The sequence below is a fragment of the Streptococcus sp. W151 genome, assembly GCF_053010205.1.
This window is the reverse complement of the sequence record NZ_JBRKNT010000006.1, coordinates 1-115,343: the sequence shown is the minus strand read 5'-3', so window position 1 is coordinate 115,343 and position 115,343 is coordinate 1. Positions and strand designations below refer to the sequence as shown.

109 protein-coding genes, 3 pseudogenes and 1 riboswitch (1 of these 113 running past the window's edge) are annotated in these 115,343 nt (G+C 42.6%); of the genes and pseudogenes, 16 read left to right on the top strand and 96 right to left on the bottom strand.

Annotated features, from left to right (window positions below):
* From ACVC7Q_RS09000 to trmL, 4 genes are all read right to left on the bottom strand, one after another.
* Positions 1–223, bottom strand: partial view of a TIGR01212 family radical SAM protein gene (locus tag ACVC7Q_RS09000; RefSeq protein WP_150906422.1) — the 5' portion only. 737 nt of this gene lie to the left of the window's left edge; the window shows 223 of its 960 coding nt (coding positions 1–223); the start codon lies at positions 221–223; the stop codon falls past the left edge of the window.
* 53 nt (positions 224–276) lie between these two features.
* Positions 277–927 (bottom strand): phosphatase PAP2 family protein, encoded by a 651-nt coding sequence (locus ACVC7Q_RS08995; RefSeq protein WP_447265611.1) that lies wholly within the window; start codon positions 925–927, stop codon positions 277–279.
* On the bottom strand, positions 917–1,474 hold the full coding sequence (locus ACVC7Q_RS08990) for an ECF transporter S component (protein ID WP_049472288.1): 558 nt from the start codon (positions 1,472–1,474) through the stop codon (positions 917–919). Before ACVC7Q_RS08990 ends, ACVC7Q_RS08995 begins: the two co-directional genes overlap by 11 nt.
* Before the next feature lie 217 nt (positions 1,475–1,691).
* Positions 1,692–1,926: riboswitch (FMN riboswitch) on the bottom strand.
* Positions 1,927–2,007: 81 nt separating this feature from the next.
* On the bottom strand, positions 2,008–2,550 hold the full coding sequence (gene trmL, locus ACVC7Q_RS08985) for a tRNA (uridine(34)/cytosine(34)/5-carboxymethylaminomethyluridine(34)-2'-O)-methyltransferase TrmL (RefSeq protein ID WP_447265610.1): 543 nt from the start codon (positions 2,548–2,550) through the stop codon (positions 2,008–2,010).
* Between the two features lie 333 nt (positions 2,551–2,883).
* On the opposite strand from trmL, the gene trkA reads away from it, so the two are divergent.
* Entirely contained in the window at positions 2,884–4,239 is a 1,356-nt protein-coding gene (gene trkA / locus ACVC7Q_RS08980; RefSeq protein WP_447265609.1) for a Trk system potassium transporter TrkA, read from the top strand.
* Between the two features lie 5 nt (positions 4,240–4,244).
* Complete coding sequence (locus ACVC7Q_RS08975) at positions 4,245–5,684, top strand: TrkH family potassium uptake protein (RefSeq protein ID WP_447265608.1); 1,440 nt, start codon at positions 4,245–4,247, stop codon at positions 5,682–5,684.
* 230 nt (positions 5,685–5,914) lie between these two features.
* Here ACVC7Q_RS08975 and yidD read toward each other — a convergent pair whose 3' ends face one another.
* From yidD to ACVC7Q_RS08905, 14 genes are all read right to left on the bottom strand, one after another.
* Complete coding sequence (yidD, locus tag ACVC7Q_RS08970; RefSeq protein ID WP_447265607.1) at positions 5,915–6,148, bottom strand: membrane protein insertion efficiency factor YidD; 234 nt, start codon at positions 6,146–6,148, stop codon at positions 5,915–5,917.
* Positions 6,145–6,876 (bottom strand): pseudouridine synthase, encoded by a 732-nt coding sequence (locus ACVC7Q_RS08965; RefSeq protein WP_013904014.1) that lies wholly within the window; start codon positions 6,874–6,876, stop codon positions 6,145–6,147. The genes yidD and ACVC7Q_RS08965 overlap by 4 nt, the downstream gene beginning before the upstream one ends.
* On the bottom strand, positions 6,866–7,435 hold the full coding sequence (gene scpB, locus ACVC7Q_RS08960) for an SMC-Scp complex subunit ScpB (protein ID WP_009731504.1): 570 nt from the start codon (positions 7,433–7,435) through the stop codon (positions 6,866–6,868). Before scpB ends, ACVC7Q_RS08965 begins: the two co-directional genes overlap by 11 nt.
* On the bottom strand, positions 7,419–8,138 hold the full coding sequence (locus ACVC7Q_RS08955) for a segregation/condensation protein A (protein ID WP_447265606.1): 720 nt from the start codon (positions 8,136–8,138) through the stop codon (positions 7,419–7,421). Before ACVC7Q_RS08955 ends, scpB begins: the two co-directional genes overlap by 17 nt.
* Complete coding sequence (xerD, locus tag ACVC7Q_RS08950; protein WP_003005319.1) at positions 8,138–8,869, bottom strand: site-specific tyrosine recombinase XerD; 732 nt, start codon at positions 8,867–8,869, stop codon at positions 8,138–8,140. Before xerD ends, ACVC7Q_RS08955 begins: the two co-directional genes overlap by 1 nt.
* The gene (cbpB, locus tag ACVC7Q_RS08945) at positions 8,866–9,327 is read right to left on the bottom strand and encodes a cyclic-di-AMP-binding protein CbpB (protein ID WP_045759761.1); all 462 of its coding nucleotides are present in this window, start codon (positions 9,325–9,327) and stop codon (positions 8,866–8,868) included. The genes xerD and cbpB overlap by 4 nt, the downstream gene beginning before the upstream one ends.
* The gene (locus tag ACVC7Q_RS08940) at positions 9,324–9,845 is read right to left on the bottom strand and encodes a metallophosphoesterase (RefSeq protein WP_447265605.1); all 522 of its coding nucleotides are present in this window, start codon (positions 9,843–9,845) and stop codon (positions 9,324–9,326) included. The genes cbpB and ACVC7Q_RS08940 overlap by 4 nt, the downstream gene beginning before the upstream one ends.
* Positions 9,821–10,798 (bottom strand): nucleoside-triphosphate diphosphatase, encoded by a 978-nt coding sequence (locus tag ACVC7Q_RS08935; RefSeq protein ID WP_447265604.1) that lies wholly within the window; start codon positions 10,796–10,798, stop codon positions 9,821–9,823. The genes ACVC7Q_RS08940 and ACVC7Q_RS08935 overlap by 25 nt, the downstream gene beginning before the upstream one ends.
* Positions 10,795–11,589: a glutamate racemase gene (gene racE / locus ACVC7Q_RS08930; protein WP_447265603.1), complete on the bottom strand. Its 795-nt coding sequence runs from the start codon at positions 11,587–11,589 to the stop codon at positions 10,795–10,797. Before racE ends, ACVC7Q_RS08935 begins: the two co-directional genes overlap by 4 nt.
* Positions 11,590–11,666: 77 nt before the next feature.
* Positions 11,667–11,912 carry a YneF family protein gene (locus ACVC7Q_RS08925; RefSeq protein WP_003005109.1) on the bottom strand — a complete coding sequence of 82 codons (246 nt, stop codon included), beginning with the start codon at positions 11,910–11,912 and terminating at the stop codon, positions 11,667–11,669.
* 55 nt (positions 11,913–11,967) lie between these two features.
* A complete protein-coding gene (locus tag ACVC7Q_RS08920; protein WP_447265602.1) occupies positions 11,968–13,218 on the bottom strand; it encodes a diaminopimelate decarboxylase in 1,251 nt (416 codons plus the stop codon).
* 95 nt (positions 13,219–13,313) lie between these two features.
* Positions 13,314–14,000 carry a Bax inhibitor-1/YccA family protein gene (locus ACVC7Q_RS08915; RefSeq protein WP_447265601.1) on the bottom strand — a complete coding sequence of 229 codons (687 nt, stop codon included), beginning with the start codon at positions 13,998–14,000 and terminating at the stop codon, positions 13,314–13,316.
* 28 nt (positions 14,001–14,028) lie between these two features.
* Entirely contained in the window at positions 14,029–14,520 is a 492-nt protein-coding gene (locus ACVC7Q_RS08910; protein WP_013904023.1) for an HDIG domain-containing metalloprotein, read from the bottom strand.
* Between the two features lie 82 nt (positions 14,521–14,602).
* Positions 14,603–15,349, bottom strand: coding sequence for a TrmH family RNA methyltransferase (locus ACVC7Q_RS08905; RefSeq protein WP_447265600.1), 747 nt, complete (start codon positions 15,347–15,349; stop codon positions 14,603–14,605).
* A 73-nt stretch (positions 15,350–15,422) separates the two neighbouring features.
* Here ACVC7Q_RS08905 and ACVC7Q_RS08900 point away from each other — a divergent pair, with 73 nt between their 5' ends.
* Positions 15,423–15,701, top strand: a complete 279-nt coding sequence (locus ACVC7Q_RS08900; protein WP_041826422.1) for an acylphosphatase — start codon at positions 15,423–15,425, stop codon at positions 15,699–15,701.
* Positions 15,702–15,778: 77 nt separating this feature from the next.
* Positions 15,779–16,696, top strand: a complete 918-nt coding sequence (yidC, locus tag ACVC7Q_RS08895) for a membrane protein insertase YidC (protein WP_447265599.1) — start codon at positions 15,779–15,781, stop codon at positions 16,694–16,696.
* A gap of 417 nt (positions 16,697–17,113) precedes the next feature.
* Here the strand turns inward: yidC and greA are convergent, their stop codons facing one another.
* The 18 genes from greA to ACVC7Q_RS08805 all read right to left on the bottom strand — a co-directional run bounded on the left by greA (position 17,114) and on the right by ACVC7Q_RS08805 (position 38,574).
* A complete protein-coding gene (gene greA, locus ACVC7Q_RS08890) occupies positions 17,114–17,596 on the bottom strand; it encodes a transcription elongation factor GreA (RefSeq protein WP_447265598.1) in 483 nt (160 codons plus the stop codon).
* A 57-nt stretch (positions 17,597–17,653) separates the two neighbouring features.
* Positions 17,654–19,180 (bottom strand): endolytic transglycosylase MltG, encoded by a 1,527-nt coding sequence (gene mltG / locus ACVC7Q_RS08885; RefSeq protein WP_447265617.1) that lies wholly within the window; start codon positions 19,178–19,180, stop codon positions 17,654–17,656.
* 59 nt (positions 19,181–19,239) lie between these two features.
* On the bottom strand, positions 19,240–19,749 hold the full coding sequence (locus ACVC7Q_RS08880) for a GNAT family N-acetyltransferase (protein WP_447265597.1): 510 nt from the start codon (positions 19,747–19,749) through the stop codon (positions 19,240–19,242).
* Positions 19,750–19,761: 12 nt separating this feature from the next.
* On the bottom strand, positions 19,762–20,178 hold the full coding sequence (locus tag ACVC7Q_RS08875; protein ID WP_447265596.1) for a GNAT family N-acetyltransferase: 417 nt from the start codon (positions 20,176–20,178) through the stop codon (positions 19,762–19,764).
* An 82-nt stretch (positions 20,179–20,260) separates the two neighbouring features.
* Positions 20,261–21,595, bottom strand: a complete 1,335-nt coding sequence (murC, locus tag ACVC7Q_RS08870; protein WP_447265595.1) for a UDP-N-acetylmuramate--L-alanine ligase — start codon at positions 21,593–21,595, stop codon at positions 20,261–20,263.
* Between the two features lie 9 nt (positions 21,596–21,604).
* Entirely contained in the window at positions 21,605–22,255 is a 651-nt protein-coding gene (locus tag ACVC7Q_RS08865; RefSeq protein WP_447265594.1) for a cystathionine gamma-synthase, read from the bottom strand.
* A 55-nt stretch (positions 22,256–22,310) separates the two neighbouring features.
* A complete protein-coding gene (locus ACVC7Q_RS08860; protein WP_447265593.1) occupies positions 22,311–25,409 on the bottom strand; it encodes an SNF2-related protein in 3,099 nt (1,032 codons plus the stop codon).
* A 599-nt stretch (positions 25,410–26,008) separates the two neighbouring features.
* Entirely contained in the window at positions 26,009–27,319 is a 1,311-nt protein-coding gene (gene der / locus ACVC7Q_RS08855; protein WP_003005632.1) for a ribosome biogenesis GTPase Der, read from the bottom strand.
* A 58-nt stretch (positions 27,320–27,377) separates the two neighbouring features.
* Entirely contained in the window at positions 27,378–28,091 is a 714-nt protein-coding gene (locus tag ACVC7Q_RS08850) for a nitroreductase family protein (protein ID WP_447265592.1), read from the bottom strand.
* Positions 28,088–28,987 carry a primosomal protein DnaI gene (gene dnaI, locus ACVC7Q_RS08845; protein ID WP_447265591.1) on the bottom strand — a complete coding sequence of 300 codons (900 nt, stop codon included), beginning with the start codon at positions 28,985–28,987 and terminating at the stop codon, positions 28,088–28,090. Before dnaI ends, ACVC7Q_RS08850 begins: the two co-directional genes overlap by 4 nt.
* On the bottom strand, positions 28,988–30,166 hold the full coding sequence (locus tag ACVC7Q_RS08840; protein ID WP_447265590.1) for a DNA helicase: 1,179 nt from the start codon (positions 30,164–30,166) through the stop codon (positions 28,988–28,990).
* Complete coding sequence (gene nrdR / locus ACVC7Q_RS08835) at positions 30,167–30,640, bottom strand: transcriptional regulator NrdR (RefSeq protein ID WP_003005476.1); 474 nt, start codon at positions 30,638–30,640, stop codon at positions 30,167–30,169.
* A gap of 165 nt (positions 30,641–30,805) precedes the next feature.
* Positions 30,806–31,618, bottom strand: coding sequence for an endonuclease/exonuclease/phosphatase family protein (locus tag ACVC7Q_RS08830; RefSeq protein ID WP_447265589.1), 813 nt, complete (start codon positions 31,616–31,618; stop codon positions 30,806–30,808).
* Between the two features lie 85 nt (positions 31,619–31,703).
* Positions 31,704–33,899, bottom strand: a complete 2,196-nt coding sequence (locus ACVC7Q_RS08825) for a PTS transporter subunit IIBC (RefSeq protein WP_447265588.1) — start codon at positions 33,897–33,899, stop codon at positions 31,704–31,706.
* 231 nt (positions 33,900–34,130) lie between these two features.
* Positions 34,131–34,829, bottom strand: a complete 699-nt coding sequence (locus ACVC7Q_RS08820) for a response regulator transcription factor (RefSeq protein WP_447265587.1) — start codon at positions 34,827–34,829, stop codon at positions 34,131–34,133.
* Positions 34,830–34,838: 9 nt separating this feature from the next.
* Complete coding sequence (gene gndA, locus ACVC7Q_RS08815; RefSeq protein ID WP_414268439.1) at positions 34,839–36,263, bottom strand: NADP-dependent phosphogluconate dehydrogenase; 1,425 nt, start codon at positions 36,261–36,263, stop codon at positions 34,839–34,841.
* Positions 36,264–36,431: 168 nt separating this feature from the next.
* On the bottom strand, positions 36,432–37,910 hold the full coding sequence (locus ACVC7Q_RS08810; protein WP_447265586.1) for an SPFH domain-containing protein: 1,479 nt from the start codon (positions 37,908–37,910) through the stop codon (positions 36,432–36,434).
* Between the two features lie 124 nt (positions 37,911–38,034).
* Positions 38,035–38,574, bottom strand: coding sequence for a YceD family protein (locus ACVC7Q_RS08805; protein ID WP_447265585.1), 540 nt, complete (start codon positions 38,572–38,574; stop codon positions 38,035–38,037).
* Positions 38,575–38,770: 196 nt separating this feature from the next.
* On the opposite strand from ACVC7Q_RS08805, the gene ACVC7Q_RS08800 reads away from it, so the two are divergent.
* The 3 genes from ACVC7Q_RS08800 (at position 38,771) to ACVC7Q_RS08790 (ending at position 41,134) form a co-directional block, all read left to right on the top strand.
* Positions 38,771–39,631: an Rgg family transcriptional regulator gene (locus tag ACVC7Q_RS08800; protein ID WP_447265584.1), complete on the top strand. Its 861-nt coding sequence runs from the start codon at positions 38,771–38,773 to the stop codon at positions 39,629–39,631.
* 109 nt (positions 39,632–39,740) lie between these two features.
* Positions 39,741–39,917, top strand: a complete 177-nt coding sequence (locus tag ACVC7Q_RS08795; protein WP_447265583.1) for a hypothetical protein — start codon at positions 39,741–39,743, stop codon at positions 39,915–39,917.
* Positions 39,914–41,134, top strand: a complete 1,221-nt coding sequence (locus tag ACVC7Q_RS08790) for a transporter (RefSeq protein ID WP_447265582.1) — start codon at positions 39,914–39,916, stop codon at positions 41,132–41,134. The genes ACVC7Q_RS08795 and ACVC7Q_RS08790 overlap by 4 nt, the downstream gene beginning before the upstream one ends.
* A 179-nt stretch (positions 41,135–41,313) precedes the next feature.
* On the opposite strand, the gene htpX is transcribed toward ACVC7Q_RS08790, so the two are convergent.
* Complete coding sequence (gene htpX / locus ACVC7Q_RS08785) at positions 41,314–42,210, bottom strand: zinc metalloprotease HtpX (protein WP_447265581.1); 897 nt, start codon at positions 42,208–42,210, stop codon at positions 41,314–41,316.
* Between the two features lies 1 nt (position 42,211).
* Positions 42,212–42,772 (bottom strand): LemA family protein, encoded by a 561-nt coding sequence (locus ACVC7Q_RS08780; protein ID WP_061564262.1) that lies wholly within the window; start codon positions 42,770–42,772, stop codon positions 42,212–42,214.
* Between the two features lie 70 nt (positions 42,773–42,842).
* On the opposite strand from ACVC7Q_RS08780, the gene rsmG reads away from it, so the two are divergent.
* The gene (gene rsmG, locus ACVC7Q_RS08775) at positions 42,843–43,556 is read left to right on the top strand and encodes a 16S rRNA (guanine(527)-N(7))-methyltransferase RsmG (protein ID WP_447265580.1); all 714 of its coding nucleotides are present in this window, start codon (positions 42,843–42,845) and stop codon (positions 43,554–43,556) included.
* 64 nt (positions 43,557–43,620) lie between these two features.
* Here the strand turns inward: rsmG and ACVC7Q_RS08770 are convergent, their stop codons facing one another.
* The 34 genes and pseudogenes from ACVC7Q_RS08770 to ACVC7Q_RS08605 all read right to left on the bottom strand — a co-directional run bounded on the left by ACVC7Q_RS08770 (position 43,621) and on the right by ACVC7Q_RS08605 (position 74,232).
* Positions 43,621–44,523, bottom strand: coding sequence for a carbohydrate kinase family protein (locus ACVC7Q_RS08770; protein WP_447265579.1), 903 nt, complete (start codon positions 44,521–44,523; stop codon positions 43,621–43,623).
* 83 nt (positions 44,524–44,606) lie between these two features.
* Positions 44,607–45,359, bottom strand: a complete 753-nt coding sequence (locus ACVC7Q_RS08765) for an SDR family oxidoreductase (protein ID WP_447265578.1) — start codon at positions 45,357–45,359, stop codon at positions 44,607–44,609.
* Positions 45,360–45,363: 4 nt separating this feature from the next.
* On the bottom strand, positions 45,364–46,194 hold the full coding sequence (locus ACVC7Q_RS08760) for an energy-coupling factor transporter transmembrane component T family protein (protein WP_447265577.1): 831 nt from the start codon (positions 46,192–46,194) through the stop codon (positions 45,364–45,366).
* A pseudogene (locus tag ACVC7Q_RS08755) lies at positions 46,187–46,990 on the bottom strand (energy-coupling factor ABC transporter ATP-binding protein); the annotation flags it as partial. The pseudogene ACVC7Q_RS08755 and the gene ACVC7Q_RS08760, both read right to left, overlap by 8 nt.
* Before the next feature lie 27 nt (positions 46,991–47,017).
* A pseudogene (locus ACVC7Q_RS08750) lies at positions 47,018–47,869 on the bottom strand (DUF3744 domain-containing protein); the annotation flags it as partial.
* Positions 47,870–48,643, bottom strand: coding sequence for a nucleoside phosphorylase (locus ACVC7Q_RS08745; RefSeq protein WP_447265576.1), 774 nt, complete (start codon positions 48,641–48,643; stop codon positions 47,870–47,872).
* 156 nt (positions 48,644–48,799) lie between these two features.
* A complete protein-coding gene (locus tag ACVC7Q_RS08740) occupies positions 48,800–49,705 on the bottom strand; it encodes a DUF4299 family protein (protein ID WP_447265575.1) in 906 nt (301 codons plus the stop codon).
* 99 nt (positions 49,706–49,804) lie between these two features.
* Positions 49,805–50,788, bottom strand: coding sequence for an oxygen-dependent tRNA uridine(34) hydroxylase TrhO (gene trhO / locus ACVC7Q_RS08735; RefSeq protein ID WP_447265574.1), 984 nt, complete (start codon positions 50,786–50,788; stop codon positions 49,805–49,807).
* 150 nt (positions 50,789–50,938) lie between these two features.
* Complete coding sequence (locus tag ACVC7Q_RS08730; protein ID WP_447265573.1) at positions 50,939–51,244, bottom strand: DUF6773 family protein; 306 nt, start codon at positions 51,242–51,244, stop codon at positions 50,939–50,941.
* Between the two features lie 3 nt (positions 51,245–51,247).
* Positions 51,248–51,430 carry a hypothetical protein gene (locus tag ACVC7Q_RS08725; protein WP_447265572.1) on the bottom strand — a complete coding sequence of 61 codons (183 nt, stop codon included), beginning with the start codon at positions 51,428–51,430 and terminating at the stop codon, positions 51,248–51,250.
* 10 nt (positions 51,431–51,440) lie between these two features.
* Positions 51,441–51,923, bottom strand: a complete 483-nt coding sequence (locus ACVC7Q_RS08720) for a DUF6773 family protein (RefSeq protein ID WP_447265571.1) — start codon at positions 51,921–51,923, stop codon at positions 51,441–51,443.
* 28 nt (positions 51,924–51,951) lie between these two features.
* Positions 51,952–52,146, bottom strand: a complete 195-nt coding sequence (locus ACVC7Q_RS08715) for a helix-turn-helix transcriptional regulator (RefSeq protein ID WP_003005328.1) — start codon at positions 52,144–52,146, stop codon at positions 51,952–51,954.
* 139 nt (positions 52,147–52,285) lie between these two features.
* Positions 52,286–52,837 carry an ECF-type riboflavin transporter substrate-binding protein gene (locus ACVC7Q_RS08710; RefSeq protein ID WP_195424018.1) on the bottom strand — a complete coding sequence of 184 codons (552 nt, stop codon included), beginning with the start codon at positions 52,835–52,837 and terminating at the stop codon, positions 52,286–52,288.
* 13 nt (positions 52,838–52,850) lie between these two features.
* Positions 52,851–53,699: an SAM hydrolase/SAM-dependent halogenase family protein gene (locus ACVC7Q_RS08705; RefSeq protein ID WP_447265570.1), complete on the bottom strand. Its 849-nt coding sequence runs from the start codon at positions 53,697–53,699 to the stop codon at positions 52,851–52,853.
* A 17-nt stretch (positions 53,700–53,716) separates the two neighbouring features.
* Positions 53,717–54,295, bottom strand: coding sequence for an MptD family putative ECF transporter S component (locus tag ACVC7Q_RS08700; protein WP_447265569.1), 579 nt, complete (start codon positions 54,293–54,295; stop codon positions 53,717–53,719).
* Between the two features lie 15 nt (positions 54,296–54,310).
* Positions 54,311–55,003 (bottom strand): methionine ABC transporter permease, encoded by a 693-nt coding sequence (locus ACVC7Q_RS08695; RefSeq protein ID WP_447265568.1) that lies wholly within the window; start codon positions 55,001–55,003, stop codon positions 54,311–54,313.
* A complete protein-coding gene (locus tag ACVC7Q_RS08690) occupies positions 55,000–56,067 on the bottom strand; it encodes a methionine ABC transporter ATP-binding protein (protein ID WP_447265567.1) in 1,068 nt (355 codons plus the stop codon). Before ACVC7Q_RS08690 ends, ACVC7Q_RS08695 begins: the two co-directional genes overlap by 4 nt.
* Positions 56,060–57,433 carry a M20/M25/M40 family metallo-hydrolase gene (locus ACVC7Q_RS08685; RefSeq protein WP_447265566.1) on the bottom strand — a complete coding sequence of 458 codons (1,374 nt, stop codon included), beginning with the start codon at positions 57,431–57,433 and terminating at the stop codon, positions 56,060–56,062. Before ACVC7Q_RS08685 ends, ACVC7Q_RS08690 begins: the two co-directional genes overlap by 8 nt.
* A gap of 72 nt (positions 57,434–57,505) precedes the next feature.
* Positions 57,506–58,363 (bottom strand): MetQ/NlpA family ABC transporter substrate-binding protein, encoded by an 858-nt coding sequence (locus ACVC7Q_RS08680; protein ID WP_447265565.1) that lies wholly within the window; start codon positions 58,361–58,363, stop codon positions 57,506–57,508.
* A gap of 24 nt (positions 58,364–58,387) precedes the next feature.
* A complete protein-coding gene (locus tag ACVC7Q_RS08675; RefSeq protein ID WP_447265564.1) occupies positions 58,388–59,215 on the bottom strand; it encodes an amino acid ABC transporter substrate-binding protein in 828 nt (275 codons plus the stop codon).
* Positions 59,216–59,341: 126 nt separating this feature from the next.
* Positions 59,342–60,481: an amidohydrolase gene (locus tag ACVC7Q_RS08670; RefSeq protein ID WP_447265563.1), complete on the bottom strand. Its 1,140-nt coding sequence runs from the start codon at positions 60,479–60,481 to the stop codon at positions 59,342–59,344.
* Between the two features lie 143 nt (positions 60,482–60,624).
* Positions 60,625–61,713: a DUF4352 domain-containing protein gene (locus tag ACVC7Q_RS08665; RefSeq protein WP_447265562.1), complete on the bottom strand. Its 1,089-nt coding sequence runs from the start codon at positions 61,711–61,713 to the stop codon at positions 60,625–60,627.
* Between the two features lie 143 nt (positions 61,714–61,856).
* Positions 61,857–62,768 (bottom strand): DMT family transporter, encoded by a 912-nt coding sequence (locus tag ACVC7Q_RS08660; protein ID WP_447265561.1) that lies wholly within the window; start codon positions 62,766–62,768, stop codon positions 61,857–61,859.
* 94 nt (positions 62,769–62,862) lie between these two features.
* Positions 62,863–63,906, bottom strand: coding sequence for a 2,3-butanediol dehydrogenase (locus tag ACVC7Q_RS08655; RefSeq protein ID WP_021153756.1), 1,044 nt, complete (start codon positions 63,904–63,906; stop codon positions 62,863–62,865).
* Between the two features lie 136 nt (positions 63,907–64,042).
* A complete protein-coding gene (locus ACVC7Q_RS08650; RefSeq protein WP_447265560.1) occupies positions 64,043–64,426 on the bottom strand; it encodes a hypothetical protein in 384 nt (127 codons plus the stop codon).
* A 99-nt stretch (positions 64,427–64,525) separates the two neighbouring features.
* Complete coding sequence (gatB, locus tag ACVC7Q_RS08645) at positions 64,526–65,968, bottom strand: Asp-tRNA(Asn)/Glu-tRNA(Gln) amidotransferase subunit GatB (protein ID WP_447265559.1); 1,443 nt, start codon at positions 65,966–65,968, stop codon at positions 64,526–64,528.
* On the bottom strand, positions 65,968–67,434 hold the full coding sequence (gene gatA / locus ACVC7Q_RS08640) for an Asp-tRNA(Asn)/Glu-tRNA(Gln) amidotransferase subunit GatA (RefSeq protein WP_447265558.1): 1,467 nt from the start codon (positions 67,432–67,434) through the stop codon (positions 65,968–65,970). The genes gatB and gatA overlap by 1 nt, the downstream gene beginning before the upstream one ends.
* Entirely contained in the window at positions 67,434–67,736 is a 303-nt protein-coding gene (gene gatC / locus ACVC7Q_RS08635; RefSeq protein ID WP_070575453.1) for an Asp-tRNA(Asn)/Glu-tRNA(Gln) amidotransferase subunit GatC, read from the bottom strand. Before gatC ends, gatA begins: the two co-directional genes overlap by 1 nt.
* Positions 67,737–67,855: 119 nt before the next feature.
* Complete coding sequence (locus ACVC7Q_RS08630; protein WP_447265557.1) at positions 67,856–69,349, bottom strand: glycosyltransferase; 1,494 nt, start codon at positions 69,347–69,349, stop codon at positions 67,856–67,858.
* Positions 69,346–70,629 (bottom strand): accessory Sec system glycosyltransferase GtfB, encoded by a 1,284-nt coding sequence (locus ACVC7Q_RS08625; protein ID WP_447265556.1) that lies wholly within the window; start codon positions 70,627–70,629, stop codon positions 69,346–69,348. Before ACVC7Q_RS08625 ends, ACVC7Q_RS08630 begins: the two co-directional genes overlap by 4 nt.
* Before the next feature lie 52 nt (positions 70,630–70,681).
* Positions 70,682–71,350 (bottom strand): glycosyltransferase family 8 protein, encoded by a 669-nt coding sequence (locus tag ACVC7Q_RS08620; RefSeq protein ID WP_447265555.1) that lies wholly within the window; start codon positions 71,348–71,350, stop codon positions 70,682–70,684.
* Between the two features lie 113 nt (positions 71,351–71,463).
* Complete coding sequence (locus ACVC7Q_RS08615; RefSeq protein ID WP_134974223.1) at positions 71,464–72,042, bottom strand: cysteine hydrolase family protein; 579 nt, start codon at positions 72,040–72,042, stop codon at positions 71,464–71,466.
* A complete protein-coding gene (gene codY / locus ACVC7Q_RS08610; RefSeq protein WP_003005668.1) occupies positions 72,042–72,830 on the bottom strand; it encodes a GTP-sensing pleiotropic transcriptional regulator CodY in 789 nt (262 codons plus the stop codon). Before codY ends, ACVC7Q_RS08615 begins: the two co-directional genes overlap by 1 nt.
* 187 nt (positions 72,831–73,017) lie before the next feature.
* Positions 73,018–74,232 carry a pyridoxal phosphate-dependent aminotransferase gene (locus ACVC7Q_RS08605; RefSeq protein WP_003008537.1) on the bottom strand — a complete coding sequence of 405 codons (1,215 nt, stop codon included), beginning with the start codon at positions 74,230–74,232 and terminating at the stop codon, positions 73,018–73,020.
* A gap of 207 nt (positions 74,233–74,439) precedes the next feature.
* Between ACVC7Q_RS08605 and ACVC7Q_RS08600 the strand changes: the two genes are divergently transcribed.
* The gene (locus tag ACVC7Q_RS08600; RefSeq protein WP_023918966.1) at positions 74,440–74,892 is read left to right on the top strand and encodes a universal stress protein; all 453 of its coding nucleotides are present in this window, start codon (positions 74,440–74,442) and stop codon (positions 74,890–74,892) included.
* A gap of 189 nt (positions 74,893–75,081) precedes the next feature.
* Here ACVC7Q_RS08600 and ACVC7Q_RS08595 read toward each other — a convergent pair whose 3' ends face one another.
* On the bottom strand, positions 75,082–76,482 hold the full coding sequence (locus tag ACVC7Q_RS08595; protein ID WP_447265554.1) for a Cof-type HAD-IIB family hydrolase: 1,401 nt from the start codon (positions 76,480–76,482) through the stop codon (positions 75,082–75,084).
* A gap of 62 nt (positions 76,483–76,544) precedes the next feature.
* Between ACVC7Q_RS08595 and ACVC7Q_RS08590 the strand changes: the two genes are divergently transcribed.
* Entirely contained in the window at positions 76,545–77,507 is a 963-nt protein-coding gene (locus tag ACVC7Q_RS08590; RefSeq protein ID WP_447265553.1) for an asparaginase, read from the top strand.
* Positions 77,508–77,592: 85 nt separating this feature from the next.
* Here ACVC7Q_RS08590 and recG read toward each other — a convergent pair whose 3' ends face one another.
* The 8 genes and pseudogenes from recG to manA all read right to left on the bottom strand — a co-directional run bounded on the left by recG (position 77,593) and on the right by manA (position 88,965).
* Positions 77,593–79,608 carry an ATP-dependent DNA helicase RecG gene (gene recG / locus ACVC7Q_RS08585; protein WP_447265552.1) on the bottom strand — a complete coding sequence of 672 codons (2,016 nt, stop codon included), beginning with the start codon at positions 79,606–79,608 and terminating at the stop codon, positions 77,593–77,595.
* A gap of 58 nt (positions 79,609–79,666) precedes the next feature.
* Positions 79,667–80,779 carry an alanine racemase gene (gene alr, locus ACVC7Q_RS08580; RefSeq protein ID WP_447265551.1) on the bottom strand — a complete coding sequence of 371 codons (1,113 nt, stop codon included), beginning with the start codon at positions 80,777–80,779 and terminating at the stop codon, positions 79,667–79,669.
* Positions 80,766–81,131, bottom strand: a complete 366-nt coding sequence (gene acpS, locus ACVC7Q_RS08575; RefSeq protein ID WP_371495537.1) for a holo-ACP synthase — start codon at positions 81,129–81,131, stop codon at positions 80,766–80,768. Before acpS ends, alr begins: the two co-directional genes overlap by 14 nt.
* Before the next feature lie 86 nt (positions 81,132–81,217).
* The gene (locus ACVC7Q_RS08570) at positions 81,218–82,246 is read right to left on the bottom strand and encodes a 3-deoxy-7-phosphoheptulonate synthase (protein ID WP_447265550.1); all 1,029 of its coding nucleotides are present in this window, start codon (positions 82,244–82,246) and stop codon (positions 81,218–81,220) included.
* A 52-nt stretch (positions 82,247–82,298) separates the two neighbouring features.
* Entirely contained in the window at positions 82,299–84,818 is a 2,520-nt protein-coding gene (gene secA / locus ACVC7Q_RS08565; RefSeq protein WP_447265549.1) for a preprotein translocase subunit SecA, read from the bottom strand.
* Between the two features lie 174 nt (positions 84,819–84,992).
* Positions 84,993–86,824, bottom strand: a pseudogene (locus tag ACVC7Q_RS08560) (APC family permease).
* A 327-nt stretch (positions 86,825–87,151) separates the two neighbouring features.
* Positions 87,152–87,892, bottom strand: coding sequence for a MerR family transcriptional regulator (locus ACVC7Q_RS08555; protein WP_447265548.1), 741 nt, complete (start codon positions 87,890–87,892; stop codon positions 87,152–87,154).
* Positions 87,893–88,020: 128 nt separating this feature from the next.
* Positions 88,021–88,965, bottom strand: a complete 945-nt coding sequence (gene manA, locus ACVC7Q_RS08550) for a mannose-6-phosphate isomerase, class I (RefSeq protein WP_447265547.1) — start codon at positions 88,963–88,965, stop codon at positions 88,021–88,023.
* A gap of 115 nt (positions 88,966–89,080) precedes the next feature.
* Between manA and queG the strand changes: the two genes are divergently transcribed.
* Positions 89,081–90,220 (top strand): tRNA epoxyqueuosine(34) reductase QueG, encoded by a 1,140-nt coding sequence (queG, locus tag ACVC7Q_RS08545; protein ID WP_447265546.1) that lies wholly within the window; start codon positions 89,081–89,083, stop codon positions 90,218–90,220.
* A 21-nt stretch (positions 90,221–90,241) separates the two neighbouring features.
* Here queG and ACVC7Q_RS08540 read toward each other — a convergent pair whose 3' ends face one another.
* The 8 genes from ACVC7Q_RS08540 to ACVC7Q_RS08505 all read right to left on the bottom strand — a co-directional run bounded on the left by ACVC7Q_RS08540 (position 90,242) and on the right by ACVC7Q_RS08505 (position 99,362).
* Complete coding sequence (locus tag ACVC7Q_RS08540; protein ID WP_447265545.1) at positions 90,242–90,868, bottom strand: GNAT family N-acetyltransferase; 627 nt, start codon at positions 90,866–90,868, stop codon at positions 90,242–90,244.
* Between the two features lie 83 nt (positions 90,869–90,951).
* Entirely contained in the window at positions 90,952–91,467 is a 516-nt protein-coding gene (locus ACVC7Q_RS08535; RefSeq protein ID WP_447265544.1) for a phosphatase PAP2 family protein, read from the bottom strand.
* Positions 91,468–91,726: 259 nt separating this feature from the next.
* Entirely contained in the window at positions 91,727–93,487 is a 1,761-nt protein-coding gene (locus ACVC7Q_RS08530) for an ABC transporter ATP-binding protein (RefSeq protein ID WP_447265543.1), read from the bottom strand.
* Positions 93,480–95,282 carry an ABC transporter ATP-binding protein gene (locus ACVC7Q_RS08525; protein ID WP_447265542.1) on the bottom strand — a complete coding sequence of 601 codons (1,803 nt, stop codon included), beginning with the start codon at positions 95,280–95,282 and terminating at the stop codon, positions 93,480–93,482. Before ACVC7Q_RS08525 ends, ACVC7Q_RS08530 begins: the two co-directional genes overlap by 8 nt.
* Positions 95,279–95,725 carry a MarR family winged helix-turn-helix transcriptional regulator gene (locus ACVC7Q_RS08520; protein WP_447265541.1) on the bottom strand — a complete coding sequence of 149 codons (447 nt, stop codon included), beginning with the start codon at positions 95,723–95,725 and terminating at the stop codon, positions 95,279–95,281. The genes ACVC7Q_RS08525 and ACVC7Q_RS08520 overlap by 4 nt, the downstream gene beginning before the upstream one ends.
* Before the next feature lie 133 nt (positions 95,726–95,858).
* Positions 95,859–96,269, bottom strand: coding sequence for a peptide deformylase (locus ACVC7Q_RS08515; RefSeq protein WP_447265540.1), 411 nt, complete (start codon positions 96,267–96,269; stop codon positions 95,859–95,861).
* 92 nt (positions 96,270–96,361) lie between these two features.
* On the bottom strand, positions 96,362–97,261 hold the full coding sequence (gene scrK / locus ACVC7Q_RS08510; RefSeq protein ID WP_447265539.1) for a fructokinase ScrK: 900 nt from the start codon (positions 97,259–97,261) through the stop codon (positions 96,362–96,364).
* A 157-nt stretch (positions 97,262–97,418) separates the two neighbouring features.
* Positions 97,419–99,362 carry a sucrose-specific PTS transporter subunit IIBC gene (locus ACVC7Q_RS08505; RefSeq protein ID WP_447265538.1) on the bottom strand — a complete coding sequence of 648 codons (1,944 nt, stop codon included), beginning with the start codon at positions 99,360–99,362 and terminating at the stop codon, positions 97,419–97,421.
* Between the two features lie 375 nt (positions 99,363–99,737).
* Here ACVC7Q_RS08505 and ACVC7Q_RS08500 point away from each other — a divergent pair, with 375 nt between their 5' ends.
* Positions 99,738–101,192 (top strand): sucrose-6-phosphate hydrolase, encoded by a 1,455-nt coding sequence (locus tag ACVC7Q_RS08500; protein ID WP_447265537.1) that lies wholly within the window; start codon positions 99,738–99,740, stop codon positions 101,190–101,192.
* Complete coding sequence (locus ACVC7Q_RS08495; RefSeq protein ID WP_447265536.1) at positions 101,173–102,138, top strand: LacI family DNA-binding transcriptional regulator; 966 nt, start codon at positions 101,173–101,175, stop codon at positions 102,136–102,138. The genes ACVC7Q_RS08500 and ACVC7Q_RS08495 overlap by 20 nt, the downstream gene beginning before the upstream one ends.
* Before the next feature lie 219 nt (positions 102,139–102,357).
* Here the strand turns inward: ACVC7Q_RS08495 and nusB are convergent, their stop codons facing one another.
* The 5 genes from nusB to uvrA all read right to left on the bottom strand — a co-directional run bounded on the left by nusB (position 102,358) and on the right by uvrA (position 107,948).
* Positions 102,358–102,789 (bottom strand): transcription antitermination factor NusB, encoded by a 432-nt coding sequence (gene nusB, locus ACVC7Q_RS08490; protein WP_447265535.1) that lies wholly within the window; start codon positions 102,787–102,789, stop codon positions 102,358–102,360.
* A complete protein-coding gene (locus ACVC7Q_RS08485; RefSeq protein WP_003005404.1) occupies positions 102,782–103,171 on the bottom strand; it encodes an Asp23/Gls24 family envelope stress response protein in 390 nt (129 codons plus the stop codon). The genes nusB and ACVC7Q_RS08485 overlap by 8 nt, the downstream gene beginning before the upstream one ends.
* Before the next feature lie 36 nt (positions 103,172–103,207).
* On the bottom strand, positions 103,208–103,768 hold the full coding sequence (efp, locus tag ACVC7Q_RS08480; RefSeq protein ID WP_003005479.1) for an elongation factor P: 561 nt from the start codon (positions 103,766–103,768) through the stop codon (positions 103,208–103,210).
* A gap of 290 nt (positions 103,769–104,058) precedes the next feature.
* Positions 104,059–105,126, bottom strand: coding sequence for a M24 family metallopeptidase (locus tag ACVC7Q_RS08475; protein ID WP_371467592.1), 1,068 nt, complete (start codon positions 105,124–105,126; stop codon positions 104,059–104,061).
* Positions 105,123–107,948, bottom strand: a complete 2,826-nt coding sequence (gene uvrA / locus ACVC7Q_RS08470; RefSeq protein WP_447265616.1) for an excinuclease ABC subunit UvrA — start codon at positions 107,946–107,948, stop codon at positions 105,123–105,125. Before uvrA ends, ACVC7Q_RS08475 begins: the two co-directional genes overlap by 4 nt.
* Before the next feature lie 122 nt (positions 107,949–108,070).
* Here uvrA and ACVC7Q_RS08465 point away from each other — a divergent pair, with 122 nt between their 5' ends.
* Together ACVC7Q_RS08465 and ACVC7Q_RS08460 are read left to right on the top strand one after the other, a co-directional pair.
* Entirely contained in the window at positions 108,071–109,015 is a 945-nt protein-coding gene (locus ACVC7Q_RS08465) for a magnesium transporter CorA family protein (protein ID WP_447265534.1), read from the top strand.
* Positions 109,016–109,042: 27 nt separating this feature from the next.
* A complete protein-coding gene (locus ACVC7Q_RS08460; RefSeq protein WP_447265533.1) occupies positions 109,043–109,720 on the top strand; it encodes a DUF1129 domain-containing protein in 678 nt (225 codons plus the stop codon).
* A gap of 494 nt (positions 109,721–110,214) precedes the next feature.
* On the opposite strand, the gene ACVC7Q_RS08455 is transcribed toward ACVC7Q_RS08460, so the two are convergent.
* Positions 110,215–112,290 (bottom strand): ABC transporter ATP-binding protein/permease, encoded by a 2,076-nt coding sequence (locus ACVC7Q_RS08455; protein ID WP_447265532.1) that lies wholly within the window; start codon positions 112,288–112,290, stop codon positions 110,215–110,217.
* 438 nt (positions 112,291–112,728) lie between these two features.
* On the opposite strand from ACVC7Q_RS08455, the gene ACVC7Q_RS08450 reads away from it, so the two are divergent.
* Positions 112,729–113,985 carry an ISL3 family transposase gene (locus tag ACVC7Q_RS08450; RefSeq protein WP_447265531.1) on the top strand — a complete coding sequence of 419 codons (1,257 nt, stop codon included), beginning with the start codon at positions 112,729–112,731 and terminating at the stop codon, positions 113,983–113,985.
* Between the two features lie 125 nt (positions 113,986–114,110).
* On the opposite strand, the gene ACVC7Q_RS08445 is transcribed toward ACVC7Q_RS08450, so the two are convergent.
* Positions 114,111–115,343: mucin-binding protein (locus ACVC7Q_RS08445; RefSeq protein ID WP_447265530.1), on the bottom strand; the 1,233-nt coding region annotated here is incomplete at its 5' end.

The following is a 115,343-nucleotide window of genomic DNA, read 5'->3' as shown; positions in this document are numbered from 1 at the left end:
TAAAATCAATCTCTTTGTAAAATTGTTCTCGAATCGGAGCTTCTGGGGCCACAATGGCATCTCCTGAACCTGAGACCGTGCAAAAAGTACAGCCACCATGGGCGACTGTTCCGTCACGATTAGGACAATCAAAGCCAGCATCAATAGGGACTTTAAAGGTCTTTTCTCCAAATAAGGTTCGATAATAATCATTCAAGGTATTGTAGGATTTCATACCCTTCATTATAGCAAAAAAAGAATCGAACTCAAAACGCGAGTCCAACTCCTAGTTGTTAGTTATTTTTGCTTCCCTGTAAAGCGCCATTGAAACCGCAAGCGATCGTACAAGGGGTACTCAAATTGCAAGACAGCAAGGCCCAAAATCATACTGCCGAGAACGTCTGATGGATAGTGGACCCCGACATAAATACGGGAGACCACAATGGTCACAATTCCCAGAACCAGCAAGCCTTGAAGACAATAGCGGGCTGTTTTATGTTTTACATGCTGGCCGATCACGAGGATCAAGCTTCCCAAAACAAGGGTAGACGCCAGTGAATGACCACTTGGAAAAGAAAAGCCTTTTTCCTCTACTAGATGAAGAATACTTGGTCTCGGTCTCTGGTAGATATTCTTTAGAAGAAGAACCAAAAGACCAGTCAATACCAGATTGCTCCCCAGAAAGAGGGCTTCGCTGTACCATTTCTTATAGGCAAAGATCGCCAGCAGAAGACCCACCCAGATGACAATGATCTTGGTATCCATGACGTGGGTTACCTTGGTAAAGAAGGCTGTCAGTGGTGCAGGCAGATCCCCCCGAATAGCAGATTGAATCGCGCTATCAAATCCCGTTAATTGTTGCGGGTAGAAACGAATCACATACCCGAGAATGACAAAAATGAGAAGGGCGAAGCTTGCCTTCGCCCAATGTTGTTGTTTATTTTTCATATTTTTTCAAAATCGGTTGCAATAAGGTGTAGATCAATCCAAATGCGATGGCCCAAATCACTCCTTCGATCAGGTTAAACGGTGCAACCATTGCGGCTAAATAGTGGACAAGCCCTAGTGTTTTCGAAATATCATAGTTCATAAAGCGAGCATACAAAGGGATTGCATAGACATAGTTCACCAATACCATCGTGATACTCAAGCTGATCGTTCCAATAATCGTAGCCAGGACAAATCGGCCATGGGTCCGTTCCTTGTTCCAAATCCATGCAAAAGCAAGGACAAAAACAAGAACTCCAATGATATTGATTGGTAGTCCGATCAAGGTTTCAAGCCCCTTATTATTAAGAGCTAATTTAAGAACAGATCGGATCAAGGTCACCCAAACAGCACTTTTAAAATCCAACAAGACCAAAGCCAACAAAATGGCGATGATACTCAAATCAATTTTGAAGAAATCTATCAAGAAAGAAAATTGATAGAACATCAAAATAAAAGATAATGCGGATAAAACAGCCACTAGGGTCAGTTTACGTGTATTTGTCATAACAGGTTCCTCCAATTTTTTAAAAATTAGAGAAGCTGGAAAGACGTCTACCCCATCATTCTACTCTAAACTATTTAAACAAAGCTTAAACTAGAGAACATTCTAGTCACTTTAGCTGGTCCCCATTGAAAAACACCGCTAGTCAATCATAGCACCTAACGTTTTATTCCTATGTATCAGCTCTAAACAGATCAGAATAGCTGTCAGTCTATTCGTCTCTCGTCTTCTCCCATCCAGACTATACTGTCGGTTGTGGAGTCACACCACATCAGCTTGCGCTCGCGGACTTCTTTTAGAGTATGGAAATGGAGATTTTTCTTTTAAACGATACGACAAGCTGCAGGCATAACTTCTCGTTAAGCAAAGCTTGGCAACAAAGTATAAAAGGAAAAGAACATTTCCTAGTAAAAGTCACCGCCGGTCGGGAATCTCACCCTGCCCTGAAGACCTTTTTATGATAACAAAAAAAACTTGCCTAGGCAAGTTTTTGTAACGTCATGGATGACGTCGTTCGGATGTTTGGTTTTTATCGGCTATTTGAGCTTATCTTGTTCATACCGATGTGTTAACTCAAGCCCTTTGAATCCCTGCTGGCGGAGCGCCTCATAGACAATCATGCAGACGGTATTGGAGACATTTAAACTACGAACATGCTCGTCATTCATCGGAATGCGAATAGCCTTCTCCTCGTGCTGGCGCATAAAATCTTCCGGCAATCCTTTATCCTCGCGTCCAAACAAGAAATAATGGGATTTCCCATCCTGATAAGAAACGTCCGAATAAGTCTGATTTGCAAACTTGGACACCAAGTGCACCTGACCGTCACGCGCTGCTTCCATAAACTCTTCTAAGCTATCATAGAAACGGACATCCAGCTTGTCCCAGTAATCGAGTCCTGCTCGCTTCATCTTGCGATCATCGATCGGAAAAGCCATGGGACGAATAATATGTAAGGGGGAATTGGTTGCCGCACAGGTCCGTGCAATATTGCCCGTATTTTGTGGAATCTGAGGTTGGAACAAGACGATGTTGTTTTGAGCCGCTGACTCTTGGTAGTCCAGTTCTTCAATATTCATACTCGATCTCTTTCTGATAAAAAAATAGCCACACTGCCCGGAGTCAAGCTCAGCAAACAGCGTGGTTACAGCTTCATTAACTTAACTCACAACAGGTTTGAGGTAAATCAACGAAGGTACTTTTTAAGTATATCACTTTTGAAGCTCCTGTCAATAGTTTTTTTAGATTTTTTTAAGAAACTTTATCAAAGTTTTCGTTCCCTCCTCATTCTTCTATTTTGACAATTTTTCCCACTTGTTCTTAGCTTGGTAAGATTCCTCCAGAAAGTCCTTAAAATAGATGAATTTTTCTTGAAAATAGAGTATGATAGAAGCATACTCTGGAGGTAATCTATGAAAATTATTGTTGTTGGTGGAGGAAAGGTCGGAACGGCCCTTTGTCGTTCTCTCGTTGCTGAAAACCACGATGTTATTTTGATCGAAAAAGACGAATCCGTTCTTAACCATATTACCAAACGGTTTGATATCATTGGGATTTTAGGAAATGGCGCAAACTTCAAGATCTTGGAGCAAGCAGATGTTGAAGACTGCGATATCTTCATTTCCATGACCGAGTACGACGAAGTGAACATGGTTTCTGCTGTTTTAGCTAAAAAAATGGGAGCCAAAGAAACCATCGTTCGGGTGCGGAATCCGGAATATTCCAATTCCTACTTCAAGGAAAAAAATATCTTGGGCTTCTCCCTGGTTGTCAATCCTGAATTGCTGACAGCTCGTTATATTGCTAATATCATTGACTTCCCAAATGCCCTTTCTGTGGAGCATTTTGCAAACGGCCGTGTTGCCTTGATGGAATTTAAGATCAAGCCAGATAGCAATCTCTGCAATATAAGCCTATCCCAATTCCGAAAGAAATACGGAAATGTCATTGTTTGTGCGATCGAGCGTGGCAATGAACTCACGATTCCAAATGGAGACTTTGTTTTGCAGCCCCAAGACAAGATTTTCGTGACAGGAAATCGGATCGAGATCGTTCTCTTCCACAACAATGTCCGACCTCAAGTCATTAAGAGCATGATGATGATTGGTGCCGGAAAAATTGCCTACTATCTGCTCAATATTCTCCAGGATGTGCGTCGCAAAATCGATCTCAAGGTCATCGAGGTCAATCGCGAACGAGCTGAATTCTTTAGCCAAGAATTCCCTGACCTCTATGTCGTCCATGGAGACGGAACCGCTAAAGACATTCTTTTAGAAGAGAGTGCCAATAACTTTGATGCTGTGGCTACTTTGACAGGGGTCGATGAAGAAAATATCATCACCTCCATGTTCTTGGATTCTGTCGGAGTCAAAAAGAACATTACCAAAGTCAACCGAACCAGTCTGTTGGAGATCATTGGCGATCAGGATATGACCAGTATTGTCACTCCAAAACGCATCGCTGTAGACACCATTATGCACTTTATTCGCGGGCGCTACAATGCACAGTTCTCAAACCTAGAAGCCTTGCACCATGTCGCAAACGGCCGGATTGAGACCTTGCAGTTTCAAATTAAGGAAGACAACAAACTAACCCAATATCCCCTCTCTGAATTGAAATTGAAGAAGGGCGTTTTGATCGCTGCCATTATTCGAAACGGCAAGGCTATTTTCCCGAATGGGGATGACCGTTTGATGGTAGGGGATCGGATTATCGTGACCACCTTGATTCAAAATGTCACTAAAATCTACGATCTACTTGAGAGGTAAGCCTGATGAATAGAAGCATGATTCGTTACCTCTTATCCAAACTCCTCTTAATCGAGGCAGGTCTCCTAATCGTTCCCCTAGTGGTCGCTACAATCTATCGGGAACCTGCCAAGGTCTTTGTCTCTATTGGAGCAACCATGGCCATCCTACTTGCGTTTGGCCTCCTTGGTAGTTTTCACAAACCTAAGGATTTTCACATCTATGCTAAGGAAGGAGTCCTGATTGTAGCACTTTGTTGGATCCTATGGTCCTTCTTTGGTGCCCTTCCCTTTGTCTTTTCGGGCCAAATTCCAAACATTATCGATGCCTTCTTTGAAGTCAGCTCCGGCTTTACAACAACAGGGGCAACGATTTTAGACGATGTGGGTGTCCTCAGCCACTCTCTCCTCTTTTGGCGTAGTTTTACCCACTTGATAGGTGGGATGGGAGTATTGGTCTTTGCCCTTGCGATTATGGACAATAACAAGAACAGCCACCTTGAAGTCATGAAGGCAGAGGTTCCTGGTCCAGTGTTTGGCAAGGTCGTTTCCAAATTAAAAAACACGGCTCAAATTCTCTACTTCTTGTACTTGGGTTTGTTCTTCCTCTTTGTGGTTCTTTATTTCCTTGCTGGCATGCCCCTGTATGATAGTTTCGTCATCGCCATGGGGACGGCTGGTACTGGGGGCTTTACCGTCTTTAACGATGGGATTGCCCACTACAATAGTAGTTTGATCACCTATTTGGTCAGTATCGGGGTCTTAGTCTTCGGGGTTAACTTTAACCTCTACTACTTCCTCATGATTCGAAAATTCAAGGCCTTCTTTAAAGATGAGGAATTGCGGACCTACATTACTATTGTAATCCTATCTAGCGTATTGATTGCCTACAATTGCCTTCACCTTTATGCTAATGTTGCGAAGAGCTTTGAGATTTCCTTCTTCCAAGTGTCCAATATCATCACCACCACCGGTTTTGGTTATGGGACAACGGAAAAATGGCCTCTTTTCTCACAATTTATCCTCTTGATGCTGATGGTGGTCGGTGGGTCTGCTGGCTCGACCGCTGGGGGGCTAAAAGTCATTCGGTGCTTGACCTTATGGCGAATAGCAAAAAATCAGGTTCTTTCGACCTTGTCTCCAAATCGCGTTTTGACCTTGCATGTCAACGATACGGTACTCGATAAGGATACCCAGCATCAGATCCTCAAGTACTTTACAATATACAGTTTTATTACGATCGGCTTACTCTTTGTAGTGAGTCTAGACAATAATAGCTTCATGACGGTTGTCAGTGCTGTCTTTAGTTGTTTCAACAATATTGGACCTATGATTGGTACGGGTCAAACCTTCTCCATCTTTAGTCCGATTTCAAAACTGTTACTTTCCTTAGCCATGATTGCCGGACGGCTTGAAATCTATCCAATGATTCTGCTCTTCCTTCCTAAAACATGGTCTAAACGCTGATAGACAGCTCTTGTACAAAAAATGAGAGTGGGACAGAAATCGGTAATTCGTTAGAATTCGATTTCGTCGTCCCACCTCCGCACAGTTGAGTAGGGCTGTAAAAGCTGATGAAATCAGCGTAGTAGAGCCCACTCAACCACTGCGTCTTGCTCGACACTCCAAAAACAGAAATGAGGCTAGGACTTTTGTCCTAGCCTCATTTCTGTTTATTTGTGATCGTCCTATTTTGATTATTCATTTCGTCTCAGACTAAAGTGGTCTGGCAGAGGGTCTGGTCCCGCTTGGGTACCCGGATGGCATCGCAAGATTCTCGCAACCCCCATCAAGACACCTTTCACACCAAAGCGTTCAATCGCTTGGATCATATAATTGGAACAGGTCGGTTGAAAACGACAAGAAGGCGGAAATAGGGGAGAGATCCATTTTTGATAGCCTCTGACCATAGCAATCAGGATTTTTTTCATGATTTTTTAGATTTAGTCACTGCTAGGTTGTGCAACTGGCTAATTTCTTTTTTGTTCAAGCGACGGTATTCACCCGGACGAAGTCCTGAGACATCTAGGTTTCCAAACTGGGTTCGGGAGAGTTTGTCCACTAAAAGTCCTACAGCTTCAAACATCTTTTTGACCTGGTGGTTGCGCCCTTCATGAATGGTCAACTGAACCACTGAACGGTTCTTTTCAACATCCACTTTTAAGATCTCATAAGTCGCTGGCTTGGTTTTCTTGCCATCAATGGTCACCCCTCGTGTTAAGGGACGCAAATTTTCCTTATTGGCAATCCCTTTGACCCGCGCCACATAGACCTTATCAATCTCATTACGTGGGTGAATCATCTCATCTGTAAAATCACCATCATTGGTCAAAATCAAGACACCAGATGTATCCCAGTCTAAACGTCCTACTGGATAGATGCGCTCTGGCACTTGAGATAAAAGGTCAACGACTGTTGTCCGCCCTTTATCATCAGAAACACTAGAGATGACGCCACGTGGCTTATTTAAAAGATAGTAGACCTTTTCTTCGTTATAGATTGGAGTGCCTTCTACTTCAACCTGATCACCGGTCTTAATAATGGTCGCTAATTCACGCACAACTTGGCCATTGACCGTCACCAATCCTTGCTTGATTAGTTCTTCGGCCTTGCGACGACTAGCCACGCCTGCATGGGCAATATATTTGTTAATTCTCATCTAGTTCCTCTGTTCTCTCTGAAAATAATTGACCTTCCTCTGGATCGATGTCCACTTCCTCAACCTTTGGTAATTCCTCCAAATGATTGATTCCCATATAATCCAAAAAATACTCCGTTGTGACATACAAATTGGGACGCCCGAGGACTTCTTTTTTCCCATCCTCTCGGATCAGATCAAATGACAGTAGTTTGGTAATGGCACCGCTGGAATTGACACCCCGAATATCATCGACCTCCACACGGGTGATCGGTTGCTTATAAGCAATGATTGATAAGGTTTCGAGGGCAGCCCGAGACAAACTTTGGTTCATGGGCGTTCTAGAATAGTCTCGTAAAACCGAAGCGTAGTCTGCCTTTGTCACCAATTTATAACGGGAAGCTGTCTCCATCAAACAGAGACTCGTATCTGTGTCCTCCTGGTATTTTTGGCTTAATTTTTCTAAACTTTGCACCACACCTGTCGGAGGTAAAGAGAGAAGGTCTGCGATTTGTCTGGCAGTAATTCCTTCTTCACCCGCTACAAATAAGAGTGCTTCAATTTCAGCTAATTTGCTCATGTTCAATCCTATTTAAGTAAATTTCTCCAAAAGCCCTATCCTGGATCACCGTTACTTCTTGAATCTTGATCAATTCAAGGGTTGCAAGAAATAGAGTAATGACCTCTTGGAGATCCGTTGCTTCTAGAAACAAGTCCTGCAAGAGAACTTGTGAGCGATCGTGGAATCGGTGACGCAGCTGGTCCATCAGATCCTCAATCTTGTATTCATCCTTTACAATGGTTGTATGGTTCTGGCGGAATTCTTCTTTTTTCTTGGTCAATAGTTTTGAGAAAGCCAAGAAGAGATCCACCGTGGTGCGATCATGAAGTAATTCGGTATCGTCATAAATCAATTCCATCTTTGGTTTTGAATAATAGAGGGCGCGCTCCTCGTGCTGTGAGGCCATCAACTCTCCTAATTGCTTGAAAGTACGGTACTCTTCCAATTGAGAAAGGAGGTCCTGCTCGAGATCCCCTGCTTCATCCATCTCCTCTGCAACCTTAGGAAGAAGTCTTCGACTCTTGATCAAGGTTAGTTGACTAGCCATCAGCATGTATTCTCCTGCTACCTCTAGTTTCATAGCCTGGAGGGTCGCCAGATAAGCCAGATACTGTTCGATCACCTCAATCAAGGGGACCTCATAAATATCCATCTGGTATTTAGAGACCAAGTGGAGCAAGAGGTCCAAAGGCCCTTCAAAATCTTTAATTTTAATATCCATTATTTATATTTTTCTAATGTCACCATGGTTTTTAGGCCCAATTCACGTGCAATACTAAAAAGATCCACACCGAGTTCTCGTTGTTTCAAAATATACTGCTCACGAATCGATTGTGCCGAAAGATCTTGATTACCTTTTTCGATCAAGAAGGCTTCTAATTGTCGGAATCCCCACTGACGGGAGTAGGATTTTCCTTTATTATCAAAGAGATAAACACCATCTAGGAAGAGTTGCAATTCATCCAGTAACGGCTCTGGAACCTTTAAAACCCGTTTTTGGCCATCTTTGCCCACTCGAATGACATGAAAGTCCAGCTGAATATCTTCGACTTTGACTTGGAGGATCTCACTTGGCAATAAGCCCATCTCCAGAATCAACAAGGCCATCAAGCGTCCCTGAGGGTTGGTTGATTCTTCCCAAAAATGGGTCAGATCCAACAATTCCCGATCATGGGTTTTGGCCGGTTGAATTTTAGGCAATACCAAACGATGGTATTCAGAAATAAAGCGTTCTTGATACAAATAATATAAAAATTGGTTGACGGCAGATAATTTTCGTTTTTGAACCGCCGGTTTAAAATCTTTAATCGAAGCTTGGTAAATTCTCAAATTTGTCGGCGTCACTTTCCCATGGATCGACTCAATAAACTGATCCAAATCATAGAAATAGGCAGACTGAGAATTTTCACTTAATTCTTTTTGATCAATAAAACTTGCAATAAATTCTTTCATTTTGGAATCATCTCGTATTCATTTGAAAAATCATGCATTAGCGAATTGATGGCTTTAAGAATCGATTTCCGTGTAATAATCCCTTGGAAATAGCCTTCTTCATCCACCACCGAAAGGAAGGAGTCATCCACCAACTTGTGCAGGACTTCTGTCAAATTGAAGTCTAAGCCGATGACCCCGACCTCTTTTTTTGCAACGTCTACGATATCCATCGAGGCAAAAGTCTCCTCAGGAATCTCGTGTTTCAATTGATAAGATAGAATATCCGTTAGGGAGATCGTCCCCACAAACTTGCGTTCATCCGTCACTACTGGAATACGACTATAGCTAATCTGGCTCAACAACAAGACAGCATGGTCTACATTGTGGTTATCAATCAAGACCGCTAAATTTTTGGCTGGAGTTAAGAACGTCTCTTCCTGCGCCAGCAAGAAACGTTCAAATTCCTTTGCTATCATCTGCTAAACTCCTTTGTCAATTCAGGATACAACTCATGATCTCGCGTATAATACTCTACCTTGAAGTTCGAATCAGTTATCTCTATCTTAGCATACAAGCACTCTCGAATCAGACCGCGTGGCTGGCTGATCGATCCAGGATTCACAAAGAGGGTTCTTCCTTCCTTCCAAGCATCTGGGATATGAAGGTGGCCGTAAAGACAGATATCTGCTTCTTCCTCTTGGGCCCACAGATCCAATTTTTGAAAACTAAAATTGATCTGGAAGAGATGCCCATGGGTCTGGATGATTCGTGTTGGCCCTAGTTGGGTCACCAAGCGTTCTGGATAGCCATCATAAAAATCCATGTTTCCTTGGACAACGTGAATCCCTTCCCAGACAGGATCATCACTTTTTAGTTCAGAATCCCCATTGTGAAAGATCCCATCGACCTTGCCTAGATATTTGTCTTTAATTGCTTCTACGATGGAACGGTCTCCATGCGAGTCACTCATCACGATGATTGTTTGCTTTGCCATGATGGAAATACCTCCAATAACTTTTTAACAGCTAAAGCACGATGCGATTGTGTATTTTTTTCTTCAAGTGTTAATTCAGCGGCAGCACGGCCCGTTTCCCCAACTAAGAAGAGTGGATCATAGCCAAACCCGTTTTCACCCTTAGGTTCAAAATTAATATACCCTGGCCAATCAGCTTCAACCACCAAGCTTTCCTTGCCTGGCCTTGCAACCACCAAGGTCGTATGGAACTGGGCTGAACGGTCTTTCAAGTCAAAGACCATGGCCAATTCGTGCAACAATTTCGCATTGTTTTCCGCATCTGTCGCACCAACTCCCGCAAAGCGAGCTGACCAAACTCCTGGTAAGCCTCCCAAGATATCTACCTTCAAACCTGAATCATCCGCTAAGACTGTTTTCCCGGTTAGCTCTGCGATGGTTTCAGCTTTTAGGCGGGCATTCTCCTCAAAGGTCATCCCTGTTTCTTCGACTTCTGGAAGCTCTGGATACTGATTGAGGTTTTCCACTTCAAAGCCTAGCTTTTCAAACATATTACGGAATTCTTTGGTTTTTCCCTCATTTCGAGTCGCAATAAGAATCGTATCTTTGACCTTGTCTTGACCCAAGAAGGCTTCCAAATCTACCCCATCACTTGGCAAATGCAAATAGAGTAATTTCCCTTTTTCAACCAAGAGTAAGGCTCCTTGACGCTGGATAATTTCAAAAGATCTTCCCTTGACTTCATTCAAGATTTCCGTCAAAAAGGTTAGGAAACGAAAGGCTGATCCATAGCGCATCACCGATAGATTGAGAGGAAATCCTTCAGGATCCTTGGCAAAGAGAAGTTCCAGCTGGTCTAACAGAGTGGAAGCTTCCGCAGGCACTTGACTAAATTGGTTGTAGTCTGCATCTTCTCCCCATTGGGCAATATACCAATCTTGGGAATCTTTGTATTCAAATAGTTTGTCACTCATAAATTTACGTGCTCCACATTCACTGAACGTTCTAGCCATTTTTCGGCAATCGCTGCAAAGCTATTGGCATTTGCAGTGGTATAAAAGCGGTAGGTCTGCTCTAAGAGTTCGCGGCTCTTATTGAGCTCAAAATAGTTTAATAAGACGGAAATATCCCGAACACACTCCGCTCCACTATCAATCAATTTGACATCCGGTCCCATCACATTTTGAATGATTGGTTTTAACAGGGGATAATGGGTGCATCCCAAGACTAAGGTATCAACCTTTCCAACTAGTGGTTTTAGGGTTTCATAAACCACCTTTTTGGTCACACTGGATGCCAACTCGTTGGATTCCACTAAAGGAACAAACTTGGGACAAGCTAAACTGGTGACTTTCATATCTGGTGCCAGACTTTGAATCTTCTCTTTATAAATTCCAGAAGAAACCGTCATCGGTGTCCCAATGACCCCAATTTTTTGATGGGTCGTTGATTTAATGGCTGCAGAAGCTCCGGGCAAGATCACTCCCAAAACAGGAATATCAAGTTTTTCCTTGACTTCTTCCCAAACCACTGCAGTCGCTGTATTACAAGCTAAAACAATCATCTTGACATTTTTGGTCAGAAGGAAGTTCACCATCTGCCAAGTATACTCGCGAATTTGGTCTGCTGGTCTAGGACCATAAGGTGCACGCGCTGAATCTCCAATATAGACGACATCTTCGTGAGGAAGCTGACGGAGCAATTCGCGGACAACAGTCAGGCCCCCTACTCCAGAATCTAAAAAACCAATCGGTCGGTTATCCATATCTCTTCCTTCCAAAAGGAGGGACTAAGAAATTCCTCCAAGCCCCTCTCATTTATTATCGTGAGATTGCCCCACTCTTATTTTTTCTTGTTTTTCGCCATTGCTGATTTTTGTTGGTTCACAATTTGGCGATAGACTTGTTGAACTTTTGCTTCGCTTGGACGTTGGCCACTCGCACCTAAAAGTGTCCGAACTGCTTCAACATTCAAACGGGGATTTGATGCAAATTCTTTTTCAAATTGACGACGAAGCAAGAACATTCCTGCAACCATCCCACCAAAGAAAGCCAAAATAATCAACAAAATTCCTAAAAAGAGATTCATACAATTTTCTCCGATCCATTATTTTTACATAACTATCATTATATCAGACAATCGCTTATTTTTCAATGTCAAAGCCGTAGAGTGTCGCAAGATAATCTTCTGGTTTTTCTGCTCGACGAATCAAACGGGCCTGCCCATCTTCTTGAAGCAAAACTTCTGCAGAACGCAATTTGGCATTGTACTGATACCCCATTGAAAATCCATGGGCTCCGGTATCATGGATCACGAGCAAATCTCCAATCTCCGTCACTGGTAATTCACGTTGTTTAGCAAATTTATCGTTATTTTCACAGAGACTTCCCACGACATCGACCACTTCAGTCGGTCCATCTGGACGATCCATATTGGTAATATGGTGATAAGCACCGTACATAGCCGGTCTCAGAAGGTTCACAGCTGAAGCATCGACACCCACATAGGTCCGGTAGGTTTTCTTTTTATGCGTCACTCTGGTTACCAAAAGACCGTGTGAAGCTAGCATAAAGCGACCAAGTTCGGTATAGATTTTCACATGACCAAGTCCTGCCGGTTTAAGAATCTCATTAAAAACGCGGTGCACGCCTTCCCCAATAATGGCAATATCATTTGGTTCTTGCTCTGGCTTGTAATTGACCCCAACTCCACCAGAGAGGTTGATAAAGCCCAAATGGACACCTGTTTTCTCGACGACTTCCACTGCCAATTCAAAAAGTTGACGCGCTAGCTCTGGATAGTAATCGTTGGATACTGTATTAGAAGCTAACAAGGCGTGAATGCCAAACTCTTCCACACCCAGTTCTTTCAACTCGATAAAGGCTTGGATCAATTGCTCCTTGGTCATTCCAAACTTGGCTTCTTCCGGATTGTCCATAATATCAGTTCCCAGTTCAAAAACTCCACCAGGATTATAGCGACATGAAATGACCTTGGGAATGCTGGTCACAGACTTCAAGAAAGCAATGTCTTCATAGGCGTCCAGATTGATGGTCGCCCCTAATTCACGAGCATAGATGAACTCTTCAGCTGGCGTGTTGTTAGAAGAAAACATGATCTCTTTTCCACTAAAGCCAAGTTTATCTGCCATTAACAATTCGACGTAGCTGGCAGTGTCAACTCCACAGCCCTCTTCTTGCAAAATTTTTAGGATCGATGGGTTCGGAGTCGCCTTGATGGCAAAGTATTCTTTAAATCCTTCATTCCAAGCAAAAGCTCGATGGAGGGCACGAGCTGTTTCACGAATTCCTGCTTCATCATAGAGATGAAAAGGGGTAGGAAATTCTTGGGTCAGGCTTTCTAATTGTTCACGGGTTACAAAAGGTATTTTCATAAGTACTCATTTCTATTCTGTAGTCACTATAAGTATAGCACAAGTCGGAAGACAAAAAAAGCCGAGGCTATTGCCCCAGCTCAATCTCTCTTTGATTAGTCGTTTCTTCCGAAGATACGAAGAAGGCTGATAAAGAGGTTGATAAAATCAAGATACAGTTCCAAAGCCATGGCCACTGCCCAGCCTGTCGCAGGGTGACCATTGGTTTGATCATAGACATAGCGGATTTTTTGGTTATCCCAAGCTGTCAATCCTGCAAAGAGGAAGACAGAGATAATACTCAAGATATAATCCATGCCAGAACTTCTCAAGAACATGTTCACAACAGAAGCGATGATCACACCGATCAAGACTCCCATCAAGGCACGTCCCATACCTGAAAGGTCTTTTTTCACGACGCGTCCGATAGCTCCCATGACAATAAACATCAAGGCACTGACCAAGAAAGCCTTATAAACCGTCGCTTGCATGTAGCGAGCAATGATAAAGCTCAAGGTAAAGCCATTCAAAGCTGAGTAGATCAAGAAGATCGGAAGAGCAGACGGGCTATTTTTAATAGCCTTCCCACTGGCAACAAAGACCAAGATCAATTCTACAACAACTGCTGCATAGTAAACCATTGGTGCTGTTGTCAAGATTTGAACGAAGAAATCTTGAAAGACTGTCATCATCAGGCCAGACACAAGGGCTGAAATCCCAACACCAATTCCTACTAATGAATAGATTTTGTTATAAAAAGCATTCAATCCACTTTGTTCTTGGATTACTGAATCATTATACATATAAACAAGTTCCTTTCAAATTTGTTTACTATGATTTTAACATTTTTCGATGAAAAAATCTCCTTTTGGCCATCTTTTTACGCCAAGGTTCTGAAGCTTCCTTAACAGCCCAGTATTTATCCACCATGGTCACCACGAAGGATTCTTTGTAGCGAGGCGGAGCAAGGGTAGCCCCCCACATGTGTTTAATGATGATATCTTCTTCCTTAGCATTAAGATCTGTAATCTTTCGCGCATTTCTCACGGCAATGCGTGGATGAATCCAGGCGTGACTCTTGGTAAACTTGGTCTCGCGCCAATCATAGTAAAAGAGGTCATGCAAGAGGCCACCCCGAGCCGTACTTTTAGCATCCCAGCCAAATTTTTTAGCCAGTTTATAACTAGTATAGCTAACATGAATGGAATGCTCCAAACGATTGGAATGAATATGATGGGGGATGTCGGCTAATTTTTGAACCTTAGGGTGCTGGATCAACTGTCCCACATAGGTCATGTATTCTTTGTCACGATGATATTGCATCAGATCACCACCTTTCCTTGATAGGCTTTCCCAATAAGATTTCCACCAATTTCTTTTTTCAACTTAAGTATACTGCTTTTTCTCAAAAATTCCTTAAATGAAACATCAAAATTCCAGCAGCTACTGCAACATTCAAACTCTCAGCCCGACCCGGCATGGTAATATGAACAAGCTGGTCGGCTCGTGTAGCCATTTCTGGACTGATGCCCTTGCCTTCATTACCCATTACCAAAATCAATTGATCAATCTGAGGGAGCTGACGGTAATCGATGGAAGCTTCTGATAGCGTCGTTGCGAGGACCGCTAGATTGGATTGACTAGCTCGTTCAAACAGTTCTTCTCGGTCCATTTTCCAGATAGGAAGATGGAAATGACTGCCCTGCATGGATCGAAGAGTCTTGAGACTGTATAGATCTGCGGATGCTTTCGAAAGCATGACACCATCAAAGCCGGCTGCATCTGCTGTTCGAATCATGGTTCCTACATTACCTGGATCTTGGACATCCTCCAAATAGAGGTAACGACCTTGTAACGGATCTGGAAGTTCTGGCTGCTCTAGAAGAATCTCTGCGACAATTCCTTGAGGGGTCTTCGAATCAGCCAAGAGACTCAAGATCTCCGAAGTCACGACAGTGACGTTTTGGATATTCTCTACGCGGTCTAAATAGGCTTCTAAAACAAAGATCTGACGAATGATCGCCTGATTTTCTACTGCCTCTTCAAAGAGATGCCAACCCTCAATGAGATAGGAATCTGTCCGATATTTTTTTTGATGTAATTTTTTAGCATTTTTGATTACATTATTGGATTTAGACGTTATAATATTCATAGACCTATTATAGCACAAAGAAAAAGAAGAAATCATGCCTCAGATAGATTTCTTCGAGTCAAGGAGGATGCACATGCAAAAGGTAAAAATGATTGCCCAAGGACGGGTTCAAGGAGTTGGTTTTCGCTGGGGAGTCTACAGTCTTGCCTTGGAGATTGGTGGGATCACTGGCCGTGTCTGGAATAATGACGATGGGACGGTTGGTATTCTAGCTCAGGCAGAGTCTAGCAGTCAAATGGCCAAATTCATCCAAGAAATACGCAAAGGTCCTACGCCGTTTGCGCATGTGACTTATTTGGATGTTACGTTAGCAAACTTTGAAAACTATAAGGACTTCAAAATTGCAAATTAAGACTAGAGAACTATTGTGTATTTTCAAAAAAAACAGTAGAATAGAAAGGTAACATTTTAAAAAAGAAGGAACGATTTGTGAAAAAAAATAAACTTGCATTATTGGCATCGATGGGACTAGCTTCGCTCGTCTTCTTATCAGGATGCGTGAGTGTCGATCGGAAAACTGGAAATCCAACTGGATTGATTTGGAATCTTCTTGGCCGTCCAATGGGCGAAGCCATCAAATTCTTTGCTAATAACCTTGGCTTGGGCTTTGGGATCGGGATTATTATCGTCACCTTGATCGTGCGTTTAATCATCTTGCCACTTGGTTTGTACCAATCATGGAAGGCAACCTACCAATCTGAAAAGATGAACTACTTAAAACCCATCCTTGGCCCAATCCAAGAGCGCATGAAAAACGCTAGCTCACAAGAAGAAAAGCTATTGGCACAACAAGAATTAATGGCTGCTCAACGTGAAAATGGGGTTAGCATGTTTGGTGGAGTTGGATGTTTACCACTCTTGATCCAAATGCCATTCTTCTCTGCCCTCTTCTTTGCAGCTCAGCACACCAAAGGGGTAGCAGAAAGTAGTTTCCTTGGTATTGCTCTTGGAAAACCAAGCTTGCTCTTGACGGCTATCGTAGCGGTTCTCTACTATATCCAAAGTATGCTCTCTCTTCATGGGATTGAAGATGAAACCCAAAAGGAAAGTATGCGTAAAGCATCACTGATGAGCCCGATTATGATCGGTGTCTTCTCATTGATCTCTTCAGCCGGAGTGACTCTTTACTGGGTAGTCGGTGGGGTGATCCAAATTATCCAACAATTTGTCATCAACTACTTGATTCGTCCAAATCTTCGCAAGCGGGTCGCTGAGGAATACAAAAACAATCCTCCAAAAGCGACTAGTCACCGTGTGAAAAAAGACGTTACACCAACTGCAACGACACAAATTCAACACAAACCAAAAAACAACCGCAATGCAGGAAAACAACGCAATAGAAAGTAGTACAAACTTCTAAATTCTAGCGGAATTACTTAAGCACCTGAACCCTCTAGTTCAGGTGCTTTTTTAATCCCTTTCAATCAAGGAAGAATTATTCTCTCACAAGGGGATTAAGAGCACAGAAAAACAAGCCCTCTTTGAGTGCTTGCTTTAAGACCGTTTTTACCTAAGTAATGTTAAAAAATAAAATGATATAAACTATTAGGTTCATAGAGCAGATATCGAAACTTTCCGCAGTGAGAAAAGTGCCTGAAACAATTATGTTTCAGGCACTAGGGGAGTTTTGAAACCTTAGGTTCAAAACTAAGTCATGGAACTTCGTAGAAGTTCGCTGACGTCCGTACTCACTTAAGGAAAGGTTCTAAGAGGACTTTGTCTTTAATCTGAAACAAGCCCTATTGGAGAGCTTGCTCTTTATATTTACGCTGTTTTTTCTACGTTCAAAATTTTCACTTGGTAGTTTCCAGCTGGTGTTTCAACAGTGACCACGTCACCTGTTTTTTTACCAATCAAAGCGTGACCGATTGGGCTTTCGTTCGAGATCTTCCCTGCAAAGGCATCTGCCCCTGCTGAACCGACGATGCTGTATACTTCTTCATCTGTTTCGCCAACTTCTTGAACTGTAACGGTTTTTCCGATCGCTACTTCGTCTACTGCAACAGCGTCACTATCGACGATTTCCGCATAGCGGATTTTTGTTTCCAAACTAGAGATTTGACCTTCCACAAAAGCTTGTTCATCTTTTGCTGCTTCGTACTCAGAGTTTTCTGAGAGGTCACCGTATGAGCGAGCGATCTTGATCCGTTCTACGACTTCAGGTCGACGGACCAATTTCAATTCTTCTAATTCTAGTTCTAATTTTTCTTTTTCTGCTAGGGTCATTGGGTATGTTTTTTCTGCCATTATTCTTCTCTTTCTATTATTTGAATGAAAAAGCTGTGGACGCGCCACATGCTTTTTCTAGTTTGAACTTGCTTGTGTCAATTTACTATTGACGTGTTCTTCTACATTTTTATTGTGTTCTTCGTATGTCTTAGCGAAGAAGACTTCACCATTTTCGACATTTGCAACAAAATACAAGTAGTCTGTCTTACTTGGGTTCACCGCCGCTTCGATCGCTGATACTCCAGGGTTATCCACTGGACCAGGCATCAAACCGGTATTCTTATAAATATTATAAGGTGAATCCAGCTCTGTATCGATCGTTGCATCTTCTTTCAAGGTCGTCTTTTGACCAAGCTTCCCTTCGGCATAAAGAATTGCAATATTACTTTGCAAAGGCATGTCTTGGTTCAAACGGTTATAGAAGACACTTGCGATGTCTTTGCGGTCTTGATCCGTCGCCCCTTCTTTTTCAACCAAGGAAGCAAGGGTCAATACTTCGTTTACATTGATGTTCTTGCTCTCAAGTGTTTCATAATACGGGCTTAAGTTTTGATCCATGGCCGCCAGCATCTGATCGATCATTTCTTTCACTGTGGTATCTTTCCCATAGTTATAAGTTGCTGGGAAAAGATAACCTTCCAAACGATAGCGAACACCAGAATCCTTACTTGGCAGGTTAGCCAAGAGCTTAGGATATTTGGCCACCATCTTCTCAATAAAGGCATCATCTTGGACAGCCTTCAAGAAATCTTCTTTCTTAAATGGAGTCTTTCCTGCCTTCTTACTAGAGACATCTGCTGTGATAGCCGTCGCAATCTGATCGATCGTATAGCCTTCTGGAATCGTTACCTTACCAAGAATTGGAGCCTGAGGAGTTTTGGTCCCCTCTTCCTGCAGTTTTTGGATGATGGTTTCTAAATCCATGCTCTTTTGAAGGTTGAAATAACCGGATTTGAAATTGCTATAGTTCTTGAACTTGGTATAGTAGTTAAAGAACTGACCATTTTTCACGAGTCCTTTTTTCTCAAGGATCGCGCCAATCTCACGATTACTTGAACCTGCTGGAATCTCAACCGTCACGAATTCTGTTGCATTTTTATCCATTGGCTTGACAGCTGAATGGATATAGGTCACTGCAAAGATCCCTGTAGCCACGATCACAATCAGCAAAAGGCTGACCACTGTCCGCACAATTCGTTTAGCGATTTTATTTTGTTTCTTTTGTTTTTGTTGGCGCTGGTTACGAGAAGAGCGCGATAAGCTTTCCTCTACCGGTTCCTGACTTGGTTCTTTTATAAAAGGCTTTGTGGACTCACTCTTTTCTTCTACAATAGGAGTCGCCTTTTCTGGCTCCACTGGTATTTCTGTGGAAGCCACAACAGCTTCTTCTTTTGGAGGTGGTGTTGCTTCTTCCTCCTCTTTCAGTGAAGAAGGGGTTTCAATGCTTCGATCAGGTAGATCATACTCTTTTTCGATCTTTAGAAGTTGCTCATTTGCCTCTTCTAAGTCTCTGAGGATCTGCTCTTTGAAGCTTAATAACTTCTCACTGTCTTGTGATTTATCAGTCAAATAATTGACCTCCCTCATCATAATCCTTAATATTATATCTTAAAAGATTTAGAAAAGCAATACAAATCGCCCTTCTTCTTCAAAATACCTATTTAATCAAGGTTTTCATTTTCCCAGACCAGATTGTACCAAACTTCACCCGCATATTGGGATTCTGACAGACCTTCATTTGTGAATCCTTGCTTCTCGTAATAAGGAATCAAATAATCATGACAGGTCAGATTGATCCCTTGACGATGATCTTTCACCGCAATCTCTTTGATCGCATCAAGCAAGAGGGTTCCAACCCCTAGCCCTTGAGCTTCTGTAGCAATGGATAGACTCGTAATGGAAATAAAACCCTGTTCTAGATGGCTTAGATCTTCAACCTCTGAAAAAGAGGAATCGATCAAATAGCGCTCCGGCCTAACAGGTCCTTCTAAATACCCTAAAATCTGACCTTGGCACTCTGCTACAAGAAAAGTTGCTTGAATCTTTTCAATGTGATCTTTTAAAATCTCACGCGCAATCGCTTCTTCTTCTGAAAAATTCTCAAGCTCAATGCGCTCGATGGCATCCAAATCCAGCAGCTCTGCTTGTCTAATGTGAATTTTTTCTTTCATCATTTACTCTTTCTATCGTTCCCAAACCATATGGACACCTCGATCAGACTCAGCTTCATCTCGAAATCCTTGCTGGACAAAGTAAGAAAGTAAGTCTTCTGAACAATCGATCCAAATGGCTTTCTTTTCCTTTTGAACAGCTACATCTTTTAAAGCAGCGATCAGAATCGCACCATATCCTTGACCTTGAAAGGCTGGCCTCACTGCCAATCGCAATACGATGAGGTCCCCCTTTAAATGCTGGTCTTCTATTGCCAACAAGTAAGCCACAATATCGCCACCCTGCTCTGCAAGCAAAGAAATGGCTTCCTTCGAACCTAGCGCTTCCTCAATAGTTGCCCTGTGCTCCGTTCCTTCATTGTCATGAAGTTCTTCTTCTAGCAATAACAGCTGTTCTTGATCAGCCGGGGTGATTTGTCGAATCATCATCCTGCTCTCCTCATTTCATGATTCTTCAGCGGACAGATAAATTTGAGTCTGGAACCAATCGATTCCAGACTCAAACATCTCTTTATTGTACACTATGTGTCAAACTAGATAATAAACGCTCAAATGAGTATTCATAGGTTTGAATATCTCCAGCTCCCATAAAGACATAGACCGCATTGTCATGGTCAAGAAGAGGAGAAACATTCTCAGCTGTGATAATCGCTGAACGTTTGACAATTTTTGCTTCCAAATCTTCAACCTTCACATCTCCGTGATCGACTTCCCGTGCAGAACCATAGATCTGTGCCAAGTAAACAGCATCTGCTTGATTCAACGCTTCAGCAAATTCATCTAAGAGGGCAATGGTCCGTGTAAAGGTGTGTGGTTGGAAAATGGCTACGATTTCTTTACTTGGATATTTTTGACGGGCCGCATCCAAGGTAGCAATAATTTCTGTTGGATGATGCGCAAAGTCATCGATGATCACTGTTCCGTTAACCACTTTTTCAGTAAAGCGGCGTTTCACTCCAGCAAAAGTCTTCAAATGCTCGCGGACCAAATTTAAGTCAAATCCTGCAATATGAAGCAAGCCAATGACTGCTGTAGCATTCATGATGTTGTGGCGACCAAAAGTTGGGATATGGAATTGCCCCAAGTCTTCTCCACGGAAATGAACATTGAAGGTTGACCCAGTCGTTGATCGAAGCAAATTGCTTGCTACAAAATCATTATTCTCTTTGTCAAAACCATAGTAATAAATTGGTGCAGATGAGGTAATCCGACGCAATTCTTTGTCTTCCCCGTAGATGAAAAGTCCCTTACTGATTTGTTTAGCATAATCATTAAAGGCATTAAAGACATCTTCTAAACTTGTGAAATAGTCTGGATGGTCGAAGTCAATATTGGTGATGATACTGTATTCAGGATGATAAGGCATAAAGTGGCGTTCATACTCATCTGATTCAAAAACAAAGTATTTAGCTGCAGCAGAGCCACGACCTGTCCCGTCACCAATCAAATAACTGGTATCGGTGATATTTGATAAGACGTGAGAAAGCATCCCTGTTGTTGAGGTTTTTCCGTGTGCTCCGGCAACCCCCATGCTGACGAAGTCACGCATAAATTCACCAAGAAATTCATGGTAGCGTTTATAGGTTAGGCCATGCTCATCTGCATAAGCGATTTCCACATTGTTATCAGGACGGAAAGCATTCCCAGCAATGAGGATTTTGTTGCCTTCTAAATTTTTTACATCAAATGGATAAATTTTAATTCCTGCTTGTTCCAAGCCACGTTGCGTAAAGTAATACTTTTCAACATCTGACCCCTGAACTGTATGTCCCATTTGGTGAAGCATGAGAGCTAAAGCACTCATCCCTGCCCCTTTAATTCCAATAAAATGGTATGTGTTAGACATATTTTCTCCTTAATCTTGATCTAGATGGGTTAAATCCAATTCTTGCTTGATCGGCTGTGGTTTCAACTTATGCTGATCTTTATTGTATATTTGGCTGGTCTTTAAGAAATCATAATTGTTTTTCTTTTCAGTAGGTTCTGCCACTTCTGGTTCCCCTGCAGATTCGAACTCTGCAAGGATTAACTGATCTTGTCGCAATCGTTTGCTATATTTTAACAGTTCACCTGGATTTTCCTTTTGGAAAGGTGCTGTTGGCTGACCAGGTTTCCGTTCTGAAATAAACGGTTTTTTCCGCTTACTTGTGGTAGCCACTGGCTCTGTAGTCAGGTAGGGAGCTGTACGTTTCTTTTTCAAATCTTCACGCGCACGCTCTCTAGCTTCCTCTGCATAACGATTGGCAGGACTTTTTTTATCAATCGGTTCTTTAAAATCAGGTTTTCTTACTGGCCGTCTTTTTGGTAGGGGCTCTTCTAATGGTTGATGATAGGGATGCTTGGGTTTGGTATTTTCAGCAATTGGTTGCCATTCCAAATAATTTTTATCTACATAATCGCCTGTAATGTTACTAATCAAGTCTGTTTCATCATACAGGTTCATGTGGGGCATCTCTGTTAACATCAACTCATTATCCCCTACTTGAGGAAAATATTTTTCTGTCATGCTTTCTTCCTTTCGACACTCCTTTAATTATAAACTATTCACAGAATTTTTCAAGCTATTCTGATTGAATTCCAAGAATCTCACGAATTTCCTCAGCAGATAAACTAGATCGTGTTTCCGTTCCATCTAGAATCGTTGAGACTAAGTGTCTTTTAGATGCTTGGAGTTCCTGGATTTTTTCTTCAATCGTTCCACGGGTGATCATGCGGTAAACTTCAACATTTTGTTCCTGACCCATTCGGTGGGCACGGCCAATAGCCTGGTCTTCCACTGCAGGATTCCACCACAAATCGACTAAGATGACGGTATCGGCTCCAGTGAGGTTCAATCCGACTCCTCCGGCCTTCAAAGAAATAAGAAAAGCATGGCGCTCTCCAGCATTAAAGGCATTGGTCATTTCTTGACGATCTTTAGCCGGGGTGGAACCCGTGATTTTAAAGGAAGTCATGCCGAGCTGATCAATCTCTTGCTCTAGGATATCCAACATACCTCTGAATTGGGAGAAAATCAAAACTCGATGGTCACCATCCTTGATTTGACCCAAAAGATCTCGAAGGCTCTCCAATTTCCCACTATCTCCTTGATAGTTTTCCATAAAGAGGGCTGGAGTATCACAGATTTGACGAAGGCGCATGAGACCTGAGAGAATTTCAACCTTACTCCGATTTAATTCTTCCTCACTAGAACTTCGAACCCGATCTTGAATTTGCTTTAATTGGGCTAAATAGATCGTTTTTTGGCTTTCGTCCAGCTCATTGTGATAGGTTGTTTCAATCAAGTCCGGTAATTCTTGGAGCACTTCATCTTTTTTCCGTCTCAGGACAAAAGGTTTGACAAATCGCGCAATGGTCTCAGGACTCAACTTTTGAAATTCTTTTTTAGCTGGAAACAGACCAGGAAGAACAATTTGGAAAATGGACCAAAGCTCTCCCACATGGTTTTCAATCGGTGTCCCAGATAGCGCAAATATATGCGGTACCTCAAATCCACGTAAGTGTTGAGCAATCTTGGTTTGGGCATTTTTCATGACCTGAGCTTCATCTAGAATTAGGTAGTCATATTGATTTTTCTGGTATTCCTCCACATCCTGACGGAAAGAGGCGTAACTCGTAATGACTACCTGAGGATTGGTTGCAATGAGGTCATCACGATGTTGCTTGAGGCCATATACGACTGCCACTTCCATCTGAGGAGCAAATTTTGAAAATTCTTGTTTCCAGTTGTAGATGAGACTAGACGGAGCTAGAATCAAGATTTTAGTTTCTTTTTTTGCAACACTGGTCAAAAAGGAAATGGTCTGCAGGGTTTTCCCAAGCCCCATATCATCCGCTAAAATACCACCAAAACCATAATGATTTAGCATAGAGAACCATTTGACCCCGATCTCTTGATAATCCCTTAGGGTTGCTTGAATTGTCATCTGAGGGAGTTGGTAATCTTCTGGATGGGTCAGATCATGAGCCAAATTTCGAAATTCTTCTGAAAAATGAACATTGTCTTGATCTGCCAACAAATCAGATAGCTGATAAGCAGCAATCCGGCGGGCTTGTAGTTTCCCACCCTTACTCATTTTAGCCCGCAGATCTGCTAAGGCTCGACTGATCTTCTTGGTTTCTTCATCAAAAACAAGGACCTTCCCTGTATGGCTGACAAAATAATCTTCTTGCCCCACAAGAGCTTTGAGGACCTGATCCACTTCAGCTGGATCCACACTTTCAAAGTCAAAACCGATCTCCAGCAAATTGCCATTAGTTTTCACATCAATTTTTGGACGCTCCACTTGATAAAGATCTAAAAGGCTATCAGAGAGGATAACCTCTCCTAAGGCTTCAAAAGTCGGGATCTGTTGGTGAAAGAATGGATAGATTTGCTCACTTGATAACGGACTTCTTTGGGAAGAAAAGTCATCTGTAAACCCTGTTGCTAGCATGGTTGAAAAGACTTCTTGCTCCTTATCAAAATCACTGGAATAAGGAAGATTGAGGAGTTCCTCACGCGTGGTCACCACACGATCCTGGTATTGAAAGACCACGTCCAGTAAAACAGTCTGGTCCTGTGCTAGATCAAAATGAAATTCCGGAGTGAAATCGTGGATTAAAAAGCTGGTCGGAGCTGTAATTTGTCCCAGTTTTTTGAACTCTTTTAAACTATAGGAAAGTTTGGTCTGATCCGTTGGATCAAAATGCAGGCGTTTTTTGCGATCCTGATCCATTGGCAAATCTTGAATCGCCCTCCATAAGATCCGCTGTTGGGGCGTCAGGTGATAGAAGATACCATTTCGAAACAGATAAGTAGCAGACTCTACAACCTTGACTTGTGGCTCCGTAATAATCAATTCGTAAAAATCATCATGGTCTTCCACCTGAAAATGAAAGAGATCTTCCTCCCCATGGACATCCTGAAAATGGACTTCTGAAAAGTCATATAAGCTATATTGCAGGAGAAAAGAGTCCAAATTCATTAGTAATTCCACAGCTTCTTCAAAAAGAGTCGGTGGAAAATAGAGATGGCGACCAGCATTAGGAAAGAAATCTTGCTCTTTCGATCCCCCATCTGTGACTAGGCCCTGTAGGAAATCGATCACATCCTGGCTAGCACCATCAAATTCTAAGTAAGAAATAGGTTCATAGTAACTTTTGCCAATTGCAAAATGGCCTTCTTTCTGAAGGGTCTGCAAAAAAGCCAGCACATCTCTGATCACATAAGAGCGCTCGTCTGGCAAGCGACGAATGCGAAGGGTCCACAAGAATTGACCAGAGTATTCATCCTCCTGTCCGACTGCTGATAAGACATAGCGAGTTTCTTTCTTTTCGATTTTTGGAAGGACCTGATCTAAAAACAAACTTCCAAAAGAAACCTTTTCCTGAGTTTCCTCTGTCGCACTGGCATCTTCTTCAAGACTTGCAAGAGCAGCTTTCCCACTGTCATCATTCTTCAAAAAAGCTTCTACAGCTGCCAGATGCGTACAGAATTTTTTCTTTTGAAAGAAAGCACAGCTACAAAAAACGGCATCGTCGTCCAAACTGTACCGCAAGCTTTCTTCTTCCACTCGAAAATACAGGTATTTTTCTTTTACTTCCTGAAGGGAAACTTTCCCAGCTTCATAGAGAAGGCTCCCTTGTGAACGAACCTTCCCAGGAATTAATTTTGCCATGTTTACCACCTTAGATTAATCCCTTTATTATACCATATTTAAGCAAAATTTAGAAAAAACAGTCATCATCTTGAAAGGATTTTAGCCCGTTTTTGATAGAAAAACTGAGACAGCATTGTCCCAGTTTTTCACCTGATTTCGTAACAGTCTCAGCTCAAACAGCTATCCCTAATACCTATCTGTTAACTGTTTGATCGAATAGCTAAACAAAGGGAATAGTAAAATCCCGATTGCTCATAGAGAAAAGAAAAAACACGACCTTATTTTTTAATAAAATCCCCAGCAATAGGATCAAGAGCTCCAAGCTTACGATCGAACCGAGAAACAAGAGATACAGATAGATTTTAAATAATAAGTACAAAACCCTAAAGCTCTCATGATGTTCCTGAGTTTACTCTACTCATCCTTAAAAAAAGCATAAGGAATAAAGAATATCCGGACTATGATACTATGCATCTAACTATTCTCCACTTCATTTTATCAGCTTATCAAAAAAGCAACGCCTATGCGCTACTTTTAGTTGTTTTCATAGTTGGAAGAATGAGCATTTTATTAATTGAAATATCCTTCTCCACTTTGATCCATTTGTCTTGTATTCCCTACTTCCGTTTTCGCGCAATCAAATGGATTGGAGTGCCTTCAAAAACAAAGGCCTTGCGAATTTGGTTCTCCAAGAAACGGAGGTAAGAGAAGTGCATCAGTTCTTCTTCGTTAACAAAGACCACAAAAGTTGGTGGCTTGGTTGCCACTTGGGTCGCATAGAAAATCTTGAGGCGTTTTCCTTTGTCGGTCGGCGTTGGATTAATGGCAATCGCATCCATAATCACATCGTTCAAGACAGCTGAAGGAATACGCGTATTTTGACTCTCGCTAATCTGCTTGATCATCTCTGGCAACTTGTGCAAACGTTGTTTGGTAAGAGCAGACACAAAGACAATTGGTGCATAAGAAAGGTATTGGAATTGATCACGAATGTCATCTTCCCACTGCTTCATTGTATGGTTGTCTTTTTCAATGGTATCCCATTTGTTAACAACAATGATCATACCTTTACCAGCTTCATGAGCAAAGCCAGCGATCCGCTTATCATACTCCCGAATCCCTTCTTCGGCATTAATGACCATCAAAACCACATCTGAACGGTCGATGGCACGCATGGCACGCATAACAGAATATTTCTCAGTGTTTTCATATATTTTACCAGACTTGCGCATACCAGCTGTATCGATCATGGTAAATTCTTGGCCATCTGCATCGGTAAAATGGGTATCAATGGCATCCCGTGTGGTTCCAGCTACTGGGCTAGCAATCACACGATCTTCTCCAAGGATGGCATTGATCAAGCTTGATTTCCCAACATTTGGACGACCAATCAAGCTAAACTTGATGATGTCAGGGTTTTCTTCTTCTGTTTCATTGGGGAGATTTTCGATGATGGCATCGAGCACATCCCCAGTTCCGATCCCGTGGACAGAGGATACCGGTAGTGGCTCACCCAGTCCTAAGGCATAAAAGTCGTAGATATCATTGCGCATCTCTGGGTTATCTACCTTGTTGACAGCCAGAATCACTGGTTTATGGGTCTTATACAAGATACGGGTGACATATTCATCGGCATCGGTGATCCCTTCTTTGCCAGAAACGACAAAGACGATGACATCTGCTTCGTCCATGGCAATTTCTGCCTGATGCTTGATTTGCTCCATAAATGGGGCATCTACGTCATCAATTCCCCCTGTATCAATGATACTAAATTTTCGATTCAACCACTCAGCTGTTGCATAAATGCGGTCACGAGTGACTCCTTCTACATCCTCAACGATGGAAATCCGCTCACCGGCAATCCGGTTAAAGAGCGTCGATTTTCCAACATTGGGACGGCCTACAATCGCAATAGTTGGTAGGGCCATGATTTCCTCTTTTCTAAAGATAGGCGAGACCTCGTTTCAAGAAGGTCTCTCTTCACTTCTATAATAGTTTGTGTTTTTCTAGTAGTTTTTTGGTTTTTTCTTGTTCAGGTTGCCCAAATTGAGCTGCAAGGCGCTCGCTCCAGCTGTCCGTTACACGCGCTCCAGCATAATCTGCCTGTACCTTGTCATAGGCAGTCACAACTGATAAGTCTTGTTCTTGGTATTCTTCTTCAAAAGCAACCTGCTCCAAGGGTAAGCGTGGTTTCACCGCATGCTGCTGATTGGGTACTCCAAGGGCAATCCCAAAAACAGGGTAGGTATAGTCTGGCAGACGGAAGAGTTTTGCAACTTCCTCTGAACAGTAGCGCAACATGCCAATAATGACTCCACCATAGCCGAGACTTTCAGCTGCCAATAGCGTATTTTGAGCTGCTAGAGCTGCATCCACTGAAGTGATCAACAAATTATCCACACCTTCCGGATGAAAATCCTTCTCATGAAGTTTGACAGCTTTTTCAGCACGGTTTAAATCCCCAACAAAGAGGAGAAATACGGCTGATTGGCGAATCGCTTCTTGAGGAAGCAAGTCATAGAGAGCTTCTTTCTTTTCCTTGCTCTTCACCACAATCACAGAATAAGATTGAAAGTTTTTCCAACTTGATGCCATCTGCCCAGCTGATAAGATTTCCTTGAGGTCAGCTTCTTTGATAGCTTCTTCCTTAAACCGGCGAACAGAAAAATGAGCATTCATTAAACGGATCGTTTCATTCATCGGCGATTGACTCCTTCCAAATGGATTTCCTTAGCTAAAAATTTCACGCGCTCCATGACACGTTTGGCCTGCCAGGTTTCATCACCATTGCGCGACGTTGCAAAATGGCGTTCCAACTCTTCAAAATTAAAGTTAGAGGTAAAGAAGGTCGGAAGATTTTCCTGCATCCGGTGCTGCAAAATCACTTGTAAGATTTCGTCTCGCACCCAGGCTGACATCTGTTCCGCACCGATGTCATCGAGAATTAAAATTTCGGCTTTTTTCACCTGATCTACGGTTTCTTTGACCAAGCCCGAACTGATGGCATTTTTGACATCGATAGCAAAACTTGGGAAATGTAGTAGAGTGGTAGAGGCCTGGCGTTTTTCTGATAAATCATGAGCCAGAGCTGCCATCATGTAGCTCTTTCCTACTCCAAAATCACCATAGAGGTAAATTCCCTTTTGATACTCGGGATAGTTGGCTACAAAATTAGCTAATTCCTCAAAGGCCACAAATCGTCCCTTATCATCGAGCTCTACCTTGGCTAGACTCGCTTCTTTCAAAGTTGAAGGGAGATTGATCAAGTTGAGACGTTGGTTGATCGCAGCACGTTTTTGAGCTTCGATTAACTCTGGTGTCTCCTCATAAGCGACATCCGCATATCCTTCATTCATGGTGAGGATGGGCTTATAACCTTTGGCAATATAATCCGGATCTCCCAATAAGAAACGGTTGCGCTCACTGATGTATTGATTAAATTTTGAAATACTACGACGAATTTCTTGCTCAGACAAAGACCGGTCTTTGATAAAGGCAGCGACTTCTTGGTCTGCCAAGATCTGTGCGACCAAATCCTCATAGTTAAATTGACGCGCACGATTCATGTGAGACATGGTTTGACCTACACTTTCCATCTACTCACCTCCTTGATTCAGTTTTTCTAACAGGCGCTGTTTCTCTTTAGCGAGATCCACCTTTTCTTTTTGACTGGTTTGATTTTGATAATGTGGTTGACTCCACTTGGGAACATTGTTTTGCTTGCCCTTGGCTGATGTAGGACTCGTCCCCTTGTTTCCTTGAACCTTAGCCTGTTTCTGGCGGTCTCGAACTTTTAAAATCGCCAGTTCCGCACTGTTGACTCCTTGATAAGAAAAATCATTTCCTACCTTCAAAGCATACTTTTCATTCAGATTAGCAGACTGGGTCTTGTTAAAGGTCAACAATAAGATAATATTGATCACCTCATCTAGTAAGCCTAGATCAGCTAACTTAGATAGAGTCTTGCGTTCGCTCTGCGTAATGGTCGCATTGCGAACCTTTTTAATCTCCGCTAAAAATTGTAAGCTGGATTTTGCCTTAGCTTCTCTCAGAATAGTTTCTTCCTGACGGCTATAAGACACGCGGGGTTGCTCTTGGCTAGCCTGAGCCAATTTTTGCTTCATTCTCTTCGGAGAAATGGTCCGTTCTACAGCTGTTTCTTTTGCTAGGAGATAGGTTTCATACCAGGTCCATTGTTGCTCTTCTGCGATGGCAAAGAGGGCCAGAGTCGCTTCTCCTTCATCCGCAAAACGAAGTCCATCACGCCCCATCATCCGTTTAAACATTTCCATATCAAACTGCTGTTTTTTACTGGCAACAACAGTCACCTCACCAGCATCTAGTCCAAAGACTTGAGAGAAGGATACTTGCCGTCTAGTCCCTAAAGAGCGCGCTGGAAGCAGATCCTCCACGGCCTTTTCCCCAATTTTCTTTTCAAGTAAGCGTTTAAAAACAGCATTTGAAAAAAATTGTTCTGCCTCAAGAGGAGCATGTAACTGAATGGTAATCCCAACTTCTTCCTCAAAGAGATCGAGCAAACCCATAGCAATTAAACGATCAAAGGCTAGTAGCAACTGTGGAAATCCTATATTCAAATGATTGAGGATTTGCGCCAGTAAATATTGTTTTTCGCCCTGATCATAAGAGGCGAGCAGATACCGATAAACCGCTACCGTATCCGTCTCCAAAATAGGCAGGTAATACTGCTCCAATGCAGCCCCTGCCGGTGGAAGAAGATTATTTTTTAAAAATGCAAAAGGCGTATTGGGCTTCATCTATTTTTCCTTTTTCTTCTTGGTTCCCTTCGTGATTTGTTTCAAGAGGGTCTCTAATTCACCGACATCCTTGAAACTCCGGTAAACACTAGCAAAACGGACATAGGTGATCTCATCCAGATCTGCCAACTCATCCATGACCAAAGAACCAATATACTCACTGTTGATTTCATTATCACTTTGGCTGCGAACCTTTTGCTCGATCCGATTCACAATTTCTTCGATTTCATCACTAGAAACAGGCCGTTTTTGAGCCGAGCGGATAATGCCATTAAAGATTTTATCACGAGAAAATTGCTCGCGTGTCCCATCCTTTTTGACAACTACTAGAGTCCGTTCTTCTACACGTTCGTAGGTAGTAAAGCGATAATGGCATTCTTCGCATTCCCTGCGACGACGGATGGTATTCCCATCTTCAGCTTGTCGACTATCCACCACACTAGACTTACTTCCACCACATTTTGGACAACGCATTTGCTACCTCCTTAAACTGTTTTAACACTTCATTTTACCATAAATTGAATCGTAAAGAAAGCAGAAGAACAGGAGAATCCCCTATGCCTGCTCCTCTTTGATCCATAAAAAAGAGTCGAAGGACGATTTGAATAAAATCGTTTTCCTTTCGACTCTCCGTTTATATTAAAGTGATAATTCAGCTTCTAAGCCATAGTGGTCACTGACATGGGGTCTATTTTCCCCATCAAAGATGACACAAAGACACTGGATGTCCCATTCCGGACTTGCAAAGACGTAATCAATCCGCAATGGAATTTGATTGTCCGTCCAGCCATCAATTCCAGGACCTACAGTATAGGTACCCTTTGTTTCTTTAGCTTCAATAAAGCTATCTTGAAGTTCAAGTGAACTTGATAGAATCGTTTCATAGCCTTCTTGACCAGCAGGATTATTGAAATCACCCGCTAGAATAAAGGGTTTACCTACTTGGCTGAAGTACTTCTCAATGCGTGGCCACTCAAATTGGAAGCCTTTGTCCCACCAAGAAAGATGGACACTGGCAACAGCAATCTCTTTTCCATCGACACTGGTATGGGCAACGGCCACCCGACGCGTATGGTAGTCCGTTGGATCATCCATATTGGAGACCAATATCTCATCCGACTTCAAAGGTTGACGCGAAAGAACGGCTACCCCCTCATTGAGTTGATCATAGCCAATATGGTTGTAAGCCCAAGTCCAGTAATAATGAAGACCTTGAGCAGCCAACTCCTCAACCAATACGCGAACAAAGTGATCCTTGTGAATGGCTACAGCTGATGGCAAAGCTTGATAATACTCATCCGTTTTGACTGCTTCTGAGGCCATTTCTTGATTGACCTCTTGGAAACAGATCACATCATATTGTGCTTCTAAAATTTGCTCCTTGAGGGTCTCAAATTTTTGCTGGGCATTCTCTTCCATCCAACTATGGGAATTTAATGTTAAAAATTTCATCCCCTGATTTCTCCTTCTTTTCAAATCAAGAAACGGCAAGAGGCCGGGTACACTGCCCCAACCTCGTTTTCTTTGCCGATATCTCTTATAATTCTACTGTTGCAACTGGAGCATTTGCAGCCAATTTACCAGTATGTTCGATCTTAACTGATTTAATCGCATCTGCATTTGTGAAGACAACAATAGTTGATGTTTCACGACCTGCTTCACGGATCGCATCAAGGTCTGCTTCTACCAAGAGGTCTCCAGCAGCCACTGTTTGGCCTTCAGTAACTTTAACCTCAAATGGTTTTCCTTCAAGACTAACTGTATCTAGACCGATATGAACCAAGACTTCCAAACCATTATCGGTTACCAAACCAAGGGCATGTTTGGTTGGGAAGACGCTGGTCACTTTACCAGCAATTGGTGAAACGATGTGGCCATTTTCAGGCTCAACCGCAAATCCGTCACCCATCATTTTTTGTGAGAAGACTGGATCTTTCACATCTTCGATGTTAATCACTTTACCATCTGCAACGGAATGCACTTCATCCGTCACACCTTTAAAGGTTGCTTCAGCTTTTTGAACTGCTGTCATTTGGCTAGGAAGTGTTTCAGGAATGACTTCACCTGAATCAAGAACGTCTTGGATATCAGATTTTAATACGTCAGCTTTAGGTCCGTAGATTGCTTGGACACCTTGTCCTTTCATGACAAGACCCATAGCGCCTTCTGCTTTCCATTGTTCTTCAGTACCGACTTTTTCAGCATCTTTAACAGTTACACGAAGACGAGTCATACATGCATCAACATCTACGATATTCGCACGTCCACCAAGAAGGTTGATGATGTTAATCACTTGTGAGCTTGCTGAGCTTGTAGCAGCTCCAGCTGTTGCACCATCTCCTGAAGGGGCATCATCATTTTGTTCGTAGTTTCCATTACGTCCTGGAGTCGCATAATTGAATTTCTTAATCATGAAGTTGGCAATGAAGTACATGATAAATCCAAAGAGGACTGTTACCCATACAAAGTTAAAGATATCTAGTGCCAAACCAGCGTTGATAGCCATTGGAGTACGTGTCAAGAATTCGATTGAACCGAATGAGTGAACACGAAGGTGAACCAAGTCAGCCATTGCAAAGGCAGCACCTTGAACAAAGGCGTAGATCAAGTACAATGGTGTTGCAATGAACATGAACATGTATTCAATTGGTTCTGTAACACCTGTCAAGAAGGTTGCAAGAGCAGTTGCAACAAGCATCCCTTTGTATTTTTCTTTTTTATCTGGGTCCACATTGCGGTAGATAGCCACCACAACCCCCATCAAGATACCAAATGATCCGATCATTTGACCAACTTTGAAACGAGCTGGTACGTATGCTTTAAGCAAGTGTTGATACTGACTAGGATCTGCTTTCTTCAAGTTAACAAGGTCTGTTACCCAAGCTAACCAAAGTGGATCTTGTCCAAATACTGTTGTTCCTTTGGCAGCACCTGTAAGTACTTGGTAGCTACCACCCAATTGAGTATAGTTGATTGGAATGGTCAACATGTGGTGAAGACCAAACGGCAAGAGAAGACGTTCCAAGGTACCGTACAAGAATGGTGCCAATACTGGAGCAGTGGATTGGGAGTTGGCGATCCAAACACCAAATCCATTAATTCCTGATTGAACTACTGGCCACAAGGCTGCCAAAACCAAGGCTGCAAGAGCTGAACGGACGATAACAACGAATGGTACAAAGCGTTTCCCATTGAAGAAAGAAAGGGCTTCTGGGAGTTTACGGTAGTTGTAGTATTTATTGAAGGCTGTTGCTCCAACAAAACCTGAGATAATCCCTACAAATACCCCCATATTCAGAGCTGGTGCTTCAAGAACACTGATAAAGTAGTCCGCAACTTTAATCGATCCACCTAAGATCGTGTGAACGGTAGCATCCTTATCAGCCAACATTGCAGATGTAACTCCAAACACTGCACCTGTAATACGGTTAATCAAGATGAAAGAGAGACCAGCCGCAAAGGCACCCCCAGCACGCTCTTTGGCCCAGCTACCACCGATAGCGAGCGCAAACAGGATGTGAAGGTTACCGATAACCGCCCAACCGATTTGTTCGAGAACCCCACCTGTAATAACAAGTGGAGATAAATTCGGGTTGATCATAGGGATTGATTTCCCGATTGAAATCATCAACCCAGCAGCTGGCATTACAGCGATAACGACCATCAAGGCCTTACCGAACTTTTGCCAGAATTCAAAGCTAAATAAACTTTTGAATGATCCTTTATTCATCATTCAACCTCCTTATATTGCTTAAGGCTTTGTTTTCGAGAAAACGTTTGCGCTTAATATGATTCTAGTATACCATATTTTAAAAATTTGTAAAGCCTTACATTCATTTTTTTCTCCAAATTTTATCTTTTTTTATCTTTTTTAAGCCAAATCCTTTTCAAAACCCATCCTTTTTGAACGCAAACGTTTCCCTTGAACATAAAAACATTCGAACCCTTTAAGGATTCGAATGTTTCATTCTAGTTCGTCTTGCATGGCATAGCCAATCCCACGAACGGTCTTAATATAGCTTTTTTGAGCCGGAAGATCAATTTTCCCACGAAGATAACGGATATAGACGTCGACAATATTGGTCTCCCCCTTATTCTCGTACTTCCAAACACTCTCTAGCAATTGCTCACGAGTCACCACTCCCTGACTTCCCATCAGAGTCGCTAGGAGGTCGTACTCTCTGCGGGTCAAACTAATCATATCCTTCCCACGATAGACGGTATGGTGTTCCACATCAATGCGCAGATTGCGGTATGAGGTTGGAATTTTCATCTGGCTACAATGTTGGTCAATATAATCACGTCCTCTAAAAATAGCTGTGATCTTATCTACCAAATCGCTGATAATAAAAGGTTTGACCATATAGGAAACAGCAAAGCGCTCAATACTCTTTTCGTGTTCGGCAATTTTTTCGCGACTATCCAAAACAATCAAAACAGAAGCTGGGCGAATCTGACTGATTTCCTCTGCGAATCTTTCACCAGACATATCTGACAAATCGTAATTAAACAAGATCAGATCATATTTAGTCGCAGCAATCAACGCCAGACCCGCTTTTCCATCTTCGACCACATCAACTTGATACCCCTCTTTTTGAAGTTCCAAATCAATGAAGCGAGCGATTTGCTTCTCATTTTCTACTAGTAGAACTCGTTTGACCATAGAACAAGATTATTTTTCGTCGTACCAAGAATAGTGGAAGGTACCCTCTTTGTCCTTACGTTGGTATGTGTGGGCACCAAAGTAATCACGTTGTGCTTGGATCAAGTTTGCTGGAAGATCCGCTGAACGGTAGCTATCAAAGTAAGTGATGGCAGCTGAGAAGGTTGGTACTGGTACACCTGCTTGAACAGCAAGAGCTACGATATCACGAACTGATTGTTGGTACTTAGCAGTGACGTCCAAGAAGTACTCATCCAAAAGAAGGTTAGCCAGATCTGCATCACGGTTGTATGCATCAGTGATCTTTTGCAAGAAACGAGAACGGATGATACAGCCATCGCGCCAGATAGATGCGATGTCTGCAAATGGCAAGTTCCAATTGTTTTCTTTAGAAGCGACACGCAATTGGGCAAAACCTTGTGCGTATGAGATGATTTTTGAGAAGTAAAGGGCTTGACGGATTTTTTCAATCAATTCAGCCTTATCTCCTTCAAATTTGAAGGCAGCAGGTTTTGGAAGCACCTTGCTAGCGTGTACACGTTCTTCTTTATATGTAGAGATGTAACGAGCAAATACTGACTCAGTAATGAGTGACAATGGCACACCAAGGTCAAGAGCTGATTGGCTCGTCCATTTACCAGTTCCCTTGTTTCCTGCAGCATCCAAGATGTAGTCTACGATAGGTCCATCTTGACCTTCGTCGTCTTTGCGTCCAAGGATATCCGCAGTGATTTCGATCAAGTAGCTGTCCAGTTCACCCTTGTTCCATTCAGTGAAGATTTCAGCCATGTCTTCTGCAGAAAGTCCAAGCAAGTGTTGCATGAGGTCATAGCTTTCTGCGATCAATTGCATATCGCCATACTCGATCCCGTTGTGGACCATTTTCACATAGTGACCAGCTCCATCAGGACCGATGTAAGTGACACATGGTTTTCCATCTTCTGGTGCTTTTGCAGAGATTTCTTCAAGAACATCTGCTACCAATTCATAGGCTTCTTTTTGTCCACCAGGCATGATAGAAGGACCTTCAAGGGCACCTTTTTCACCACCAGAAACCCCTGTACCGATAAAGTTGATACCAGAGTTTGCCAACTCTTCGTTCCGACGGATGGTATCTTTGTAGAAAGTATTTCCTCCGTCAATCAAGATATCGCCTTTATCCAAATGTGGAAGAAGGGCTTGGATGGTTGCATCTGTACCAGGTCCTGCTTGAACCATGAGCATGATACGGCGTGGTTTTTCGATAGAGTTTACGAAGCTTTCGATATCATAGCTTGGCACAAAGTTCTTATCAGGATGGCAAGCAACAACATCTTCTGTTTTTTCTTTACTACGGTTATAAATGGCAACTGTATAGCCACGAGATTCAATATTAAGGGCAAGGTTACGACCCATTACGGCCATACCAACAACACCAAAGTTTGCTTTAGTCATGTGACACTCCTCTTTATAGTTTGCCTATATTCTACCATTTTTTGACATCAAATGAAAGTAGAAAATAGCTTCCCACTTCTCCAAGAGAGAGAAGCTCCTGCAAATCATTTGATCTTAAAAACAAAAGTGCCCGAGAAACAGTTCTCAGGCACTTCCTTATGAATGGCATTAATCTTCTTTTGAAGCTAATTCATCCGCTTCAATGACCGGTTGTTCTCCTTCTTTAAGTTTATTGACCGTCATATTGACCCCAAGAGCTCCTGCTAGTAATTGACGGATATCAAATCCAGCTCCTTGAGAGACTTGATCGATACTTTGCATGATATCACCCACCATCTTAGAGGCGTTTCCTTCACCATACATGGTGATCTTATCCACCCTGGTCAATGGCTCAGCGACAGCACGCGCAATTTCAGGCAACTTATCAACGACCATTTCAGTAATGGCTGCTTCTTGCATTTTCTTCATCGCTTCTGCCTTTTGGTCCAAACCTTTGGCTTCGGCTTCTAGTTTCAAGCGAATGGCTTCAGCTTCTGCACGACCTTTGGCTTCGATGGCTTCTGCCTCTTGCAATTGGGCAAATTTCTCTGCTTCGGCTTGAGCTTTCCGAGCTTCCGCTTCTTTTTGTGTTTCGAAAAGTTCAGCTTCCGCCTTGCGTTGGCGTTCGATCAATTCTGCTTCGGCTGCTTGTTGACGAGCATACTTTTCAGCTTCGGCTTGCTTACGGATGTTGGCATCCAATTCTTGCTCACGAACCTTAACTTCGCGTTCCTTAACTTCCGCTTCTTTCTCTTGTTTCATGATGTTGGCTTCAGCTGCCACGCGCTCTTGTTCACGACGTTGCACTTCTGCCTCAATCCCTTTCGCAGCATCTGCCTTGGCTTGAGCAATATCTGCTTCTTGCTTGAGGGCTGCTTGTTTGAGTTTCAACTCATTTTGTTTTTGCGCGATTTCAAGGTCGGCTGCGACGCGTTTGTCGTTGGCTAGCTTATCTTGTTCCGCTTCTACTTCTTTGCGCTCGCGTTCTGCTTTGGCTTTGGCAATCAAGGCATCCTTCTTGATGGTTTCAACATTTTCGATACCAAGGTTATCAATGACTCCCCCTTCATCAGAGAAAGATTGAACCGTAAAGGCGATGACTTCCAGACCCATTTTAGCCAAGTCTGGCGCTACGTTGTCTTGCACCTTTGAGGCAAACTCTTGACGGTCATTGACCATCTTACGGAGCTCCATCTGACCGATCACTTCCCGCAAGTTTCCTTCCAAGACATCTTGGACAGAATTGGAAATATCTGTCGTATTCCAGTTCAAGAAGTTCTCTGCAGCACGGGCAATCATCTCATCGGTTGTACCGATTTTTAATTTAACAGCTGCATCGGCACGGACGTTAATGAAGTCCAGTGTTGGGACTGCTTCAGATGTCCGAACATCTGTCGAGAATTGCTCAATATCAAGATAAGAGCGTTGTTCGACAAAGGGAATCATAAAACCAGCTTTCCCGCGTAAGTGGCGTTGCTTCCGAAGACCTGTAATAACAACAACTTCGTTTGGTTTAGCGTTCACGTAGCCTTTTACAAGCAAAACTACAATAATGACAGCAACAATGAGACCTGTTATCAACCAGCCTGGAATAAATAATGTATCCATACTTTTCTCCTTTTTTCAGAGGTCTCCCCTCTGTTATTTATAAATCCTAGTATATCAAAAGAAGTCTTTTCCTCAAAGAATAGACCTGTATTTATGTTTAGATTTTTAATATGTCATCCCTAGCCTATTCTTCCTCAAATAAACCTTGGAGACCAGCAAAAGGACTATTTTCTTCTTTCTTAACCGCTTGAGCTTCTTGGTACTCTTCTTCTGTCATGATTTTCCAATCATTGCCCTCGATAAAGCCGTGTCCGGCCTCTTCTTCTGGCGTCAATACCTTGAGAGGAATAGTAAGCAGGATATTATCTGCCACACTCTCACTCAGGTCAATCTTGCCCCCTTCGATGGGAAGGATCAAATCCTCTTCTAAGGCTTCGATATCTGCATCAGACTCTACATCCTCAGCGAACACCTCTGTCACAGGATAACTTTCTTTGATCTCAACAGGCTCCATGCTTCGGCTGGATGCCAGAACGATGGTATAGGTCAATTGGTAATCCAAGACATAAAGACCTGTATCATAGGCTACTCGGCCTGTCGCTGTCACATCCTTTAAATCAAGAATTTCTGGATTGCGCTTTTGCAGATCCTTTAGCAAATCCAACTCTTGATCAAAAGCCAGTCCTTCAGGATTTTTACGGATTTCTTGTGTATATAAGTTCATTCTTTTGCCCTCACATCTTCTAGATACTACTAGTATATCATGAAGCGGTCCCTTCAACCAAGAAGTCTCCTCAAAAATTTGTTATAATCATGAAAAAGATACAGAGAACTAGACCTATTGGTTTTGTACACCAGGGTCCCACAATCTCTTAGACAAATGCTAAGGCATTGGTCCTTGTATAGATAGAGGAGAAGGCATGAAAGAAATTGGAGCAGTTTTTCGACAAATACGGGAAAGTCGCCATCTTTCATTAGAAGAAGCTACAGGCGGGGAATTTTCGCGCTCTATGCTATCTCGATTTGAAAGAGGAGAAAATGACCTGACGACGCAACGTTTTTTCCTGGCCTTACAACAAGTTAAAACCAGTCTCAGCGAGTTTTCCCATCTTGCAGGGATCGATCAGCACTCCTTTATCCCCAAATTGTTGAAAGAGCACTATGAAAACATGAGCTTGGAACATGATCAAGCCTTGTACCAAAGCTACCAGCTAGCTTATCAGAAAAATCACAAAAAAGAAGACTTCTTAGCCAGCATTATTCTCAAGGCCCAAATGCTTGGCAACTATCCCGAGGTAGAGTTGGCTGCTAACCAAGAGGAACTAGATTTCCTCTATGACTACCTCTTCTCTGTCATGGTCTGGGGAAATTTTGAATTAAGCTTATTTTCACTAACCTCTCCACTTTTTTCCAGTCAACTCTATCGACAGTACACAGAGGAATTGGTCCAACGGGAGGACTTCAAGCTTCTCCTAGACTCTTCTCTTCCTGCCCTCAACTCTATTTTTCTCAATGGCTTTTTCCTGGCCATCAGTTCAAATGAATTTGAAGATGCATCTTATTTTGATCAGTTGATCAAGGACCACTTTTACTCCGAAAACGAAGCCTACCTTCGGACGGTTTATCTCTATGCCAAAGGGGAATTCCTTTATCGAAAGGGAGAAAAAGAAACTGGTCTTGAAAAGATGGAACAGGCCATCCAGGTCCTCTCTATTCTGGATTGTAAGGTCAGTGCCAACTACTACAAACAGGGCATGCAGGAACTCATCAAGGAATCCTGAAAAACTCACAGAATAGATTTGTGGGTTTTTGTTGAAAATATGCAACATGTTGTTTTCTCTTGTTTTGGAGGTCTATAATAGGATCATCAAGAAAAGAAAGAGGTCCAGTATGATAACCAAACTAAAGAATCGTCTCCTTCATTATTTCCTTAAACAGACTAGTTTTTATTTTAAAGAGGAAAAATTAGAACTGACAGAAGAGGAGAAACTGTTTCTTCTCAAGCAGGTGGTGCAACATTTAAGAAAAGTTATTGTTTGTGCTAAACAGAAGGAGGAAAGCTTATGAAACTCTTATTTCGCAATCCCATCTTTGCCTTACTCAGTCTTTCACGTTTTTTGAATACCATTGGTGCTGCAATATACAACCTTGTCTTTGTGGTCTTTGCGACTAGCATGCCCCATCCAAGCCTCGCAGTTGGGATCGCCAATCTCATTGTTTTTATCCCAAGTCTTTTCACCATTTTCATTGGAATGAAGGCCGATCACACCGCTAAAAAAGCTGACTGGCTGATCCGAATGGGCTTTCTGCAAGCTATTCTTTTCGTCATCATTGCACTGATGACCAAGATTCCAGGTTACCTGGCCTTTTCGATCGTTTGCTTCTTAAATATTGTGTCAGATTGTTTCAGTGATTATCGCGGGGGCTTGCAGCTTCCCATTATGCAGAAGAACATCCCTAGCGAGGATCTGATGGAAGCCTATTCCTTTAATCAACTGCTTAGTATGGTCTGCTCGATTTCTGGACAAGCTCTAGGAGTTTGGCTTCTAGCCATCAGCCATCAAAATTTTGCTCTAGTCGCTTCGATCAATGCCCTGACATTTCTCCTTTCTTCCACTTGTCTTTTCATCCGACGAAGTCAACTGACCCACGAACCTATCCAAGTAGGTTCTAGTAAGAACGTTTCTTTCCTTCAAGAATGTCGAGACATGTATCGCAATGTCACCACTATCTTTGCAGATGAAGAGGTTCACAACTTTGGAAAACTTCTCCTATCCTTAGTTTTTATCAATGCTTTGGGCGGATCCATTTCTGGGATTTACAATTTGCAACTGCTTCACTCCCCCTTCTTTCATTTGAGCTTTAGCCAATCTCTTTTGATTTTAGAAGCTATAACAATCTTAAGCATGGTCTGGGCTAGCCTGACGCCCCATGACTATTTTTCCAAGCAATCGCTCCATCATATCCTACTGTGGATCGCAGGCGGCCTGACCATGCTTGGTCTCACAAATATTTTGGTACACTGGGATATCTTTTGCCTTCTACTCATCACTTTCCTCGGTTATCTGGTTGCAAAAATAAACCCAAAAGTTTCCAGTCTTTTAATGAGCAAACTACCAGCTGAAAAATTAGCCTCTACCTCTAGCTTTTTGGGACTGTTGGTCAGCTTTGCTATGCCACTCGGAACAGCCCTTTTCTCTAGCCTAGCTATCTGGAGCCTCTCTCTAGCTTGGGGAATCTTTGCCATCCTTGGTTTCGCTACCGTCCTCTTATCAAGCAAATAAAGAGGCTGGGACAAAAGTCCTAGCCTCTCAATTGTCTTTAGATTGTCGAGCAAGACGCAGTGGTTGAGTGGGCTCTACTACGCTGATTTCATCAGCTTTTACAGCCCTACTCAACTGTGCGGAGGTGGAACGACGAAATCGAATTCTAACGAATGACCGATTTCTGTCCCCCTCTCACTTTACATGTTTCTTAGTCTTTCCACCCGCTCTGCAATCGGTGGGTGGGTATAAAAGAGCTTTTGAAAGCCTGATTCTTTTTTTGGATCGTTGATGAAGAGAGCGCTACTAGCACTATCGACTTCTCGTTGCATGGGCGCACTTTGATCCAGTTTCAAAAGAGCATTGATCATTCCTTGAGGATTCCGTGTCAATTCGACACTGGAAGCATCCGCTAGGAACTCCCTTTGACGAGAAATGGCTAACTGTACCAAGGTCGCCGCTAATGGAGCTAATACGATGGCAATCAAGGAAAGAATCAGAATAATAATTTCTAAACCACTGCCTCCTTCTCGATCATCATCCCGTCTACGGCCACCGCCCCACCACATCATCCGGCCACCAATGCTTGATAGCATCGTGATGGCACTAGCTAAGGCCACTGCAATAGTAGAGATGCGGATATCGTAATTGCGAATATGGCTAACTTCGTGTCCAATAACTCCCTCCAATTCCTCTCGATTCATCACAGCTAGAAGACCTGTCGTTGCTGCAACAGCCGCATTTTGAGGATTTGACCCTGTCGCAAATGCATTCATGGATGGATCGTCTACAATATAGACACGAGGCATAGGAATCTGAGCCACCATGGCCATGTCTTGGACAACATGGTAAAGTTGAGGAGCTTGATCTTCTGTCACCTCGCGTGCACCATTCATTCGCATCACAACTTCCGTTGATTGAAAAATCATGCTAAAGGCATAGATGCCACCAATAATCAAAGCAAGGATGACACCACCAAGCGAGGAGCCTAACCAGAGGTAGCCGACGGCTGCTCCGATGAGGGCCAAGAGTATGAAAAAAGCAATAAGGAGAATCCAGGTTCTCCTTTTATTGCTTGCAATTTGGTCAAACAGCATATTAGTCTCCTAATCCGCTAAAGTCCACCTTTGGTACTGCTTTTTCTTCTTCAGGCACTTGAAGGAATTCGGCTTGTTTGAAGCCAAACATTCCAGCAATCACGTTTGTTGGGAAAGTTTCCAATTTCACATTGTAGTTGCTTGTCACACTGTTGTACAATTGACGAGCATAAGAAATTTTATTTTCTGTATTGGTCAATTCTTCTTGCAATTGCATGAAGTTGGTGTTAGCCTTCAAATCTGGGTAGTTTTCAGCAACCGCAAAGATGCCTGCAACTTGACGTGAAAGAGCATCACTGGCTGCCATTGCTTCTGCAGGTGAAGATGCTTGAGCTACTTGTTGGCGAAGTTGAGTGACCTTAGCAAGTGTATCTCCTTCGTACTTAGCATACCCTTTAACCGTTTCGATCAAGTTTGGAATCAAGTCATTCCGACGTTTCAATTGTACATCGATTTGACTCCAAGCTTCGCGAGTTTGCATCCGACTTTTCACTAAACCGTTGTAAACTCCTACTACCATCAACACAAGGACCACAAGGATCCCAAGAATAATCCAAATCATTTTATTGAATTCCTTTCATTTCTTTCTACCAGTATATCAAATTTCTCTTATTTTGTGGTAAAATTATCTTATGAAACCAGAAGAATTTTATACCCATTTAGCCGACCTCGGCTTCCCATTAACTGATCGCCAAAAAGAACAATACGAACGCTATTTTGAGTTATTAGTTGAGTGGAACGAAAAGATCAACCTCACCGCTATCACCGAAAAAGACGAGGTCTATCTCAAGCATTTCTATGATTCAATCGCCCCCATCTTGCAGGGATTGATCGAAAACCAACCCATCCGTCTTTTGGATATCGGAGCTGGCGCCGGATTTCCCAGCCTTCCAATGAAAATCCTTTTCCCTGAGTTGGATGTGACCATCATTGATTCCCTCAATAAGCGGATCAACTTTCTCCACCTACTAGCTGAAGAGTTAGGCTTGAGCGGGGTTCATTTCTACCATGGACGAGCTGAAGACTTTGCGCAAGACAAGGCCTTTCGTGCCCAATTTGATATCGTAACTGCTCGTGCTGTTGCCCGCATGCAGGTCCTCTCTGAACTGACCATTCCTTATTTGAAAGTAGGGGGGCGCCTCCTCGCACTTAAAGCTAGCAATGCTCCAGAAGAGTTGGAGGAAGCCAAAAACGCCCTGAACCTGCTATTTAGCAAGGTTGAAGACAATCTACAGTATGAATTGCCAAATGGAGATCCACGCTATATCACTGTTGTAGAAAAGAAAAAAGAAACCCCCAATAAATACCCAAGAAAAGCAGGCATGCCCAATAAGCGGCCTTTGTAATAAGATACAAAGGGCCAAGCGGACAAAGTCAAAAAAGGAGTAGGATAAGTTCCCTACTCCTTTTTTATTTTGGTTTCAATTCTGTTCGCAGGGCTTCTTGCTGCTCTTTTGTCAGATGAACGCCCTTACTTGCAACAATCTGGCTAGAGACTATGTTGGCAAACCTTAAGGCTTGCGCGATATCTAAACCTTCTAAACGAGCGGATATAAAAGCTCCGACATGGCTATCCCCAGCACCTACTGTATCAACGACTTCTGCTGGGAAACCGTCCGCCTCATACCAGTTGCCATCATAGGCAACCGCTCCTTTTTCCCCCAAGGTGACAATGACTAATTGCCCCGTTCTCTGATACAAACGTTCGATGGCTGGCTGGATCTCTCTACACCCAGAAAAAGCCAGTGCTTCAGCCTCATTAACATGGAGAATCGGATGCAGATCATAAATTGCTTCCAGTCGATCTTTGGGAATCATGAGTCCGCGTGGTCCTGGTGCGAAAATCACCTGGCCTTCTAATTGCGAAACAGACTGCACCAATGCAAGACCGGTTGGCTCCTCGACTTCAAGGCCACACAAGTAGATGTAATCAAACGGATCTGTCTCGATCTCTTTTAGCCACTCTGCTCGGAAGCTATACTCCACTCCGTGATCTGATAAGAAGGTCCTCTCACCATCAGACTCTACAAAGCAATAACAGCACCCATTGGCCCCATCTAATGAGATGGAGGAGGAAATTCCCAATTGTTTTAGCTCTCTCCGAATAAAATCACCATACATCCCAGAACCAACAGGCGAGACAAACTGGTAGGGTTGCGACAAAAAATGAAGAATATTGACGACATTAAATGCACAACCTCCCACAGACCATTGTTGGTGATCAATATGGGCATCTCCTTCACGACTCGGCAAACGATCCAAGTAAATCATCACATCACAAACTGTAGAACCAATAATTAACGCAGCTGTCATCTTTTTCTCCTTACTTTGCCTTCTATTATACCAGAGGAAACATAAAAAACAACCAATGCCTTGTGGATTGGTTGTTTCTCTTTTTAGTCACGATAAACAGGTTGAGGGCCAAAGGTTTGGGAAACCGGCATGATTTCAATCCGGTTAACGTTGACATGCTTGGGCTGTTGAATAAGCCAAGACACCGTGTTGGCTATATCTTCAGGCTGAATGGCATGGGCATCTCGATAGAGAGCTTCTACTCGTTTTTCATCTCCTTTAAAGCGAACCGTCGAGAATTCAGTCCCTTCACAGAGACCGGGTTCAATATTACTGACACGAATCTTCTTCCCTGCTAGGTCAGCGCGCAGATTTAATGAGAACTGTTTAACGAAGGCCTTGGAAGCACCATAGACATTAGCTCCTGGATAGGGCACTGTTCCAGCAGTTGACCCCATATTGATGACATAACCGTCATTTCTTTCCACCATCTGGGGGAGGATTTGCCGAGTCAAATAGGTCAGACCGATAATGTTGGTCTGAATCATGGTCAACCAATCTACGATCTCTGCTTCATGAGCTGGAGCGAGGCCTAGGGCCAAGCCAGCATTATTCACCAAGACATCAATTCTCTCCCAAGCTTTTGGCAAACTAGCAAGTGCATGATCTACCTGAGAAGGTTCCGTCACGTCCATTTGCAGTGGGAAAAAGGCTGTGCCTAACTCCTCTTGAAGAGCTGTCAATTTATCTAAGCGTCTAGCTGCACCAATCACCCGATGCCCATCGGCAACTAAGCGACGACAGATGGCTTGTCCAAAACCGGCTGATGCTCCCGTTACTAAAATCGTCTCTGACATATTCTTACCTCCAAGGATTATAGAAGCGACCTTGGTTTACCCAAATCAAGACGATACTTAAGACTACCATAAAGATTGACCCCAGGATAATCAAGTGATCACGAGTCGTCATCTCCTGATAGGTGTACCAGGTTCGTTTTTTATTTTTTCCAAAGCGTCGCAATTCCATCGCCGTAGAAATCGTTTCAATTCGCTCTAGAGAACTAAAAATTAAGGGAGAAATCATCTGAAGATTTCCCTTCACCCGCTGGACAAAGTTGGCTTTTTTGGACAACTCCAATCCTCTTGCTTCTTGGGAGAGCTTGATAATCTGGTATTCCTCTTGCACATCTGGAATATAGCGCAGGGTCAAGCTGACTGAATAAGCAATCTTGTAGGACACCCCTATCTGATTGAGACTCGAAGCAAATTGACTAGGATGGGTGGTCATCAGGAAAATAAGAGCCAAAGGAATGGTACAGACATATTTCAAAGTAAGGTTGAAAAGATAAAACAACTCTTGAGCTGTAATGCTATAAGCTCCTAAACCATCTAGAAGAACTGTTTTTGCTCCATAGATTTCTACCCCATATTGTGGGGCAAAAAGATAGACCATCAAGACATTGAGAAGGGCAAAAGCTAAGGCAAAACTAAGAACAAAAGAGATGTCTTTCAAACGAATGCCTGAGGTTGCAAATAAGGCGAGGGCACCCAAACCAATGACCAATAACAAGCGAGTATCGTAACTCAACATGGCAGCTAATGATACCAACAATAAGAAAAGAAGCTTGCTAGCGCCTGAAAGGCGATGCAGAAAGCTGGTTCCGGCATGGTAGCCGACTAAGCGATTATTCATGACCTTCTCCCTTCTGATTCATATAAAACTGGGTCAAGGCAAGAGGATCGACACCAAGTCGATTTGCCAAGGCGAAAATAGACGTTTCTTTCAAATTAGCCCGTATCAAAATTTCTGGTTGGGTCAAGAGCTCTGCCGGTGTCAAATCAGCCAAAACCTGCCCATCCATAACCACGACTGCTCGGTCGGAATAATCTAGCATGAGCTGCATATCGTGGGTAATCATGACAATGGTATGCCCCTTTTGCTGGAGTTCATCAAGGAAATCCATAATTTCTGTATAGTTTCGTTGATCCTGGCCTGCCGTCGGTTCATCCAGTACCAAAACCTCAGGCCCCAATACTAAAATCGAAGCGATGGTCACCCGCTTTTTCTGGCCATAGGATAGAGCAGAAATTGGCCACTTACGAAATTCGTAGAGCCCACAGGTTTTCAAGGCTTGATGGACACGATTTTCAATCTGGTCCTCTGGGACATTTCTCAAGCGAAGACCGAGAGCTACCTCATCAAACACCATGGTCGATGAAATCATCTGGTTAGGATTTTGCAGGACATAACCTACTCTCTCTGCTCGCTCCTTGACACTATCACCCTTGATATCCTCTCCCTTTGAGAAATAGGTTCCTTCCGTCTGGATGAAGCCACAAATCGCCTTAGCAAGGGTAGATTTTCCAGCCCCATTTTTACCAACAATCGCTAGCCGTTGGCCTTTTGGAACGGTTAAAGAAAGATCTTTAAGAATAGGCTGGCTTTCTCGATAGGCAAAGTTCAAATGACCAAGCTCTAAAATTGCTTCTGCCTCTGCACCTTTTTCAAAATGTGGAGTTGGAATTTCCACTGATAAAGCCCCAAGTGGTAGTTTTTCTACCTTGTCCAAATTCGGTAGCTTGCTGATATCCTGGCCTAACTGGCGAAGAGTTGTTAAATAGAGGGGCTCCCGAATCCCATTTTCAGCTAGCAGTGTCGTTCTCAACAACTCATCTGGCTCCCCATTAAAGAGGACTTGCCCTTGATTGATCAAGATGACCCGATCAATGGGACGATAGAGCACATCCTCCAAACGGTGTTCGATGATAATGGTTGTTGTCCCTTGCTCTTCATGAATTTGATCGATTAGATCAATGATATCCTGACCCGACTTGGGATCTAGATTAGCCAGTGGCTCATCAAAGAGCAGGATCGGACTTTCGTCGATCAGGACGCCAGCCAAGCTCACCCGCTGTTTTTGCCCACCGGACAAATCTTGAGGCCGATGGTCCAAGAGCTTGCTCAAGTCCAAGCGCTCTGCCCAGGTGTGAACCCGAGATTTCATACTTTCCGGTTCCACCATATCGTTTTCAAGAGCAAAAGCCAAGTCTTCTGCGACACTAAGACCGATAAACTGGCCATCCGTATCCTGTAAAACCGTACTGACCAAGTGAGATTTTTCATAAATACTATGATCAAAGGCTTCTGTCCCCTGAATGAGAAATTGCCCACTACTGGTTCCCTTATAGATATTGGGAATAATCCCGTTTAGACACTGACCAATGGTTGACTTACCAGAGCCAGATGGTCCCACAATCAGGACCTTTTCCCCCTCGTAGATGGTCAGGTTAATCCCCTTTAAGGTCGGCTCAGACTGAGCCTTATACTGGAAGGAAAAATCCTCCAATTCGATGATTGCTTCTTTCATTTAGTTTGCCTTTTCCCATAAGAGCGCAAATTGGATGGCTAACTCTGCAATTCGATCCTTGCCATCTAAATCCTCATGACTAGATAAGGTTCGGATATCCCATTTTTCTTCTGAGAGGTGGTCAGCCGCGTAGAAGAAATGGCAGAGCTCAAAGCCCCGAAAAGCTGCTAAGGCTGCCACTGCCGAACATTCCATATCCACACAGATGGCTCCTGCTTCCTTTCGACGTTTCATCTTGTCGATGGTTTCCCGGTACGGTGCATCTGTCGTCCACACTTTCCCTGACTGATAGGAAACCTTGTGGCTGTCCAGAAAGGCTTGGAAGAGAGGAAGTGTTTTCTTGTTTACTTCCACTTCATCACTAGCCGGAAGATAGTGGTAACTGGTCCCCTCGTCACGAAGAGCAGCTGTTGGAATGATGATGGAGGTTGCTTCGATATCTCGATCTAAAACCCCACATGTCCCAAAGAGCACCAGTTTTTCCATCCCAAATTGAATCAAATCTTCAATAATCCCCACACAGGAAGCTGCCCCAACGGGCGCATTAAAGGCGGCAATCTGTTGGTCTCCAATAGTGATCCCATAGACCAAGACTTCAAAATTAGCCATGGAGGTTCTTGTAATGATCTCATGATCGTAATTCTCAAGGAGGCGCGCAAAAGTTACTCTTGAAAAGCAAGAGATGACTACTTTGGGAAATCCTTCAATGGGACCATGTAGATCTTGTGGGTTGATAATCGCCTGTCGATTGGCATCAAATTCTTCTAACAGCATTTCGTGCACCTCTTTCATTCTACTTCTAGGTCCCTATTATACCACAATTAGCCTAGTCATTGGTTTTTGATCAAAGGTAAGAGTATAAAAAAGAACTGCTCCCAGACGTTAGATTTTTCGGATCAAACGTCGGAAGGACAGTTCCCTACGATATTGTTACTTGTTTTCCAACTGCGCTAATTCTAACAAGCGTTCTTTGGACAATTTTTTGATTTCAATTTGACTAGCATCTAGCAGCTGGTATTCATCTGGCTCTAAGGCCTCCAGTAAGTCCTTCAGAGCAAGAGAACCAATTGGATGGTAATTTCCCGGCTTGTCAGGATCCCCCTCGATCGCTACCAATAGCACCCGCCAATCAATGATACCCGCTAAGCCCACGATTTCTACATATTCTGCAGGAACATGTGGCACGCTTGGCAAGACCGTATCCGTATCTTCTGTCAAGCTATAGCTGGCTAAGAAGGCTCCCGTCTCCTCCTGTTGGTAAAAACGGACTTGACTGAAATAAGCTGCACTATATTGAATCTTCTTGATAAAGGCGGAGTAGGCTTCTAGGGGGTGGACATGGTTCAAGACTTCCTGCACTGTATCCCGATCCAAATAGACCGGATGAGCGAAGCCTTGTACTTCAAACTCTTTTAGATCTTTTTCCTTGGTCAAATTCCCCAGCGTTTCTAGGATAACGACTTCATAATCAAAATGGAAAATAGAATCTGGAGTATAGCTCACGCCGTCGCTAGCCACAATCTCCGTTCCCAACACTTCTGCTAAACGACTTAGCCATCGAAGGGCCAACTGCCAATCTTCTTCTATCGCAAAAGAGGGCACCTGAATCTGATAAGACTCTTCCTCATCAAAATAGCGTAACTGCAGAGGAAGACCACTTTTTCTGTACACGATACAGTTCAAGCTTTCAAAATCATTTAAGGGACGATGAAGAGTAGCAGGATCATAGTTGTAGGTTGTCAACCCTTCCACCAATTTAAGAACTTCCTGTGCTGCGAGTACTTTCTGATAGCCAAATAAGCTCTTTTTATTTTTGATTGAAAACACGATACTCATTTGTTTTCTCCTTTGTGAAATCGCTTACCTAAAGTATAGCACAATTTTCAATCAATTTCCATATAAAAACAGCCTGAGCTTTCAGACTGTTTGTTTCTATTATGCAGGTGCTCCATCAAGCGTCTCACCGATAAGGGCCAAACGCCCAGCAACTTCTGCTTGTGACAAGTCGTGTTCTTCTACATAGCGATTACGTGGATGAACACGGCACTCATGGGAGCAGCCACGGAGGTACTTGTCTTCGTTTTCTTCTGAAGTCAAAATCCGACGGTTACAGAAAGGATTTCCACAGTTGACATAGCGTTCACATGGTGTTCCATCAAACCAGTCTTTTCCGACAACGCTTGGATCGACATGGTTGACATCGACTGCAATCCGTTCGTCAAAGACGTACATTTTCCCATCCCAAAGTTCTCCTTGAACTTCTGGGTCTTTCCCGTAAGTTGCGATACCGCCGTGTAATTGACCGACATCTTTGTAACCTTCACGCACCATCCAACCAGAGAATTTCTCACAACGGACTCCACCTGTACAGTAAACTACGACACGCTTGTCCATGAATTTTTCCTTGTTGTCACGAACCCATTGTGGCAACTCGCGGAAATTGCGGATGTCTGGGCGGATAGCTCCACGGAAATGTCCAAGGTCGTACTCGTAGTCGTTACGAGTATCAAGGACAACTGTATCCTCGTCTAGAAGGGCTTCTTTAAATTCTTTTGGCGACAAGTAAGCACCTGTTGTTTCAAGAGGATTGATATCGTTATCGAAGTTATCATCCTCTAATCCAAGGTGGACGATCTCTTTCTTATAGCGGACGAACATCTTCTTAAAGGCTTGTTCTTCTTCCTCATCCATCTTGAACCAGAGGTCTTCCATACCTGGAAGGCTGTGAACGTAATCCATGTATTTTTGCGTCGTTTCGTAGTCACCAGATACGGTTCCGTTGATTCCTTCGTCAGCGACTAGGATACGCCCTTTAAGACCGATTGATTTACAGAAAGCCAAGTGGTCAGCCGCAAATTGTTCTGCGTTTTCAATGGGGGTATAGAGGTAATAGAGTAATACGCGAATAGGTTTTGCCATAAGATTCTCTTTTCTAAGATTAAATTATCAGAATTTTTCATTCAACTATACCAGTATACTCTCCACAGAAAACGAATGCAATTTATTTGACTGAAAAATAAAAGCCTGGGGTTCCAGACTTTTTTACGATGAAAATAAGGTTCCAACTAACTACTCTTCCTTTTCCAACTGATCTAGATAGACTTCATAGCGTTTTTTCTCTACTTTGGCTAGGAGCATCACAAGGAAATTCATCCCCCATACAATCGGAAGATTCAGGAGAAATGTGATCGGAAGCACCAGCAAGAATTTTGAATGGAAGGGATTTGACTGATAGACAGCCTGGTTTAATTGAAAATTCTGAGCCCAGATGAACAAGGAAAGAACAAGGGTTACTGCTACAATTCCCATCACATTTAGATAGCTATAACTGATAAATCTCACACCTAATCGTTGACAACGCACCGAATAATACAATCCTTAGACGATGAGTAAGGCTACCACCATGATTGGAGTTAACGCCACCTTAGATGTAAAAATGGATCCTACACTAAAAACAGTTAAGGCAAGGATCAGAAAACCAGCCGTCTCCGCACCAGCCTTATTAGCTAAGCCTTCTTCTCGTTCATCTATGATTTGTTTGTTCAGCAATTGTAATCTCATTGCTTTCTCCTTATTCTTCATCCTCTAACTCTGCCTCTATCTTCTCTTGTTTTTTCCGATTGATAAGAGCAAGTGGTTTTTCAAGCAGATAAGTCAAGATGGCAAAGACGACGATTTCTAATAAAATTTTGACCAGATACTTGGGACTCAAGATAAAGCTCGCTGCCTCTCGCTTTCCAATCACATCCATGGCTATCAACAGCACAGCAAAGACTAGACCTGACCCAAGGCGGCTCAACCAGCTATCTTTTTCTAACATATCTCGAACATCAATCCCTGAACTGATCCTTCTCACAAAGGCATAAGCTCCCATGACAATCAAGAGAATGAGCTCTGGAATATAGGCTATTAGGTCCAAGTCCAGGATACTAGCTTTCACAAAGGCAGAGACTGCAATAAAGCAGGTCATTCCTAGAACAAGTTCCCCTGCAATTTTTCCATCAAGCAACATGGTCCGCTCATCTTTTACAATTGGTTCTTTCTTTTGTTTCATTTATTTCCTCTTTCTATTGTTAAAACTGTTATTCCCAGAACAGTTGATCCAGCGTCTTATCCAAGGTCTTACAAATTGCTAGGCAGAGGCTGAGGGTCGGATTGTACTTCCCTGCCTCGATCAGGCCAATGGTCTGACGTGTCACCCCGATGGCATCTGCAAGATCCCCCTGGGTCATATCATGTTCGACCCGGGCCATTTTTAATTTGAGATTTTTCGCCACATGCTTTTCCTTTCTTGTTTTTATAGCTCTATTATACACTATATTTTCTATTTTGCAATATATATATTCCATTTTGTAAAAAATATTTTTGATAAACAAAAAAAGCCTGATTTCCCAGGCTTTCTCTTCTTATTTATAATTAGTCTTTAGACAAACTTCCGTCTTTTGTTTGGGTACGAGCATAGGCAATCAAGAGAAGAGAACCTGCAATAGCTACAACTAAAGCATTGACAGAACCTGCTACAACACCCTGAAGGAAGACCTTGTTGGCACTTTCTTTGTAGATCATCACATCCCCAATCGGAGCAATCAATCCCCAAATAAGCAAGTTGGCAATGACTTGCACAACGTTAAAGACGATCAATTCTTTCTTGGTCACTTCTCCTTTGAGTTCACCAATTTGTTTGCGGAAGAAACCAACAAAGAGTCCAAACAAACCACTTGAAATGATCCAAGTCCACCATAGACCACCTGACATAGCATCCTTAATGGCATGACCAATTAAGCCCATTAAGAAACCAACAATTGGTCCAAAAACTACACTGAAGAGGGCCTGAAGGGCATATTGCAACTGAATACTCGTATTCGGTGCAGGTGCCGGAATTGGAATCATCGCAATTACGACAAAGAGGGCTGCTCCAACCCCAATGGCTACAACATCCTTAATTGAAAAAGCTTGTTTTTGTTTCATATTTTATCTCCTATTAATTTTCCATTTTTCTAATTTCGATATGCCAAGAAGCCCCAACTCCTACATTATAGGCCTTGGCAAAGGATCCCTGGTTGATGGCAAGACCAACACGGTAGAGGGAATTGATATAAAGGATTGGCTGTCCAATACGCACATCAGCGAAAGACTTGCCATAGGTCACTTGGTTTTGGTAAACCAGCATGTCATTGTTATAGATGGTCACTTCAAAGCGTTCCCCAAATTCGGGTTCCAAATGATTAAACTCTTCCCGAGTAATCGAAGTCCACAGAGAACCAAAGCGCACATCTAGAATATCGACTGCTCCTTTAACTAAGTTCTCTTCAATGATGGTCTCCACCACTGGAATTTCTACAATGTGTTCAACACTGAGTTCTGGACCTACTTCCTCAAAGCTGATATGGCCACTGGCCAACTTAGCTCCTGTATAGGCATAGACATCGCGCCCATGGAAGGTATAAGAAAACTCTGTATTGGCCCGGCGGTTCTTCACCTCTGAAATCTCACGAATGGCAACAATCCCTACATGTTTCTTGATGAAAGAGAGGGTCCCATTATCTGGTGTGACAATGTATTGATTTTTGGCCGTTTTGGCTACGACGCTCTTTCGTTTAGAGCCGACACCCGGATCGACGACCGAAACAAAGGTTGTCCCCTCAGGCCAGTAATCCACTGTCTGAAAGAGGCGGTAACTTCCCTCAAAGATATTATAAGGTGTAATGTCATGGGTCAAGTGGTGTATCTTGAGGGTTGGTGATTCCTCTAAGGCAACCCCGATCATAGCAGAGACAGCCCCATCTACCAGACCAAAGTCTGACTGAAGGACTAGTAAATTATTGTGCATATTTCTTCTCCATCATATCATTTTCTATCTAGCTTTTGATAGACCAATTGTCCAAGAAGATAACCTAGTAGAGCTCCAAGAAGAAGGGTCAGTATAAACCAGCTCACCGTTCCCATATTCGACGGTACCATAACGCGTTCAATATAATCCATCGACTTCCCACGGGCTAGTAAAGAAGCACGGTAACTAGCCGGTTGGATCCACATCATAAGAATGGGCCCTGTCGTCGTAAAGGAAAAGAGGAGGAAGGAAAGCGCATTGCCTAGCTTCGACTGATAGTGGCCACGGGCTGCGACCAATTCAGCCAAGAGGCCTCCAACAAGAGCAGGAAGAAAAGCTCCGGCCCCATGACGAGTGAAAAGGAAAAAAGCACCAATCACAAGAGCTACGACTAGAATGGCTCCTGTTCGTTGAATTTTTTCAACATAGACTCGATAGATGGCTCCACCAACTAGAGCAGAGAAGGCTGGAGCATAAAACATGTTGCCTCGATGATCAACCAGACTTCCAAGCAGGACGCCTAAGCCAATAGCAAGAAAATACAAGCCTGCAAAGGCCGCAACCTGCTTAAACTGATGTTTCTGTATTATTTTCATGCATCTATCCCATCATTACCGGTGGCTAATTTTCTTGGATAGGAAATCGCCCATAAATTGGACCAGAACGATCAGAATGAGAATCAACAAGGTCGCTACAAAGATGACATCATTGTTAAACATGTTTTTCCCGTAGTTGATGGCTAAGGTTCCTAGTCCTCCTGCACCAACGGCACCTGCCATGGCGGTTTCTCCGATCAAGGAAATGATGGTCACGGTTGTTACACGGATCAAATCTGGAAGACCCTCACGAAGATAAACTCCGACGATATCCCAGAAGGTTGCCCCACTGGCTTGGGCCGCTTCAATCACGCCTCCATCCAATTCGGACAAGACCACTTGAACTTGGCGGGCAAAGAATGGAAAGACAGCTAGGGACAATGGAACAAGGGCTGCTGTAGGTCCGATGGTATTTTTCAAGAGCAAGTAGGTCAATGGATTAATAAAGGCCAACAAGATAATGAAGGGAATGGCGCGGAACAAAGAAGTAATCTTGTCCAAAATTTGGAAAACGATTTTATTTTCGATGACGCCACCCGGACGGGTCAAGACTAATAAAAGCCCTGTCACCAAACCTAAAAATCCACCAATAATGAAGGAAATAACGGTCATGTAAAGAGTCAAGTAAATAGCGGTTCCCCATCCATACTGGCCAGACCACCCTAATTTATAAACATTTGGTAAATACGTTTGAATTAACTGGATCATGCTTTTCTCCCATCTTTCACAATAGTCACGGAAACACCTACATTTTCTAACTCAGATTTAGCTGTTTCCAGATTTTGAGTTTCACCTGATAAGATAACCACCAATTCTCCGACAGGAGTGTGATCAAGGATCTCGATGTTCCCAAATAAAATGTTGGCAGATACTTGGTACTGCTTGTAAATATCATTGATGATGGCTGTATCTGTCACAGAACCTGCATACTTGAGATGCGCTAAAATCGAATCATCAGGCAAGTTCTTCACAATCGCTTGTTGATTGATTTTCACCATGGCTTCATCGATTCCTGTTGCAACGGTGATGAAGTCTTGCGTCAAGGCATTTTTCGGATTTGAGAAGATATCTAAAACAGACCCTTCTTCAATCAGTTCACCATTTTGCATGACAGCTACTCGGTTTGCTATATCTTTGACAATTTGCATCTCATGGGTGATCAAGACAATGGTTAAGCCAAGTTTTTTATTTAACTCTTGCAACAACGCTAGAATTTGTTTGGTCGTCTTTGGATCCAGGGCTGAAGTTGACTCATCTGAGATCAAAATCTTTGGATCGTTTGCAAGGGCACGCGCAATCGCTACCCGTTGCTTTTGACCACCAGACAATTGGGCTGGGTAATTTTCTGCACGGTCAGCTAAACCGACTAGTTCCAACAATTTCGCCACTTTCTCATTCTTTTGTTCTTTATTCAATTTAGAATGTTTAAGAGCGAAGGCAACATTTTCTGCGACAGTCATTTGAGCCATCAAGTTGAAGTGTTGGAAGATCATCCCGATATCCCGACGCTTCTCTCTTAGGGCAGCTGGTTTCAAAGTTACCTGATCTTGATAAATCACATCTCCATCCACAGTGATGGTTCCGGCGCTAGGCACTTGCAAGAGATTGATCACCCGAACCAAGGTCGATTTCCCGGCTCCAGAATACCCTACAATCCCATAAATATCGCCTTCATTAATATGAATGGTCACATCTTTGACGGCTTGGATCTGACGTTTCTTTTGCTGGAAGGTCACATCGATGTGGTCCAGCTGAATCATTGCTTTACTCATAACTTGCTATTAACTCCTTTATTAATTCAATATGGGTGTAATAATCGGCGATTTTCACATTTTCGTCGCCCCCATGATCACGGCTATTGGCATTGCCAATTCCAAAGGCTGCCATCGGCACCTGCAAAGCCTCAAATACCGTATGCATTGGTCCTGTTCCCGCTGTTGTAGGAAGAACAGAGACCCCTTCTCTATAGAAATCTTTGGCCAGCCGAATCACATTTAAAATCGATGGGGCACTCATATCACTGCGGTAACTCATTTCACCGAGAGTGTAGACCAATTCGACCTGATCATAGCCATTTTTCTTCAATTGCTGCTTGATCTTTTCTAAGACATCTTTGGGATCTAGTCCTGGAACCAAGCGCACCTCCATCTTAGCACGCGCCTCTGCTGGAAGAATGGTCTTGACACCTTGGCCTTGGTAACCAGAGCCAAAACCTTCAATATTCAAAGCTGGTTCAAAATAGAAACGGCGCAGAAATTCCTTGCGATCTTCCTTCAAAATTGGGAGGGTTAGACCATAGGTTGCCGCTACATCTTCTGGCCCCTTGTTGGCATATTGTTCAATCAAAGCGAGCTCGCGTTCATTGGGTTCTTGAATCTGATCGTAAATCCCATCCACCAAGATTCGGCCTTCTTTGTCACGTAAGCTTGCAATAGCATTTAACAAATACCAGGAAGCAGAGTCTACGACACCACCATGGCTGGAATGGATATCCACTTCTGCACTCTTCACCAACATATCAAAGGTCACAATTCCCTTACTACCACCGGAGATTTCCAGTTGTCCTTGATTGTTTCGGGTTCCTTGTTCCCAGACTAGAAGATCTGCCCCTCGCAAGTGTTTCTTATGTTTAGCTAAGTATTTATCCAAGTCAGTCGATGCAGACTCCTCTGCCCCTTCGATGATAAAGGTGATATTGACTGGCAAATCGCCACTTTCACGAATGTATTTTCGCAAAGCTGTGAGGCGGGCCGTAATGTGACCTTTATCATCATCAACCCCTCGACCGTACATGGTCCCGTAATGAACCGATAAGGTAAAAGGATCTCCCGTCCAAGGTTGGTCTCCATCCGCTGGTACTGTATCATAGTGGTTATAAAAGATGATGGTTTTTGCGTCTGGATTTGGGGAGAAAAATTTAGCAATGACAAAGGGAGCTGTGTAGCTATCATCTACTTCCACTTTAGCTCCTGCAGCTGTAAAAATTTCTCCCAAATAATTGGCCACTTCCTTGAGGCCAACCTGTTGAGCAAAAATGGATTTTTTTGAAATTAAGGTCCGCAAGACTTCAAAATAGTGTTGCGCAACCTCATCATTTTCAAATTTACGGATTTGTTCCGCTTCTGTAGCAAAAGGCATGCATTCCTCCTAATACGAGATAAGAGGTAGAGAATTTCTTCCCCACCTCATTCATACACTAGAGACCGTTTCTTAGAAGACTGGTTGGTCCATTCCTTCTGAAGATTCTTCGATCGCTTTTTTCACATTGTCTTTATGATAGGCATCGATGATTTCTTTGATTGCTTTTGCTTTGTCAGATTTTTCCCAATCTTTCTTAGCAGCAATCAAGTTGTACCATTGTTTTGAGTTGTTGTCTTTCTTTTCAACATAGATCGCTTTTTTGAAGTCAACCCCTGCTTCACGAACGAAGGTATTGTTGATGACAGCAGCATCTACTGAAGGAAGAGCAGAAGGCGTTTGAGAAGCATCCAATTCAGAAATCTTCAAATCTTTTGAATTTTCTTTGATGTTTGATACGTTTGCCAATTGTCCATCTTTGGTATCCAATTTAATCAAACCTGCTGATTGCAAGACATACAAGGCGCGGCTTTCATTTGTTGGGTCATTTGGTACGGCAATGGTTCCACCTTTTGGAATTTCTTTGATAGAAGTGTATTTATTTTTACCGTTTTCTGTACCAGAGTAGAGACGGATTGGAGCAATGTAAGTATCCGCTACAGAGACAAGCGCATCATCATTTTTAGAATTCCAGTTATCCAAGAAGTTGTGGTGTTGGAAAGCATTGATATCTACGCTACCATCTTTTACAGCCACGTTTGGTTGCGAGTAATCTGTAAATTGGGTGAATTCCAATTTGATGCCTTTTCCTTTGAGGTTTTCTTCGACTGCATCCCAACGAGCTTTTTCAGTGTCGCTCAAAGTCATGACACCCACTTTAACTGTTGTTTCACCATCTTTGCTAGATGATTTTGAAGAACCACATGCTGCAAGAGCAACTGTTGCGACAGCTGCAAGAGCTGTTAAACCAAGAATTTTTTTCAATTTCATTTTAAAATCTCCTTTAAATAAATATTATTCTTTAATATCTTTTGCTTCTGGTAGGTAAGAACCACCGAAGTATTTTTTAGACAATTTTTCAAGGGTTCCATTGTCATAGAGTTCCTTGATGCGTTTGTTGACAAATTTTTGAAGGTCTTTATCCTCTTTTGCAATAATTGGATAAACATAAGGTTGTTGGTCGCTTGGAAGCTCGATAACCTTCAAGTTGTCATAGCCTTGATCACGAATGATGGTATCTACAGAAATCCGTTCGAAGATCTTGTAATCGGTACGACCATCCGCTAGATTGGCCATGATGGTTTGAATGGTTCCATCTGTGTATTGCAAGTCGGTTGGATTATCTGAATGTTTTTTATTGTAATCTTCTAATTGTTTAGCAGTAGATGTTCCTTGAACAACTTCTGTTTTCTTGCCACCAATGTCATCCAAAGATTTAATAGAAGAATCTTTTGGTACGACCAATACTAGTGGATTACGAGCATATGGATTTGGATAGAGGTATTTTTCTTCCCGCTCTTTTGAGTAGCTGATGTTGTTGGCACCGATTTGGAAACGGTCACTATCTAATCCAGCAAAGACTGAAGACCACTCTGTCTTGTTAAAGTTCACTTCGTATTTGTCTGAACCTTTAAAGATTTCACGCAATACTTCGATTTCATAACCAGTTAGCTTGCCGTCTTTTTCTTCATAAGAGAAGGGTTTGGTTGTTCCAACCGTCCCCACTTCAATGGTTTTCTTCCCACTGGCTGATTTACCAGATGAGCATGCTACTAAAGCACTGGTTGCAAAGACTGCAACTAATCCTAAAGCAGAATACTTAATCATTTTTTTTAGATTCATAGGATCTCCTTTTTGGTTTCAGGCACATAAAACGCCATTTTAAAAGTATTTTTTTATTTTATCAAAAAAGCATTCACTTGCCTAATATATATTTTTTATGGAGGTGATAGTTTTTCTTTATCACACTTATTTTTCTTTAAAATACCGCAATAAGGCTTGCGCATTTTCAACATAATAGGGAACCGATACCTGAAAAGCTGCATCATCGATGGTCATGTGATCATGATGGAGGTCTGGCGCATCCGGATCTCCATTTGAACCGATAAAGGCAAAGACTCCAGGAATTCGTTCTTGGTAAAAGGCGAAGTCTTCTCCAGCTGTAGATGGATTTGCTGGAAGCACCTCAGCCAAGTCTTGTGAAGCTTCCCAAACGACTTTGGTCAATTCCTCATCATTAAAGGTAACAGGCGGGGTCACTCCCCACTCAAAAGCTACATCCACTTCCAAGCTTTTTGCTATATGACGAATGATCGAAATGAAATGTTCCTTCAACTCTCTTTGCACACTCGGATTAAAGGAGCGAATCGTTCCTTCAAAATAGCCTGATTTTGGGAGTACATTCCAGGTTGAACCCACATCTAGATGCGTAATCGATAAAACAGCTGTTTCAAAAGGAGAAACGGTCCGTGAAATTAATAATTGTACATTCTGAACCATGGTTGTAACGGCTGTTACCGTATCAACTCCCAAGTCTGGTCTCGCAGCATGGCTACTAACCCCTGTTACAGTGACCTTAAATTTCTCTACCCCTGCCATCATAGCTCCAGCATTCAAAGCAAGTTGACCTGCTTTTAGCTGAGGCATATTATGAAAACCAATAATTCCTTGAACATCCTCCAACAGTCCTGTTGCTAAAACGTCAGAAGCACCTTCTGATATTTCTTCAGCCGGTTGAAAGATCAAGCGTATTGTTCCTTCTAGCTGGTCTTCTTTTTCCTTGAGAAGAGCTGCTGCTCCTAGAAGACTGGTTTGATGAAAATCGTGACCACAAGCATGCATGACACCCGGATTTTGACTTTGGTAGGGAAGATTCGTTTGTTCCAAAATCGGAAGGGCGTCGATATCTGCACGTAGCGCCACCACTGGTTGGCCGGACCCAATTTCTGCAATCAGACCAGTTTTTAACCCACTATCTAAAATACGAATCCCCAACTCTTCCATACGTTCCCTTAGAAAGGCGGTTGTCTGGTATTCTTGACCAGACAATTCAGGGTGTTGGTGGATATAGTGGCGAATCTCTGCTAACTCTTCATAAGAAAAAGACACAAATCGTCATCTCCTTTCAAACTTAAAACTATTCTATCACTAATAAGAGTAGTCGTCCAATTTCTGTTTCTTGGGTTTTGGTATAGCTTAAAACTATATCAAAAAACTCCTAGATCCATATCCTAGGAGTATCTCTTTTAATCTTAAGAAAGATTTCCTTCAAATTTTTCCATAAAGCTTTCACTATTGTAGGCTTTTTCTACTTCCCATTTGCCATCTTTCTTAACAAAGGTCAACTGGTAGTCGTACCGATCCGGCGTCGTCAAGGGACGATCTGCTAGAGAAGCCATCATTTCCTCTCTATAGGCTTTGTTTTGAGCCTGATTGGCCTCAATGATACTCGAATAATCTTTACGATGTTCTTGATAGAAGGTCTGCATGTGGTTTAAAATCGTCTTTTCCATGCTGACAGTCTCAGGATTTAGACTAATGACCACCTTGTCCGGGAGATATTGTTTAACCTTATAGGTTAATTTAGCGCGCTTTGCATTTTCCTTTTCATAAGCATCGATAAACTGGGTCACTTCTTCTTCTGGGAATTGGTAATCGTGTAGTTTACGAGTAAAATCAGCTGCAAATTTCGCACGGAAATCACTGGCTTCCTTTTTCAAATCAGTTCCCAAAACAAAATCATCATCCTTTTTGACCTTTCGTTGACCACTGAAGTAAACTTGATTGATGTATTCATCAGCTAGAAGGGTAGAAGCTTCCACCTTGTCCTCATACTGAGAAGAATCCACCACAAATTTTAGAGGCTTCGCTTTTTTATCAGAGCTATAGGTTTTTCGTTCATACTGCACTTCGTATTTTTTGCCTTTTTCGACTGGGAAGACAATATAGCCGGTTAATTTTTTATCCTGGGCCAACTGATCACTCTTGAGCAATTGGAAGGCTTCCGTTTGGTCATAAATTCCTGACTGCAATTTGACCTTGTTGTTCTCCGCATCGTAAATGGTGATATCTGAATCTGACACGTTAATAGATTCTTTAGCAACATTCTTAAATTCTAATTGAAGGGCCAAATAAGTGCCGTCTTCTGAGTCATTGAGGACAGGCGGTTTGATGTATTGCCCTCCTTTTAGGCTCAGCTCTACTTGACCGTCAGATGCTGAATTTTTCGCCGCTTTTTCCGTCTTTGATTGCTGCGAATTTGTCTTTTGAGCAGTGGTGCCACAAGCTACTAGACTCAATGTCGCCACAGCAAATAGGGTCCATTTAAAAATCTTTTTCATCCTTATCTCCTTAAAAAAGTTTTGTTCTATTTTAACATCTTTTTCTATCTATGTATACGCTATATAGTGATAACTCTTCCCTATCATAAAAAGGCCAAGACCTTCGTCTCAACCTTTTAACTAAAATATGATAGGTCTTGATTTTACAAGATGCCTTTTTCTTTTTGAATCATGAAATCCTTGAGGGAAATCAAGAGAACTGCAAGGAGGATCATGACCATCCCAATCACATCAACCATAAAAAAATGCTCCTTCATAATGACAAAGGCAAAGAAAACTGCCGAAACAGGCTCAAAGGACGCCAGCAAGCTTCCTTTAACGGCTCCTACCAAAGAGGTTCCTTTCAGAAAGGCTGTATAGGCAAAAATCGTCCCAATCACCACCAAGCCAAAAAGGGCCATCCAGGTATCGAGTCTGTAGTTTCCAGAAGAAGAGAGAAGACCACTAAAAGGGAGCATTAGGATTCCTGGAATAGTCATCCCAACTCCAATCACCAGCATGCTTCCCCATTTTTGAATCAAGTTCAGAGGTAGAATGATATAGAGGGAATAGGCAAAGGCTGACACCACTCCCCAAACCAAACCTTTCGGATTGATAGCCAGATGGTTAACTTGACCGTGTGTTGCTATTAAAAATGTGCCACCAATCGCTAGAAGCATCGAAACCACTTCTGCCAGTGTAGGGGCTACCCTATCCTTGACACAGGTATAGGCTAAAATTCCAACCGGACAGAGATACTGTAACACCGTAGCAGTCCCAGCATTGGTTTCAGCAATCGCCTCTAAATAGGTCAGCTGAGTCAATAACAATCCTAAAAAGGCAAAAACAAGGAGGGGGAGGTAGGAAGATTTATCTTTGACAAAGGCCAAAAACTTCTCCTTATCTGCAACGTAGGAAAGAAGAATAAGGACAATTCCAGAAAAAAGCAAACGGAGATTTGTTAACTCAATAGCCGAAAATCCATGAACCATTAAATATTGCCCGCTAACTCCTGATAGTCCCCAAGCGATCCCAGCAATCAAGGTCATGAGTGTTCCTTTCATCGTCTTTGACATAGTCCCCTCCCAAATCTGTTCCTTACTTTTATTGTATCATAAAAGGCCGAAACGAAACGTTTCAGCCTCATATATTTCATATAAATTTATTCGCTTATTCAGGTTGAACCAAGATCTTGATTTGAGATTTATCTTGTGTTAATTCAACAAATCCTTCTTCAACGATATTTTCCAATTTAATTTTCTTGGTAACCAATTTTTCAGCAGAGAAGTAGCCTTGTTCCATCAATTCCAACACTTTAGGGAAGATATGACGGTAGGCAATAATTCCTTTGAGAGATTTTTCTTGGATAGCGAATTCATTTGGATTGATGCTAGCTTCACGTTCCCAGATAGATACGACCATACATTCCCCAGCTTTATGAACCGCTGCAAGGGCTTGACCTAAAACAACTGGAACTCCAGTAACTTCATAAGAAACATCTGCTCCACCACCTGTTAAACGATGGATGGCTTCGACGATTGTTTCTCCTTCTTCTGGGCGAACAACGATTGCTCCCAATTCTTCCGCTTTCGCTTGGCGTTCAGGAGATAATTCAACCGCATAGATTTTTGATGCTCCTGCTGCACGAAGGGCTTCAACAATCAAAAGACCGATTGGACCCAAGCCAAAGATAACGGCTGTATCCCCAGTTTTCAATGCAGATTGACGAACGGCATAAACAGCCACAGCTGCAGGTTCTGTAAGCGCAGCTTGTTCATAGCTCAAGCTATCTGGAATCACATGGACAAGATCACCGTCAAGGACACAATATTTGGCAAAACCACCATCTGCAGCAAGGCCGACAAAGTTCAAGTTTGGATCAAGGTTATAATCACCAATCAAATTGTGCTCTGCAAGAATTGGTTCGATAGTGACACGATCCCCAACTTTGACACGAGTCACATCACTTCCGACTTCTACAATTTCACCAGAGAATTCATGTCCCAAAGTAACCGGTGCTTTTTGACCAGAATACACATGTTCTTCAGTTGGGATGAAGATCGGTCCATCCAAATATTCATGCAAGTCCGTCCCACAGATCCCTGTGAACTTAACTGCCACTTTTACTTGATGTGGTTGTACTTCAGGTACTTCCACTTCTTCGATACGAACGTCTTTTGCTGCATGCCAGCGAGCTGCTTTCATAGTAGCCATATGATGATCTCCTTTATATTTCCATGATTTGCATTTTCCTTTTCAGGAAACTCAACAAATCTATTGTAAGCCTTTTCACAAACTTTGTCAAGAAGAAACTGAAGATAAAAAAGAGCCGCCCTTCGACTGCTCCTTCTTACTTCTTCTTGATTCGTGAATTCTCTATTCTCCAGCCCACAATCCAACCAAGGACAAGGAGATAATTTTCAAGCGCACCAATCCCATTGACTGGCAGATGATAGTGAAAATAATTGAAGAGATGATTGGTCCCAATCCCAAGCCCACCGATAATCAAGGCCAATAAAACCGTACGAAGATAAAACCAATCATATTTCAGATTGACAGCAATGAGAATCACAAGAACTGCCACATTCCAAATCCCAATCTCCCGCTGCCAACCGACAGAAATACCGTATCCCGAATGACTTCCCATATAGGATGGAAAGAATAGTTGGAAGATAATCGCTCCAGACATAGCGATAATGACTAGGATAAATAAAACTCTTAAAAATTTATTCATGTAATTCCTCCTAATACCTGTTGACATGTAATCGTCTTTCCTATTCTAACACAATTTTATAGATAGTAAAAACCAACCTCTCAGCTGGTTTTTTCTCTATTACTCTTCTTTCAACTTCGCCAATTCTTGAGCAAGTAACTTGAGGGCTACTTGTGGGTTGGCTTGGCCTTTGGTTGCTTTCATAAGGAAGCCTGTGAAGGCCTTGTCAGCATTCCGTTTACCTGACTTGAAGTCGGCTACGGCTGCTTCATTGTCTGCAAAGACTTGGTGGATGATTGGAATCAAGACTTCTGGATCTGAAATCTGTACCAATCCGGCTTTTTCGACGTATTCACGCGCACCGCCACCGTTTTTTGCCAAGTGAACGAAGACTTTCTTGGCAATCTTAGAAGAAATGGTTCCATCTTCGATGATGGCAATCATTTCCACCAAGTTTTCTGGTGTCAATTGGATATCTTCAAGGGTCTTGCCTTCTGCATTCAAGAATTGTGCCACTTCCCCTTGGAGCCAGTTAGAGACTTGTTTAGCATCTCCGCCAAGGGCTACGGCTGCTTCAAAGAAGTCAGACGTGACTTTCGTCGCTGTCAATTGGTTGGCATCATAGTCAGACAAGCCAAGCTCTGCCACGTAGCGAGCACGGCGATCTTTTGGAAACTCTGGCAACTCCGTACGCATTTCCTCGATCCACTCATCTGAGATTTCAAACAAGGGAAGGTCTGGTTCTGGGAAGTAACGGTAATCCGCTGCCCCTTCTTTTACCCGCATAAGAATCGTGCTCTTGTTGGCCTCATCATAACGGCGTGTTTCTTGACGAATAATCCCACCTGAACGCAAAATTTTTGTTTGACGCTCCACTTCGTATTCAAGACCTTTACGGACGTTTGAGAAAGAGTTCAAGTTTTTCAACTCCGTCTTGGTACCAAATTCCTCTTGGCCGTATGGGCGAAGGGAAATGTTGGCATCCACCCGCATTGATCCTTCTTCCATCTTGACGTCAGAAATGCCAGTGTATTGGATGACTTCTTTCAAAGCTGTCAAATAAGCATAGGCTTCTTCCGGAGAACGCATATCTGCTTCAGATACAATCTCGATCAATGGGACCCCTTGACGGTTGAGGTCTACATAAGAGAAACCGTCTGTTCCGTGGGTGTTCTTACCAGCATCTTCTTCCAAGTGGGCCCGTTCAATCCCGATTTTCTTAGTTGAGCCATCTTCCAATTGCACTTCAATCCAACCGTTGTAACCGATTGGTTCGTCAAATTGCGAAATCTGGTAGGCCTTTGGATTATCAGGGTAAAAATAGTTCTTACGGTCAAAGTGCATGTGCTGATGGATGTCCATATTCAACGCCAAAGCAGCCTTGATACCAGCGTCCACAACACCCTTGTTCAAGACAGGAAGCACCCCTGGGAAAGACCAGTCAATCACATTAGTATTGGCATTTTGCTCGTTCCCAAAGTGGGCAGAGGTTGGTGAGAAAATTTTTGAGTTTGTATTCAATTCAACGTGGACTTCAAGTCCGATGACTGTTTCAAAGTTCATTAATTGTCACCTCCGAAAATAAGGGGTTGTTGCTTATGGTAATCCGTTGTTGCTTCAAAGGCTGCTGCGGCTTGGTAGATGGTTTCTTCCGAATACTTAGGACCAATCAACTGCAAACCAACTGGAAGTCCTTGCGCAAAACCTGCAGGAATCGAAATCCCTGGAAGACCTGCTAAGTTAACTGGAATGGTCAACAAGTCCGCCAAGTACATGGCAACCGGATCATGGTTAAGCGAATCCAAATCAAAGGCCACGCTTGGAGCTGTAGGACCAAGGATGAGATCGTAATCCGCAAAGACTTTTTCGAAGTCTTGGATAATAAGTGTCCGGACTTGACCAGCTTTCTTGTAGTAAGCATCGTAGTAACCAGATGACAAACTGAAGGTTCCCAGCATGATTCGACGTTTGACTTCATCACCAAAACCTTGGCTACGAGAGTTCACGTAGATATCATCCAAATTCTTGGCATCTTCCGCACGGAAACCATAACGAATCCCATCAAAACGTTGCAAGTTTGAAGAGGCTTCAGAGGAAGCGATGATGTAGTAGACAGCAACCCCATATTTAGAATGAGGCAGACTGACTTCTTCGACAGTTGCTCCCAATTTTTCAAAGTGGTTAGCCGCATTAAGGATCGTTTCTTTGACTTCTGGGTCAATTCCTTCCCCAAGGTATTCTTTCGGAAGGGCAATCTTCATACCCTTGATGTCTTGACCAATCTTAGAAGTAAAGTCTGCTACACGAACAGGTGCAGAAGTCGAATCCTTGTCATCTGCACTGGCAATCACATTAAGCAATTGCGCATTTTCCTTAACGGTTGGAGCAAACGGTCCAATTTGGTCGAGTGAGCTACCAAAGGCAATGAGACCGAAACGAGAAACTGTTCCATAGGTTGGCTTGAGTCCAACAATCCCATTGAAGGCAGCAGGCTGGCGGATAGAACCACCTGTATCTGAACCAAGAGACAAACGGACTTGTCCTGAAGCGACAGAAGCTGCCGAACCACTTGAAGATCCACCAGGCACCTTGCTGTGGTCCCAAGCATTCTTGGTTGGTCCATAGTAAGAAGTCTCACCAGATCCACCCATGGCAAACTCGTCCATGTTGGTTTTTCCGACAACAATCATACCTTTAGCTTTGGCGTTAGCAACCGCTGTCGCATCAAAGATAGGCTCATAGTTATAGAGCATTTTTGATGCTGCAGTCGTCAAGATGCCGTCAGTAGAGATGTTATCTTTCACTGCCAATGGAATCCCTGATAGAAGATTATCTGCATCGATTCCTTTTTCATCAATGGCCTTGGCTTGTGCAAGGGCCACTTCTTCAGCCACCGTCACAAAGGCATTGACTGCTTCTTCACGCGCCTTGATATCGTCAAGTGTCGCTTGAGTCAATTCTGTTGCTGAAATTTCCTTAGAGACAAGGAGGTCGTGCAACTCTTCAATGGTTTTATGGTTGAATGACATTAGGCATCTCCTCCATCTTCTAGGATAGCTGGTACCTTGATGTAGTAATTGTCTTTTTCAGGTACATTTTTAAACAAACGGTCGCGGTCAGTGCCTTTTTCAGCAATATCCGGACGCAATACAGTCTTGCGATCCGCCATGGTCGTTGTTGGAGCCACACCGGTTGTGTCCACCTCTTCCAACAATTCCACCATATCCACAATCTTCGATAAGGTTGTCGCAAACTCAGCTGTCTCTTCTGGAGAGAATTTCAATTTTGAAAGATTGGCAACGTGGGTTACCTCTTCTTGCGTAATTTTCATCTTGCTTCCTTTCGTGAATTGATGATTTTTCAATACCCTCTATTTTACCATAATTTAGCTCAATTTGCTTGCCTTAGAAAAAATCTGTAGGACTTTTTTGTCGCTACAGATTCTTCATTTTATATTGCTTTTTCGCCTAATTGTCCCATCTCTATTAGAGTTTCTTTCCAGAGTTCCTGGACATGAGATGCGAGGTAGCAAGAAGCCAAGTCATAAGAAGCCTGATGAAATGGTGCAAGGTCACTTTCAAAGAGCTGGACCAGCTTGTCTGCCAACTCTTTGAACAATTGTTCTTCGGGCACTGTCTCGCTATAAGGTACCAAAAAGCCATTTTCACCCTCTTTTATAAAAGTTGGATTGCCATAACGAGCATCAAAGCCGAGCAAGGCTAACCCTGCTCCAGCCGCCTCCAGCAAGGTCAATCCAAAGGTCTCCCACTGAGAAGTGGTAAGGTAGGCTTGGTAGCAGGGATAAATCTGCTTAAGATCCGCATGACCACGTAGATGAATAGAGTCTTGCGCTTCAAGCTCCTGAATCAGGTGTCGCAAGTTGTCCGCTTCTCCACCTTTCCCATAAATATCAAGCTGAAGGGCTGGGAGTCGTTTCTGTGCTTGAGCCACTACTCGAATGGCCAAATCGATGCGTTTTCTTGGATCCAAACGGGAAGCTGTAATCACACTAAAGGGAGGCCTATCTCCTTGTGATTCCGTCAATTCTTCTAGATGCCCTACTGGAATACTATAGATCGGAATTCCTTGGCATCCTTGTTTGGCAAGTGTCTGCTCCAAGACTTCTTTTTGAAGTTCCGTCGCCGTGATGAAGTAATCGAAGCGTTTGGCATACTTGAACACATAATAGTACTCATAGTTGAGATGGCCATTTTCAAATTCATGCTCCGAATGAAACACCATGGCGAGCTTGGAAGGATTATCTTTCTCCAACAAAGGGCGGGCAAAATCCATGCGCGAAGCCCGGTCAAGCAGAATCAGATCCCCTTCTTTGAGCGAAAGTTTCGACAGAAAACGCCTCATCACTTCTGTATGGTTGGTCAAAATCTCAGGCCCCAGTTTATAGAGCCAGCTTCCACCTAACTTCAATTCTTCAAAGGCGATACTTCCATCTTGATTGTGATAGGTCCGTCTGAGAACACTACCATACTGAAAATACTCTGTAGCAAGTTTACAAGCTCCATAATACTCTCGCTTGATCATATTTCCAGATAAAAGATAATCCACATAGCGGACACAGTCTGGATGATAGGGGTCCAGATGAAAGGTCAGTGCGTTTCTATCCGCAAATTGATAGCGAATAGCTTCTTCTGTTTTTTCAACCACATCTAGACGAGTCAGTTGAAACTCCATTTGCAAGGCCCCCACCGTCTTTTGAGGGACTGTAGTCTGTTGATCTGTAAAGCCTAAATGAGCAAAAAGCAACTCCTCATCCCTATGCCCCAAAGAGAGGTAATAGGCCAATTTTTCTGGAGTGGGCCAAGTGGTAAAGATGAACCTAGCTGCCACTCCTAGACTCCGGAGCATTTTTGCCCGAGAGGCTTGTGCAACATCGACCCCATTGGGTTCAAATCCCACTAATAGATTAAAGGTATAAATGGTCATGCTGTTCCTCCCTCTAATCGCTTAAAGATCTCTTTCAGAGCATCTTTTTCTGGCAGTTCCAAGATCCGCACTTGCTCTCTTAACATTTCTTTGAAGGCCTCTGGATGCTGGAGCAATATTTCTAGTTGCTGTTTCATTTCTTCGACTGTATCGGTAATCGTGCTCAATTCTTTATAGGCTTCCTGGTGCACCGTGCTCTTTAAACCAAACAAGACTAGCCCATTTTCAAGAGCACGTATACTACTGTTCATCACTTCTTCACCTTGGTTGCAATCCAGACAAATAGAACATCTAGCTAATAAACTCTCATAATTCCCCAGCGAAATCCCTGGATAGAGGCGTACATTTGGTCGAGCCGCTAAATCTGTTAATTTCAGACCCATGGCCGTTAAGGCTGCAATATGAAAGGTCACTTGTGGGAATTGATGGACCAGGCTAGATAAGCCTTCAACCTCTTGAGAAGCTGTCATGACCAGGGCTTCTGGCTTAAACTTCTCCTGGTCCACATCTACTAGCCCCGACAGAGCCGTGATTCCGTCTTTTTTCTCACTCAAAATGCCATCTTCTACCAACAAAATCTGGCCAACATGCTCTTTGATCTCATCTAGATCATGAGCTTCACGAGCACAGTAGGCTAGTCGCTCCTTTGGTATCTCTTTCACAAAAGCTAGCAAGCTCTGATCCATCAAAAGGATGGCTTCATCTTCCGGCAAGACTTGTTTCAGAACAGCTTTTTGAAGCTCTTCTTTATTGGCATACAGATGATCCCGTCCTTTAGGGGGTTGATGCAAAAAGGTCCCTTGCGAAATATAATGAAGCAGGACTTCTTCTTGCTGACGGTTCAAATAAATGTCTAAATAAGGTTGACCAGCATCAGTAAGGAGACTTTGCTTGCTTCTCCAGCCATAGCGGTTGTAAACATCAATGGATACGATCTCCTCTCCCTGACCAAACCACTCCACTCTTTCAACCGTTCGTGACAAGATATCCTCTCGCAAAACCACATTGGCACGACGCTCCTCTCCATCAAAAAGATAGGTTGTGATCCCAAGCGTCCAACATTCCCATAATTCTGGAACCTCTAAATCATTGAAAAATAAAGGGTTCCCAACTTTTGATGCCGGGTCTTTTTGGGTAAAAAAGGTCGCCAGACTCTCTGTCTGTTCAGCTATATCTGTTTCCAGATTGGTCACAAACACACGGTAGGGCTGGCCAAGTTTGTCCAACAATTTTCGCAAACGATCCAGCTCTCTGGTCTGCTCTGATGCAATAATGAACATGCTGATCCTTTCTCATCAATAAGTTCTTAGTCCATGGTTTATTATGAGAGGTCTAGTGAACGACTGCTGGGATCCCTTGGAAGGCCTCATACCAGTCCAAATCACCATAGAGATATTGATCCTTATCAGACCCTACTTGTAGATTATAGGTCCAAGGTAATGGATACCATGCATCTTTGAAATACAGATTCAAAATTCCTTGATCTCCGTAGACATGCTGATGGTACTCGCGAGTGAGGTAAAAAAGAGCCTCTGTCACTTGGTGGTCTTGCCACCATGCCTTATCAATCACCAAAACTCCAGCATTAAAACCATCTGTCGTCGTCGGCTTATCTGCCACTGCACCCAGTCCATAACCTTTTAGATCGACCTCAAATAAAGGCGATAAATCCTGTGTAAAGATCATACCACAATCCAGATAGAGGATTCGCTCTTCTTCCACAATCTCTGAAATAGCGTAACAGAAATAGGTTGCATAGTGAATATGGTCACTTGGAAGCGAAAAGGACTGGAATTGCTCGGGAGACATCCGACAATTGAGCACTTCTGAATCCAACTGGCGCAAGCGCTGATTCATGATAGTAAACCACTCAGTTGGTAGATCTTCATTTAAAATATAAATTTTCAACTGGTCCTGATGGGCACACAGTGACTTCATAGCGGTTTCCAACTTTTCCATATAAGACAGATTGGCTGAAAACACGACAGCTTTTTTACTCATAACTTCCCCATTTTTTCTTTCATTAGAGTACCATTTTCAAGTGAGGAAAACAATTTCTAAGCCCCAAAAAAGAGACCTAGACAAGTGTCTATGATCTCTTTTACATCGGTTTCTTATTTTTGGTCTAATACTGCTAGTGTATCGTCTACCAAACTTGCCCCTAAGACATGCTTGAAGTGATTCAAAGCAAACTGGTGATTTTCAGGAGTGAGCGACGCCACTGCAGGCTCCACCACTTCAATCTGATAGCCCAAATTGTAGGCATCGACCGCTGTATGGAGGACACAGATATCGGTCAAGACACCCGTCAAAATAACGGTATCCACATGACGTTCCCGAAGGCGGATATCTAGATCCGTCCCTGAAAAAGCAGAATAATGACGTTTGTCCATCCAAAAGACGCGTGGATCCGCTTTGTGCTCCCGATAAAAATCTGCTAAAGGGCCGTACAAATCACGTCCACTAGTCCCAATGATATTATGGGGTGGGAAGAGCTTGCTTTCAGGATGAAAAGGATCGTCTACATCATGCGCATCAATGGCAAAAAAGACATAGGCTCCTTGGTCAAAGGCCAATTGGGTCACCTGAGCAATGCTCTCAGAAATGGCTTGGGCGGGAGCCCCTGCCGTTAGCTTACCTTCATCTGCCACAAAATCGACAGTATAGTCAATTGAAATTAATGCTTTAGCCATTAGTAGTCTCTTTTCTTAATTTCTTCAAAAATATCTGGTATCAACACTTTGAGATAAGTTCCCTTCATTCCGAGTGAACGACTTTCAATAATGCCGGCTGACTCCAATTTCCGAAGTGCATTGACAATCACAGAGCGGGTAATGCCAATACGATCTGCGATGATAGAAGCGGTCAACTGACCTTCATTGCCTTTCAATTCACTAAGAATGGCAGATACAGCACGCAATTCAGAGTAAGACAAGGTATTGACTGCCATATTCACCGCTGTGCGACGACGAATATTCTTCTCGTCCTCCTCGCGTTGGTAGTTCAACATTTGAATCCCTACCACGGTACTAGCAATCTCAACCAAGATCAAATCATCATCCGCAAACTGTTTATCATTGCGCCAAATGATCAAAGATCCCAAACGAATCCCAGAAACATGAATGGGCGCAATGGTGGTCAAGCCATCAGGAAATTCAGACTTGGTTTCAACCGGAAAGATACTCAAATCATGGTCCACATCTAAATTAGCTTCTGTATCGTAGACCAAACTAGCTGCCTTGGCATAATCCTCTGGTAATTTTTTATTTTGAAAGAAAGCTTCTACCCGGTCATTGTTGGTCTTGTAACGCATGAAATAACCAAGAAGGGTTCCCTTGCTATTAATGATACAGGCATTACAGTGAATAATATCTGCCAATTGCTGGGCAATATCATTATAAGGCATCTCAGCCTGCAACTGTTCATCTGTCCGTTTCAAGATAGATGTAATTTTACGTGTCTTTTCTAATAAGTTTGCCATAATAAACCTCGCATATTGTCAGCTCAAGTATATCATATAAGTGTGGGAATTTCAATCAAATTATCTGAAAATTATTTATTTTTTCTACAATTATGCACAATTCAGAAAAATGGCGATGATATAACATGGATTTTATAGAATGAAACAAAAAAAGATTGAAGACCTTCATCTTCAATCCTTTAGCTAATTAGCGTTTGTATTGTTTCAAGAAACGAGTCATTTTTTCTTGAATTTGAGCCAATTCATCCACACGTGGGAGGTAAACGATCCGGAAGTGATCTGGGTCCTTCCAGTTAAAACCACGGCCATGAACCAAAAGAATCTTTTCTTGCTTCAAGAATTCTAAAACAAATTGTTCATCGTCATCCACGCGGTACATATCCCGATCAATCTTAGGGAAGATATACAATCCAGCCTTTGGCTTAACAGCTGAGAGGCCTGGAATCTCATTGATGGCTTTGTAAATAAAGTTCCGTTGTTCGTAGATTCGACCACCTGGAAGCAAGAGTTCATCCACAGATTGGTAGCCTCCAAGAGAGGTTTGCACAACATGTTGAGATAAAACGTTTGAGCAAAGACGCATATTGGACAACATGTTCAAGCCTTCAATATACCCCTTCACATGATGCTTCGGTCCTGACAGAACCATCCACCCAACACGGAAACCAGCAATCCGGTGAGATTTTGACAAGCCATTCATACTCACACAGAAAAGATCAGGCGCTAAGCTTGCAATAGCCGTGTGCTTTTCGCCATCCATGACCAAGCGATCGTAGATTTCATCCGCAAAGATGATCAAGTTATTTTGGCGAGCAATCTCTACAATCTCAAGCAAGATCTCATCTGGATAGAGGGCACCCGTTGGGTTATTCGGGTTGATGACAACGATGGCTTTGGTATTTGAGGTAATTTTCGACTTGATATCCTCGATATCTGGATACCAGTTTGCTTCTTCATCACAAAGATAGTGAACCGCATTCCCACCAGCTAGACTGACAGCTGCTGTCCAAAGAGGATAGTCCGGCATAGGAACCAAGACTTCATCGCCATTGTCGAGCAGTCCTTGCATGGACATAACGATCAGCTCACTCACTCCATTTCCAAGGTAAATATCATCAATATCCACATTTGGAATTTTTTTCAACTGGCAGTACTGCATGATGGCCTTGCGGGCTGAAAAGATCCCTTTTGAATCCGAATAGCCTTCACTATCACGCGCATTCATGATCAAATCATGGATAACTTCATCTGGAGCTGTAAAGCCAAATTCAGCAGGATTCCCTGTATTCAAACGAAGAATTTTTTCTCCATTTGCTCGCATGCGCATGGCTTCTTCCAAGACTGGACCACGAATATCGTAAGCGACATGTTCGAGTTTGCTTGATTTATTATATTCCTTCATATTCTGCCTCGATTCACGAAATTATCTCTATTATACCACTAGTTCAAATAGAGTACAAATTGAGGACTTTAAAAATTCTGCAAAAATATACCAGAAAAGTGAGACTTTACCTTTACATTCTAGCTTAAAAGGAATAAAATATAAGTGTATAAAGAATAGAAGAACTTCTGTTCTATCCATGTTTTCAAGCTATAAGGAGGTAGGGTTATGTCTCAAAAATACGAAAACATCATGGTCGCCGTCGACGGTTCCCATGAAGCAGAATTAGCCTTTGAAAAAGGGGTTAATGTTTCTCTTCGCAACGGCTCTAAGTTGACTATTGTCCACGTCATCGATACCCGTGCCCTTCAAAGTGTCTCAACCTTTGATGCTGAAGTCTACGAAGAATTGCAAGAAGAAGCCAATGAATTGCTCAAAGGCTACAAGGAACGTGCTGAAAAAGTCGGGGTTCAAAATATTGCGACTGTTGTAGAAATGGGAAATCCAAAAGTCCTCTTGGCCAATGATATCCCAAGCAAAGAAGGGGTTGACCTTATTATGGTCGGTGCTACTGGACTCAATGCATTCGAACGCTTAATGGTCGGATCCTCCTCAGAATACATCCTTCGCCACGCCAAAGTAGACTTACTAGTGGTGCGAGATAAGGATAAAACCATGTAAGAAAGAAAAAGAGGCTGGGACAAAAGTCCTAGCCTCTCAATTGTCTTTGGATTGTCGAGCAAGACGCAGTGGTTGAGTGGGATCTACTACGCTGATTTCATCAGCTTTTATAGCCCTACTCAACTGTGCGGAGGTGGGACGACGAAATCGAATTCTAACGAATTACCGATTTCTGTCCCACTCTCTTTTTTAGTTGTCTTTTTTTGCTTCTTTTTGTTTCGCGTGTTTTTCGTAGGCCTTGAGCTGGCGATCGAGTTCTTTTTGGATAGCTGGTTCTGGGGCGTATTTTTCTTCCCAATCATCTGGCTTCAAAATCTTGTGAGTCACTGGATCAAAGTGCGCCTTTCCATCTGGAAAAATCTTACCCATATTTGCACGATGAACAATCTCAAAGACCTCTTCAGGATCCACTCCCATTAGAACAAAGCTACCATAAGTCAGATAGAGGGTATCGATCAAGGCATCGACCTGTCCCACCATGGAAATCTCAGCCGGATGCTTGCTACGCACCTTATCTGCAGCCTTATCCAAAGCTTCGTGAAGGGCCGCTACCGAGCGATCGAATTCTTCCTCACTTGAGCTAGCTGCTCGAACAAATTCCACCAGTTCCTCTTGCTTGAACATGGTCCGATAAAGGGCATCTTGAGGTTGCCAGACCACTGGTTTCTCCTGGGTTTCCCCATCCATTACACCATGGAAGGTTTTGACCTTATTGAAGTGATCATCCTTAGAAAGAAAGAGCTCTTTCTCCGAGAGAATGCCAAAGTGCTGCAGGGCTTTCTGGATACCATCCTTACTATTACTAGTGGTTGTATGCTTGGCAATCGCTTTGACACTCGTCGTCCCATTTCCCATGGCAATGGACAAGCCTACACCTGAGAGCATCTCTAAGTCATTATCCGAATCTCCAAAAGCCATGACTTCATCAATGTCAAAGCCAAATTCCTGACCCACGATACGAATCCCTTCCAGTTTCGAAATTCCTGGGTTAAGGACGTCTGCTGCAAAGGGGCTAGACCGTGTAAATTTCAGATGCGGAAACTCTTTTTCAATTTTTGCAGTCTCTTCCGGACTCGATAAGATCAGTACTTGGTAGATTGGTTCTTGCGCTAGTGCATAGAGGGTGTCCTGACCTTGTGGGACGACCTTGCTGACCACTTTGTTAAATCCTCGACTGACTGTTCGGGCCATTTTGCGAGGCACAAAGCGACTGGACCAGGTTGAAATAGGACTCATCCCAAAACTCATGATCCGAGAACCAAATACTCCATCCTTTGTCCCAAGAGCAATTTCCTTACGGTGTTCTCGAGCATAGTCAATTAGCTGGTGCAGGCTCTTTTTGTCGATTGGGCTGGTAAACAGTACGCGGTCCTTGGTCAAAATATATTGACCATTATAGGTTACTGCAAAGTCAAAGCCATAGCGTTCCATAAAGGGTTTGACAAAGGCAGGTCCCCGCCCTGTCGCAAGTCCTACATAGATTCCTTCTTCCTTCAAAGATTGAATAGCTTTTTCGGTTGATTTGAGAACTGCTCGACTATCATTCACCAAGGTTCCATCGATATCAAAAAAGACTGCTTTTATTTCCATGTCTACTGTTTCTTTCTTTTTATGTTAAAATAAATTATATCACATATTCCAAGGAGCTTCACATGTTTAAAAAAATTTTAGCACTTCATACAGGAGGGACCATTTCCATGGCTGCAGATGACTCTGGGGCAGTGATCACCAATGAAGTCAATCCCATGACCCAAGTTACTTCTCCAATTGAAGGAATTGAAGTCACTTCTGAGGATATCTTCAATCTACCAAGTCCACAAATGACACCGCATCACATGTTAGCTCTATATCAAAGAATCAAAGAGGCAGCTCACAACTACGATGGCATCGTTATTACCCACGGGACCGATACACTGGAAGAAACAGCTTATTTTTTGGATACCATGAAATTACCTGAAATCTCCGTGGTGATTACAGGAGCCATGCGAAGTTCCAACGAACTTGGAAGTGACGGTGTCTATAATTTCTTAACAGCCCTCCGAGTAGCAGCCGATCCAAAAGCACGTGATAAGGGTGTCTTAGTCGTCATGAACGACGAAATTCATGCGGCCAAGTACGTCACTAAAACCCACACCACCAATGTCAGTACCTTTCAGACACCAACCCACGGCCCTCTGGGGTTGGTCATGAAAAAGGAAATCCTCTTCTTTAAAACAGCTGAGCCACGAGTGCGCTTCGATCTCGATAAAATTGAAGGTTTCGTTCCCATTATCGCTACTTATGCTGGTATGAAAACTGATCTGCTAGATCTACTGGATCACTCAAAAATTGATGGCCTCATTATTGAAGCCTTTGGAGCAGGAAACATCCCTAAAGAAACTGCCCATAAACTCCAAGATTTCATAGATGCCGGACTTCCAATCGCTTTAGTATCCCGCTGCTTCAACGGGATCGCAGAACCAGTTTACGCGTATGAAGGAGGTGGCGTCCAACTCCATCAAGCCGGTGTCTTTTTCATCAAAGAATTAAATGCCCCCAAAGCTCGCATCAAACTTCTCATCGCCCTCAATGCCGGCCTAAAAGGACAAGAACTCAAAGAATACATCGAAGGATAGCATAAGATACAAAGCCCGTAAAATGCCATCTTAAAAGTGAGTAGAGTGGAAACAACACATTTCCACTCTACTCACTTTTTATGATCTAATCTAAATGTTCTTGATTCTCCAGATAAAGAGAGAGCAAATGCCAGTCTGGGTGTTCTCGCCAATTTGGCGTAGTTACAATCTGGCTAGCAACTTTCCTTGCTTCTTCAAGAATGGGATAATCTTCTACTAAATCGGCTACTTGAAATTCTGGAATCCCCGATTGACGGGTACCAAAGATTTCACCTGAACCCCGCATTTTCAAATCTTCTTCAGCAAGGACAAACCCATTTGTCGTCTCTGTCATGATTTTCATGCGCTGTTTGCCACTATCTGTTTTAGGATTGGCCACTAGAATAGCATAGGATTGCTTATTTCCGCGACCAACCCGGCCTCGAAGCTGGTGCAGTTGGCTAAGGCCAAACCGATCTGCATCCATGATGACCATGACAGTCGCATTGGGCACATTGACTCCTACTTCAATAACGGTTGTGGATACCAAAACATCGACTTGGTGCTCTTTAAAGGCCTGCATGATGGCATCTTTTTCTTCACTTTTCATCTTCCCGTGAAGAAGAGAAACGCGTGCTCGCTGTCCAAAGAAAGCAGTTAATTCCTCTTGAAGCGCCAGGGCATTTTTTAAATCTAGCGCTTCTGACTCCTCGATCAAGGGAGAGATAAAGTAGGCTTGAGAACCTTTCGCGAGCTCTTTTACCAACCAGTCGAGGACCACTTCTAACTGCTCATGCTTGACCCAACGTGTCTTAATTCCCTTACGTCCGGCGGGCATCTGATCAATGATGGACACATCCATATCTCCAAAAGCTGTAATCGCCAAGGTCCGGGGAATAGGGGTAGCCGTCATCATCAGGACGTCTGGATTTTGTCCCTTTTCTCGAAGGATGCGACGCTGGGAAACCCCAAAACGGTGCTGCTCATCAATAATGACCAAACCTAGATCTTGATAGTGAACTCCCTCTTGAATCAAGGCATGTGTCCCCACAATCAGTCGAGCTTGTCCTGAGGAGATCTCCTCTAAGACTTCTCGTTTCTCAGCTGCCTTTAATCCTCCCGTTAGAAGAGCAATTGGCAAATCCGGAAAAAGATTTTGCAAGCTTTCCTTGTGCTGCTCAGCTAGAATCTCTGTTGGAACCATCAAGGCAGCTTGCTTACCCGCGCTTAAAGCTGCATACATGGCAAGACCGGCCACGACTGTCTTCCCGCTTCCCACATCCCCTTGAAGCAAGCGATTCATATGATAAGGAGAGGCCATATCTATCAAGATTTCATTCAAGCTGTTTTCTTGAGCTTGCGTTAGTTCAAAAGGAAGCTGTTTTTTTCGTTCTGCTAATTTTTCTGGATCCCAGGCCAGGGAAATTCCTTGGCTGGCATCGTGATTTTCTTCTTTTAGCACTTGGAGCTGTAGCTGGAAAAAGAGGAGTTCTTCAAATTTCACCCGGCGAAGGGCTTGCTTGTACTCTGCTAGATCCTTAGGAAAATGCATAGCCTGCACTGCTTGAGAACGTGACAAGAGTTGATAACGCTCCCGCAAAACTTGGGGCAAGTTCTCTTCTAAAAGCTGATCCAAGCCCTGATCGAATGCTATTTTGATCAATTTCACCAGGCTGTTTTGGCTGACTCCTTGCATCACCCGATAGACTGGCTGCAAATCATCTTCCACTTGAGCAAGGAGCTTCATTCCTGTTAAGCTCCCCTTGGCCTTGTCCCATTTCCCAAAAATCGCTACTGTTTGCTGGACCTCGATTTTGTCTGCTAAATAGGGTTGATTGAAAAAATTAACCGCAATCACTTGGTCTCCCTGTTTGATCGAAAAACGCAATCGATTTCGTTTGTAACCATAGTATTGGACATTGGCTGGTGTTGCTACCACCCCAGAGATGACTGCTTTTTCCCCATCTTCCAGCTCTAAAACATTGCGGGTTTTGAAATCTTCATAGCGAAAGGGGAAATACAAGAGTAGATCTTCTAAGGTTTCAATCCCTAATTTTTTAAATTTTTCCGCCGATTTTGGACCGACGCCAGGCAGTACGGATAAGGGTTGGTGTAAATTCATTGTTCCTCCTTTCTTTTATAAAAAAGCAGGTCCTTCAGGGAAAACCCACCTGCTTTTTTTATTCTTCACCTGCATAGTCACGAGGAATCCGATCACTCAAGAGACAGACTACTTCATAATTAATGGTACCACGGTAGTCCGCAATCTCTGTTGCCGTAATTTCTTTCTCGCCCTCTCGGCCAATCAGGGTAACCTTGGTTCCCAGAGGTAATTCTTCTGGAAGGCGAACAGTAATCTGGTCCATCGAAACTCGGCCAACAATGGGACAATACTCACCCTTAATTAGCACTTGGAAATTTTGCATCTCTCGGATCCAACCATCCGCATAGCCAATAGGAATCGTTCCAATCCATTGGGCATCTTCCGTCGTATAGGTTGCCCCGTAGCCAATATCTTGACCGGCTTCTAACTGTTTGACATGAACTAACTCACTTACTAAACTCAAGGCTGGCTTGATTTCATAAGGCAAGGCTAGCACCGAACCACTTGGATTCAAGCCATACATGACATCTCCCAAGCGCACAGCTGTGAAAATCGTATCTGCATGCCACAAAGAGGTGGCTGAATTACTAGCATGAACAATCGGAGGAAGGGTCTCAAGAGCAGCCAATACTTCTTTGAAAAAGTGATATTGCGCTTGAAATTTTCGATCATCTGCTTCATCTGCTGTCGCAAAATGAGTAAAGATTCCCTCAATTTCAGCACCAGCTGCTAAGAGGAGGCGTTCAGCCTCTTTGATCTCTTCGATTCTTCGGAATCCAATCCGCCCCATTCCTGAGTCCACCTTAATATGGACCTTCAATCCTGATAAATCTTCTTCTTCTCCAAGCAATTGATTCAACCAAGCAAGACTAGCCACCGTTAAGCGGATGTCATGCTCTTTGGCTAGATTTACTGTTTCGCTTGGTACCACTCCCAAAATCAAAATAGGGTGTTGCAAGCCTACCTCACGGATTTCAAGGGCTTCATCCATATTGGAGACACAAAAGCCATCTACTTGAGCTGCCAATTTCTTCGTCACTGCAACAACCCCATGACCATAGGCGTTAGCCTTGACGACTGCATACTTTAAGGTTTGACCTGGAATATGTTCACTGACTTGTTGCACATTAAAGGCAATGGCATCCAAATCGACTCTAGCAACAGTTGGTCTATGTTTACTTGCTTTCATTTTCTTCCTCCAAAATGACACTGGTCGAGACTAAGTCTCCCTTGTGACTGATCGAAATCCATACCTTCCCAGAAAAAGGAGATTTGGAAAAATAAGGAGCTCCGTGGGCATCATTTAAAATTTCTAAATCCTGAAAACCAACCGGTCCAATCCCTGTTCCCATTGCCTTTGAAAAGGCTTCTTTAGCAGACCATCGACCCGTTAAATATTCCATTTTCCGCTTTCCGGACAATTCCTCAAAGCGCGCCCGCTCAGCCTCAGTTAAAACTTTTTCTACAAATCGTGCATTCTTTTGATAGGCTTTTTCAATCGCAGTGATCGATTCAATATCGATCCCATGTCCTTTGATCATCTTGTTTTATCCTTATTTGCTGTCTCAATATCTCTTTACTAACAAAAGAGAAGGGGCCAAAGAATCACTCCTTCCGCCCCTGCCTTTTATTTATTCATCGTTGCAATTTCTTTGACCAAGGCCTGTGTTTTTTCCCAACCCAGGCAAGGGTCTGTGATCGATTGACCATAAACCACCGGTTCATTTTGACGGTCATCTTCTAAGTAAGACTCAATCATGAAACCACGAACTAAGGATGCTAAATCTTTATTCCAAGCACGGTTCATCATGGTTTCTCTCACGATGCGTACTTGCTCTTTAAATTGTTTTCCAGAATTATCATGGTTGGTATCCACCAGGATGAAGGGATGTTGCAAGCCCATTTCGCTATAGCGTTTTGATGCCGCTAGCAAATCTTCATAATGGTAATTTGGAATATTCTTACCACTTGCATCCAAGCCTCCGCGAAGGATCGCATGGGCCAAAGGATTTCCTGATGTTTCCACTGCTTGGGCATTGAACAAGAAATTTTGGGGATGTTGGGCCGCATAAATTGCATTGAACATGACAGAAAGATTTCCAGATGTTGGATTCTTCATGCCTGTTGGAGCAGAGATCCCACTAGATACAAAGCGGTGCTCCTGGTCTTCAACTGAACGCGCTCCAATGGCATGATAAGAAATCAAATCTTCAACATAAGGAAGACTGCCTGGATAAAGCAATTCATCTGCAGTCGTCAAACCAGTTTCTGTAATCACACGATAGTGAAGATGCCGAACAGCTTTTAAACCATCCACAAAGCTTGGTGCGGCCTGTGTATCTGGTTGATGCATCAAGCCTTTATAGCCATCCCCATTGGTCCGAGGCTTAGCCGTATAGACCCGCATCACAATAAAAATCTGATCTTTCACTTGCTCTTGCAAGTCTGCCAAGCGACGGGCATAGTCCATCACCGCTTCTTCATTATCAGAAGAACAAGGCCCAATCACAAGAAGGATCCGTTGGTCTTCTCCTTTGATAATCGCCTCCAACTCCCGGTCACGTGCTTCTTTACGCTCCAAGGCTGAACCCTCCAAGCGGTACAGAGAAGTGATCTCTTGCTCATCAATCTTATTGCTCTTCGTAACGAATACCATACGGCCTCCTTCTGCTGCCTAGACCCTTCCTCACTACGTTTAAGAGGAGATCTTAAAGTTTACGTCCGTGACAGTTTTTAAATTTCTTACCTGAACCACAAGGGCACAAATCATTGCGTTTCACTTGTGACAAATCAATTTCTGCTGGAATATCTTGTTGTTGCGCTGCAATATTGCGAGTAGCAGTTGTTGAAATGCTGTGTTCTGTACGAGGACGTTCTTGTTCGTGAATTTGGGCTTTCATCATGAGACGAGTGACATCAAATTCAATTGATCCAATCATATCGTTAAACATACGGAAACTTTCTGATTGGTATTCCACTACTGGGTTATTTTGCGCATACCCACGAAGTCCAACGGCATTTCGCAATTGATCCAAAGCATCGATATGGTCTGTCCACTTGCTGTCCACCACGCGAAGGATCAAGACTTTTTGGAATTCTTGCACAGACTCTTCGTCACGCAATTTCGCTACTTGGCTAGCATAGATTTCTTCTGCCCGTCCATACAAGTAATCGATAACTTCCTTGTCAGATTTTCCTTCAATATCACTTTCAGAAATCGTATCTTCCGGAACCAAATTGTATTTGGCAAAGTTCAGAATCGCTTCAACACGTTCTTCCTTGCTTGAGTGGCTAGCACCTTCGACAATCCGTTTGATAGTCCGTTTAATCATAGCCATGATTTCAGGAGCCAAGTCGCGGTTAGCTGTGATCACATCATAGCGTTCTGCATAGATGATCTCCCGTTGTTCCCGCATCACGTCATCGTATTGAAGGACTTGCTTACGAGTATCGTAGTTATTTCCTTCAACCCGTTTTTGTGCTCCCTCTACTTGGCGGGTAAACATGTTTGAACGAATAACCGATTCTTCTTCACTCAACTTAAAGCGATCGAGGACTGCTTTGATCCGTTCGGAACCGAAACGACGCATCAACTCATCTTCAAGAGACAAGTAGAATTGAGATTCACCTGGGTCTCCTTGACGTCCTGAACGTCCACGAAGCTGGTTATCAATCCGACGGCTTTCGTGACGTTCTGTCCCGATGACACACAGTCCACCGAGTTCGCGAACCCCTTCACCAAGCTTGATATCGGTACCACGCCCGGCCATGTTGGTCGCGATGGTAACGGCACCACGTTGACCGGCATTCATAATGATTTGCGCTTCTTTGTAGTGGTTTTTCGCATTCAAGACTTCGTGAGGAACACCTGCTTGCACCAACAATTGAGAAAGGTAATCACTGGTTTCAACGGCAACTGTACCTACTAGGACTGGTTGTCCTTTTTCATGACGAGACTTGACATCTTCCACAACAGCCTTGAATTTTGATTTCAAGCTTGGGTAGAGAAGGTCTGGATGGTCAATACGGGCAATCGGACGGTTGGTTGGAATTGGAATCACGCGAATGTTATAAATTTCACGGAATTCTTCTTCTTCGGTTTTCCCTGTCCCTGTCATCCCTGACAACTTCTTGTACATACGGAAGAGGTTTTGGTAGGTAATCGATGCAGATGTTTTGGTTTCTTCTTGAACTGGAACACCTTCTTTAGCTTCGATCGCTTGGTGAAGCCCATCAGAATAACGACGACCTTCCATGGTCCGACCAGTAAATTGGTCGACGATCAAGATTTCTTGATCTTCGCTGACCACATAGTCGATATCCAAAATCATGATGTAGTTGGCACGAAGGGCATTATCGATAAAGTGGGTCAAGGCTACGTTTTCAATATCGTACAAGTTTTCAAGATTAAAGTAGCTTTCTGCCTTATCAATCCCTGAATCAGACAAACCGATGGTTTTAGATGGGACATCGATAATGTAATCGTCCTCTGTCAAGGTCTTCACATAAGCATCCGCCATGTGATAGAGCTGGCTCGTATCAGAAGCTGTCTGACCAGAAACGATCAACGGAGTACGAGCTTCGTCAATCAAAATCGAGTCTACCTCATCGACCAAGGCGTAGTTCAATGGACGTTGAACCATGTTTTCTGCACGCACAACCATGTTGTCACGCAGATAGTCAAATCCGATCTCTGAGTTGGTTGAGTAAGTAATATCACAGAGGTAAGCTTCTTTTTTCTCAGCTGGAGATTTTGCTGCCAGGTTGATCCCTACTGAAAGGCCAAGCCATGAGTATAGTTCTCCCATCTCTGTTGCATCCCGCTCTGTCAGGTATTCATTGACAGTAACAACGTGTACCCCTTTACCAGACAAGGCATTCAAGTATACAGGCATGGTTGCTGTCAAGGTTTTTCCTTCCCCTGTACGCATTTCTGGAACGTCACCATGGTGAAGGACGATTCCCCCCATGACCTGAACCTTGTATGGGAACAAACCAAGAACCCGTTTTGCAGCTTCACGAACAACTGCAAAAGCCTCGTACAAGAGATCATCCAAAGACTCACCATCTTGGTAGCGTTGCTTAAACTCAACTGTTTTCGCTTTTAATTCGTCATCCGTCAAAGCTGCCATTTGCTCTTCATAAGAAAAGACCTTATCAGCCATTTTTTCAAGACGCTTGATTTCGCCTCGATCATTTTCAATAATTGTTTTTAATAAATTTGCCATTTTTTTCCTTACTTTGAAACTTCAAAAATCTAAAATGTTCTTTTTATTCTAGCATTTTTTTAACATTTTTTCAAGATTAAGACTGCATCTTCCAAGACTTTTAAGCGAGTTTTCCCGAGTGAAAAGGTTCAAAAAAATGCCTGCTCGAGCAGACATCTTTGAAAGACCATTCGATCATTGTGACAAATGGTAAGAATAGCTTGCCACAACCACTTCTTCGTGCCAACGAAGAGCATACTTCAATTTCAAACTCATTTGGTTGTGCAAAATATTTTGCCAGTGTTTCTTAGGAATGAATTGGGGAACCAAAACGGTAACGGTATTACCTTTTGCTTTTGCTTCTTCCGCTACTTTTGCAACAAATTCAACGGTTGGTTGGATAATATCCCGGTAGCTGGTCATGACATTTTCAAAACGAATATCTGGGAAGTAATGCTTGAATTCTTCCGCTACTTCCCTATCCTTGGCCTTGGTTTCTTCTGTAGAAACGTGCATGGCTATGACGTCATTTCCTAGGCTATTTGCATAACTCATAGCTCCCACACTTACCTGAGTGACATTTCCGACAAGGACAATCACTGTATTGCCCGCATAACTTGTCTTTTCGATCCTACCTCCCAAGCGCAATTGAGCCGCAACTTTATCATAGTGGCTACGAATTCTTAAAAACATCCATAGCAAGAGCCCAATGATAGGGAAGAAAGGCCAGATTTCACGTAAACGGAAGAGCAAGAGAATCAAGACAATGCCGTAACAGATGATAGCACCAATGATATTAGCGATCGAGTACTTAAGAAACCCTCTTTGATATTGGCGTTTCCAGTGAATGACCATCCCTGTTTGAGAAAGGGCAAAAGGAATGAAGACCCCAATGGTATAAAGGGGAATCAAACTTTCTGTTTGACCATCAAAGATCAGGAGCAAGACGATGGCCCCAACCGCCAAGGTCAAGATCCCATTGGAATAGCCTAGGCGATCCCCTTTTTCCATATACATGTGCGGCATGTATTTATTCTTGGCCATATTGAAGGCCAACATAGGAAAGGCAGAAAAACCAGTATTGGCCGCAACTGCCAAGATCAAGGCTGTTGACAATTGGAAGACATAGAAGAAAGCTTGTCCAACTGGAGAGTTGCCTAGAATGGCTTGGGCCATTTGAGCCAAAGTCGTCACATTTTTAGCAGGAACCACACCAACCCAGTAATTGAGGAAGGTAATCCCTGCAAACATGATTCCCAAAATCAAGGCCATGATGGTCAAAGTCGACGCCGCATTCTTGGCTTTTGGTTTTTTAAAGAAAGGGACCGAATTGGAGATGGCTTCAACCCCTGTCAAAGAGGCAGAACCACTGGTGAAGGCGCGCAACAAAAGGATGACACTAACACCTGAAATGGTTTGCCCCACATGAGCAGTCGCGTTGTAAGGCAATTGGCCCGTCAAAATTTGGACAAAGCCATACCCAACTAGGGCAATGGTACTTACAATGAAAAGGTAGACCGGAATCATCAACGATGTCGCCGATTCGCGCAATCCCCTCAGGTTCATCAGCATCAAGATCAAAACCAACAAGATGGAGATATGAAGGTTGTATGGATGCAAGGCTGGAATGGCTGAGGTAATGGCATCTCAGATACCGCTACTGTCAGCATGTAGTCGACCAAGAGACTGCCACCAGCGATCAACCCCGCTTTGGGAGACAAATTCTCCGTAGTCACCATGTAGGCCCCTCCCCCTTGAGGATAGGCATGAATAACTTGACGGTAAGAAATGGTCAAGCTGGCTAAAAGAATCAGCACCACAATCCCAATTGGAAGAGACCACCAAATAGCTCCTGCTGATACCGTCATCAAGACCAAGATAACTTGCTCTGGACCATAGGCAATAGAAGAAAGTGCGTCACTTGAGAGCATAGCCAAAGCCTGCATTTTCCCGAGTAAGCCCCCTTCAGCTTCCGCACCAGATTTTAAAGGGCGACCAATAAACCATTTTTTTAATGTTGAAAACATAAAAAACTCCTTGAAAAAGATCTAGAGGCTGAAAAAAATATCCAACCTCTGAGCAATCATCGTCATCTTACAAGCCAAACACGTCCTTCTAACGATTCATAGCTCGCAGTGTAGGACAAACTTTACCTGTAAGCACAAGAGCCTCCCCTACTTTCACTTTTCATAAAACTGGGGTTATTTTACTCCTTTTTTTTATAGCTGTCAACTTATAACGTGAATTTTTGTGAAATTTTCATCTTGTTTATCCCTTGAATCTATCATAGTTCGGACTCCTTCCTTTCAACTTTCTCCAAACAAAAATGGCAGAGAAGACTCTCCACCACTTTTTTATTTGGATTGATGTTTCACATAGTGGGCAATGACATCTGATGTATACTGGGCTGTCCCATTTCCAAATTTATCAATGTTTTCCTTAAACTCAGGGTTATAGACGTATCCTTTACCGATATGTCCGAAGACTTCAATAGAGCAGTCAAATCCATAAGTACGAATGGCTTGCAAGAGCTTGGCTGCTTGCTCTTGGTTTTCAGTTGCTGTTGCAGGTAAACCAGCTTGAAGATTTTGTGCTAAAGTTTGAAAGACTTTATTAAAGGCTGCTGCAACCTCATCTTCACGCCCTTTTTGGTGTTCAAGTGCTTGGTCCATGACTTCTTGGCCATACTTCTCTACCGCCTCTTGGTGGTATTTTTGATTATCTTCATAGCTAAATCCAGTGAATTTTTCCTCAATCGTCATCTTTCTTTCTCCTTTTTGTTCCTGAATGGTTTTTTGCAAGGTAGAAATCAAGGTATCCAGATGTTGCCTTTCTTGTGTCAGATAATCCAACTGCTTGGTCAAATGTGGCAACAAGTCCATCTGTTCTTCCTTCAACAGCCCTGCTATTTTTTCTAAAGAAAAGCCTAAATATTTGTAATATAGAATGACCTGTAGTCTTTCTAAATCCTCTTGGCTGTATGTCCGATAGCCATTTTCGGATTTTTCAGGAACCAGAAGTCCTATCTTATCATAGTGGCGCAAGGTCTTAATAGAGACACCTGATAACTCTGCAGCTTCTTTGATATGGTACATGATTTCCTCCTTACATAGATAGTCTATACCCTCCCCTTAGGGCAGAGTCAAGGCTTTTTGAAAAAATTTTTTATATCAGATAAAAAAGGCTTGAGTCGCTCCACAGCATTTACTCAAACCCTTTCTTTTTATGGATGACTGACAATTAATTCCAAGCCTTGCCCTTCCAAAGTCCAAGATTCAACATCGCTTGGTAAGATAAAATGGCTTCCTTTTTGAATAGGATAATCCTTCCCTTCTACAGTCAATTTCCCTTCTCCAACTAACACGCTCAATAAGCTGTAATCAGCAGTCTTTTCAAAATCAGCTTTTCCAGTAAGTTCCCACTTATAAACGGTAAAGAAATTACTTGCAACCAAGGTGGTCATTCGAAGATCATCGACAACAACTGTATCCGGATGGCTATTAGCTGGCTCCCCAATATTCAACACATCAATTGATTTTTCAAGATGAAGCTCCCGCAAGTTTCCTTGAGCATCCTTGCGGTCAAAATCATAAACCCGGTAGGTGGTGTCACTCGACTGTTGGGTTTCAAGAATCAAGATTCCAGAGCCAATGGCGTGCATGGTCCCACTTGGTACATAAAAGAAATCTCCAGCCTTGACTGGAACTTTTGTCAGCAAGGCCTCCCAGTTTTTATCTTCGATTTGCTTGCGGAGTTCTTCTTTTGACTTGGCATTGTGCCCATAGATAATCTCTGATCCTTCATCAGCCGCAATCACGTACCAACACTCAGTTTTTCCAAGTTCTCCTTCATGCTCCATAGCATAGGTATCATCTGGGTGCACCTGTACACTGAGCCAATCGTTGGCATCCAAAATCTTTGTTAATAAAGGAAAGACAGGCTCTTTACGATTGCCGAATAATTCTCGGTGCTCTTGATAGAGTTGATCCAATCCCATTCCTTCATATGGACCATTGGCCACTTTAGAAACGCCATGCGGATGGGCCGAAATCGCCCAAAATTCACCGACATGGTCACTCGGAATGTCGTAACCAAATTCCTCTTTTAGACGCGTTCCTCCCCAAATTTTTTCCTGCATCACTGAATGTAAAAATAATGGTTGTCCCATAATACCCTCCTCGTATTTCATGTTTCTATTATACAAAAAAAAGAAAGCTTTTGAAAGCCCTTTCGGATCGTTTCCTTTCTCGCCAGAATCTTCATTTTTGTGTATAATGGAAAAGATGACACTAAAAGATAACATTATCCAACTGGCACATTCTATTGGGATTTCAAAAATTGGATTTACAACCGCTGATGACTTCGCTTATTTGGAAAAATCGCTCCGCTTGGCCGTTGAGGAGGGACGGAATTCTGGATTCGAGCATAAGAATATCGAAGAGCGCATCCAACCTAAATTAAGTCTCTCCTCCGCAAAGACGATCATCTCAATCGCTGTCGCCTACCCCCATAAGCTCAAACAACAACCTCAAAAAACTGCCTATAAAAGAGGAAAATTCACGCCCAACAGCTGGGGATTAGATTATCATTATGTCCTTCAAGACAAGCTCAATCGCTTAGCTGCTGGGATTGAAGAAATGACGCAGGATTTCGAATACAAGGGGATGGTCGATACTGGAGCACTGGTTGATACAGCTGTCGCCCAACGAGCAGGGATTGGTTTTATTGGAAAAAATGGCTTGGTCATTTCAAAAGAATATGGTTCCTACATGTTTCTGGGTGAATTGATTACCAACCTCGAAATCGAACCAGATCAACCTGTCGACTATGGTTGTGGGGACTGTCGCCGTTGTTTAGATGCTTGCCCAACCTCCTGCTTAATCGGAGACGGCTCTATGAATGCCAAACGCTGCTTGTCCTTCCAAACTCAAGACAAGGGCATGATGGACCTAGAATTTCGCAAGAAAATTAAAACGGTCATCTATGGATGTGACATCTGTCAGATTAGCTGCCCTTATAACAAAGGTCTGGATAATCCCTTGGCAACAGAAATCGATCCTGATCTGGCTCATCCAGAGTTGATTCCTTTTATCGAACTGTCTAACGGACAATTTAAGGAAAAATTTGGAAACGTTGCCGGAAGCTGGCGAGGCAAGAATATCCTCCAGCGCAATGCCATTATCGCACTAGCAAATGCTAATGACCGCTCAGCCATCCCTAAGCTACTGAACATCATCGAGACCTCGCAAAATCAGATCCATATCGCAACGGCTATCTGGTCCTTAGGGCAACTGCTACGTGAAGTCACCCCAGACCTTGTTGAGCTCTTACTGAATATCAAACATCCGACTAATGCTATCATAGAAGAACGAACTGCTTTCTTTGAAAAATTCGGCATTCAAGCAGTTTCACAACTACAATGAAAAAACACTAAGGTTGTAACCTTAGTGTTTTTTTAGTTCCTTCAAGAAATACCAGCTCCCCATTTCTACATGGTTAAAGCTAATCTCGTTAGAGTAGACTTCCTTGTAGCCGTTTTTGGTATAAAAATAGACATTTCCCTTCGTATTGGTATAAAAGGCTAGTTTTTCTCCTTTAACCTCTTCCAAGAAAGGCTCAATTCCTTCTGTCATAAAGCGACTGCCATAACCCTGCCGTTGGTGTTCGGGGGCGACTGCGAGAAGCATTAAATACCAATCAAAGTCTACATTTTGCTCCAATTCCTTATCCGTGTCCTCCATAAATTTAAAGTAGGCCAACATATTCTTCAAGGAAATAAACTTGAGCAAACCAAATCCCCCATTTAAGAGATAGGCCCGAAAAGGAATCGGTCCCTTTTGTAACAAGGCAACTGCATAAATTTCATCGTTCTTTTCTGACACAAGGCAAATATGGTGCTTGAGAAAAACCTTTACCAAGATGCGCATCATTGCCTTAACAAAGGCAGGATACTGCTTGGGATCGCGTACCAAATCCTTGATAACTTTTAAAAATAGATACTCCTCAAAGGCTGTACTGGCTACTCGAACCACCTGATCCAGATCTGCTTTTTTTGCTTTTCTGTACTTCATCTTCTCTCCTATTCTAAGTTCACTTTCCAGTATACACTATCCCTCGCCCTTACACAAAGGTCAATTTTTAAGAATTTGTTCATTCAAACCAGCAAAAAGAGTCCTCCCCAGACGAGTCCCAATCCCCAAGCGACGAGAACGTCCTTGGGATAATGAACCCCTCCAAGAACTCGGACAAGGGCTAATAGAAGAGATAGGAGCATCGAGCACATTCCAAGCGGAAGCGACAACTGACAGACACACATCGAGATAATGGTCGCAGAAAATACATGTCGGCTAGGAAAGGAATGTCCGGATGAATTTTTTTCTAATAATGGTTGAATCTCCCACTTCTCATAAGGTCTCGGAACGTTGACCCAATGACGAAAGAGGCTAAACAAGATAAAGCCCGAAGCAGGAATCCAGATAAATGGCCAGATGCCTCCCATTGAAGTTTTCTTTAAAAACAGCCAACAAAAGACCAGGCCGTAGATGCCTGGCATGGCGAACGTCAAGATTCGATTCGTCCTTTGAAGGACCTGAATCCGACTTGGCTTTTTCGTAAAAGGCAGGGTTAGCCAACGATAAAATTTCGTATAATCTTGAAGATTGGGCTTCATGTTGGCACTCCTGTCTGTCATCTCATTTTGTACTACTAGTATACGCGATCCTAAGAAAGCCTGTCAAGCCAGGCTTCTTTTTTTACGATCTCTTTCTTCTATTTCTCATGATCATCTATCTAATTTTGATGCTTTGTCATTTTTTTGCATCTAAGAATCATCCTTTCCAATTTCTCTGCTAAAAAAATAGGATAGAAGTTCACGAAACGAACTTCTATCCTATTTTTAGCTTGCATGCTACGCCCTTTGTATCTTGTTTTTACGCTATTTCTTCTGTGAATTGGCTATTGTAGAGATCGGCATAGAAGCCTTTCTGGTTCATGAGTTCTTGGTGGTTGCCTTGCTCGATAATATTTCCATCTTTCATCACGAGAATCAGATCCGCATTACGAATAGTGGACAAGCGATGGGCAATGACAAAGGAGGTCCGGCCTTCCATGAGTTTGTCCATGGCTTTTTGAATCAACTCTTCTGTACGAGTATCGACAGATGAGGTTGCTTCATCCAAGATAAGGAGCGGTGCATCCTTCAAGAGCGCACGCGCAATGGTCAAGAGTTGCTTCTGACCGACGGACAAGGTGACCGAATCATCTAATACGGTATCATAGCCATTCGGCAAAGTCCGAATAAAATGATGGACCCCAACAGCTCGGGTTGCCGCTTCGACGGCTTCATCTGAAATATCCGTTTGATTGAAGACCAAGTTCTCCCGAATAGTCCCCTCAAAGAGCCAGGTATCTTGTAAGACCATGGAGAAGGCATCATGAACCTCTTCGCGGCTCATGGCCTTGGTATCCACTCCATCGATAGCAATTATACCAGCTTGAATGTCGTAAAAACGCATTAAAAGATTGACCAAGGTGGTCTTACCTGCGCCTGTCGGACCAACTATGGCCACCTTTTGTCCTGGCTTGGCTTCAGCAGTAAAGTCATGGATAATAGTCTTATCTGGTGAATAACCAAAGCGCACATGTTCAAAGGTAACATGACCTTTTGGCGCTTCCAATTGGCGAGTTTTTTGGGATTCGTCTTCCATTTCTTCTTCATCTAAGAATTCAAAGACACGCCCCATAGCAGCACTGGCTGATTGTAATTGGGTAATGCCTTGGGCCATTTGACCAATTGGTTGGGTAAAGATGCGGACATAGGTCATAAAGGCAACAATGGTCCCGATGGTAATGTCTCCATTAATGGTTAGGACAGCCCCAACGATACAGACCATGACATAGCCGAAGTTCCCTACAAATTGCATCAAGGGCATCATGATCCCAGAGAAGAATTGGGATTTCCACATGCTATGATACAACTCTTGGTTGATGGTATCAAAATGATCTTTGGCTTGATGACGGCCATTATAAGAAATGACCACATTGTGTCCACTATAGATTTCTTCTACATAGCCTGAAACTTTGGCAAGATTGTCCTGTTGTTGCTTAAAGAGAGGCTGGCTCTTGACCATTATAATGCTGGATAGAGAAAAACCTGCAAAGACAGACACAATCGCTGTCACCGCCAAGTGCCAATCGGTCTTAAACATCATAAAGATGGAGCCGATCAATAAGACAATGGAGGAGACCATTTGAACCAAGCTTTGGTTAAAGGATTGGGTCATCAAATCAACGTCGTTGGTCACACGAGACAAGGTATCTCCTTGTTCATGGCTATCAAAATAGTGCAGGGGCACACGATTGATCTTTTCAGCAATGGCATTGCGCAAGCGTTCTGCGAAGCGCTGAATCATAGTTGAGATAATGAAACTACTGCTGTAGGACACCAGTGCTCCAACTCCATAAAGGATGGCTAAGGTCAGGGCAATCGAAGTGATCTTGTCAATATCAATGGCGCCTCCCATCCCTTTTGTAATGGTATCCGTGATTTCTTTTAACTTATCCGGTCCAATAACGGTGATGATACTGGACACGATTGAAAATAAGATAGCAATCAGGAAAAATAGGTGGAAGCCCTTCAAATAGGGAGAAAGTTGGCTCCAAAGGGACGTCTTTTGTTTTGTCTTATGCATGTTCCAACTCCTCCTTAGATAATTGTGAATAGGCAATTTCTTGATAGACTTCATTAGTCGCAAGCAATTCCTTGTGGGTACCTTGACCAACGACCTTTCCTTGATCCAAGACCAAGATCAAATCTGCATCCATAATGGTCGAAATCCGTTGGGCAACGATCAATCTGGTCGTATCTGCCAGTTCTTCTTTCAAAGCTTTGCGCAGGATCCGATCCGTTTTATAATCCAGGGCTGAGAAGGAATCATCAAAGATGAGGATCTCAGGCTTGCGTGCTAAGGCACGTGCAATCGCCAAGCGTTGCCGTTGACCACCTGAGAAGTTGGTTCCTCCTTGTGCTACTTCTGTATCCAAGCCCTTTTCTTTTGTGGCCACAAACTCTTTGGCTTGGGCCAATTCAAGAGCTTTCCAGATGGCTTCATCCTCTAATTTTCCTTGACTACTTTCTCCAAATTCCATATTGGAGCGAATCGTACCGCTAAAGAGCACTGCTTTTTGAGGAATATAGCCGACTTTATTGTTCAATTCTTGATGGCTATAGTCCTTGACATTGACGCCATCCACAAGGATCTTTCCTTCAGTCGCATCGTAAAAACGCGGAATTAAGTTGACCAAAGTGGACTTCCCTGAACCGGTTGATCCGATGAAAGCGACGGTTTGGCCTTTCTGAGCTGAAAAGGTCACATGCTCAATCACCGCACGAGAAGTCCGCCCATACCGAAAGGAAACATCTTGAAATTCTACTGTACCTTCAAGATCGGTTCTTGTCTTTGATTCACTTGGAAAGGCTACAGAAGGATCCAATGCCAGCACCTGGTTAATCCGTTTCGCTGACACCAAGGCGCGTGGAAGGATAATCAAGATGGCCACCATCATCATGAAACCAATGACAACCTGCATAGCATAAGAAGAGAAGGTGATCATATCTGAGAAGACCTTGGTCCGATCCGCTAAAGCTGGACTGGTGAGGATCTTGGTAGGATCTTTTGGCATAGCAATATCATTGATCAAGTGGGCTCCGATCCAGTAAATAGCTAGAGTCAAGCCACTCGATACCACCGTCATGACGGGGTTCATCAAAGACATCAAGCGGTAAACGAAGAGATTCAGACGAGTTAAGCCCTTGTTTTCTGCTTGGAATTTCTCATTTTGATAAGCTTCCGCATTGTAGGCGCGAACCACCCGCACCCCTGTCAAACTCTCCCGTGTCGTCGCATTCAAGGCATCGGTCAATCCTTGAACCTTTTGCTGACGCGGAAAGGCAATAAGAACTAAAACAGAAAGAAGAAGCAAGACCATTAAGACCGCTATTCCAACAGACGTTGTCCAGGCATCGCTTTTTCCCCAAATCTTGGTTAAGGCCCAAATCGCCATAATGGGACCACGCGTTACGACTTGCATCCCCATGACGATCATCATTTGCAATTGAGTCAAATCATTGGTTGTACGAGTTAAGAGAGAGGGAACGGAGAATTTCTTGATCTCGGCATCAGAGTAATCCATCACTTGATGGAAAATCTCTCCTCGAAGCCGTGTCGTAAAGCTAGCAGCGACTCGTGATGCTAAAAATCCAACAAGGACTGCCATCAAAAAACTTCCAAAGGAGAAGAGCAACATCTTGCTTCCCGGATCCAGGATATCAGAAACCTTGGTCCCCTCCTTAGCTAAGAGTGTCGTGATATCGGATAAGTATTCAGGAGTCTTTAAATCCATCCAAACAGCCAGACAGATAAAGACCGTACTAAGGGCAATCATGCCCCATTCTTTGGCAGTTAACCGCCGAAATATATTGATCATTCCTCGCTCCTTTTTTTCATGTTCTCATAAAATTGATGCATGACCTTGAAAAAGATGGTCAATTCTTCTTCTAATACACCTGCCATTATATCTTGGTCTACTTCTTCAAAGAATTGTTTCATGTCATTCAACTTGTCTTTCACACTGCCTGTTAGGTAGACATACTTGGCCCGTTTATCCGTTGGACTCGGCTCTAAATAAATAAAGCCATTTTTCTCCATCCGTTTGATCAGGTTACTGGTCACGGATTTTGAAATATGAAGTTCCTGCTCAACATCCCGAATCAAGGTCACTTTTCCCTCTTTTTCACGATGGGATAAAAAGATCAATACCTGACCTTGCGGTCCTGCAATAAATTCAAGGCCACGCTTTTTGGCCTCTCTTTCTACCATGAGATGAATGAGATGACCGATTTTTTTAAATTCTTGTAAAGGCTTATCCATCATTCCTCCAAATAGTTCCTAAGAGAACTTTAAAGTTACTATGGGAACTATTTTAGCACAAAAAAGATCCCTGTCAAGAAAAAAGTTTCCATAAGAACAAAAGATGGAGCCTAACCGGCTCCATCGTCCATCTTTAGATAATAATCCCTTCTAAATGATCCATTTCATGCTGACAGATCTGAGCTGGAAAACCTGACAAATGTAAGGTTTGAGGCTTCCAATTGACATCCCGATAGGCCAATGTGATCTCCTCATAACGAGTCGTCGGACGAGTCCCCACTAAAGACAGACACCCTTCTTCCGTTCGGTAGGGCCTTTGCTTCTCAAGAAGCACCGGATTAAACAGGACCAGATTAGCATTTTCCAATCGAATGATAATGGCCCGTTTTTTCACCCCAATCATATTGGCTGCCAAACCCACACACTCAAGGAGATGGGCATTCAAGGTATCCTGTAAATCCAAAGCCAAGGAACGATCTTCCGGTGTCGCTTCTTCTGATTTCTGTCCCAAGAATAAGACATCTTTTACAATATTCCTTTTCATATCTTCCTCACTTCTTTATGGAAACCGAAAAAACCGAGACAGCTCGGTCTCGGTTTCACTATTGTTTTTAACCTCTATGGGGCAAGCGCTTCTTACTTTTTAAGCTTTTCGCTCACTTCTTTTGCAAGAACAAAGTTCCCCAAGGTAGCTGAACCATTGCCAGCAACTGCAGGTGTCACAATATAATCTCTCACATCTGGTACAGGGAGATAACCATTTAAGAGAGCTGTAAATTTAGTCCGAACACGATCTAACATATGTTGTTGTGCCATCACTCCCCCACCAAAGACAATGACATCTGGACGGAAAGTAACGGTCGCATTCACAGCCGCCTGTGCGATATAGTAGGCTTGAATATCCCAAACATTACTGTTGAGTTCGATATTTTCTCCACGGATACCTGTACGAGCCTCAAGACTCGGACCAGCCGCAAAACCTTCCAAACAGCCGTTGTGGAAAGGACAAACGCCCTTGAATTCTTTTTCTACATCCATTGGGTGTTGAGCCACGTAGTAGTGACCCATTTCTGGGTGTCCAGCACCCCCAATAAACTCACCACGTTGAATGACGCCAGCTCCGATTCCTGTACCGATTGTATAGTAAACCAAGTTTTCAATATGGCCACCCGCGTTATTGCGCGCCACTACTTCACCGTAGGCTGAACTATTCACATCTGTCGTAAAATAAATGGGTACATTCAAAGCACGACGGAAGGCTCCAACGATATCAACATTGGCCCAATTTGGTTTTGGAGTCGTTGTAATGAAGCCATAAGTTTTTGAATTTGGATCGATATCAATTGGTCCAAATGATCCAATCGCAAGACCAGCAAGATCCTCAAATTTTGAGAAAAATTCAATAGACTTATCAATGGTTTCAATTGGTTTGGTTGTTGGGAATTGTACTTTTTCAACAACATTGTAGTTTTCATCACCAACTGCACAAACAAATTTTGTACCGCCAGCTTCCAAACTTCCGAATAATTTTGTCATGGTGGCTCCTTTTTATAATGAAAATTTCCTTTACTTATTATAGCATATTTTATAGCAATGCTACTTCTCTTCTCTAAAGAAAAAGCACGCTTTTTTTAGAAATAAAATTCAAGGACTGGAGATAACCTGACCAGTCCTTGAGAACTTATTGATTCGATTAAGCTTTGACTTCGATAATCGCATCACCCTTCGCAACAGATCCAGTTGCAACAGGTGTGACAGAGGCAAAGTCAGCTGTGTTAGTGACGATCACCATGGTTGTGTCTTCAAGACCAGCTGCGGCGATTTTCGCAGCATCAAATGTACCAAGGATATCACCAGCTTTCACTTTATCACCTTGAGCTACTTTTTGATCAAATCCTTCCCCGTTCATTGATACGGTATCAATCCCAACGTGGATTAAGATTTCAGCACCATTAGCTGTCTTCAAACCATAGGCATGACCAGTTGCAAAAGCAATGGTAACTTCAGCATCAGCTGGTGCGTATACAACGCCTTCAGTTGGTTTGATGGCAATCCCTTGTCCCATCGCTCCACTTGAGAAGACAGGATCATTCACATCAGCAAGCGCTACAGCACTACCAACGATAGGTGTTACAATCACTTCATCTGCCAAAGTCGCTTCAACCTCTTCAGAAGCAGCTGCTACTTCTTTTGCTTCTGTTTTTTCAGAAACTTCCGCTGCAGCTACATTTCCTTCTGCTGCAAATACTGCTGCTGCTTTTGTTTTACCGTAGAAGTAAGTCAAGGCAAAGGCTACTGCAAAGGCAATCACTTCACACAAGAGATAGAATGGGATTGATGTTGCATTGATTGAAAGGAAACCAAGGAAACCTGCTGATCCAAGTGAAACAGCAACGACTTGGAGAAGACCCGCAAAGAGGGCACCAACTGCTGAACCGATAAGGGCACAGAAGAATGGAAATTTGTATTTCAAGTTTACCCCGAAGAGGGCTGGTTCGGTGATCCCAAGAACGGCTGACACACCTGCAGAAGATGCAAGACCTTTGGTTTTTTCGCTCTTCGTCAAGAACAAGATGGCAAAGGTTGCAGCACCTTGCGCTACGTTAGCCATTGATGCAACGACAAAGATGAAATCTCCATGACCCGCACCTTTTTGCCATGCTGAAAGTAATTGCGTTTCAATAGCTGGGAATGATTGGTGAAGCCCCGTCATAACGATCAATGAGTAAGTTCCACCAAAGACAGTCATACCGATAAAGCTTGTTGTGTTGTACAACCATACAATAGCGTCTGTGATTCCGTTTGAAACCAAGAGCATCACTGGCCCAACAACCGTAAAGGTAAGGAATCCAGTAATCATCACAGAAAGCAATGGAGTAAAGGTAAAGTCAACCGCAGATGGCAATTTCTTGTGGAAGAATTTTTCCAAATGTGCCAAAATCCAGATCGCTGCTAAAACAGGAATAACTTGATAAGCATAGTTTGTTTGTGCTACATTGTAACCAAAGATATCCCAGAATTTAGTGGCTCCACCAAGATCTGGTGTGGTCATGATCATACCGATCGCAGCACCCAAGAAAATGTTTGCTCCAAAACGTTTCGCCGCTGAAATACCAACTAAAATTGGCAAGAACATAAATGGTGCAGCAGACATCAATTGGATCATTGCTGAAAGGCCCTTGATAGCTGGGTACATTTCTTCCAATGATTTTGGTCCAAATAAACCAGCTGAGGTCAAGAAGTTCCGAAGGGCCATCAAGAGACCACCTGCAACCAAGGCAGGAATGATTGGAACGAAGATATCAGACAAGAGTTTGATCAAGGCCATCAATGGGTTGAATTTCTTATCTTTTGCAGCGATTTGTTTCAAATCATCTGTTGATACTTCTTTCAAACCAGTCGCTTTGATCAATTCATCATAAACAAAATTTACATCACCAGGACCGATAATCACTTGGTATTGACCATCTGATTTGAAAGTCCCTTTAACATCTGCGTTATTATCAAGTGCAGCTTGATCGACTTTGGTATCATCTTTTAAAACCAAACGTAGACGAGTCGCACAGTGTGCTGCCGCAACTAGGTTATCTTTACCAACTGCTTGGATAACCTCTTTGGCTACTTTATTGTAATCCATAAAGTAAATCTCCTTATATTTTGTAATGTAAACGGTTCAACCGTCTCTACGCTCTTAATTGTACCACGTATTGGGGATATGTCAACCGTTTTGCAGATTTTTTTTGAAGCTTTCTAATTTTTTTTGACAGCTTTTGATAGGCTGAAAAGTTTTTCATCCCTAACTTCACTTTAGCTAAGCTATTAAAGGGTATTCTTCCGCTTTCTATTTTCAAAAACTTTCATATTTTCACGTATTTTCATTTTGAAACCTGAAAAAACTAGCTTCGGATAACTGTCAATCGTTTGACAGTTATTGCAGATTTTTTCATTTAACGCTTGCTTTTTTATGTAGAAATCGTTACTATGGAAGTAAGAAAAAATTCGGAGGAATAAAATGGAATGGTCAACTGAACGTCGTTATCGACGTTACGAAGATTGGACAAAAGAAGAAAAAAAAGCCATCCAAGAAAACATGGCGAAATCTCCTTGGCATACACACTACCATGTAGAACCAAAGGCTGGTCTCTTGAACGACCCTAATGGTTTTTCCTACTTTGATGGGAAATGGATCTTGTTTTACCAAAATTTTCCATTTGGAGCAGCTCATGGGTTGAAGTCTTGGGTACAATTGGAAAGTGAGGACCTTGTTCATTTCACAGAGACCGGGGTAACCCTTCTTCCAGATTCAGATCTAGATAGCCATGGAGCCTATTCTGGTTCTGCAATGCAGTTTGATGACAAACTATTCTTATTCTATACTGGAAATGTTCGTGACGCAGAATGGGTCCGTCATCCCTATCAAATCGGCGCTTTGATGGACAAAGAAGGAAAGATTGAAAAAGTTCACAAAATCTTGATTGATCAACCTGCTGATTCTACTGATCACTTCCGCGACCCACAAATTTTAAATTTCAAAGGCCAATACTACGCCATTGTTGGGGGTCAAGACCTTGAGAAAAAAGGATTCGTTCGTCTTTACAAGGCGGTGAATAACGATTATACCAACTGGGTTGAAGTCGGAGATCTTGATTTTGCAAATGATCGGACCGCTTATATGATGGAATGTCCTAACTTGGTCTTCGTCGGCGAGCAACCTGTCCTTCTTTATTGCCCTCAAGGTTTGGACAAAGAGGTCCTCGATTACGACAATATCTATCCAAACATGTACAAGATCGGGGCGATTTTTGATCCAGAACAAGCCAAGCTGGTTGATGTATCGGAATTGCACAACCTAGACTATGGCTTTGAAGTCTATGCTACACAAGGGTTCAATGCCCCAGATGGACGTGCATATGCTGTTAGCTGGCTTGGTCTCCCTGATATTTCTTACCCAACGGATTCTTATGACTATCAAGGAGCTCTTTCACTCGTCAAAGAATTAACCATCAAAGACGGCAAGCTCTACCAATACCCGGTTGAAGCTGTCAAGGGCTTGCGCGCTGAGAGCGAGACATTTGCGAATAAGGCACAAACCCAAAACTGCTATGAACTGGAATTGACATTCGAAAAAAACAGCCAAAATGAGATCGTCCTCTTCGCCAATCAAGAAGGAAAAGGCTTAGTTCTCTCATTTGATATCGCTAATGGATTGGTGACTGTGGATCGCAGCCAAGCTGGTCAGCAATATGCTCAAGACTTTGGAGCCAGCCGTAGCTGTTCGATTGACAATCAAACCACAACTGCTAACATTTTTATTGACAATTCAATTTTTGAAATCTTTATCAACAAAGGAGAAAAAGTATTTTCTGGTCGTGTCTACCCACATGCAGATCAAACTGGTATCTTGATCAAAGCGGGAAGCCCTACTGGAACCTACTACGAACTTGATTATGGTTGCAAAGCTAACTGATGTCGCAAAACTTGCTGGTGTCAGCCCTACTACTGTCTCACGGGTCATCAATAAAAAAGGCTACCTGTCGGAAAAAACCATCCAAAAAGTCCAAGATGCTATGCGAGAGTTGGGCTATAAACCCAATAATGTGGCTCGTAGCCTCCAAGGAAAATCAGCCAAGTTGGTTGGCTTGATTTTTCCTAATATCAGCCATGTTTTCTACGCAGAATTAATTGATAAATTAGAGCACCAACTCTTCAAACATGGCTACAAGACTATCATCTGCAACAGTGAACACGACTCTGAAAAAGAGCGAGAATACATTGAAATGTTGGAAGCCAACCAGGTGGATGGCATCATTTCAGGAAGCCACAATTTAGGAATTGAAGATTACAACCGGGTAACGGCTCCGATCATTGCCTTTGACCGTAACCTCTCCCCAGAAATTCCAGTTGTCTCTTCTGATAACTATGCTGGTGGAGTTTTAGCAGCAGAAACCCTGGTCAAAAGTGGTGCTAAAAAGATCATTATGATCACAGGAAATGACAACTCCAACTCCCCAACAGGTTTGCGTCACGCAGGCTTTGCATCGGTTTTACCTGAATCCATGATTATTAATGTTTCCAGTGATTTCTCGCCCATTCGCAAAGAAATGGAAATCAAACAGATTTTAACCCAGCAAAAACCAGATGCTATCTTTGCCTCCGATGATTTGACAGCGATCCTGATCATGAAAGTCGCAAAAGAGTTAGAACTCCAGATTCCTCAAGATTTGAAAGTAATCGGCTATGATGGAACACAGTTCATCGAGACTTATACTCCTGAACTGACAACCATCCAGCAACCTCTAAAGGATATTGCCATTCTGATGGTGGACCTACTACTCCAAAAGATCGAAGGAAAAAAAGTAACGACAACTGGTTATTTCTTACCCGTTAGTCTCCACTCTGGAAAAAGTGTTTAAAAGCAGAGGCTGGGACAAAAGTCCTAGCCTCTCAATTGTCTTTGGATTGTCGAGCAAGACGCAGTGGTTGAGTGGGCTCTACTACGCTGATTTCATCAGCTTTTACAGCCCTACTCAACTGTGCGGAGGTGGGACGACGAAATCGAATTCTAACGAATTACCGATTTCTGTCCCACTCTCATTTTTCATTCTAAAAAAAGAGCCATCGGCTCTTTTTGATTATTCTTCTGTTACAAATTGACTGAGGACACCATTGACAAAGCGTGATGAGGTCTCATCTGAAAAGGCCTTAGCCAATTCAACCGCCTCATTCACAGCGACAATCTGTGGAGTGTCAAACTCTGTCATTTCATAAATTCCAAGGCGCAGAATATTTTTCTCCACCAAGGTCAAGCGTTCTACTGTCCAACCAGTCTTCAAATGTTGACCGATTTGTTGGTCTAATTGGTCTTTTGACTGATAAACGCTGGTCACGATATTCAAGAGAAAGGCCGGAAGATCAACTGTTGTATCTTCTGCCACGTCCTTGTCATGTAAATAAGCAAAGCGACAAGCTTCCACAATGTCTCCATCGTATTCCAAGGCCATCAAGGCTTGGAAGGCGCGCTCACGCAAATCTCGACGTGATTCTAATAAAATTTCATCAGTCATTGAGGAAGTCCTCATTAAACAGATCTTTTAAGTCTGGTTTTGGAGATTTTTCCGTTGCGATCCCAACAACATGAATGTTGACAGCATCCAAGGTTACATCTGCCATATCATAAACTGCAGACTTGACCGCTTTTTGAATCGCTACAGCGACAGATGGTACCGCAACACCATATTCTAAGTAGAGATAGATGTCTACTGAAACTTGACCATCTTCTTCCGTATGAAGGTAAACGCCACGTCCAAGAGAGCGTTTAGACAAGCTATCTGAAACACTCTTATTTTCAAGCGAATAGACACCCTCCACTTTTGCTGTCGCAATCGCAATAATTTTTTCTAATACACGTGGTGCAATAACGATGTCACCAAATTGTTCAGTTGCCATAGAAGTTCCTTTCTATTTGACACCCTGAGATGTCTCTTATGCACGAGAAACGTAAGTTCCTTCAGTAGTATTAATGACCAATTTTTGTCCAGCTTCGATGAAGTCAGGAACGTTTACGACCAAACCTGTTTCCATTGTAGCAGGTTTACCAGAACCAGTCACTGTAGCACCTTTGATAGATGGTTGAGTTTCTGCAACAGTCAATTCAACAGTTGTAGGAACCGTTACACCGATCACTTCGCTTCCGTAGAATTGAATTTTTACTTCTGAATTTTCAAGGATGTAAAGCAATTCTTGTTCAACGTTCACAACTGGAATTTCATATTGGTCATATGTTTCAGTGTTCATGAAGTAGGCTGTATCATCCATTTTGTACAAGTATTGAGCTGGAACAGTTTCGATAATCGCTTGTTCAAATTTTTCTTCTGGACGGTAGCTTGTATCAAATGTTGAACCAGTACGGACATCACGCAATTTCATACGCATGATAGTGTTTCCTTTACCTGGTTTGTGGTGGCTTGCTTCCAAAACGCGGATCAATTTTCCATCAGCTGTTTCAAAAGTCATACCAGCTTTCAATTTACTTGCTTCGATCATGTTTTATTACCTCTTTTTTAAAAATAGATTACTCTTTATTGTAACACACTATTTGATTTTTCTCAAACAGCAATCTTCTCTTTTTGAGAAGAAAGGACTGCTATGGACCGCCACTGATCCATCCACATCCAAATTACCCTTTGCTTCTTTCGTGTTTTATTATGATAGTTCCTATACCAAAATGGATAGGACTCCAAATAAGATGTCTGGGAGAAAAATGCCTCTACAATTCATTTCATAGTCTTCCCTTCACATCGCTGTCTAAACAGAAGTTAAGAAAAACGTATATTTTAAAGGACAATCAATTCTTTAGGTGCAAGCGTCAAGACTTCACAGCCTGTTTCTGTGATCAAGAGGTCATCTTCGATGCGCACACCAGAGAGACCTTCAATATAAATCCCTGGTTCATCTGTCAAGACCATCCCTGCTTGAATGGCTTCTTTAGACATTTGGCTGAAGTAGGGTTCTTCATGGATATCAAGCCCAATTCCGTGACCGATTCCATGAGTAAAGTATTGACCATAGCCGGCTGCTTCGATCACATCACGTGGGATTTTGTCAAAATCACGGAAGCCAAGTCCATCTTTTGCAGCAGCAATCAAGGCCTGATTGGCTTTCAAAACTGTTTCGTAAATTTCTCTTTCCTTGTCGCTGACATGTCCTGCATAGATAGTCCGTGTCATGTCGCTGACATAGTGGTCATACAAGCAACCAAAATCAAGGGTCAAGGCATCTCCTGCTGAAATCACCCGATCACTTGGAGTTGCGTGTGGCATAGCAGAGCGTTCACCAGCTGCTGAGATGATATCGAAAGATACACCAGAAGCTCCCAACTCCCGCATTCTAAAATCGAGGAAAGTCGCTGCTTCCAACTCTGTCGTTTTCCCTACCTTGATATAATCCAAAATATCATGGAAGGCTTGGTCAGAGATGCTACAAGCTTTTTTAATGGCCGCAATCTCCGTTTCATCTTTAATCAAGCGCAATTCCATCACAAAGTTCGCTAGGGATTGAAGGTTGATACCACTGAAAACAGAAGCCATACGGGCATGGTAGGCCACCGTCACTTCGTCCTCAAAACCAAGTTCTTTGATTCCAAGATCCTTGACGATCTCTGCCGCTGCAGTCAACTCATCGCGGGTTTCCACAATTTCTACAAAGGGGAAACAAGTCGCATGAGCATGAATGGTATAGCGCGAATCCGTAAAGAGGACCACGCGTTCTTCTGTCACCAAAGCAGTCCCATTTGAACCCCAGAAATTGGTCAAATAGTATACATTTTTCAAATTGTTAATTAATACCGCTTTGAGGTTTTGGGCTTTCATTTTGTTTCTTAAGTTGCTGATCCGTTGATTCATTGTAATTTTCCTTTCAAATATTGTCCTGTGTAGCTAGCAGGATTGGCTGCCACTTCTTCTGGCGTTCCGGTCGCAATAATGGTTCCGCCACCGATACCACCTTCTGGTCCTAAATCGATGATATGGTCTGCTGTCTTAATGACATCCAAATTGTGCTCAATCACAAGGACCGTATTGCCATCATCCACAAATCGCTCTAAGACTTTGATCAAGCGAGAAATGTCTTCGGTATGAAGTCCTGTCGTTGGTTCATCCAAGATATAGAAGGATTTACCTGTAGAGCGCTTGTGCAATTCGGAAGCCAACTTCATCCGTTGTGCCTCCCCACCTGAAAGGGTGGTTGCTGGCTGACCCAGCGTTACATAGCCCAAGCCCACATCCTGTATAGTTTTGAGTTTGCGTTCAATTTTTGGAATATGTTTGAAGAATTCGACCGCCTTATTGACCGTCATGTCCAACACTTCCGCAATATTTTTTTCCTTGTAGTGGACTTCTAAGGTCTCACTATTGTAGCGACGCCCATGACAAACCTCACAAGGAACAAAGACATCTGGCAAAAAGTGCATTTCAATCTTGATGATCCCATCTCCTGAGCAAGCTTCACAACGCCCACCCTTGACATTGAAGCTAAAGCGACCTTTCTTATAGCCCCGAATTTTGGCTTCATTGGTCTGGGCAAAGAGATCTCGAATGTCATCGAAGACGCCTGTATAAGTTGCTGGATTGGAACGAGGGGTCCGACCGATCGGGCTTTGATCAATGTCAATCAAGCGATCGATATGCTCAATCCCCTGAATGGTCTTGTATTTCCCTGGTTTTTCCGAATTGCGGTTGAGCTTTTGAGCGATGGCTTTTTTCAAGATGCCATTGATCAAGGTCGATTTCCCAGAACCGGAAACTCCAGTGACCGCAATAAATTTGCCCAGAGGAAAACGCGCTGTAATATCTTGTAAGTTGTTCTCACTGGCCCCTGTAATTTCAATAGAACGACCATTTCCTGAACGGCGCTCTGTTGGAACCGGAATCTTGCGCTTGCCGGACAAATATTGGCCGGTAATGGATTTACCATTACGAGCCACCTGCTTTGGAGTTCCCGCAGCAACGATCTCTCCACCAAAGACACCGGCACCTGGGCCGACGTCGATCAGGTAGTCTGCTTCTCTCATGGTATCTTCGTCGTGTTCGACGACGATCAAGGTATTACCTAAATCACGCATCTTTTTAAGACTGGCAATCAGGCGGTCATTGTCCCTTTGATGGAGGCCGATAGACGGCTCATCCAAGATATAAAGGACTCCAGAAAGGTTGGAACCGATCTGGGTTGCCAAGCGAATGCGCTGGCTTTCTCCACCTGATAGTGTTCCTGCTGAGCGTGACAAGGTCAAGTAATTAAGGCCTACATTGTTTAAGAAGGTCAAACGATCTTTGATCTCTTTTAGAATCGGTCTTGCAATCGTAGCTTCATTGTCCGTTAAAACCAACTGGTCCACGGCTTTTAAGTGGTCCGCAATCGATAGATCTGACACTTCCCCGATATGCATCCCTTTCTCCCCACCGACACGAACAGAAAGAGCCTGGTCATTGAGACGGTAGCCATGGCAGGTCGCACAGGTCAATTCGTTCATATAAGAGCGCATTTGGTTGCGGGTGAAGTCACTATTGGTCTCACGGAAACGACGGTGAATGTTGTTTACGACCCCTTCAAAAGGAATCTCAATATCCCGAACCCCACCAAACTCATTTTCATAGTGGAAGTGGAACTCTTTCCCGTTTGAACCATAGAGAACCAGGTCCTTTTCTTCTTGAGAAAGATCTGAGAAAGGCTGATCCATATCAATGCCAAAATGGATCATGGCTTGCTCCAGCATCTGAGGATAGTAGTTGGAAGAGATCGGATTCCAAGGAGCAAGAGCTCCTTCACGAAGGGTTAAGCGATCATCCGGCACCACCAAATCTAAGTCCACCTCTAGCTTAATGCCCAGCCCATCACAGTCTGGACAAGAGCCGAAAGGCGCATTGAAGGAAAAGAGACGGGGCTCTAATTCAGGAACGGTAAAGCCACAGACTGGACAAGCATAATGCTCCGAAAAGAGCAATTCTTTGCCATCCATGGTATCAATCACCACATAACCGTCCGCAATCCGAAGAGCTGCCTCAATCGAATCAAAGAGACGCGAGCGGATGCCCTCTTTGATCACGATCCGGTCCACCACCACTTCAATCGTGTGCTGTTTGCTTTTAGACAGTTCTGGGACCTCTGTCACATCATAGATCTCACCGTCAACTCGAACCCGAACATAGCCGTCTTTTTGCACCTTTTCAATGATATTCTTGTGCTGGCCTTTTTTCTTGCGGATAATGGGAGCTAGAATTTGCAAGCGTTGGCGCTCTGGCAATTCCAAGACTTGATCGACAATTTGCTCAACCGAAGAAGCGGTAATCGCCCCATGTCCATTGATACAATAAGGCGTCCCTACACGCGCATAGAGCAGGCGCAGGTAGTCATTGATCTCTGTTGCCGTCCCCACTGTAGAACGTGGGTTTTTACTGGTCGTTTTTTGGTCGATGGAAATGGCTGGACTCAAGCCGTCAATAGAGTCGACATCTGGTTTTTCCATATTTCCCAAGAATTGCCGGGCATAGGCCGATAAGCTCTCCACGTAACGGCGCTGGCCTTCTGCATAGAGGGTATCAAAGGCTAGACTGGACTTTCCAGACCCTGACAACCCCGTCACCACGACCAACTTATCGCGTGGAATTTCCACATCTATATTTTTTAAATTATGGGCGCGTGCCCCGTGAATGACAATTTTATCTTGCATGTTTTTACTCAAATTCATCTTTTTGTTATCCTCCATTATAACAAATTTTTTAGTATTCTTTTATCCAAAAACGTCCTTTTTCTGTTATAATGTTAAGGTGTAAAAAAACAAGGGGAGGCGCCATGAAACAGGTCTTTTTATCAACAACGACTGAATTTAAAGAAATAGAGACACTGGAACCCGGTAGCTGGATCAACCTTGTCAACCCTTCCCAAAGTGAATCGATGGAAATTGCCTCTGCCTTTGGTATCGACATTGCTGACTTACGAGCACCACTCGATGCGGAAGAAATGTCCCGTATGACCATCGAAGATGAGTATACCTTGATCATCGTAGATGTTCCCATCAAGGAAGAGCGGAACAATCAGACCTACTATGTCACTATCCCTTTGGGAATCATCCTGACAGAAGAGGCTATCATCACGACCTGCTTGGAGAAATTGCCGCTTCTTGATATCTTTATCAATCGACGCTTGCGGAATTTCTATACCTTCATGCGGTCGCGCTTTATCTTTCAGATCCTCTATCGTAACGCTGAACTCTACTTGTCTGCGCTTCGTACCCTGGATCGAAAGAGTGAACAGATTGAAAGCCAACTCCACAAATCAACGCGTAATGAAGAGCTGATTGAGTTGATGGAGCTGGAAAAGACCATTGTCTACTTTAAGGCCTCTCTGAAAACCAATGAGCGCGTGATCAAAAAATTAACCAGCGCTACCAGCAACATCAAGAAATACCTGGAAGATGAGGATCTGTTGGAAGATACCTTGATCGAAACCCAGCAAGCCATTGAGATGGCGGATATTTATGGAAACATCCTCCACTCCATGACCGATACCTTCGCATCAATCATCTCCAACAACCAGAATAACATCATGAAGACCTTGGCCATGGTGACCATCGTCATGTCCATCCCAACCATGATTTTCTCGGCCTACGGGATGAACTTTAAGGACAATGAGCTTCCCCTCAACGGGGAACCCAATGCTTTTTGGCTTATTATTTTCATCGCCTTCGCCATGACTGGATCCCTCGTCGTCTATCTTATCCATAAAAAATGGTTCTAACCAAACTTGTATATCAAAGGAGTACCTATGTCTCACATCGATCTTAGCCAACTTAGTAAGAAAAACCAAGAATTTATCCGCATCGCCAAACATCAATTGCTTGAAAACGGGAAATCAGAGGAAGAAGCAGAAAGCCTCATCCAAGAAATCCTTCCAGCTATCCAAGAAAACCAAGGAAAAGGGATTCCGGCACGGACTCTTTTTGGAGCTCCAACTGTTTGGGCGAATTCTTTCAGCGAGAAAGAACGCTATGAAAAAGAGCATCCGAAATTAAACGATGCTCCCTCTCTTATGATTTTGGATTCCTTCCTCTTTATCTTTGGTGTCTTTGCTGCCATTAGTGCCTTCATGAACTTGGTTGCACCGCGTCGTACTGGCTATGGTTTGATCACCTTGATCCTTGGAAGTTTGACAGGGGCTCTGCTCTTGTATCTCATGTACTACTTCTTCTATCAGTATATGGATGGCACAAAAGATCGCAGTGAGCGTCCCTCTCTTTGGAAGTCCATGCCGATTCTTGTTGGAGTCATGTTCCTTTGGGTCATCGTCTTGTCCTTCACCTCATTACTTCCACAAGTCCTCAATCCAACTATTCCAGATGTTTTTGCCATCGTTTTAGGAGCTCTAGCGCTTGTCCTTCGCTTCTACCTCAAGAAACGCTTTAATATTAAAAGTTCGAGCACAGCACCCGCAACTCGACGATAAAAAACGGATGAATTTAAACTGCACCCCAAAAGTTAGACAGAAGAAATCTAATTTTTGGGGTGTTTTTATTATGAAATTGACTTATGAGAATAACATTTAGCTCTATGAACCTAGAAAACAATGACATAGCTTAAAGCAACTCTCAAAAAAATTTTGGATAAGCTTTTGAATCTAAGCCACATAGTTAAATAGACGGATCGTTATGGAATAAAGATTGTCAAAAAAGAAAAGAAACATCACTATTCTCCTGATTATTGGGGATAAAAAACCCACTGCTGTTTATCCAACAGTGAGCCATTCATCCTATCTAACCATAAGATATTCTAAAAATCTAGAGAATAATAATGCTGACCTCCCCATAGGTCAACAGCTCCCCACGGAGAGTTTACTCCTACACCGATTAACACAGATCCGTTGGCTCGTTGACCATAAGGAATATGGGACTTCCATGTTGAACGATTACTTATCGTATTTGGCCACCATGCCCAATCAATTTATCTATTCTTACGAATGGCATCAACAATAGGCTGCTTCCCTGACATATAGATAGGAACGAGCCCACTAATCATTAATACAGCAAACGTAAGAATAATTAATGAAACTATAGAAGTTAGATAGAAATGAATGATATCAACTACTTCTAATTGAAGCATTTGAATAGCTAATAGAGTGAGTATTAAAAGCAGAACACTTGATAAAAAAATTATTTTCTTTCCATAGTTTAATAACTCAAGGATAAATAATCTAAAAACATGTTTTGTACTGTATCCCATAGCCTTTAATACGCCAACTTCATATTTTCTCGTTCTATTTATTAAAAAGAAGACAAAAGATAAGATTGCAACCACAAGTAAAAGCATGACAATCGAAATAATTAGTAAAAAATTTTTTATGTATTTTAAACCTTTATTAAATTCTTTATAATTCTCGAAGGAGGAAACAATCGAAAATTTATCCGAAATTTTTTTAATACGATTAATTTCTTGAGGGACATCTTTGCTATCCTTCACAGTAACATGTACTGCACTTGGTGCCCATTCTTTTACAGGAAGATCATCAATTGTTTCTCTTTGTTTGCTTTCTGCGCCTATATATTTGCTTTGTATTTTTAGCATCTCATCACTCATCATGAATAAAGTGTTACCATTTACAGAATAGTTAAACGGATACTCCTCTTTTACGATCCCAAGTATTTTAAACGTTTGTTCCTCTTTCACATATAGGTCTCCGTCAGATTTATAATAACTTCCTTCTTTATCTATATGAGATTCATAAATATTAATTGGGACATAATATGTAAGTGTCATCTCCGACCCAGCTACAATGTCTTCTAGTTTTTGTTCTTTGATAAATGATTCCGAAACAAATATCCCCCTATTTGTAGTCCTATCAAAGTATTTTATATGTCTCTGAGTCGTATTTGTATTGAAAAGCGGTTGCACACTGTAATTCTTGGATAAATGAATATTCTTTCCATTAATAGACAAACTTGGTGAAAAATCTCGACTAATTTTTAAATAGTTTTCAGCATTTTCAAAAGTCATTCCCATACTAGGAAATTCAATATATGGTTCCAATTTGTATATATTCCTACTATCAGAAATTTGATGTATTTCCTTATTCGATAGCGATTGGAAATCATCGATCACCTTGCTCGTTCCAAGTCCTATTGAATCATTAATAACCAAGAAACCATTTTCTAATGAATCACTGATTAATCTTTGATACTTAGAAGAAAATAATGATTGAATATTCATAGAACCAACTGCAAGCGAAACTGTGAAGGAAATTAGTATTAATAAAAGTACAGGTAAAGGAGGTACCTTCCTTTTCTTTTGGATCTTCAATCTAATATGTTTCTTTAATTTACTAGCATGCCACTCTTCTTGAAAATTACACTCTATGTCTTCTTTCATTCCAATTAATCTTTTGTCTTCGAAATGTAGCTTCATATTTCCTTTGTTAATGACATATTCATCGTGAGAAACTACAATAATGATTTTATTATATTTATTTGCTAATTTTAATAGTAACGATGAGACAAGCTCTCTATTTTCAGAATCCAAAGAATTTGTAGGTTCATCTGCTAAAATAATATTCTTATCTGTTACCATCCCTCTAGCAATAGCAACACGTTGTTCTTCTCCTCCTGATAAATCCTCTGGATATACATCCTTCAATTCTAGAATCTCTAATTCACTTAGAATATCATCTATTTTCTTTTCTACTTCTTTTGCTGATAAATTGAAAAAACCTAGTGAAATTTTCAAATTATCATACACAGTCAAATCATTTATTAGATTATGATTTTGAAATATAAAAGCGATATTTTGCGCAATAAAGGATGAAACAATCTTCTTGTTACTCGTATCAACTTTGGAGCCATCATAAATATAAGTTACTTTAGGGTCATACTCTGAAATCAGACCAATTTTATTCAGTAACGAAGTTTTTCCAACTCCTGATTTTCCATAAATTGTATATAATTTTCCCTCTTTGAACTTTAGAGATGTTGGTAGCAACAGTGTTTTCTTGCCATACTTAATGGACAAGTTATGAATTTCAAACATAAACAGCCACCTCCTTTTGAGAACGCTTACCCTCAAGGATATTATAGCTCTTTTTTCAAGCTATATCAATTTAAATGAGTAAAATACTTTTATGTTAAATAAAATTAAACCTCTAGTTGATATCTCTATCTAGAAAATTGACTTTCAACATCAAATTTAATCAAAGGGCAAATAAAAAAACTGCTCAGAGACAGGTCTATCGGATCTAACTCACTTTCTTATTTTCTAGCTCATGAAAAAGAGGTCCACCGGACCTCAACTCGCTATCTTGTTTTCAAGCTCATGAAAAAGAGGTCCACCGGACCTGAAAAAGAGGGCTCTATAATATTTGTAGTGGGTAAATCCCCTATAGATATTATGGAGACAATTTTGTTGTAGAAAAAAAGTCCCATAAGACCTATAATGAAAAGCGACCAAACCATCATTAGAAAGAATCATATGGAACAATTACATTTTATCACAAAACTACTTGATATCAAAGATCCAAACATCAAGATTGTAGATATCATCAATAGGGATACCCACAAAGAAATCATCGCTAAACTGGATTATGAGACTCCATCTTGTCCTGATTGTGGAAGTCTGATGAAGAAATATGATTTTCAAAATCCTTCTAAGATTCCTTATCTTGAAACGACTGGTATGCCTACCAGAATACTTCTGAAAAAGCGTCGATTCAAGTGCTATCAGTGCTCGAAAATGATGGTCGCAGAGACTTCTCTCGTCAAGAAAAATCACCAAATCCCTCGTATCATCCACCAAAAGATTGCTCAAAAGTTGATTGAAAAGACTTCTATGCCCAATATTGCCCATCAACTTTCCATTTCAACTTCAACTGTCATACGAAAACTCAATGATTTCCACTTTAAACATGATTTTACCAATCTGCCTGAAATCATGTCTTGGGACGAGTACGCCTTTACAAAGGGAAAGATGAGCTTCATTGCGCAAGATTTTGACAAACTCAATATCATCACTGTTCTTGAGGGAAGAACACAAGCTATCATCCGAAATCACTTTCTGCGCTACGATCGAGCTGTTCGCTACCAGGTGAAAATCATTACTATGGATATGTTTAGTCCCTACTATGACTTGGATAGACAGCTTTTCCCGTGTGCTAAAATTGTTCTAGATCGTTTCCATATTGTCCAACACTTGAGCCGTGCTATGAGTCGTGTGCGTGTTCAAATCATGAACCAGTTTGATCGAAAATCTCATGAATACAAGGCTATCAAACGATACTGGAGGCTCATTCAACAGGATAGTCGTAAACTCAATGATAAGCGATTTTATCGCCCTACTTTTCGTATGCACTTGACGAATAAAGAGATTCTAGACAAGCTTTTGATCTATTCAGAAGATTTGAAACACCACTATAATCTCTATCAGCTCTTGCTTTTTCACTTTCAGAATAAAGAGCCCGAGAAATTTTTCGGACTCATTGAGGACAATCTAAAGCAGGTTCATACTCTCTTTCAGACTGTCTTTAAAACCTTTCTCAAGTACAAAGAAAAAATTGTCAATGCACTTCAAGTACCTTATTCCAACGCTAAACTGGAAGCAACGAATAATCTTATTAAACTTATCAAGCGTAATGCCTTTGGTTTTCAGAACTTTGACAACTTTAAAAAACGAATTTTTATCGCTCTGAATATAAAAATGGAGAGGACAACGATAGCCCTCTCCAGGTGTTAGCTTTTATTCAACCCACTACAGTTGACAAAGAGCCCAAAAAGGCCCCACTCCTTAGAGCGAGGCCTCCTTGTGGAAAACTAAACTAATCACGATACTAGTTCGAATCAGTAGTTTCAACTACTTGTTTAGTCTTCGTTTTTCTTGCGTCTTGCAAGGCCAGCCAGTCCAACCAAACCAAAAGCAGCGCCTAACAATGCAGCAGAAGCTGATTGTTCTTCACCAGTTTCAGGAAGCGCTGGAGCTTGTGGTGCCACAGGAGCTTCTGGTTTCTCTGGAGTTACTGGTTTCTCTGGAGTTACTGGTTTCTCTGGAGTTATTGGTTTCTCTGGAGTTACTGGTTTCTCTGGAGTTATTGGTTTCTCTGGAGTTACTGGTTTCTCTGGAGTTACTGGTTTCTCTGGAGTTACTGGTTTCTCTGGAGTTATTGGTTTCTCTGGAGTTACTGGTTTCTCTGGAGTTACTGGTTTCTCTGGAGTTACTGGTACGTAAATGATTGGAGTATCATCACCTGGGTTTGTTGGAAGGTTTGGAAGCTCCTTACCTGGTTCTACTGGTTGACCTGGTTTGCTTGGATCTTTTGGATCTGGCAAGTATGGTTTGTAGCCTGGTACGTCTGGTACAACTGGTTTACCTGGTTTACTTGGATCTGTTGGATCATTTGGATATTTCACATCTGGTGTTGATGGGAACTTAGGATCATCAGATTTCGGAACCAAGCTACCAAGCGGTTTGTAAGTAACTGTATCTGTTGCTTCAGGATTTTCTGGAGTAACTGTCTTACCACCGGCTTCTGTCTTATCAGCGTAGTAACCTGGAATTACTGGAACAGATACCTTACCATAAGTATGGTTCTTCTCATTCCATGTTGTAGTTTCAGAAGCTTTGTTTTCTTTACCTGTAAATGTAAAGTCATCTTGGACATTGTCTCCTGGAGTCTTATCGCCTGCTCCTTCAAACTTAACTGTTTGTTTAGTTGGTTTCTTCACATCATTTACGATTGGAACGTAGATGATTGGTGTGTCGTCACCTGGGTTTGTTGGAAGGTTTGGAAGCTCCTTACCTGGTTCTACTGGTTGACCTGGTTTGCTTGGATCTTTTGGATCTGGCAAGTATGGTTTGTAGCCTGGTACATCTGGAACAACTGGTTTACCTGGTTTACTTGGATCTGTTGGATCATTTGGATATTTCACATCTGGTGTTGATGGGAACTTAGGATCATCAGATTTCGGAACCAAGCTACCAAGCGGTTTGTAAGTAACTGTATCTGTTGCTTCAGGATTTTCTGGAGTAACTGTCTTACCACCGGCTTCTGTCTTATCAGCGTAGTAACCTGGAATTACTGGAACAGATACCTTACC

Excerpts from the sequence above, each read along its gene's own strand:
- secA (WP_447265549.1), bottom strand. The coding sequence starts at position 84,818 with ATGGCAAATTTATTAAAAACAATTATTGAAAATGATCGAGGCGAAATC.
- gatB (WP_447265559.1), bottom strand. The coding sequence starts at position 65,968 with ATGAACTTTGAAACAGTCATCGGACTTGAAGTCCACGTTGAATTGAAT.
- ACVC7Q_RS08700 (WP_447265569.1), bottom strand. The coding sequence starts at position 54,295 with ATGAAAATAATACAGAAACATCAGTTTAAGCAGGTTGCGGCCTTTGCA.
- ACVC7Q_RS08515 (WP_447265540.1), bottom strand. The coding sequence starts at position 96,269 with ATGAAAAGGAATATTGTAAAAGATGTCTTATTCTTGGGACAGAAATCA.
- efp (WP_003005479.1), bottom strand. The coding sequence starts at position 103,768 with ATGATCGAAGCAAGTAAATTGAAAGCTGGTATGACTTTTGAAACAGCT.
- ACVC7Q_RS08770 (WP_447265579.1), bottom strand. The coding sequence starts at position 44,523 with ATGACAGCTGCGTTAATTATTGGTTCTACAGTTTGTGATGTGATGATT.
- ACVC7Q_RS08740 (WP_447265575.1), bottom strand. The coding sequence starts at position 49,705 with ATGAGTATCGTGTTTTCAATCAAAAATAAAAAGAGCTTATTTGGCTAT.
- ACVC7Q_RS08725 (WP_447265572.1), bottom strand. The coding sequence starts at position 51,430 with ATGAGATTACAATTGCTGAACAAACAAATCATAGATGAACGAGAAGAA.
- ACVC7Q_RS08940 (WP_447265605.1), bottom strand. The coding sequence starts at position 9,845 with ATGGCAAAGCAAACAATCATCGTGATGAGTGACTCGCATGGAGACCGT.
- ACVC7Q_RS08995 (WP_447265611.1), bottom strand. The coding sequence starts at position 927 with ATGAAAAATAAACAACAACATTGGGCGAAGGCAAGCTTCGCCCTTCTC.
- alr (WP_447265551.1), bottom strand. The coding sequence starts at position 80,779 with ATGAAAGCAAGTAAACATAGACCAACTGTTGCTAGAGTCGATTTGGAT.
- der (WP_003005632.1), bottom strand. The coding sequence starts at position 27,319 with ATGGCCCTACCAACTATTGCGATTGTAGGCCGTCCCAATGTTGGAAAA.
- ACVC7Q_RS08505 (WP_447265538.1), bottom strand. The coding sequence starts at position 99,362 with ATGGATTACAATAAAGTAGCCAAAGAGGTTATCCAAGCAGTTGGTAAA.
- ACVC7Q_RS08655 (WP_021153756.1), bottom strand. The coding sequence starts at position 63,906 with ATGGCTACTATGAAAGCAGCTCGCTGGCATGCAGCAAAAGACGTTCGT.
- ACVC7Q_RS08660 (WP_447265561.1), bottom strand. The coding sequence starts at position 62,768 with ATGTCAAAGACGATGAAAGGAACACTCATGACCTTGATTGCTGGGATC.
- ACVC7Q_RS08595 (WP_447265554.1), bottom strand. The coding sequence starts at position 76,482 with ATGGAAATAAAAGCAGTCTTTTTTGATATCGATGGAACCTTGGTGAAT.
- htpX (WP_447265581.1), bottom strand. The coding sequence starts at position 42,210 with ATGCTGTTTGACCAAATTGCAAGCAATAAAAGGAGAACCTGGATTCTC.
- ACVC7Q_RS08780 (WP_061564262.1), bottom strand. The coding sequence starts at position 42,772 with ATGATTTGGATTATTCTTGGGATCCTTGTGGTCCTTGTGTTGATGGTA.
- ACVC7Q_RS08880 (WP_447265597.1), bottom strand. The coding sequence starts at position 19,749 with ATGAAAGAAAAAATTCACATTAGACAAGCAGAGCTGCTGGATTTGGAT.
- ACVC7Q_RS08620 (WP_447265555.1), bottom strand. The coding sequence starts at position 71,350 with ATGAGTAAAAAAGCTGTCGTGTTTTCAGCCAATCTGTCTTATATGGAA.
- ACVC7Q_RS08555 (WP_447265548.1), bottom strand. The coding sequence starts at position 87,892 with ATGTACCATATCAAAGAAGCTGCAGAGTTATCAGGTGTCTCTATTAAG.
- ACVC7Q_RS08570 (WP_447265550.1), bottom strand. The coding sequence starts at position 82,246 with ATGGTATTCGTTACGAAGAGCAATAAGATTGATGAGCAAGAGATCACT.
- scrK (WP_447265539.1), bottom strand. The coding sequence starts at position 97,261 with ATGACAAAATTATTCGGAAGTTTGGAAGCTGGCGGTACAAAATTTGTT.
- ACVC7Q_RS08900 (WP_041826422.1), top strand. The coding sequence starts at position 15,423 with ATGCAAAAGGTAAAAATGATTGCCCAAGGACGGGTTCAAGGAGTTGGT.
- ACVC7Q_RS08615 (WP_134974223.1), bottom strand. The coding sequence starts at position 72,042 with ATGGCTAAAGCATTAATTTCAATTGACTATACTGTCGATTTTGTGGCA.
- ACVC7Q_RS08875 (WP_447265596.1), bottom strand. The coding sequence starts at position 20,178 with ATGATGATTCGACAAATCACCCCGGCTGATCAAGAACAGCTGTTATTG.
- ACVC7Q_RS08975 (WP_447265608.1), top strand. The coding sequence starts at position 4,245 with ATGAATAGAAGCATGATTCGTTACCTCTTATCCAAACTCCTCTTAATC.
- ACVC7Q_RS08825 (WP_447265588.1), bottom strand. The coding sequence starts at position 33,899 with ATGATGAATAAAGGATCATTCAAAAGTTTATTTAGCTTTGAATTCTGG.
- rsmG (WP_447265580.1), top strand. The coding sequence starts at position 42,843 with ATGAAACCAGAAGAATTTTATACCCATTTAGCCGACCTCGGCTTCCCA.
- ACVC7Q_RS08675 (WP_447265564.1), bottom strand. The coding sequence starts at position 59,215 with ATGAATCTAAAAAAAATGATTAAGTATTCTGCTTTAGGATTAGTTGCA.
- ACVC7Q_RS08600 (WP_023918966.1), top strand. The coding sequence starts at position 74,440 with ATGTCTCAAAAATACGAAAACATCATGGTCGCCGTCGACGGTTCCCAT.
- ACVC7Q_RS08690 (WP_447265567.1), bottom strand. The coding sequence starts at position 56,067 with ATGAGTAAAGCAATGATTCAGCTGGACCACATCGATGTGACCTTCCAG.
- recG (WP_447265552.1), bottom strand. The coding sequence starts at position 79,608 with ATGAATTTACACCAACCCTTATCCGTACTGCCTGGCGTCGGTCCAAAA.
- ACVC7Q_RS08935 (WP_447265604.1), bottom strand. The coding sequence starts at position 10,798 with ATGAGTGACAAACTATTTGAATACAAAGATTCCCAAGATTGGTATATT.
- ACVC7Q_RS08695 (WP_447265568.1), bottom strand. The coding sequence starts at position 55,003 with ATGATCCAGTTAATTCAAACGTATTTACCAAATGTTTATAAATTAGGG.
- ACVC7Q_RS08605 (WP_003008537.1), bottom strand. The coding sequence starts at position 74,232 with ATGAAGGAATATAATAAATCAAGCAAACTCGAACATGTCGCTTACGAT.
- ACVC7Q_RS08795 (WP_447265583.1), top strand. The coding sequence starts at position 39,741 with ATGATAACCAAACTAAAGAATCGTCTCCTTCATTATTTCCTTAAACAG.
- ACVC7Q_RS08860 (WP_447265593.1), bottom strand. The coding sequence starts at position 25,409 with ATGGCAAAATTAATTCCTGGGAAGGTTCGTTCACAAGGGAGCCTTCTC.
- trmL (WP_447265610.1), bottom strand. The coding sequence starts at position 2,550 with ATGAATATTGAAGAACTGGACTACCAAGAGTCAGCGGCTCAAAACAAC.
- trhO (WP_447265574.1), bottom strand. The coding sequence starts at position 50,788 with ATGGCAAAACCTATTCGCGTATTACTCTATTACCTCTATACCCCCATT.
- racE (WP_447265603.1), bottom strand. The coding sequence starts at position 11,589 with ATGGATAACCGACCGATTGGTTTTTTAGATTCTGGAGTAGGGGGCCTG.
- gatA (WP_447265558.1), bottom strand. The coding sequence starts at position 67,434 with ATGTCATTCAACCATAAAACCATTGAAGAGTTGCACGACCTCCTTGTC.
- ACVC7Q_RS08520 (WP_447265541.1), bottom strand. The coding sequence starts at position 95,725 with ATGGATAAGCCTTTACAAGAATTTAAAAAAATCGGTCATCTCATTCAT.
- ACVC7Q_RS08810 (WP_447265586.1), bottom strand. The coding sequence starts at position 37,910 with ATGGATACATTATTTATTCCAGGCTGGTTGATAACAGGTCTCATTGTT.
- cbpB (WP_045759761.1), bottom strand. The coding sequence starts at position 9,327 with ATGATAGCAAAGGAATTTGAACGTTTCTTGCTGGCGCAGGAAGAGACG.
- queG (WP_447265546.1), top strand. The coding sequence starts at position 89,081 with ATGACACTAAAAGATAACATTATCCAACTGGCACATTCTATTGGGATT.
- ACVC7Q_RS08965 (WP_013904014.1), bottom strand. The coding sequence starts at position 6,876 with ATGAGAATTAACAAATATATTGCCCATGCAGGCGTGGCTAGTCGTCGC.
- ACVC7Q_RS08475 (WP_371467592.1), bottom strand. The coding sequence starts at position 105,126 with ATGAATCAACGGATCAGCAACTTAAGAAACAAAATGAAAGCCCAAAAC.
- ACVC7Q_RS08525 (WP_447265542.1), bottom strand. The coding sequence starts at position 95,282 with ATGATCAATATATTTCGGCGGTTAACTGCCAAAGAATGGGGCATGATT.
- ACVC7Q_RS08720 (WP_447265571.1), bottom strand. The coding sequence starts at position 51,923 with ATGAAACAAAAGAAAGAACCAATTGTAAAAGATGAGCGGACCATGTTG.
- ACVC7Q_RS08830 (WP_447265589.1), bottom strand. The coding sequence starts at position 31,618 with ATGAAATTTTTAACATTAAATTCCCATAGTTGGATGGAAGAGAATGCC.
- manA (WP_447265547.1), bottom strand. The coding sequence starts at position 88,965 with ATGGGACAACCATTATTTTTACATTCAGTGATGCAGGAAAAAATTTGG.
- ACVC7Q_RS08485 (WP_003005404.1), bottom strand. The coding sequence starts at position 103,171 with ATGGCAACTGAACAATTTGGTGACATCGTTATTGCACCACGTGTATTA.
- greA (WP_447265598.1), bottom strand. The coding sequence starts at position 17,596 with ATGGCAGAAAAAACATACCCAATGACCCTAGCAGAAAAAGAAAAATTA.
- ACVC7Q_RS08805 (WP_447265585.1), bottom strand. The coding sequence starts at position 38,574 with ATGAACTTATATACACAAGAAATCCGTAAAAATCCTGAAGGACTGGCT.
- ACVC7Q_RS08450 (WP_447265531.1), top strand. The coding sequence starts at position 112,729 with ATGGAACAATTACATTTTATCACAAAACTACTTGATATCAAAGATCCA.
- ACVC7Q_RS08665 (WP_447265562.1), bottom strand. The coding sequence starts at position 61,713 with ATGAAAAAGATTTTTAAATGGACCCTATTTGCTGTGGCGACATTGAGT.
- gndA (WP_414268439.1), bottom strand. The coding sequence starts at position 36,263 with ATGACTAAAGCAAACTTTGGTGTTGTTGGTATGGCCGTAATGGGTCGT.
- codY (WP_003005668.1), bottom strand. The coding sequence starts at position 72,830 with ATGGCAAACTTATTAGAAAAGACACGTAAAATTACATCTATCTTGAAA.
- ACVC7Q_RS08910 (WP_013904023.1), bottom strand. The coding sequence starts at position 14,520 with ATGCAATATCATCGTGACAAAGAATACATGACCTATGTGGGACAGTTG.
- ACVC7Q_RS08630 (WP_447265557.1), bottom strand. The coding sequence starts at position 69,349 with ATGACCATTTATACCTTTAATCTATTAGTGGGATTTGAACCCAATGGG.
- ACVC7Q_RS08650 (WP_447265560.1), bottom strand. The coding sequence starts at position 64,426 with ATGAATAAATTTTTAAGAGTTTTATTTATCCTAGTCATTATCGCTATG.
- ACVC7Q_RS08745 (WP_447265576.1), bottom strand. The coding sequence starts at position 48,643 with ATGCTGTTAGAAGAATTTGATGCCAATCGACAGGCGATTATCAACCCA.
- ACVC7Q_RS08820 (WP_447265587.1), bottom strand. The coding sequence starts at position 34,829 with ATGGTCAAACGAGTTCTACTAGTAGAAAATGAGAAGCAAATCGCTCGC.
- murC (WP_447265595.1), bottom strand. The coding sequence starts at position 21,595 with ATGTCTAACACATACCATTTTATTGGAATTAAAGGGGCAGGGATGAGT.
- ACVC7Q_RS08955 (WP_447265606.1), bottom strand. The coding sequence starts at position 8,138 with ATGGATATTAAAATTAAAGATTTTGAAGGGCCTTTGGACCTCTTGCTC.
- ACVC7Q_RS08990 (WP_049472288.1), bottom strand. The coding sequence starts at position 1,474 with ATGACAAATACACGTAAACTGACCCTAGTGGCTGTTTTATCCGCATTA.
- ACVC7Q_RS08850 (WP_447265592.1), bottom strand. The coding sequence starts at position 28,091 with ATGAATGAAACGATCCGTTTAATGAATGCTCATTTTTCTGTTCGCCGG.
- scpB (WP_009731504.1), bottom strand. The coding sequence starts at position 7,435 with ATGAGCAAATTAGCTGAAATTGAAGCACTCTTATTTGTAGCGGGTGAA.
- ACVC7Q_RS08920 (WP_447265602.1), bottom strand. The coding sequence starts at position 13,218 with ATGAAAATACCTTTTGTAACCCGTGAACAATTAGAAAGCCTGACCCAA.
- ACVC7Q_RS08865 (WP_447265594.1), bottom strand. The coding sequence starts at position 22,255 with ATGACAGAAAAATATTTTCCTCAAGTAGGGGATAATGAGTTGATGTTA.
- ACVC7Q_RS08460 (WP_447265533.1), top strand. The coding sequence starts at position 109,043 with ATGTCTCACATCGATCTTAGCCAACTTAGTAAGAAAAACCAAGAATTT.
- nusB (WP_447265535.1), bottom strand. The coding sequence starts at position 102,789 with ATGACTGATGAAATTTTATTAGAATCACGTCGAGATTTGCGTGAGCGC.
- nrdR (WP_003005476.1), bottom strand. The coding sequence starts at position 30,640 with ATGCGTTGTCCAAAATGTGGTGGAAGTAAGTCTAGTGTGGTGGATAGT.
- uvrA (WP_447265616.1), bottom strand. The coding sequence starts at position 107,948 with ATGCAAGATAAAATTGTCATTCACGGGGCACGCGCCCATAATTTAAAA.
- ACVC7Q_RS08760 (WP_447265577.1), bottom strand. The coding sequence starts at position 46,194 with ATGAATAATCGCTTAGTCGGCTACCATGCCGGAACCAGCTTTCTGCAT.
- ACVC7Q_RS08915 (WP_447265601.1), bottom strand. The coding sequence starts at position 14,000 with ATGTATAATGATTCAGTAATCCAAGAACAAAGTGGATTGAATGCTTTT.
- acpS (WP_371495537.1), bottom strand. The coding sequence starts at position 81,131 with ATGATCAAAGGACATGGGATCGATATTGAATCGATCACTGCGATTGAA.
- ACVC7Q_RS08465 (WP_447265534.1), top strand. The coding sequence starts at position 108,071 with ATGAAACAGGTCTTTTTATCAACAACGACTGAATTTAAAGAAATAGAG.
- ACVC7Q_RS08680 (WP_447265565.1), bottom strand. The coding sequence starts at position 58,363 with ATGAAATTGAAAAAAATTCTTGGTTTAACAGCTCTTGCAGCTGTCGCA.
- yidD (WP_447265607.1), bottom strand. The coding sequence starts at position 6,148 with ATGAAAAAAATCCTGATTGCTATGGTCAGAGGCTATCAAAAATGGATC.
- ACVC7Q_RS08500 (WP_447265537.1), top strand. The coding sequence starts at position 99,738 with ATGGAATGGTCAACTGAACGTCGTTATCGACGTTACGAAGATTGGACA.
- ACVC7Q_RS08685 (WP_447265566.1), bottom strand. The coding sequence starts at position 57,433 with ATGCCTTTTGCTACAGAAGCGGAACAAATCCGTAAATTTGAAAATGAT.
- ACVC7Q_RS08540 (WP_447265545.1), bottom strand. The coding sequence starts at position 90,868 with ATGAAGTACAGAAAAGCAAAAAAAGCAGATCTGGATCAGGTGGTTCGA.
- ACVC7Q_RS08625 (WP_447265556.1), bottom strand. The coding sequence starts at position 70,629 with ATGTTCATTATTGCATCAGAGCAGACCAGAGAGCTGGATCGTTTGCGA.
- ACVC7Q_RS08530 (WP_447265543.1), bottom strand. The coding sequence starts at position 93,487 with ATGCATAAGACAAAACAAAAGACGTCCCTTTGGAGCCAACTTTCTCCC.
- ACVC7Q_RS08590 (WP_447265553.1), top strand. The coding sequence starts at position 76,545 with ATGTTTAAAAAAATTTTAGCACTTCATACAGGAGGGACCATTTCCATG.
- ACVC7Q_RS08535 (WP_447265544.1), bottom strand. The coding sequence starts at position 91,467 with ATGAAGCCCAATCTTCAAGATTATACGAAATTTTATCGTTGGCTAACC.
- ACVC7Q_RS08710 (WP_195424018.1), bottom strand. The coding sequence starts at position 52,837 with ATGAAACAAAAACAAGCTTTTTCAATTAAGGATGTTGTAGCCATTGGG.
- ACVC7Q_RS08455 (WP_447265532.1), bottom strand. The coding sequence starts at position 112,290 with ATGTTTGAAATTCATAACTTGTCCATTAAGTATGGCAAGAAAACACTG.
- ACVC7Q_RS08705 (WP_447265570.1), bottom strand. The coding sequence starts at position 53,699 with ATGCACAATAATTTACTAGTCCTTCAGTCAGACTTTGGTCTGGTAGAT.
- trkA (WP_447265609.1), top strand. The coding sequence starts at position 2,884 with ATGAAAATTATTGTTGTTGGTGGAGGAAAGGTCGGAACGGCCCTTTGT.
- ACVC7Q_RS08840 (WP_447265590.1), bottom strand. The coding sequence starts at position 30,166 with ATGAAGCCCAATACGCCTTTTGCATTTTTAAAAAATAATCTTCTTCCA.
- ACVC7Q_RS08495 (WP_447265536.1), top strand. The coding sequence starts at position 101,173 with ATGGTTGCAAAGCTAACTGATGTCGCAAAACTTGCTGGTGTCAGCCCT.
- xerD (WP_003005319.1), bottom strand. The coding sequence starts at position 8,869 with ATGAAAGAATTTATTGCAAGTTTTATTGATCAAAAAGAATTAAGTGAA.
- ACVC7Q_RS08790 (WP_447265582.1), top strand. The coding sequence starts at position 39,914 with ATGAAACTCTTATTTCGCAATCCCATCTTTGCCTTACTCAGTCTTTCA.
- dnaI (WP_447265591.1), bottom strand. The coding sequence starts at position 28,987 with ATGGAAAGTGTAGGTCAAACCATGTCTCACATGAATCGTGCGCGTCAA.
- ACVC7Q_RS08800 (WP_447265584.1), top strand. The coding sequence starts at position 38,771 with ATGAAAGAAATTGGAGCAGTTTTTCGACAAATACGGGAAAGTCGCCAT.
- ACVC7Q_RS08925 (WP_003005109.1), bottom strand. The coding sequence starts at position 11,912 with ATGAATCTCTTTTTAGGAATTTTGTTGATTATTTTGGCTTTCTTTGGT.
- ACVC7Q_RS08765 (WP_447265578.1), bottom strand. The coding sequence starts at position 45,359 with ATGTCAGAGACGATTTTAGTAACGGGAGCATCAGCCGGTTTTGGACAA.
- gatC (WP_070575453.1), bottom strand. The coding sequence starts at position 67,736 with ATGAAAATTACGCAAGAAGAGGTAACCCACGTTGCCAATCTTTCAAAA.
- ACVC7Q_RS08905 (WP_447265600.1), bottom strand. The coding sequence starts at position 15,349 with ATGAATATTATAACGTCTAAATCCAATAATGTAATCAAAAATGCTAAA.